The sequence below is a fragment of the Exiguobacterium sp. UBA3491 genome (assembly GCF_002377745.1).
In the GTDB taxonomy this organism is placed as follows: domain Bacteria; phylum Bacillota; class Bacilli; order Exiguobacteriales; family Exiguobacteriaceae; genus Exiguobacterium_A.
In genome coordinates this window covers 1-82,302 of record NZ_DFQK01000003.1, presented here as the reverse complement: position 1 = coordinate 82,302, position 82,302 = coordinate 1, and the positions used below count along the sequence as shown (strand labels likewise).

The following is an 82,302-nucleotide window of genomic DNA, read 5'->3' as shown; positions in this document are numbered from 1 at the left end:
TGCCATTGCCTCGCCTTCTGCTTTGGCTTTGTTGACATCAATGATGACAAGTTCTTCACAAAGTCCAGCTGTTGACATCTGATAAGCAAAGCTTGAACCAACTGCACCAGCTCCAATGAGGGCTACCCGTGTCACTTTCGCATGTAATTCCATATCGTTATGTCCACCCTTTCATTCGTCCTAAAAGTTTGTTAACTATCTCACAAATAAATTGTAACATCTTTCACATTCTTTGTATCATGTGAAATTAATCACATTTGTCCATTTTGTGTCATTGATATCCTAACATAAGGAATTACACACTCATATACTTTCCAGTTACCAGAATCGAATGATGATAAACCCGATTCCACTCGCTAAACCACTTGTTAAGACATTGACAGCATCATTCCCTAAAAGTCGAATGCCTGAAACGTAAACGGTCGGTTGACCATGGTGTTCTCGCTTTTCCGTGTATTCCCCACAAACCGAACATCGGTAAACGCGTTGCCCTACTGCTCCAAATAGTGTATCCAGTAGGCTCCCGAGTACACCGATGCTTGTTACGAGTAAGACGTCTCTTAAAGAAAGAGAAAATATCCAATGCGCTGCTACCGCAATGAATGCAGCTCCTGCAATCGTACCGACCGTTCCAATTAGCGACATCGCTCCACTCGTCCCTGCTGGTACCCGCTGTAACGTTTTGAGCGACCACGGATCACGTCTTGAGAGCGGCCCGATTTCGGATGCCCACGTATCAGCATTCGATGCTGCGATGACGAATAGAAATAACAAGAGATACGCAAAATCCATCGTCATGGCATACGCTAAGGCAGCAACGAACGCTACCCCTCCATTCGCAAGAACCTGCCATCCGTCACGCGCGCCATCTTTCTCAACGATGGAGTCGACCGATTGTTTTCTGGATCGTCCAACCTTCGATAACAAGCTCGAGCTACCAAAGAATAGTAAGAGTACTACTAATCCTTGCCATCCAAATCCAAATGAGACACCACTACCGACGAGCAGGGTCATGATCGCACCACTTGTCGTCAATAAATGAAAAGATCGTCCGGTCCAAGCAAGCAATAGACAAAACAAAATGGTCGCGCTCAGCATCGGATGACCTCTAAATCAGTGACGATCAGGTCAACGGGGATATCAAAGGCTTCTACTTCAAAATCGGAAAGAAGTTGTTCGGAAAAGGCAATCGATACTTTACATCCTGCATAGGTCACGAGTGCACGATCGTAATAGCCTCCTCCCCACCCTAAACGATATCCGTCCCGTCGATAGGCACGACCCGGAACGAGACAAAGCTCTGCTTGAGCAAGTGAAGCCCGACGTGCTGAAGCGGTCGGTTCAGCAATTCCCATCTGATTTGCTTGAAGTTGATCTTCTGGTCCATGTTCATAAAAGACCATCTCGTCTCCCACTACTTTTGGTATCAAGACCGTCTTGCCCTCTTGCCACGCCTGTTCAATCAGCATTCTTGTATCACATTCATTTCGAAAAGCTAATGTGATCGCGACACATGTCGCTTGTTGCCACTCAGGCAACAACAAAACATGTTCGTAAATCAACCGTTCCTTCTCCGTACGATTCTCCATTACATCTAATCTTTCTTTGATCAGACGGCGTACTTCTTGTTTGTTCATGACTGTCTTCCTTTCCACAAAAAAAGCCATCACACGAAGTGACGGCTTCCATCTCAATTATTTCACTTCACGGTGAAGTGTGTGCTTACGGAGACGTGGGTTGTATTTCTTCAACTCAAGACGCTCTGGGTTGTTACGCTTGTTCTTTTTAGTGATATAAGTACGGTCACCAGTTTCAGTGCAAGCTAATGTGATTTTAACGCGCATGGGATTCCCTCCTATCTAGCTCTCGATGTATCAAGTGATTTTGCTTTACATAAGGTTAAGCATACTCAAGTATCGTACCAAGAAAGGAAAGGAATTGCAACTGTTCATCCGTTCTTTTTCGGATTCGTCACGTGTTGATATGGTTTTTCAAGGTTCTCTTCAAAACGCAGTGGCTTCTTTTCGACGTGATACTCTTGTTCCACCCCGTGACGTGACTCTTCTCGTTCTAGATAAACGACCGCTGATTGGCGCAACGCATCTCCTTCAAGTCGTTTTAAGGCAACGACCAGACCACCTGAACGATCAGGAGAACGCTCACTTTCGACATCGTAGACGTTACTTACGAGTGGCAACTCTTTCATCTTCGCGATAGCTTGGGCAGCTGATGCGGTCTCCATGTTGAAGTTGTGGATGACTGCGAAATCAACGATCTTACTCAAGGCTTGCGCTTGGCGTAAGAATGCTAAATTTAGTGCCGCCAGTTGGTTATAGGTCTGAACGAGCGGTAGACCCGTCACTTGCACTCCGTAAACATGAACACCTTCTTCAAATCGATACGCTTCTGGATGTTCCGTGACGACATAGACATTCTCACCAGCAGCAGCAAGTCGTCGAGCGAGCTCCGAAGCCGGCCGGTCTGACGCATCATATTGTCGGACGAACAACAAGATGGCGTCCGTATTCCAAGATTTCTCACGCTTCACTGCCACGTAGTAATCATGTGCTGTCAAGAAGACATCCGGTTCAATATCTGAATCTTGAAGGAAAGGATATTCGCGATATCGATCATCCAACCATTCCACCGTCAGCTCCTCAGCATCCAGGCGACGCTCCGTTTCTTCAAAACGTAGGATGTGCTCCCGGAAACGATTCGCAGCATATTGAGCTGTCGTCTGTCCATCGAGGATGAACGGCCAGTCGCTCGAGACAGCGAGGAGGTATTCTCGAATGAGTTGACGCTTTGCTTTGACAGTCAACGCATCTTGATGACGATTTCGGGCTACGACACCTGCTAGTCTCTTCTCAAGTTGATGGAGATGACGAATCATCCAGTCATTCCGTTCATTGATCCAGACTTCCGCGTAGCCTTTTCGTCCCCACGTTCCCATCGCGACATGTGCCGTGTCGATGTCTTGGAAGTGACGTTCGAGGAAGATCGCCGGTGAAATCGACTCAATTCCTTGATCTTCTAAACGTTCCATCGCTTTACCGAGGAAGTCGGGACCTTCAAACCACCAGTGACCGAACAATTCGGCATCAAATGGTGCTGTGACAAGGAATGGTGGGAAGTTTTGTCCTTGATGCGCATCTAAATGTTCACCGAGTGCTTGTGCGAAGTCTGCTGCGTGCTCACTTGTCCGTTGCCATGCCCAATCACGGACGTAATAGTCTTTTTGATCCGTTTCTCCTGTTACGCGATGTAATTTCAACCCTGTATCATAACGTAGTCCCTCTGGGTGCATGAACTCAGCGATTTGATCCCACTCTCGATCGTACGCAAGGTCACGATAAAACTCGCGGTAATCCGGATGACCCGGGTATCCGATGACAGAGCTCCAGATTTTTCCGGAAATGATTTGATCACGCGGGAAAAGTGCCACACCGTGCGGCGAATAGACGGGTGCTCCGATTCCGTGTTTCGGTGACGGATCCGCGTTTAAGATTGAATGTTCGTCAACGAATGTATAACGAATGCCCTCTTCGTACAAAATACGGTCAAGTCCTGGCGTATACCCACACTCTGGCATCCAAAGACCAGTTGGACGGAATCCGTAATGACGTTCAAAACAGTTCAATCCTGTCTGAATTTCAGAACGTGCCGCTTGTTCGGACAACATGTGCGGACTGAATCCGTGCGTCGCCGTACAGGTAATCAAATCAAGATAACCTTGCTCCTTGTAATGACGGAATGCGCGGTTCAAATCTTTTTCCCAGTGAAGGAACGTATTCAATAAGTCTTGATAACGGTCTTGATAGAAAAGAAGCGCATCTCGTTCCTTTTGAGCAAGCTCTCGTTTTAGTTCCTGGCGAATCAAACGTAACGTATCCTCGATATGCTCGATATACCGCTCTTGAATCAATGGATCGGCAAGCATCTCGATGACGGGTGGCGAAATGCTGACCGTCCAGTCGAGCGGACGTGACAAGCGATCGACCTCCCACAATAATGGGATGTAGGTTTCTGAAATCGCTTCATACATCCACCGTTCTTCTAGACGATGCGCCTCTTCATGACGGATATATGGTAAATGTGCATGTAAGACGAGTGAAAAATATCCTTTTCGCATAGCTTCTCTTCCTTTCCCTCTCTCTAATTCCATTACCGGACGCGATCGAAATAGGAATAAGGACGTAATACCTCGACCCATTCCGGTTGTTCGACCTCTCCGTATTGCCAATGATGCACGACTTCCGCGAACCGTCCATCCGTGACCGGTTCGTCGCGTGGCGTCTCGACTGGTTTTGAACGCAGTACTGGAACAAAGTCCCCGTCGATCGTTTGAATGCCCCATTCAATGATGTATGTAGTATTCGGGGCGACTGGTCGAACGAACCAAGCATTCGTCATTTCCGGTAGCTCGAATTGATACGTCCGATTTGCCTGTCCTTGTTCGTATTCAACAAGCGTGACATCAATGATGCGTAATTCTTTACGAAACGAATCAAACGTCGTGTGATAGTGCGTCTCTAGCAACTGTTTCGACAGTTCAGATAATTCCCAGTAGACGTATAACGCTGTCGGTGACTGAACGATGGCATGGAGGATATCATCCTCGTAATGTGTCGCCATTCCAAACGCGTCGCGTTCGAGCGAAGGTACCACTTGCACAGACGGTACGACGTCTAATACCGGTGCAGTCGACTTTTTCGTCTGCTTGACCGTTTTTGATTTTACTTTCGGCGCTGCTACAGAAGGTTGTTCTGTTAACGATTTACGATATTTGGTCCAAGCATATTTGATTTTTCCTTCAGTCGTATCCAATTGAGCTGCGATTTGTTTTGTTGTCAGCCCTTGTTCCTTCATTTTAATGATTTGCTCAAGCATTCCCATTCCCAATCACCTCTCTGTCATTATTCACTTCTTTCCTATTCTACAAACGTGTTTCGAATCCCTTTACAAAAAAAGTAGGCAGAGGAAATTCCTCCTGCCTACTTGATTCATCCGTTTAAATCATAATGTTTTCCTTTTTCGAGATAGATCAGATGCTCTCCGACGTTCGTCAAATGATCACCCATCCGCTCGATGTAGCGGCAAATATTCGTGAATTGCATGACTTCATCGACGACGATCGGCTGAAGTGACATATGACGCATGTACTGGCGAAGTGCCTTATATGTCGTCTCATCAATGACGTTATCGAGATCAGACAGTGCTTTTGCTTTTTCGACATCTCCATCACGATAGGCGACGATTGCAGTTTCCGTCATATCCAGTAATGTCTCGAACGCTTCCTTCAACAACGAGATATCGATGACATACGGGAATGTTTCGACACGTAGAACCGCTTTTGAGATATTCCCCGCATAATCTGCAATCCGTTCAAGATCCGATGAAATCTTCATCGCCGTGATGATCCGTCGTAAATCCGTCGCAACTGGTTGTTGCTTCGCGATTAAGAGGATCGCATCATCGTTGATTTCGAGTTCAAGATCATCGAGTTCATTGTCGTTCGCAATGACACCACGTGCGATATCTTGATCATATTTTTCGAGCGCCTCTGCTGTCGTTGCGATTTGTTGCATCGTTTTTCGTGCTAGTAAAAAGACTTTTTGATCGAGTATTGCAAGGTTTTCTCCAAAAATTGTACGGTTCGCTGCCATTCGTCTCGTCTCCCCTTCTTATCCGAATCGTCCTGAAATGTAATCTTCCGTCCGTTTGTCGGTCGGATTTCCAAAGATCCGGTCTGTTTGATCGAACTCGACGACTTCACCATTCAAGAAGAATGCTGTTTTGTCAGATACACGTGCAGCTTGCTGCATGTTGTGCGTGACGATGATAATTGAGTAGTCCGATTTCAACTCTTGGACGAGTTCTTCTACTTTTAATGTAGAAATCGGGTCCAGTGCCGATGTCGGCTCATCCATCAAAATGACATCCGGCTCGATCGCGAGGCAACGCGCGATACAGAGACGTTGTTGTTGACCACCCGAAAGACCATAGGCATTTTCATTTAAGCGATCTTTAACTTCATCCCAAATCGCTGCTCGGCGTAAACTACGTTCCACGATCTCATCAAGGATTTTTTTGTTTTTAACGCCATGGACACGTGGACCATATGCGATGTTATCGTAAATTGATTTTGGGAATGGATTCGGTTGCTGAAAGACCATTCCGACAGACGTCCGTAATTCTTCAACACCATACTCTTTTTCAAAGATATTACGTCCGTGATACTCAATGACACCATTCGTCCGCACGATCGGAACGAGTTCGACCATCCGGTTCAATGTTTTGATGAATGTCGATTTACCGCATCCTGACGGTCCAATAATTGCCGTAACTTCATTTTTTTTGATATCAAGATTGACATCTTTAAGCGCGTGATCGTCACCGTACCATAAATTTAAATTTTTAACGTTATAGACGCTCTCGCGTGCTACTACTGGTTGGTTCATACGCTCTGCCCCTTCTGTGACGACTGATTTCGTATTCAGCTTCGTATCCATCATCTGTCTTCCTCCTTAAAAGAAATCCCTTCTATCTCGTTCGATTAATAGCGTTTAGAAAATCGGTTCCGGATCCAGATCGCAAGCGAGTTCATCGTCAAGAGAATGACCATCAAGATGATGATTCCTGCTGCTGCAAGACCTTGGAAGTCCGCTTGTGGACGACTTGTCCAGTTGTAGATTTGAATCGGTAATGCCGTGAACTCTGAGAAGATCCCTTCTGGCGCACGGGCGATGAAAATGGCAGCTCCGACCATGATCAACGGTGCTGTCTCACCGATTGCTCGGGATACAGCTAAGATGATTCCTGTAATGACTCCCGGAAGTGATGCCGGAAGAACGACTTTGAACGTCGTTTGCCATTTCGATGCACCGAGTGCGAGTGATGCATGGCGCATCGCTTGTGGCACGGCGCGAATTGCTTCTTGAGAAGAAACGATGACGACCGGAAGACTCATCAATGCGAGTGTCAAAGCTCCAGCAATCAACGTCGAACCAAAGCCCATATTACGGACGAAGAACGTTAATCCGAGTAATCCGAAGACGATCGACGGAACACCTGCGAGGTTCGAGATATTGACCTCGATGAACGATGTCATCCGACTCTTTTTTGCATATTCTTCTAAATAAATTGCTGCTCCAACACCAATGATGAAAATCATCGGGATGATCAGGAGCATCAAGAAGATGGAGCCCATTAACGCTGGATAGATTCCGGCACGTTCCGCACGACGAGATGGTGCGTTTTGTAGAAATTCAAGTGATAACCACGAAGCACCGTCACGGATGACGCCGAATAGGAGAATACCTAAGACGACGAGACCGAAAAACAGACCGACGAGGAAAATGACTTTCGTTACATTGTTGACGACGAGGCGTTGGCTAATGGATTTCTTAACTGCGACCGGGTCGATGATTTTTTTTGTGACAGGTTGCTTTTCTGGTAAGGCCATCTTAATACTCCTCTCTGAAGCGGCGTGTGATCCAGTTCGCGAGTAAGTTCATCAATAACGTAAAGACGAACAAGAGCGTACCAACCGCATAGATACTGTAATATTCAACTGTTCCAAATCCAGCATCGCCTAAAGCGACCTGAACGATATACGCAGTCATCGTCTGGACCGGCTCGAGTGGATTAACAGCAGCTGTCGGATTCGAACCACCAGCGATCGTCACGATCATCGTCTCACCAATTGCCCGAGACATTCCGAGTACGATTGAAGCAATGATTCCGGACAAGGCAGCGGGAACAACGACTTTTAATGCGACTTCAAGACGTGTCGAACCAAGAGCGAGCGCACCGTCACGAATTTTTTTCGGGACAGAGCTCATCGCATCCTCAGAAATCGAGGCGATCATTGGAATGATCATGATCCCGACGACGATCCCCGGACTGAGCGCATTGTAGATTTGAATGCCTGGAATTAATTTAACGAGTAGTGGTGTGACGAACGTCAACGCGAAGAATCCGAAAACGATCGTCGGAACACCAGCTAAGACTTCTAAAATCGGTTTTAAGATGCGGCGTGCACGGTCTGACGCATACTCACTTAAATAAATCGCAGACGTGAGGCCGATCGGCACGGCCACTAGCATCGCAATCACGGTAATCTCAAGTGTACCGACGACAAGCGGCCAAATCCCATACTCTGGTTGAGAGTTCAGTGGATACCAGCTCGTACTGCCGAAAAATTCCTTGAACGGAACGACTTCAAAGAAATGCTCGGTTTCAATGACTAACGTGAGAATGATGCCGATGGTCGTAACGACCGAGACGAACGCACACAGAAATAAAACGATCGGCATGATGCGTTCCATGACGTTTTTCACACTGAATTTTTGCTGTCGGTTCTGTTGAATCAGCTCGCGAACCGATTTATTGGGTGTTGAATTCATCCTTCTTCGCTCCCTACTCCTTCTTGACATGAGAACGGGACCCAACCGGTACAGACTTCCCCGGTTGGGCCATCCTCATGACTCGATGATTATTTCATTGCATCTTCGATTGCTTTTGTGTTTTCATCGTAACGATCTTGTGGCATTTTAATATAACCGACTTCTTCAGCTAAATCTCCAGCGTTTTCGTTCGCGAATTTCACGAAGTCTGCCACCTGTTTTTTATCGTTCAGTGATTTGTTGTTGACGTACGTGTAGATTTCACGTGACAACGGGTAAGATAGATCTTTGATTGTTTCTGGTGTTGGATCGACAGCATCTTTTCCTTCAGCTGAAAGTGGTACTTCTTTTAACTTATCTTTATTTTCAGCGTAGTAGGCATAACCGAAGTAACCGATCGCACCTTTCGTTCCTTCAACCCCTTTGACGAGTACGTTATCGTCCTCAGACAGTTGAACGTCTTTACGCATGTCTTTCTTCTCAAGTACTTTCTCAGAGAAGAAGTCGAATGTTCCTGAATCTTTCCCTGGGCTGAAGAACTTCAGTGGTTCAGCCGGATAAGAAGAATCAACATCTTTCCAAGTCTTAACGTTTGGGTCGAGCCAAATCTTTTCGAGTTGATCAAGCGAGAGTTCTTTTACCCATGTATTATCTTTGCTGACTGCAACAGTTAGACCATCATATGCAAGTGAAAGTTTTGTATATTCGATGTTGTTTTTCTTAGCTTCAGCTGCTTCTTCTTCTTTAATTTCACGCGATGCGTTCGAGAGATCCGTTTCACCGACGACGAAGCGTTTGAATCCGCCACCCGTACCAGAGACACCGACTGTGACATTTACGTCAGGTTGTTCCGTTGAATATTCTTCACCGACAGCTTCCATGATCGGGAAGACTGTAGAAGAACCGTCGATTGCGATTTTCCCTTTTAAATCAGATGAACTAGCAGAACCGCCTTTATCGTTACCACATGCTGCCCCCACTACTGCGATTGATGCTACCGTTGTAATGAGTGCTGTTTTTTTCATCCAAGACATGATTAATTTTCCTCCTCGAAAGTATGTCGCTGACGATGCTACGACTTTTTATCCGTTTTCCTTACAAGACTTATACTACGGATGAACTATTAAAACGAAATGAATCCAACGTAAAAGAATTGTAAAGGCGTGTTTTTTAGTGTTTACAATTCGAAATCCATTACAAAAAAAGGTCAATACAAACAAAAAAACGAGAGTGATTGCTCACTCTCGCTTAGTTTCTAGTTAATTTGGTTTAGTCTGCCACGGTACGTCCTTAACGTTGAAGTACGCTTTGACAAGATCATGACCGATTTTCGAGTTAACAGTCTCTTGCTCCATGTAAGGAAGGAACACGGCCCAAGCCATCTCTGGATTGTCATACGGTGCCCAACCGACAAGATTCGAGTTCAACGAACGAACCGGTTGCCCGCTTCCGTCACGTAAGGCGATTCCGTCATCCCCATAGACGCTGACCTGTGCAGTACCTGTTTTTGCTGCAGCATCGATTCCAGTTTGTGCGATGACTTTGGCTGTACCACGCTCACCTTTTACAACACGGTGCAACCCTTCCCGGACATGATCAATATTATCTTGACTGACTTCAATCCGGTTCAGATAATTCGTTTTAAAGCTGTAATCGACTTTTTTCGTACCCTTTTCAATCGAGTTCGACGCCAATACTTCTTTTAAGAAGTGAGGCTGAACTCGATAACCACCGTTCGCAAGTGTTGAAATGTACTGCGCGACTTGAAGCGGCGTAAAGGCATCGTACTGACCAATGACTCGGTCCATCAACAACGTGACACGGTCTGGCGTCCCTTGAACACCTTTTGCTTCGTAAGGCAAATCAACACCTGTCGTCACCCCAAGACCGAACTGACTATAGTAATTCTGCATGATGGCAGCTGCTCCATCCACGCTCGCACCAGCAATCCCATTGCTCGGATATTTCGCCATCCGCATCGCAATGTTAAACATATAGACGTTCGACGAGCGCTCAAGCGCCGTTAAATCCGTAATCGGTCCCATGTTAACATATGATCCTTTTTTTGTACCTCCGATTGTGATCGGTGCATCGTTGATGACTTCGTTTTGACGAATGACACCTTCCTGTAGTCCCATCGCAACTGTCGCACCCTTTATCGTTGAACCGATTTGAAGAGACGTCAAGACATTATTAATCGCTACATCCGTGAACTTCCCAGTCGAAGGATCAAGCTTTTGACCTGACATCGCTAAAATCTCACCAGTTTGTGGATTCATGACGACGGCATATCCTTCTTTTAAATAACGACTACCCATGCCACGACCCATTTTGATCGCTTGTTGCATGATTTGATCTACTTTTTTATTGTATTCCGCATCAACGGTTAGAACGAGGTCCTTCCCGGACTCGCCTTCTTCACGTTTTGGATCACCGACCGGTTCTCCATTAAACGTTTCGTACACATCGTATGCCGGTTTCCCGCGCAGAAGATCTTCGTACTGTTGCTCAAGGAACGAAGTCCCGACACGATCATTCAAACTATATCCTTTTGCTTTGAACTCCGCTTGTTGTTCTGCCGGAATCTTCGAGTACTTTCCGAAGATATTGCGAAGTGTTCCTTCATACGGATAAGAGCGTTCGTAAAACGGTTCAACCGATACACCTTTCAAATCTTCTAAATTTTCATCGATGATTGCCATCTCTTTTGCAGACGCACCGAGCTTGACGAGTTGTGGATCAAGTGCATAACCGACTTCCATGTTATGTTTGATCGCAATGACTTCCATTGTCTTGTCATCATAATCGATATCTTTTTTCGTGATCGCATCCAGGCGGATTTGATCTTGTTCCGCAATCGAAAGCTTACTTTGCGCTTCCGTCGAAGGATACTTCTTTTTCACTGCTGCTTGGTAACGACGATCCGATTCTTCCGTGTTCGTCGCGACCCAAAAATCCTTGATGTCACGTTCCGTGACTTTCCAGTCTTTTTTAGGTAGATCAATGATTGCTGCGAGACGCTGCGCGATTTCAATACGTTCATCTACTTTCGTCGATTGTGCGCGACGATATACAATGGAGTATTTAGAAATTGTATCGACAAGTAGACGACCATCCCGGTCATAAATCTTACCACGTGGTACTTCATACTTTGATGCAGTCATCTCCGTTTTTTGGACTTCCCGCGAAATTTTTTCACCATTGACGATTTGAACGACTCCTAGACGGAAAATCAAAATCGCAAACAATAAAAAAACGACGAAGAACATTAAATTCAGACGAAGCGGCAGATGATTACGCCGTCTTCCTCGTACGGTGATTCGTTTAGCCATGGCGTACTCCCCTATCGTTCAAAAGTCATCTTGTTTCATTATATAGAAGGAAACTTTCCATAACAACCTATCCCATGATTTTCCGTATTAAAAAAAGCGTATCGTTCACAATTGAACGATACGCTTTTTTCCATTACTTCGCGTCAGCGTAAAGCTTCGCTACGTGGTCCCAATCAACGACGTTGAAGAATGCATTGATGTAATCCGGACGACGGTTTTGATAGTTGAGATAGTATGCATGTTCCCAAACATCAAGACCAAGGATTGGCGTTTTGCCTTCCATGACTGGTGTATCTTGGTTTGGAGTCGAAACGACTGCCAATTTCCCACCGTCAACGATCAACCAAGCCCAACCAGAACCGAAACGAGTTGTTGCTGCTTTTGCGAACGCATCTTTGAATGCATCAAATGATCCGAATGCTTCGTCGATTGCTGTTGCGAGTTCTCCTGTCGGAGCTGCGCCATCGTTCTTCTTCAGCAATTTCCAGAAGAATGAGTGGTTCCAGTGACCGCCACCGTTGTTACGGACTGCAGTTTGAATGTTTGCTGGGAGAGCATCCAAGTTTTGAAGAAGTTCTTCAAGTGACTTTCCTTCATGTTCTGTACCCTCAAGCGCCGTATTCACGTTCGTGACATACGTGTTGTGGTGTTTCGTGTGGTGAATCTCCATCGTACGAGCATCGATATGTGGCTCAAGCGCATCATAAGCGTAGCCGAGTTCTGGTAATTCAAATTTTGACATGTTCATGTCCCCCTTTGTGCTATTTTCGAAAACTTCAATACCCTTTAAGACTAGCAAAAGTACCTGTGTTGACGCAAGTCAAGACCCTCGGATTTACTCGACTTCTCGCGGAGCAAAAACAGAGACGCCTCCGCCCGGTACCGGGAAGACACCAAATCCTTCTTCGTCGATCACGACTGGATGATCTTGATGGTTTGTATAGTCGAACCATTCTTGACCCGCTCGCTCTTCACCGACGAACATGCGTTTCTCGCACATGTCGGCGTTCGAAAGCAACACGGCACAACCTGAGTTCTCGATTTCATCGACACCAAGACGAACCCAGCCTACACAGTGCGGGTCATCAAGATAATCCTGTTGTTCTCCGTATGCTTTATGATAGCGCGTATAGAGCAGGGCATTGATCATCTCTTTTTTTCCTTCGACAGGGGTCGGTCCTTGGACGCCATAGTAATCCCCGTAAAAGACACATGGATATCCGTCCTTACGTAACAAGATCGCTGCATAGGCATGTTGCTTGAACCAGTCATCCACCCATGATTCTAGCGACTCGCCAGGCTGTGAATCGTGATTGTCGACGAACGTCACGGCATTCGTCGGATGCGACTCGACGAGCGTATCCGCAAACAATGTCGTTAAATCAAATTTTTCTCCCTGCTTGGAAGCTTCATGGAATTTATAATGAAGCGGAACATCAAACAAATCAATCGTGTAGTCGACACTGTCCAGGAAATGACGGCAATCGTCGAGATCTGACTTCCAAAACTCGCCGACCATGTAAAAATCGCCTTCGCTGCTTTCCATCATCGATTTCGCGAATTCACGGACAAATTCATAGTTGATATGCTTGATTGCATCAAGACGGAAGCCTTGGCAATCGATCGTGTCCTTGAACCAGTGTCCCCAACGAATCATTTCTTCCCGTACCGTCGGATGATTGTAGTCGATGTTTGCAAACATGAGATAGTCATAATTGCCGAACTCATCATCTACTTGGTTGTTCCAATCTTTATTATTTCCGGAAATCTTAAAGATCCCTGTTTTTTCTTCGCGCGCGTCAAAATCCGTTCCATTGAAGAATTCGTGTGTCCAGACGAAATCCGAATACTTTCCATTACGACCTGGGAAAGTAAACTTCGTCCACGCATCGATTTCAAACTCTTCTGAAATTTCTTTCGATCGATCTTCTGGATTGACTTCTACTACTTTAATCGTTTCGAGTTCGTCTGCTGCAGCTTTATGGTTCATGACAACATCCGCATAAACAGCGATATCGTTCTCATGGGCAACTTCGATTGCTTCGACCAGTTCATCCTTTGTGCCATATTTCGTCCGGACCGTTCCTTTTTGATCGAACTCGCCTAAGTCATAGACATCATAGATGCCGTATCCTGTATCTTCATCCGACTGACCTTTCGATGCTGGTGGAATCCACACGGACGTGATGCCAGCAGCACGCAATTCAGGCGCTCGTTCTTTCAAACGTTGCCAGTGCTTTCCATCATTCTCTACATGCCACTCGAAAAACTGCATCATCGTATGGTTACGTTCCATCTCTCTTCGCTCTCCCTTAGTTACTATAGTATGAATATTATTACAATACCTTTACTATTCCCCGAGCGAACAAAAATAAACGCTTCCCGTTTGCAACGAGAAGCGTTCAACCAAATGGACCCTGCAGGACTCGAACCTGCGACCGGACGGTTATGAGCCGTCAGCTCTAACCAGCTGAGCTAAGGGTCCTTAAGTAATAGTAGCGGCGGAGGGAGTCGAACCCACGACCTCACGGGTATGAACCGTACGCTCTAGCCAGCTGAGCTACACCGCCATGATGTATGTTTCTTACTCTTACTAGATTACGAGATATGGCGAAACTTGTCAATATGCTATTTCAAAAAAATAAACAGCTGATTTCATTTTTTGAAATCAGCTGTCATAGATGAATCGTATTTCGTTTAGTTTGTTAATGCGGTCCGCTGTTCAAGGACGAGATCCGTGATGTTCACAGCGTGATCGCCGATTCGTTCAAGGTTTGAAAGTAAGTCGACGAAGATCATTCCCGCTTGTCCTGTACATTCACCAGCATTCACGCGAAGTACATGATGCTTACGGAATGAACGTTCGAGTGCATCAAGTTTCCCTTCAAGTTCAAGAACTTTTCGAGCCCGTGTGACATCGTCTTCTTCGACGGCGCGAATCGCACAAGCGACGATTTCTTGTGTCAGGACATACATCTCATCAAGCTCTCGCTTCGCAGATGTGGTGAACTGAATCCGGTTGACGATCTGGAAGTCGATTAATTCAACAATATTCTCGACATGATCACCGATCCGCTCGAAGTCATTGACAGCATGCATCAGTAGCGAATGATCATTTGATTCACGCTCTGATAAATCATGTGCGGCTACTTTGACAAGATAACTCGTGACTTCTGTATTTAAGTGGTTGATCGCGTATTCAATCTGCTCGGATTCTGAAACATCTTTTTTATCATGCGATTGCGTGTAACGGTGTGCTTTCGCAAGTGCGTCTTTTGAGAATTCACCCATACGCAAAACTTCAAGTTTCGCTTGGTTTAAGGCAAGCGCAGAAGATTGATTTAAGATGTTTTGATCGAGATGACGCGGTTTTGAATCGATCGTCGTATCCGTACCTGGTACGATTTTTTGGACGAGCCATGCGATTTGTGCGATGAACCAACATTGAATCAATGTGTTGACGACATTGAACGTTCCGTGTGCAAAAGCAATTTGCATTTTCGGTTCTAAACCAAGCGCGTCTGTAATCCATGCGATGAAGCTTGAGAACACTGGTAATGCAATCAAGAACAAAATTGTTCCGATGATATTGAAGATGACGTGTGCGGCGGCTGTCCGTTTGGCTGCGATCGACGCACCAAGTGCTGCAAGTACTGCCGTAATCGTCGTTCCAATGTTATCACCGAACAAGACCGGTAGTGCCGCTTTGATATCGATCATGCCACCAGCGTACAACTCCTGTAAGATACCAATCGTTGCTGACGACGACTGGACAAGAACAGTAAAGATCGTTCCGACGAAGACACCAAGTAATGGATTATCCGACATCGAGACAGTCAATTCACGGAACCAAGCACTTGATTCAAGTGGAGCCATCCCGTCCCCCATCAATGTGAGACCGTAGAACAACGCACCGAAACCAAAGAAAATCTGTCCGATATACTGAACACGTTCTTTATTGAAGAAAAAGATCAAAAAAGCACCAATAGCGATAGCGGGAAGTGCCGCTTCTTTAACATTGAAGCCAATGATGAAGGCAGTGATCGTCGTACCGATGTTCGCTCCCATGACGACACCGATCGCTTGTCGTAAATTCATCAGACCCGCACTAACGAGTCCAACGACGATAACGGTCGTACCGGAGGACGACTGAATCAGTATCGTGACGACGATACCTGCTAAGATACCTAATAGTGGATTCGTCGTATACTTATCGAGGATATAACGTAATCGGTCTCCCGCTGTTTTTTGGAGACCATCTCCCATATACTTAATACCGAAAAGGAAAATCCCAAGTCCACCGATGAAGGTGAAAATCATTTCCTGCAAATCATAGTTCATCTTGCCAGCTCCTTTATTTGATGTGGATTGATGTGTTTGTAAAGTTTATTTTTTTCGACTCCCCTATTATGTAAAGGTCTAATGAACTTGTAAATAGTTTTTACGACATCCGATTGTTAAGGTTTTATTAATCTGTACTATCACAAAAAAACCTTTATTCTTAAGCATTTAATACAATTTAAAATTCTGTTATAAAACAATGAAAAGAGTGATATTCTTGTCTTTTTTACGTCAACTAATTAATTACTTACACACTTCGCTAATTCCAAATCGCTCATTTTTACGCCTTCGCCTAGCAGATGTTTCTTTGTATTTTTGTGGATTAGCTTGGATTTCACTGTGGACGACGATTATTGATTCCTTCTTTTTACAAAAAGATATCCCAATCGTGATTTGGTTCGTTCTTCACTTCATCTTCATCGCTATTGCCGTCTTGCTGTATTTGCTCTTGATGGCATATCTGACGAAAGGATTCGTTCGTCTGTTACTCCCCCGCACATGGGCATATCGTCAGACGTTCCCTTACACAGTTGCAACGAATCTATGGACCTTCCCCCTTGGCATGCTTCTTTACCAATTGGGGCATCATCAAATAGGAGTCGCTTTACTTATCCTCGGGCACTTCGTTTACACGTTGGCGCCATTATGGATCGCCCGTTCCCCGAAACCTCGCGCGTCACGTAAATCTCGATGAGTATCAAAATCAGGCGTCCGACGGATTGACGGACGCCTTACTTTCATTAAACAATTGTAAATGTTCGATTTTCGTTCTTGTTTCTCGATTTTTAGGGAATAGTTCGATATGATAGAAAAGGTAAACATAAACAATATGGCGGTATGCCACAAAAGGAGATTTTCGATATGCCGAAAATGGTCCATCGCTCTAAGACTCGTCCCGTTCGTGTAGGGGACCTTGTCATTGGTGGAAATAATGAAGTCATCATCCAAAGTATGACGACAACTAAAACACACGACGTCGAAGCGACAGTCGCTGAAATCCTACGTCTTGAAGAAGCTGGTTGCCAAATCGTCCGCGTCGCTTGTCCAGAAGAACGTGATGCGCTCGCACTTGCAGAAATCAAAAGCCGAATCAACATTCCGCTTGTCGTAGACATCCATTTCAACTATAAACTCGCGCTCATGGCGATCGAAGCTGGCGTCGATAAAATCCGGATCAACCCAGGTAATATCGGTCGCCGCGAAAAAGTCGAAGCCGTCGTGACAGCAGCAAAAGCGAAAAACATCCCAATCCGGATTGGGGTAAACGCTGGTTCACTCGAAAAGCACATTCTCGAAAAATACGGTTATCCAACAGCACGTGGTATGGTCGAGAGTGCCTTGCACCACATCAAGATCCTTGAAGATCTCGACTTCCATGACATCATCGTTTCATTGAAAGCATCAGACGTTCAGTTGGCGCTTGAAGCATATCAACTTGCTTCTGAATCGTTTGACTATCCACTTCACGTCGGGATTACGGAATCGGGTCCACTTCGTTCTGGTTCATTAAAATCAGCAGCAGGACTTGGAGCGATCCTCTCACGCGGAATCGGAAACACGGTTCGTGTATCTCTTTCAGCAGACCCTGTCGAAGAAGTAAAAGTCGCAAAAGAAGTCTTGAAATCATTTGGTCTCGCAGCCAACGCGGCGACATTGATCTCATGTCCAACATGTGGTCGGATCGAAATCGATTTGATGTCGATCGCTGCAGAAATCGAAGACTACATCGAAAATATCCAAGCGAACATCAAAGTTGCTGTTCTTGGTTGTGCAGTCAACGGTCCTGGTGAAGCACGTGAAGCCGATATCGGTATCGCCGGCGCTCGCAACGAAGGATTGTTGTTCCGTCACGGAGAAATCATTCGTAAAGTACCAGAAGCAACAATGGTCGAAGAATTGAAAAAAGAGATTGATGCCATCGTCCTCGAAAAACAGGCTGAAAAAGAAGCCGAAAAAGCAAATCACGTATAAGATAGGGGCTCCTCTTTGATGAGGAGTCTTTTTTCGTATCTCGATTTCGACTATGTTATACTAAGTGAAGAAAAATTCTTAGAACGTGGGTGACTGTAAATGAAAATTGGAATCGACATCGATGGAACGATCACACATCCATCCTCTTGCTTCACTTACATGAATAAACATCTCGGAACGTCGATTGACTTCAATCAGGCGTCTGAATATGAATTGCATACGTATACGGATATGAATCAAATCGAATTTTGGGACTACATGGTGAACTCCGGTCACGAGACAGGAATTTATCGTGAGTCCATCCCTCAAGAACATGTTCGCCACCACTTATGGAATTTGCGGAAGCAATATGATCTCCATTACGTGACAGCACGATCGGAACTCGTTCGTCCTGTAACTGAAGAGTGGATCAAACAACATGAACTTCCTCTTGATTCCTTAATCATGACGGGATCACACGACAAAGTACAAGTCGTCCGTGATTTATCACTCGATTTGTTTATGGAAGATCGATTAGAGAATGCTGTGCAGATCGCAGAAGATACATTCATCCCTGTGATTTTGTTCGACGCACCTTATAACCGTAAAGCCGTACCGAATAATGTTATTCGTGTCGCTTCATGGAATGAGGCCGTTCAAGAGATTCAAAAATTTGCACCGATTCGTTAAAACAGCCGATTAGGCTGTTTTTTCCATTTTTTACGTTATTGAACTCTGAGATATCTTACAATGCTTTTCGTTTTAAATTTTAAACTAGGAAGTGCTTCATGATGCTTGCTACAGTGAATATCTTTTTTATTAATATTTGTATTATTTTTCTCGTTTCTACATTCGCCTTTTATCTGCTTCGTGATCGTTTACCGATTCAACCCGACTCGATGATGTCTACTCGGCTGTATTTTGGTTTTGCTAATGGGATCACCGGTATTCTTCTTATGCATCATGCGATCGATTTAAACGGCGCACTGATTGACTTGCGTTTGTTACCTCTCGCTTTATCCGCTTTATTCGGTGGTAACATCAGTATCACAGTGACGGAATTAATGCTTCTGATTTATCGTTTGTTAATCGATAATGGCGATTCTATAAATGCCCTACTTAGTTCTGTCATGACGCTACTCGGTTTTTTGATGCTGTCATTTATTTGGCGTCGGTTCATTACACGGCAAGGATATTTTTTTACCGCCATCGTGACAGTCGGTTCTCTACTTGTTCTTTGGCGACTGATTACGAGTAATTCCCCTGTAGATGCCTGGAGGACGATTTATATTCCTTATTTCATCTTAACGATTGGCGGAGCCGTTTTGTTTTATCGTTTGTCACTACTCCTGCAACAACATTTTGTTCTTTACTCTTATCAATCCTATCTCGCTTCGACCGATCAATTAACAAGGCTTGCGAATCGACATGTCATTTTGGAAAAGGTCACGACGCTTGAAAAAAACAGAGCTTCTTGGGGCGTCATCTTGTTTGACTTAGATCACTTCAAGAGTGTGAATGACACGCATGGTCACGCCGGCGGCGACGCCGTCTTGCGCCATTTTTCGATTGTATTGAATGAACGTTGTCCCGCACCTGTTACAGTTGGTCGATATGGCGGTGAAGAGTTCATCGTCATCATTCCAGATTGTGACCTTTACGAACCTATTCATTTAGCAGAAACAATCGTGGCAGCCGTTCAACAAACGCCATTTGTCATGCAGGATCACGCTGTATCGATCACGGTATCTGCTGGAATTGCTTACGCTCATCATCAACCCGCTGAAACGGTCTTCAAGCAAGCAGATGCTGCTTTGTATGAGGCAAAAACACAAGGTCGAAATCAATATCGACTATATCAATCATAAATACTGTATGAAAAAGCCACTTCTCTCCGAAAGATTCGGACTGAAGTGGCTTTTTAGGGATTAATGAATCGTTCCTTCATTCGTTTTTTGTAGCAGACAGATGATTTCTTCGAGTGGTACAGGTTTAGCGAAGAAGTAGCCTTGGAATAAATGAATCCCGATTTCTTTGGCAATGCGTACTTCTTCTCCCGTCTCTATCCCCTCGACGATACATTCGACATGCATTGACTGACTCAATTGAAAAATCGACTCAAGAATTGATTGTCGTTTCTCTGATGCTCCGATTTGTTCAATGAATTGCTTTGGAATCTTTAATTGACGTAACGGTAATAAACGTTCGAGGACGTGATACGAGGCATGACCAGTCCCGAAATCATCAAGAGAAACTGGAAAATCGAGTGTTTTGATGCGTTTGAGCGCTCGATGAATCGATTGACTCTCAAAATCAAGCGACTGACTTTCCGTGATCTCGATCTTAATCTGTTGCGGCTTTAGTGCATACTTGAGTAGCGTTCGTTCAATGAATGGCATGAATGACTCACTCGTCAATTGTCGTGGCGATACATTAACCGATAAGGTAAATTCATCCGGAACGAGACCGATCAATGCTTTACGCGTCTTACACCCTTCCTCAAAAATCCATTCTCCTAGACGAATCATCAAGTCACTTTTTTCAGCAATCGGGATGAAGACGGATGGTCGATCAGCTCCTTGCAACGAGGTCTTCCAGCGAACCAATGCTTCAAGACCAATGAATTGCTCTGATCGAACATCGTACTGCAATTGATAGACGAGGTGAAAGTCCGTTTCAATATTAGCCTGTGCTAATGATTGTGCTGCTTTGACTCGCAATTCTTGATCCTTTCGCCAGGCTTGGTCAATGCACATCACACGTTCATTTTGTTGAGCGGCTTCCTGTAGCGCAGTCAATAACTGCTGTACTCGACGCTTCCGATTGTCCGTCGCCCCTTCTCCATTATCGATGACGATGGATATGTTGACGTAGACATGATGCCCTTCGATTTCGTAAGGTATGGAAATTTCTTGACTCAATTTTTCCATCACTTCCTTACATGCCACCTTGTCCGGCTTTTCCATGACGATCAATAACGTTCCTGCTTCGATTCGAGCAAACGCTTGATATGGAGGTAGTTTTCGCTTGAGCCGTTCGATACATGCCCGTAACACTTGTGACTGAATGTCTTCTCCAAAATACCGTGCCAACTCATAATAATTTTCTAAATGAATACCGACAAAAATGAGCTGTTTTTCAGGTCTTGGGAAATCGACTTCGTTCAATCCTTGACGATTCAAAATACCTGTTTCTTCGTCACAGCGTGCCGTATCGTGTAGTTGTATCGCCAAATCATTCAAACGATTTAAATTACGGATATGCAAGTGATTGATGACAAGGGCGATTGAAACACCAATTATAATCATGCCAATTCGTCCATAATGATCAGTCGGATCAATTTTCACCGTCACGGTATCGGCATTCCACATGACGTAAAAACTAGTTGCGATGGCAATGATGATGGCGTACCACATCATGATTCGTTGATACGAAATCAAAGCGATCATTAAAAACAAAAAACTGCTAACCCAAACGGTGACCGCCGCATAAGGTAAAAAACTAATCGAAGTGATTGGAACAACGAGCAACATCAAGGACAATAAGTGGGTTTGCAACACCACGTCCATCTTACGACGACTGATATAAAAAATAAAAATCCCCATGAGGACTAAAAATGAAATAATGACAGAACGACTTAAATATGCATTCTTTATCGTCTCTTCCGTCGTCGTATAAATGATTAAAGCGCCAACAAGCATCATGAAAAGGGCAAAATTTCCGATCCACCATTGTTGTTTCCGAACAATGTCCTCCATGTATTTCCCTCCTTTCCATTAGTTTTTTCGTATATAGGTTTCGACATCGCTTGATGATACTCCTATCGTATCGAACGTGTCAATTCTTTCCTAAAAAGAAAAGTCTTCCCTCATACGTGTCGCGGAAGACTTTTCTCTAACAATTATTGTCCTATAACCCAAATCGTCCTAACTCTTCGATGACATCCGTTGCTAACAAACTACTTGGATGTAATCGTCGTTCAACTTGTTTTGAAGCACGCGCATACCACTCTGCTCCTAGCGCTAGCGTTCTTTCGACATCTCCTGATGGATGTTGCGCAAGGAGACTCGTTAAAATTCCAAACAAGGTATCCCCGCTCCCTCCCTTTGCGAGACCACTCGATGCACCAGAGATGACAAACCCACCTCCATCTGGTTTAGCGATTAAAATGACATGGGATTTCAAAACGACAGTTACTTGATGCAAGACGGCATACTCAGTTGCTTGACCGAATAGATCATCTTGAATACTTGCAACAGTCTGATTCGTCATCCGAGCGAATTCGCCAATATGCGGTGTGACGATGATCGGCGCGGTTCGTTCTGGGTAACTTTCTTTTATTAGTGCTCCGGCATCTAACACTACCGGTAGATCACTTTCAAGTAGATGATCCACCCATGTTTCGGCTACTTCTTGCGATAAACCAGGACCGATTCCAACTGCTGATATGGAAGATAGCACGTTCTGAATCGCCGGTAACGTCTGGTCCATGACCATCGCTTCCGGTGCTTGAACGATGATCCCCTGTTTCGCAAGTGACGTCGTCGCGACTTGTAGTTTACCGACTCCCGTTCTTAAGGCTGCCCGCGTCGCGAGTTGGATGGATCCCGGCATCGTGTCACTTCCTCCAATCAATAATGCCGTTCCGTATGTCCCCTTGTGACCGTATGGTTCCCGCTTAAACAAGGAAGCCAGATCCTTAGGTGAGACGCGCCATTCACCAAAAGCCGGTAATCCGATATCTAGCGTTTCTGATTCTCCATAAAACGGTGCCGTCCGTATCAAAAAGGTAGATCGTTTCATCGCATGCAATTGAAATGTCGCATCTGCTCGAATCGCTATTTCTTTGAATCCTATAGTATGGTCCGTCGGCACACCGCTCGGAACATCTATTGCATAGATGCGTGCTCCTTGCTGCTTTTGTTCCGATACGAATGCACACTGCGCCTCGAATTCCGGATTAATCCGACCTGGATCAAATCCAGTACCGTATAAGGCATCCAAAATGACATCATATCGACCACATGGTTTTTCGGCTACAAGTCCGAACGCTTCTGCATAATGAGTATGAATCGCCGCACTATCCGAACGACTCTTTCCAAACGGAGTGAATAGCGTGACATCGAATCCGTCACGTATCAGTTCGCGACCAATGACATAACCATCCCCACCATTATTACCGGTTCCACACAAAATCAGTATTCGTTCTGCCTTCGAATGGCGCGTTTTAATCTGTGTTGCGATCTGACTTCCGGCTCGCTCCATTAACACCTCGAGCGGTAGCCCAGATGTCCGTGCCCACTCATCAATTTGTCGTGCTTCCTGTGTATCATAAATCATCATCTCATCACCTCTGTTCGACTATTCCCGTTTTAATCAGGACTAGTCGTATAAAAACAAAAAAGAAACGTCCCGAATGGACGTTCCCTTCTATTTAAGACGTCAAGCGTTGACAATTCGCACAACGTCCATAGATTTCGAATTTATGATCTTCGACTTCAAAACCAGTCTCTTGAGCGGGTGAAATCCACTCCATCGGGCAGACATTCAACGTCTCCGTCTTGCCGCAGATTCGGCATATCAAATGATGATGGTGATGACCGGAAGCACAGGCAGCCCGATATTTCATCTCACCGTCTAATTCCGTCACTTCTAATAAGTCGATTTCCGAAAAATCATTCAAGTTTCGATAAATCGTATCATAACTTAACGAAGGATGAGACATCCGGAGAGCTTCTGCCACTTCCCGCGCACTGACATACCGATTCACTTCAAACAGATACGATAGCAAATCCAGACGTTTCGGCGTCATTTTAAACCCAGAAGCCTTCATTCGTTCACGCGCTTGTTCGATGTTCGTCTTCATGTGTTTTACCTCCTATCCAAAAACGTTCTAACAGCATGACGATGATCAGTTCGAGCACGGCAAGTAGGACAATCATTCCGCCGGGTGCTAAATCAAACTGATAAGCCAGGATGAGTCCAAGTACTGTTGCAATCTCACCGAAGATGATAGCTAAAAAAATCGTCGTCTTAAAACTTTTAGCAATTCGAAGTGCTGCCGCAACCGGCAACGTGATTAAGCTTGAGACAAGTAAAATTCCGACGATTCGCATACTAATCGCGATCACAAGCGCAACGACAATCATAAAGAGAATGTGAACTAAACGAAGTCGAATTCCCGAGACACGTGCCTGTTCCTCGTCAAATGAGAGGAACAACAATTCCTTATAAAAGGCAAAGACGAAGATGACGACCACGACCGTCACGATAAGAATCGTGTACACATCCGTTAAGGCAACAGCCGAAACCGTTCCAAATAAGAAGGAGACGAGATCCATTGAAAAGCCGTTCGCAAGACTAATGAATGTCGCACCGAGCCCCATCCCTGTTGCCATGATGATCGGAATCGCGAGTTCTTGAAAATGCTTATATTTAGCGCGCAACCAATCAATCGTCAATGCCGCGATGACCGACGTCACGATTCCTAAGTACAGTGGATTTAAGTCCGCTAATTGCGCGACCATACCAGAAATCAAGAGACTGAGTGCAATCCCAGCTAACGTGACGTGCGAAAGTGCATCTGCGATCAGGCTCATCCGCCGGACGACGACGAACGAGCCAATCAATGGGGCCGTGAATCCAATTAAAATGGCAGCTACTAAAGCATACTGTAAAAATTTCAACGTCATGAATGCTTCGATCATTGGACACTCTTCCCTTCGTGAACGAGGACACGTCCCGGAACTGGATAGAGGGAGCGGATCGTCTGTTCATCTAGTTCCCAATACTCTTTAATGCCACAGTTACAACCTAAGCGTCCATCGACCAAATGAATGACATCCGTGACGAGTTTGCTGACGAAATGGATATCATGTGTCACAAGGACGAACGTTCGCCGTTTATCTCGACGCAGTTCTTCAAGAATTTCATAAAATTCTTTCACGTATCGCTGATCGACACCAACAGTTGGTTCATCTAAAATCATTAAGTCTGGATCGTTGACGAGCGCACGCGCGATGAAGACGCGTTGTTGTTGACCGCCGGACAAGTCGCCGACTTTTGAATCACGGCGTTCCCACATCCCGACTGTTTCAAGGGCAGTCCGTACTTTGTCTCGATCATCGCGTGACAAACGACGAAAAAGTCCTTTTTTAGCATACAACCCCATCTCGACGACTTCTGCGACAGTTACCGGGAAACCCGAGTTAAACGAAGCTGCTTTTTGCGAGACATAGCTGATTCGCCACCATTCATTGAATTGCGATTGGGGTTGTCCGAATAAGCGAATCGTTCCTTTCGGTTGCAATAAACCTAAGATACATTTGATCAGCGTCGATTTCCCAGATCCATTTTCCCCGACGATTGCTAAGAATTGTCCTTGTTGAACCTGAAACGAAACTTGATTCAATACCCGGCGATCCGGATAATCATAACTGACTTGATCAATCTCGATGATTGGTGTTTCCATTTATTTTCACTCCTTCCGTTTTCGTAAAACGGAATAATTACGTCTTAATCAACTGTCTTATTATAGCGTTCGCTAATTATTGGTGCAACTCTAGCAACTTCCTATCCTCCTTTGAAAAAAATCAAGGTACAATAAAGACAGAAATTAGCTGTTTCCGGCTTGTTCAGGAAGGGAAATCTTTTAATGCACGCATCGCAGAGAGGAGTCGAGGTCACTTGAAACAAGAACTTGCAGTCATCGATATCGGTTCCAACTCAATTCGTTATGTCATCTTCCATCCGATCGCTTCTGGTCGTTACATCGAGAAGATTAACATTAAAGTCGTCGCGCGTTTATCTGCTCATATCAATAAAGACGGAGCACTTGACGACGCAGGCATCTCGTTACTCGAAGAAACGTTACATCGATTTTACGAAGTCGGTGTCACCCATGAGGTCGAGGAGACGATTTGTGTCGCGACCGCTGCTATTCGTAATGCGACGAATCGAGAAGCAATTGTTAAATCCGTTACTGAAAACACACCTTTTTCCATTCAGGTTCTAACAGACGAACAAGAAGCATACTATGGTTATTTTGCTATCATCAATTCTACCTTCCTGACAGATGGGTTTTCTGTCGACATCGGCGGTGGTTCCATGGAAGTCACCTTGATCGAAAATCGCGAGATGGTAGCGTATCATAGCTTTCCATTTGGCGCCGTCACATTGACACGGCAATTCGTTTCCGACGAGACACTTAGTGCAAGTGATAAGAAGAAGTTGGTGAAATTCTTACGGGAACAATTCGAATCGATACCATGGCTAAGTGATAAAAAGCTTCCTTTAATCGGTGTCGGTGGTTCTGCCCGAAACTTCGTTCGTATCCATCAATCCAATCAGGATTATCCGCTTCGGAGCGTTCATCAATATCAAATCAAGGCGAAGGAACTCGCGAAGATGGTCGATGATCTGGAAGGGAAATCAGCGAAACAGCTATCGAAAATCGAAGGGTTATCAAAGGATCGAATCGATATTTTCCTGCCGGCATTGATTGCGATCCAAGGGTTAGCTCAACACATCGAAGCGGAAGAATTCATCATGAGCAATCTCGGTCTTCGTGAAGGTCTTGTTTACGAGTTCGACGTGCAGGACGAAGCATACCGCCGGATTGAAAACGTACGTGAGCAGAGCCTCTATCAGCTTGAAAGTGATTATAAGGTCAATCGTGATCGTGCGTCGTATATCGGAACACTTGCTAAATCGATGTACCGTCAACTCGTCACGTTAGACCTGGTATCAGAACGAGCGTCCGATTTACGCCTCCTCGATTCCGCAAGTCGTTTGTTTTATTGCGGTCAATACATTAATCCGGATACGCGATCAGACCAAACGTTTTATTTGTTGACGAACACCGAAATGAATGGCATGACGCACAAGGATCGCGTTGCGCTCTCCCTTGTCAGCTCCTATTCTTCAGCGAAACGGATGCAACAATTAGCAAANNAGCAAAGCCGTTCAAAGAATGGTTCACGGAAGGATCACTGCAACGCTTCGACTTACTCGGTTCTTTACTCAAGTTAAGCCATGCCCTCGACGTGACGGAACGAAAAGCTGTCGATCATTTGGAACTGTTCCTTAAAAAGGACCAACTCCAATTCGTCCTCGATACAGGCGATCACGATTATGGATTTGAAGTCGAAAAAGCCGAAAAACAAAAGAAACACCTGGAACGAATCATTGATTGTACGATTACCTTCGAAACGAAAGGAGATCTTCCTTCATGAAGCTCGACATACCGGAACATTTCAACAATCGTGAGCTCAGCTGGCTCCAGTTCAACGAACGTGTACTGGCTGAAGCTTTTGACACACGCAATCCATTAATGGAACGTTTTAAGTTTCTCGGTATCTTTAGTTCCAATTTAGACGAGTTCTATATGGTAAGGGTCGGTGGCTTAAAGGATGAAGTGCTCGCCGGGTTCAATAAACCGGAAAATAAACAACAGATGACACCTAAACAACAGTTACGTGCGATCGCGTTGAAAACAAAAGAGTTAGTCGATCGGCAATACGAAGCATTTCAAGCAATCAATCAGACGTTATCCGATGAAGGCATTACATTCTTAAAATACGACGCCCTGACTTCAGAACAAACGACCTATGTAAAATCCTTTTTCCGTGAACAAGTTTTTCCGGTACTCACGCCTGTTGCTGTCGATGCCTATCGTCCGTTCCCGATGTTGTCTTCAAAATCACTTAACATCGCAACGGTTCTTGAAGCAGAAGACGGGACGAAACGAAATTTGGCACTCGTACAAGTACCTGCTGTTTTACCGCGATTCGTCGATTTACCGGTAGAAGATGACGAGACGACGGCTGTCATCTTACTCGAAGACGTCATCATCGCCTTCATTGACAGTTTATTTAAAGGCTATCGCGTGTTGTCTGCCATGCCATTTCGGATCACCCGAAATGCCGACCTTCCGTTTCACGAAGAAGGGACACACGATTTATTGAAGTTAATCGAAAAGGAATTAAAAAAACGGCGTTGGGGGGTAGCAATTCGACTTGAAGTCCAAAAAGCTGCCATCAATACTGAACTAGTCAACATGCTACGCGATGTACTTGATTTGCAGGAACGCGATATCTTTGCTGTGGATGGTCCGATTGATTTGACGTTCTCCTTCGCCTTCTACAGTCAAATCGGTGTTGAATATGATCATTTGATCTATCAAACGATCATGCCGGTCGACCCACCCGCACTCGATAGTTCAAAAAATCTGTTCAATCAATTACTCGAACGCGACTATCTCTTGCATCATCCGTATCATACGTTTGATCCGATCGTTCGGTTCATCGTCCAAGCGGCGAATGATCCGAACGTCCTTGCCATCAAACAAACGCTTTACCGCGTATCTGGTGACTCACCGATCATTAAAGCCTTAAAAACAGCAGCCGAGAACGGGAAACAGGTCACTGTCCTCGTCGAACTCAAAGCTCGATTCGATGAGGCGAAGAACATCGAGTGGGCAAAGCAGCTAGAAAAAGCCGGCGCTCATGTCATCTACGGATATAGTGATTTAAAGACGCACTCGAAGATCACGCTCGTCGTCCGACTCCACGAAGGAAAGATTCAGCGTTTCGTCCATCTTGGTACCGGCAACTATAATGATTCGACGGCGAAACTATACACGGACGTCGGATTACTGACGGCTCGAGAAGAAATCGCCGAAGATGCGACAAACTTCTTTAACTGGTTGTCCGGATACGGGGAACAACCCGAATGGAACGTCATCCAAACTTCACCGAACGCGATGCTTGAGAAGTTCCTGTCATTGATTGATGAAGAAATCCATCATCATCAAAAACACGGAAACGGTCGAATCGTTGCCAAGATGAATAGTTTAACGGAGAAAGACATCATCTTACGTCTCTATAAGGCATCGCGCGCCGGTGTACAAGTCGAACTTATCGTTCGTGGCGTCTGTTGTCTGCGTCCTGGCATTCCAGGTGTTTCGGAGAACATTCGCGTCATCTCGATCGTTGATCGTTATTTGGAACATTCACGCATCTTCTACTTCCATCACAACGGGCAGGATTTGATGTATGGGTCAAGCGCTGACTGGATGACACGCAACATGCGAAAACGGATTGAAATCTTGTTCCCGATCATGGACGAAGAACATAAACAATATCTAAAGGATTGTCTCGCCCTCGCCCTTGCTGATAATGTGAAGTCGCGTGAACAGGCAGCGGATGGATCTTATCATTACGTGAAGGACGGAAAACAGAGCTGTGAATCCCAGTTGCTGATTCAAGACTATACGAGCGGCAAACTCAAACAAAAACCTAGTTTTACAACACCATTAACACAAAAGTGGATCACAATCGAAAAGAAAGAGGACAAAGTCATTCTTGATCAAAATGCTACATGATGTTGGTCATGTTTTACTACGTACTCTACTTCAAATGTTGATTTACAGCAGAAAGGACGAAATGTATGCTTCAGCAAATCTTATTATCCCTTCTCGCCGGCGTCATCTGCGGCGTCGTGTTTACCGCACTGAAACTGCCGATTCCTGCCCCACCCGTTTTCCCAGCCGTCGTCGGAATCTTTGGTGTCTTCCTTGGGATGAAAATCTATCTATTTTTAGTAGAACGCTTTTTCTAATCTAAATGAAAACAGTTCTCTTTACTGCCAGCGCAGATAGAGAACTGTTTTTTTTTGATTCTTTTAAGGTTTTAATGATTGGATGATCAGTCGTGCGAGCTCTGCTTGAATAGAAAAAGCTTTACTCACTCTCTTCCGTCGCCGCCGCCGTATCCATAGCATGCAACATCCGTTGATGTAACCACCGGTGACATGTCGGACACACCGTCTGGTATCCTTCTGATGTCAAATGCCATTCCAGTAACGACTGCCTAGATTCCTCACAATGAACACATTGACGCGCAATTTGTTCTAGATGATTTCGCTCCTTGAAGCGCTCGATTCGACGTTGTTTAGATTGTTCGAGTGTCTGCACATCGGTTTCGAAATACCCATACTGCCATGAATCAAGTAGACGTGTGCGAAACGCGCCTTCGACTGGTCCGGTTTTAATCCCGAGTTGATCGAGTGGTCGTCCAAGTAACGGATGTCGTAAATCCACACTGATGAGATCAAGACATACATAAGATCCTTCCGAATCGTCAGCAACGGTCAACCAAAACGGATCCTCTGGACGTGTCGTATACTCGGTGAACAAGGCTTCAGCATACGCCATGATACCGTCAGTCGTCGCAAGAAACACCTCTTCTCCCGNNCCTCTACCAGTTCTGCCGGCAAATAAAACGGTTCCTTTGTTTCATAGTAGTGGACAACAGCTTGTCGTATCGCAAAACTAGTCTCATCAACGACGAGTATATGACACATCACAGACACCCCTTTATGAGTATTCGACTGGTGCTCCTAGTATCGGTAGACGCCAGTCTGCATCAAACGCACCCGAACGTAACATATCGATTTCTTGTTTATACGGTGCCACTTTTTTCTTTGGATCGAGCCCGATGTATGGCGTCTCTAAGATTTTCGGTAAATGTGCTAGAGCAGGATGATGCACGACACGATGTAAGGCATCAAATCCAATCTCACCGAAACCAATATTTTCATGACGGTCCTTTCGAGCACCACGGATATTCTTTGAGTCATTTACATGGATGACACCAAGACGATCCAGTCCAACGATCCGGTCGAATTGTTCAAGAACACCATCTAAGTCGTGCACGATATCGTATCCTGCATCATGCACGTGACATGTATCGAGACAGACGGACAGACGATCATGATGTGTGACGCCTTCGATGATTTGAGCAAGTTCCTCGAAGGTTTTTCCGATTTCCGATCCTTTTCCAGCCATCGTCTCAAGCGCGATCTTGACCTGTTCGTCACCTGTCAGTACTTCATTGAGTCCTTCGACGATCCGTTTGATTCCGATTTCTTCCCCAGCACCGACATGCGCACCAGGATGTAATACGATGTGTTGCGCCTTTTCAAGCGCTTCTGCTCGTTTAATTTCTGCTGCTAAAAACGAAACCGCGAGTTCGAATGTCTCGGGTTTTGTCGTATTTCCCAGGTTGATGATATACGGTGCGTGTACGACGATTTCTTCAATTCCATTCGCACTCATATGTTGCAACGCTTCCGGAATTCGTAACTCTTCCATCGGCTTACGGCGTGTATTTTGAGGTGCTCCTGTATAGACCATCATCGTCGTTGCACCATAAGACGCTGCTTCCTCACTGGCACCTAACAGCATTTTTTTCCCCGAAACGGAGACGTGTGAACCTATTTTCATGTTGTTTTCCACCTTTCTCTTTTTACAGTGTACCAAATCTTGAAAACGACAAGACACCCGAAAAATGTTTTTTCATTTCAAGGGTGTCATCAATGGAGTTATTTTGATTTGCGGGCGTTTTCTTTACGTTGCGCGCGACCGACACCACGTTGTTCTTTGATGCGTTCACGTTTTGCTGTTTCTTTCAGCTTATATTGATGTTTCTTCTTATAACCTGGTTTAACACGTTTTTTCGCTTTTGCTGCTTCACCCGAAAGGCGACTATGCGCTGTCTTCGAGACGGCAGTCTTCATGTGCGGTTTCGCACGGCGACGTTCTTTGACTTCGACGATTTGACTGCCTTTGACATCGACGTTCGTAAATTGAATGCCACGGTCCTCTAAGCGATTGATCATACCGTTCTCATGATCTTCAAACAGCGTGTACGCCAATCCATCTTGATCGACACGACCTGTCCGACCGACACGGTGAACGTAGAAGTCCAAATCTTTCGGAATACCATGATTGATGACGTGTGAGACACCTGAAATATCGATTCCACGTGCAGCAAGATCCGTCACGATAACATATTGATACTTCGCATCGTTGATTTCCTTGATCGCTTGTTTACGACGACGTGCTGGAAGATCACCGTGAAGGGAACCAACATTCAATCCTGCTTCTAGGAACAAAGCTTCGACTTCGATTGCTTCTGCTTTTGTATTCGTAAAGATTAGACAGATATACGGATTCAGTGCTTTCGCGACTTTCAACGTCAATTGTGAGCGCTCACGATGCTTGACCGGAATCGTATGGTGAACGATTTTCTTCGCTGTCTGTTGTTTCGGATCCACATGCGCATAACGTGGGTTGTTCATGTATTTTTTCAAGAACGGTTGTAATTTCTCAGGAATCGTTGCTGAGAAGACCATCATCTGTAGCTGTTCAGGAAGAGCTTGAGCAATCCGGTCAACTTCTGGCAAGAATCCCATGTCGAGCATTTGATCCGCTTCATCGATGACGTAGTGCTTCACGAAATGCGGTTTTAAAGCCTGTTCTTTGAATAGGTCTAAAATACGTCCCGGTGTTCCGATGACGATTTGGGGTGAGACTTTCACACGACCGATTTGACGTTCACGATCCATTCCACCTGTAATAAGACTCGTTTTGATGAAATCTGGTTCCTTCACGAGTAATGATTTCAGTTCTTCATGAATTTGCCATGCAAGTTCGCGCGTTGGAGCAACGATGATGGCTTGTAATTCTTGAAGCTTTGGATCGACATTTTGAACGATCGGAAGAAGGAACGATAACGTTTTACCTGTTCCGGTTTGTGATTGACCGATGATATCGCGTCCCTTTACTGCAGCCGGGATGATTCGCGACTGAATATCGGTCGGTTTTGTGATGCGGGCGTCATCGAGTGCTTCGATGACGAACGGGTGTAATTGATAATGGCTGAATCCATTCATGAATTGACACCGTCCTTTCCTTATTTGCTGAGGCATCTGCCTCTCGATTAGTTCAACATGGTTATGGGTCTACTACCGTCATACAGATAGGAGTACGTATAAAAACGAGTTGGAATCTTTTTGTTTTTCGTATGAAGCTTCAATGCACTGAAGGCGACTTTCATCATCTCATCAGCACTCTGGACGACCGTCGCATCCATCGATTTCATGTCAACAGCTTCTAATATAGCACGATTCCCGTCTATGCCGACAATTATTTTTCCTTTAATGCCTGCTTTTTTCAATGCTTCGAGGACACCGAGCGCGATATCGTCGTTATGACAATAGATGGCATCAAACGGAATGCCCGACTCAATGACATGCGTCATGACCTTTTCTGAAGTGACGGGGTCGTAATCCCCATTCACGGATTCGACAATCTGAAGTTCCGGCTCACGCTCAAGACCGGTCAAAAATCCCCGATGCCGTTCATTCGTCGTGTTGACGTTTGCTGTACCTGCGACTTCAATGATGTTGGCGTTAGCTCGTCCTGTCTGCTTGATACGTTCGTGTTTAATGAACGATGCAAGCTGCTCCCCGATCAATTGGTTATTTGAAGTGATTGAACTGACGACTGCATCGGAACGAATCAATCGATCGATGGCAAAAACCGGAATCCCGGCACGAGCCGCTTCTTCTAATGCATTAGCGATATAGACGTCATCTAGTGTCGTCACGAAGATCGCATCGACTTTCATCCGAATGAACTCTTGAATCTGCTCCCGTTCATTGATGCGTGAGTTATGGGAAGTCGTGACGACCGCTTCGTATTTATTGATTTTTGCTTGCGTTTTAAACGCATCTACGAGCCGTTGTGCGAACTCATGCTTATCATTGACGATCGTAAATCCAACGAGATGACGTTGTGGACTAGGATCTGGATTGACGAACAAGTTGGAAATGAACAGAACGGATGAAATCCAGACAAGCAGGACGAATAACCAGGCCTTATTGAATTTCATTCCGTTTGCTCCTTTCGTGGCAAGTGAACTTGAATCGTCGTACCGACGCCCGGCTTACTATCAAAGATCATTTTCCCTTTATGATCACGGACAATCTGTTTCGACATGAAGATCCCAAGTCCATTTCCGTCGACTTTCGAAGTTTTGAACGCTTGACCGACATGATCAATTTGATCACCGTCCATTCCGATTCCGTTATCTTGCACAATGAAGACGACTTCTTCCGGATAAACATGGACATGCAGATGACATATCCCGTCCGGTCCTTTAAACGCAACAGCTTGCAGGGCGTTTCGGACACAGTTCGCTAAAATCTGCAAGATTCCCTCTTCCGACGCATAAATCTTCGGCATGAAGGATGGTGTATAGATCTTGCAATCCGCCTCGTAATGATGGGCTTCAGCTTCGAGGATATATGTCAACTTCTTCATTAAATCATTCATATCGATCGTCGTTTTTTGAAGGGCATTATTCTCACCTTTCGACAGATCGAGCATCGTTTGAATCATACCATTTGCTCGATCGAGTTCTGATAAGGCAAGCACAAGCATTTCAGGATCACGATCTTTTTCCGCCGCTAACAACTGTAAGGTCATCTTGACAGGCGTTAATGGATTACGGATTTCATGCGCGATCCCGGCTGCTAATTGACCGAGTGATGCTAATTTTTCTTGATGTAACATCGTTTGTTGCTGACTCAATTGCTCAAGACGCGCATTTTCCATCCGTTGTGCGTACTCGTTATAAGCGGCAACGAGTGTCTTGACCTCATTTGATCCCGCTCGCTCAAGGACGATCGGTTTGGGTGAGGTGCTTTTCTCGATCTTATTCACAAGTTCAAGCATCGGTGCAGTCAACTGCTTCGACATCAAGTAACCGACAATCAGACTGAGGACAAGTGTCAAAGCCGCGATGATCAAATATTGTTGTCGTGTCGTATAGACCGGTTCATAAAAGACGTTGCGCGGCGTTCGAACGAGTATTTTCCAATCCGTCACTTTTAAATCTTTCGCAAAGTAATACATATCTTGATTCGTACTAAAAATCTCGGAAGGTTCTAGCGATTTAAAAGCACGGTCAACCACACTTCTCGATAATACGCGCTCTTCATCTGTCACGAGATTACTGGATGTGGCTAACAATTGTTTTTTACTATTGAAAAGGTAAGCAATGGTCTGATCGTCGAACGATTCAAGTGAATTTCGAAAAACAATCGAATTCATGATGCTTAATCCACCACCAAAGACTCCGACACGCTCATTGCCGTCTCGAATCGGGATGAACATGTACGTGACAGCATCTGACTCCATCGTATATAGCTTGCTCATATGAAAATCCGTACTCGTCAACGTTTGCACAAAATCATCGTCTTTTAGGATGGTACTATTCTCCACTCGACGATCATCGCTTGAGAACCAGGTGATTTGTTTCGTCTTTCGGTCAAAATAAAAGAGACTTTTAAACCCTGTATCAATGTCTAACAATTTAGACTCCTCAATTTTCCGACTCAACTTTTTAGGGTTTTTGACATCCAACTGCAAGCTCATGATTTCTTCATGCAGATTCCCGACATTGTCGCGAATCGCATTTCCTGAGACCTCGACACTCTTCTCGCTCTGTTTCTCTGTTTGTTGTTCGACTCGGGAAATCGTGACCCGGTCCGCAGTGAAGGCAAGCGCTGAAATGACAAGACAAATCAGGATGAATAAGACGGCGGTGATTTGGAAAAAATACGACCGCATCATTTTCTTTGACTCCATCCCTTCGCCTCCCTTTTGAATAATTGACAACTTCATTAGTATAGCATGTTCTGTGGCTGAAACAGACTCCTCTATTTTCATTCAGCTTCAATCAATGGTACACTCTAACTAATCATTCTTTTTCACAAAGGGAGAATCTACAACTATGCTAGTAAAAAAAATCAGCCCCCGCGGCTATTGTTACGGTGTCGTCGACGCAATGAAACTTGCACAACAAGCGGCATTGAATAAAGATTTGCCACGCCCGATCCATATTTTAGGGATGATCGTCCACAATGCTCACGTTACACGTGAGTTCGAAAACATGGGCGTCATCACTGTTGATGGTCCTGATCGCCTCGAAGCCTTAGAGACGATTCAAAAGGGAACGGTCATCTTTACAGCACACGGTATTTCACCTGCTGTTTATGCTCGTGCTGCAGAGAAGAACTTACACGTCGTCGATGCGACGTGTCCTGACGTAACGCGTACCCACGACTTGATTCGTCAAGTCGTCGCAGATGATTACGAAGTCATCTACGTCGGGAAACATGGACATCCGGAGCCTGAAGGTGCCGTCGGCGTAGCGCCGGAACATGTTCACCTCATCGAAAAAGTCGAAGATATCGATGAACTTCCTCCTCAGCTTGCTCATAAAAAAATCATCGTCACGAACCAGACAACGATGAGTCAATGGGATGTCCAAGCTTTGATGGAACACGTTCGGAAAAAATATCCGCATGTGGAAGTACACAATGAAATCTGTAACGCAACACAAGTCCGACAAGAAGCGGTAGCGGATCAAGCAGGAGACTGTGATCTCGTCATCGTCGTCGGTGACCCACGTTCGAACAACTCGAACCGTTTGGCGCAGGTATCCTTTGATATCGCAGGAACTCCTGCACATCGAATCGGCGATTTAACGGAGCTTGATTTATCATGGCTTGAAGGTGTACAGCAAGTCGGCGTCACATCAGGTGCATCGACGCCAACACCGATCACGAAAAAAGTCATCGACTTCTTACAACAATATGATCCTACTGATATTAGTACGCATGACAAGACACCATTCCTTGAACTAAGACGGATTTTGCCTAAAGTCAAAGTACTTTAATCCTAACAATCGATACAGCAAAACCGAGTCGCGATCGTCATTCGCGACTCGGTTTTTTATTACTAAATACGACGGTAGCATCGACGTATTCCATTCGATTCATCATAAAAACTGAAACGGATTCGTATTCGCTGTTGAAATCAGCAGTTCGACGTCGATTTTTTTCTGTTCGAATCGACGCTTCAATTCGTTGACGACGCCTTCCTTCATGACCGACTCTACATGATGTCCGGGATCAACGACCGCTAGTCCAAGTGCCATCGCATCATGGGCGACATGAAAATAGAGATCACCCGTGACAAGGACATCGGCTCCGGCAAAAGCTGCTGTCGAGACATATTTATTCCCATCGCCACCGAGAACAGCGACTTTATTGATCTCCCGTGATTCGTCTCCAACGAAACGCAAGTTTTGAACACCAAACACCGTCCGAACATGCTCTGCAAATGCTCGCAACGTCATGGGTTTCGGCAATCGACCTATCCGTCCGAGACCAAGTGGCGCTGCCGGACATTCCTGCTTTATGAGATCATAGGCTACCTCTTCGTAAGGATGTGCCTGCTTCATCGCTCGAATGACTTGTTTCTGATCCAATTCCGTCACGATCGTCTCAATTCGGACTTCAGAAACCCGCTCGAGTTGATTCGCTTCACCGATATATGGCGTAGCCTCAGGCGACGGTCGGAATTGCCCAGTTCCATTGACATGAAACTGGCAGTCACTATAATCCCCTTCTTGCCCGGCTCCTGCTTTTGCAAGTGCTGTCGAGACACGCTCTGCAGCTTCTGTTGGTACAAAAACGCTCAACTTGTAGCGCGTATTTTCAAATGTGGGGGCGAGAACTTCACATGACTCAAGACCGATTGCCTCTGCCATCCAATCATTGACCCCTCCTGGTGTCACATCAAGGTTCGTATGCGCAGCGTACACCGCAATATCGTGCTTGATACATTTTGTGACGATGCGTCCTGTTGCGGAACGATCCGTCACATTCGCTAACTTGCTAAAAATCGGTGGATGATGCGCGATGATGAGATCAACCTTTTTTTCAATCGCTTCATCAACGACAGACTCCAAGACATCAAGTGTCACGAGCACACGTTTTACGTCCTTGTTCAACGTTCCAATATGCAAACCGATCGGATCACCCTCGAGCGCGAATTTTTTCGGAGCGAATGCTTCAAACTGCTCAATGACATAATTCCCATTCGCCATCAGCTTGTCACCTCTTCCATCTTTTGAATCAATCGTTCGATCGCTATGATTTTTTCAGATAAGATTTCCGTAGTTTGTCCTTGTTTCATCTGCTCCAAAATATACTGACGTTTTTGTTTTTCCATTTGCCACTTTGCAATGAATTCTGGCGCTCGCTCTCGCATCAACTGAGGACCAAAGAAGAGTTCCCATTGTCGTGTTGTTTCATCTTCCGAATATAAGGTTTCTTCGCCACGTTCCGCGACAAGGATTTCATAAATCTTCCCATTCTCCTCGACGATGGCTTCTGACAATAAGGCATACGAATGTGCGAGTAACCAGTTTCGGACATCGACTGCATCGACATTCGGTTGTAGAATCAAACGCTCTTCTCCCGACAATCGATCTTTCCCTTCTTCAAGGATTGAGGCAATCAATGTTCCACCCATTCCCGCGATCGTGATTGCTGTCGCTTCTCCCGGTTTCAATACCGATAGACCACTCCCGAGACGGACATCAATTTGGGACTCGAGTCCTACAAGTGCCACTTGTCCTTTTGCGGCTTCCATCGGTCCTTCATTCACTTCCCCCGCGATGGCGCGTTCGATTTTATTTTGTTGGATACAAAAACACGGTACGAATGCATGATCCGAACCAATATCTGCAAGGATGGCTCCTTGTGGAATATACGACACGACTTTTTGGAGTCGTTGATCCAATACGACGTTCATTTGCATCTTCTTCATCCTTCCTATTTTCCGAAAAACTCTCTTTTAAAATAGCGGATTTACAGTAAAAAAGAAACCATCCGCCCATAAAAAAACATCCATCTCGTAACGAGATAGATGCTCTTGTTCTTATTTCTTAGCAGCTAACCATTTAGCTAGAACAGCTGCTTCTTCGTCATTCGCAAGACCGCCAGGCATTTGCCCTTTACCGTTCATTGCGATGTCCTTGATTTCATCTTCTTTCAGCTTCGCGCCGATCTTTGTTAAGTTCGGACCAACGCCGCCTTCTAAGTTTCCACCGTGACATCCTGTACATCCTTTAGATGCAAACAAGTCTTCTGGCTTCATTTCTGCAGTTGACGGCCCTTTGCGAGCTTCCTTCACCTGATCGACCCCAAAGTAAGACAATGAAATCATAGCGATGATGGCGATGACTGCGATCGCCGCGAACGGTACTAATGGATTACGCATTTGGATTCCCCCCATATTCTATACCCAACCAAGTTGGTGACTGAATGGTATTCCCCGTTACTATTCTACTGTAAAAAAAACAGGGAAGGAAGAAAAAAACGAAACTTTTTTCTTCCTTCCCACTAAAATTTCATATATTCTTCACACTTTGAATTAATCGAGGAAATCTTTCAAGCGTTTTGAACGACTCGGATGACGTAACTTCCGAAGTGCTTTTGCTTCGATTTGACGAATCCGCTCACGTGTAACGCCAAATACCTTTCCGACTTCTTCAAGTGTCCGTGTCCGACCATCGTCAAGACCAAAACGAAGACGAAGGACGTTTTCTTCACGATCCGTGAGTGTATCTAACACATCTTCGAGTTGCTCTTTTAAGAGTTCATATGCAGCAGCATCCTGTGGTGCTGTCGCATCTTGATCCTCGATGAAATCACCGAGGTGTGAATCGTCTTCTTCCCCGATCGGTGTCTCAAGAGAAACCGGCTCTTGCGCAATTTTCAGGATTTCACGGACTTTTTCCGGCGTGATTTCCATCTCTTTCGAAATTTCTTCCGGTGATGGTTCACGTCCAAGATCTTGCAAGAGTTGACGCTGGACACGAATCAATTTATTGATCGTTTCAACCATGTGAACCGGAATTCGGATCGTCCGCGCTTGGTCAGCAATCGCACGTGTGATCGCCTGACGAATCCACCACGTTGCATACGTCGAGAATTTATATCCCTTCGTATAGTCGAATTTCTCGACCGCCTTGATCAGACCCATGTTACCTTCTTGAATCAAATCAAGGAACAACATACCGCGTCCGACATACCGTTTAGCGATCGAAACGACGAGACGTAAATTTGCTTCCGCTAATCGTTTTTTCGCTTCTTCATCGTTTTGTTCGATTCGTTTCGCGAGTTCGACTTCGTCTTCTGCATTCAACAGATCAACGCGACCGATTTCTTTTAGATACATCCGGACAGGGTCATTGATCTTAACGCCGGGTGGAACAGACAAATCGTTCAAATCTGCCTCTTCTTTTTCGTCCCCTGTACCGTCATTGTTAACCTTGATACCTTCTGTTTCAAGCAATTGAAGGAATTCCTCGAATTGCTGAGCATCCATTGATTCGAAGGAACTCAGTTTGTCTTCGATTTTCTGGTGCGACAATTCACCATTCTTATGTCCGAGCGCGATGAGTTCCTCTTTCGCGAGACGGAGTAATTCAGCTTCTGATCTTGCTTTTTCTGCCATCGAACCATACACTCCTTCCACATCATGCAGCAGGTCATCGATCTTTTAAACGACGCTTTCGTTCAATGATCGCCTGCATCAGTTCCGCTTGGGCACGGATATCTGTTTGTTGATTCAATCGTGATTTTTCTTCTTCGAGCAATCGACGTTGCTGTTCGTTCTGGACGGCACGAATGTAATGACTGAGTAAGTCAGGATCATATTCAGGCATCAGCATGAACTCTAGATCCACTACGATTCGTTGCAGGGAAGCATCATGGAGCATCGTCAAAAAACGATCTGGACTTCCTTGCGTACCTGTCCCATAAAATTCATATAACTTGCCGGCAATCAATTGATGTGCCGGATCATTGAATTGGACACCCAGCTGCTCACGCACTTCTAGACATACTTCTTCGGAACGGATCATGTAGGCAAGCAAGAAGCGTTCAGCCTTTTTCCAGTTCGCGAACGTTCGATCAGGAGGTGCTGTCGGTACAGCAGTCGGGCGATCGGAAACGATTTGTTCTCTTTTCGGTTGTTGGACGGTTGGACGCACTTGTGCGATCAAAGAATCTTTCGAGAGTTTAAATTCCTCAGAAAGTTTTCCTAAATAGATGTCCCGTAACAACGGATTGGATGTTCGACCAATCTCTTCAAGCATAGTTTCAATATATCGAACGCGTTCTCCTTCTAATCGCAAGTTTTTTCCTTGTCGAAAATAAAAAGATTTAAATTCAAGACTTGAAACCCGTTTTTGTTCGATCCAGTGTAAAAACGTCTCTTCTCCCTGATTCCCAATAAAGGAGTCAGGGTCTTCGCCATCCGGTAAGCGGATGACGGAACAGTCGACGGCAACGGCTTCAAGCAACTGTAAGGCTTTTAGCGTCGCAGCGCGTCCTGCTTTGTCTCCGTCATAACAAACAATGACTTCATCGACGATGCGTGCCAGGTTTTGGGCATGAACAGGCGTTAACGCTGTTCCTAAAGAAGCTACCGTATAAGGTATACCCGCTTGAGCAACACGCACAACATCAAGATTTCCCTCAACAAGGACGACTTGTTTGATTTTACGCATCGCCCCTCGTGCTTGAGCAAATCCAAATAACAGTTCACTTTTATTGAACAAAGGGGTTTCCGCTGTATTAACATACTTTGGGTCACGACCGTCAATCGAACGGCCACTAAATCCGACGATCGTGCCATCACGATCGGAAATAGGGAACACGACCCGACCGTTGAATCGATCTCGATAATCACCATCACGTCCGATTGAAATCAATCCCGCTTCGACCATCTCATCTAAATCAAACCCACGTCGTGCCAAGGAATCCACTGTAAAACGATCTTGATCCGGTGCATACCCGAGTCGAAACTCACGCATCGCCCCCTCGCGTATACCGCGATTTTCTAAATAGATTCTTCCGGCGTCGCCTGCTTCCGTTTGAATCAGCACCTCGTGATAGAGCTCGGTGACGATTCGATGCGCTTCGCGCATGCGGAACTTCTTTTCCTGTTCAGGCGTCGATTCCGACTGCTCGAATCGGTCCGGTTCTAGCTCTGGAAGTGTGACGTCGCTTCGGTCGGCTAATTTCGAAACGGCTTCCTTGAAACTCATTCCTTCTGTTTCCAGNNTTCCATGACGAAAGTAATTGAATTTCCTCCTGCACCACATCCAAAACAGTAGTACATTCCTTTATCAGGAGAAACAGAAAAGGAAGGTGATTTCTCAGAATGAAACGGGCAAAGCCCTGAATATCGATTCCCTTGTTTTTTTAATTCTACACGTTCTGAAATCAATTCGACGATGTCCGTTGCTTGGCGGACCTGATCGACAATTTCATCAGGAATTCGCTTCATTCCGTCCTCTCCCCTTTCCTCGAGAACTTATCCTTACATGACCATACCCGCAATGAAACGGAACGATGACTCGTTCCGTTTCATTAGAAAAAGGGCATTATCTCATTTATCAGCTAAACAAGTATACTATGTTCCTGACTGCTTGACTAGTCATGCGCTTTCCCGGAAATTCCGGTCAAAATCAAATTCGCCGTCTCTTCGACTGCTTTATTCGTCACATCAATAATTTGGCATCCGATTCGTTCATATAAATTCCGTGCGTATTCAAGTTCCCGATTGATTCGGTCCATCTGCGCATAGGCTGCTTCAGGTTTGAGTCCTAATGAACGCAATCGTTCCATTCGGATATCGATCAACTTTTCCGGTGAGATGAGTAGTCCAAAACATTTTTCTTTTGGAATATCGAATAGCTCTGCCGGTGGAATCGATTCGGGTACGAGTGGTACATTTGCTACTTTATATCGCTTTAAGGCTAAATACTGCGAGAGCGGCGTTTTAGATGTACGCGACACACCGATCAAGACGATATCAGCGCGTTTAATTCCTTTTGGATCACGTCCATCGTCATACTTAACAGCAAATTCAACCGCTTCGATTTTCCGGAAGTACTCCTCATCTAAGCGATAGATTAATCCAGGTTCTTCCTTCGGTTGCATCTGCAAACGATCTTCCATCGTGTCAAGCAATGGACCAAGTAGATCAATCGCCTTTACACCGTGGGCACGCGCTGTGTCTGCAAGCAGACGACGATGCGTCGCATGAACGATCGTAAAAGCGATCGTCGCTTGTTCTTCTTTCGCATGAAGAACCAAGTCATAAATGACTTGATCATCATCGACGAACGGAATGCGGACCGTTTCGATGGCTTGTTCCGGGAACTGAATAGCAGCTGCGCGGACGACGAGTTCACACGTCTCTCCGACAGAATCACTCACGACATAAATCCGTTGACGCATCAGGAGCCCCCCTTAAATTTCTTCATCACGTGCTAAAGCGACCAACACTTTCGTCATGTTCGTTTTCGTCATTCGACCGACGACTTTCAAGACCCCGTTCTCTTCTTCGACGACTGGCATCGAATCAATCTGTTTTTCGATCAGTTTCATGCCGGCACCAATTAACGTTTCCGATTTTTCACAGACTGTCAAATTTGGCATTCGTGTCATGATTATGTTGACCGGTAACGAGTCTAATTCTTGATTACCGATTGCCGCACGTAGAAAATCCTTACGTGATAGCACACCGACCAACGCATGGTCCTTGCTGACGACAAACAGCGAACCGACATCTTCTAGGAATAAGTGAACGATCGCATCGTATACGGTCATCCCTTCATGAATGACCTTTGCTGATGACATGAATTCGCCGACGGTCAAGGTGTCCAGTTTCTCATGAAGCATGGAAGCATTTTTCTTTCCGACATACATATAGCCGACACGTGGGCGCGCTTCTAGCATGCCGGTCATCGTTAAAATCGACAAATCGGGTCGTAATGTCGCCCGTGTCAGGGAGAGCGCTGCAGCAATCTGCTCTCCCGTGATTGGACCATTCTCTTTGACGATTTGGAGTATCTTTTTTTGCCGTTCATTTAACTTCATCGGCTCATCCGTCCTTTTTCTTTACGCTAAAGTGAGTGCATTGAACCGAGCGACTGATTCGATAGCTTCTGCAAATCGTTTCATTTCGCTAAGACGGTTCGTACGGACCGTTTCGTCATCCGTCATGATCATCGTACCGTCAAAGTAGGCTGTGATCGACGGAACGGTTGCCTCAAGTGCCTCAAGTGCACGTGCATAATCAAGTGACGCGATAGCTTGATCGACCTCTGGTAAGGCTTTCTCAATCGCCTCATGCAATTCGCGTTCCGCATCATTTTCAAAGAGCGCTGGATTAACAGTTGTGACACTTTCTGCTTTTTTCGAGATGTTCAAGACACGGCTTAATTGTTCGACCGTTTTCTTGAACGATTCTTTTTTCGTCGCCTCTTCGAGCATGGCAGCACGCTTTTCATTCGCTTCGACTGTCAACATATGGTCAAGAGCGGCTTCGACGACATCATGACGGAAGTCCATTTCCGATAGACGGTACTTCAAACGTTGCGCAAAGAAATCTTGTAATGCGGCTTGTACTTCTTCGGCATCCTTCGTATAAAGACCTGCTGCCACCTGTTCTGAAACGACGAAGGCAATCAATTCAGTCAATGTCAGATTCAACTTTCGATCTGATAAAATCTGAACAATCCCTTGTGCTTGACGACGCAATGCATACGGATCCGCTGATCCACTCGGAATCATACCGACACCAAAGAATCCAGCGACGCTGTCCATCTTATCAAGGATCGCGTAGAGTGTCCCTGTCGGTGTCTCCGGACTTGCATCACCCGCGAAGCGTGGCATGTAATGTTCGCGAATCGCAGCAGCGACTTCCGGATCCTCGTTTTTCATGTTCGCATAACGTTCACCCATCAGACCTTGTAATTCCGTGAATTCATAGACCATTTGACTGACGAGGTCGAATTTATAGATCTGTCCTGCACGTTCGACACGTGTTTTGTCTGCACCGACACGATCTGCAAGTGCGAGTGCCATCTGACGGACGCGACGGACTTTTTCGCCTGTCGTTCCTAATTTTTCATGGAAGACGATTTTATCAAGACGTTTCGCCTGTTCATCGATATCTGCTTTTTTATCTTCTTCATAGAAGAACTGCGCATCTGCTAAACGGGCACGGATGACTTTTTCGTTTCCGCGTGCGACGTTTTCAAGATGTGTTGCGTTTCCGTTTCGTACCGTCACGAAATAATGGAGCAACGCCCCGTCACGTTTGACCGGGAAGTAACGTTGGTGTTCCTTCATCGTCGTGATCAAGACTTCTTCCGGTAACTCAAGATACGCTTCATCAAATGCACCGAACAAGGCTGTTGGATACTCGACGAGGTTCGTGACTTCTTCAAGTAAAGACGCATCGATCGGCACTTCGAATTGTTCGCGTGCCGCAAGCGCCGCGATTTGTTCTTCGATCAATTGACGACGTGCTTCGTAACTGACGATGACATTTTCTCCTGCGAGCGCTTCGACATAGGCATTCGGACGTAGGATCGTGATGTCCTGCCCGAGGAAACGATGTCCACGCGATGTCCGACCTGTTTCGACGGATGCGACTTCAAACGGGATGACTTGATCGTCAAGCAGGGCAATCAACCAACGAATTGGACGCATATAACGTAACGATTGTGTGCTCCAACGCATGTTTTTCGGGAATGTCATCGCTTCGACGACTTGTTTTAGTCCAGGAAGTAAATCAGCTGTCGCTTGTCCGACTTCCTTACGTGTCGCATAAAGGTATTCGACTCCTTTTTCTTCTCCAAGGAAGAGATCGTCCGTCGTTAACCCTTTACCACGCGCGAATCCTTCGGCTGCTTTCGTCCAGTTACCGTCTTCATCCATTGCGATTCGTTTTGCGGGTCCTTTTAATGTCTCTTCGAGGTCGCTTTGACGTGCTGCGAGACCCTTGACATATACTGCAAGACGGCGTGGTGTCGAGAAGGATTCGACGCTTGTGAACTCAATCCGTGCTTCTTCAAGGAAACGCGTCACGCGTTCCTTGAGTTGTGTTTCGGATTGAAGGACGAATCGAGCCGGCATTTCTTCTAAACCGATTTCAAGTAATAATTCATGCATGTGACTCACCTGCTTTCGACTTGATCAATGGGAAGCCAAGACGTTCCCGTTCTTCGATGAAACTTTGCGCACAACGACGCGACATGTTCCGTACACGATGGATGAACCCTGTGCGTTCCGTGACGGAAATCGCGCCCTTCGCGTCGAGAAGGTTAAAGGTATGCGAACATTTCAAGATGTAATCATACGCTGGGAAAACGAGGTTCTCATCCAAGGCACGATTCGCTTCTTTTTCATATTGATCGAATAACGTAAAGAGTAAAGCGACATCTGATGTTTCAAATGTATACTTCGAATGTTCGAATTCCGGTTGATAGAAGATATCACCGTATTTGAAACCATCTGTCCAAACGAGATCAAAGACGCTCTCGACATCTTGGATGTAAGAAGCGAGACGCTCGATTCCGTAAGTGATCTCTACTGCAATCGGATTACACTCGATTCCACCGACTTGTTGGAAGTACGTGAATTGTGTAATTTCCATTCCATTTAGCCATACTTCCCAGCCGAGACCAGCAGCACCGAACGTTGGGTTCTCCCAGTTATCCTCTACGAAACGGATGTCATGTTCGAGTGGATTGATCCCGAGCAACTCGAGACTTTGTAAGTACAGTTCCTGAATGTTGTCAGGTGATGGTTTCATGATGACTTGGAATTGATGGTGTTGATACAGACGGTTCGGGTTTTCTCCATAACGACCGTCAGCCGGACGGCGTGATGGTTCTGTATAACAAACGTTCCACGGTTCCGGTCCGAGACTCCGTAAAAACGTCATCGGATTCATCGTACCGGCTCCTTTTTCTACGTCGTATGCTTGCATCGTCAAGCAGCCTTGTTCTGCCCAAAATTTTTGTAATGTCAAGATCATGTCTTGTACTGTCATCTTCACGACTTTCACCTCCGAAATGATTAAGGAACGCAAAAAACGCCCCTATGTACAACAATCGTTGCACATAGGGACGAGACGAGCCCGCGGTTCCACCCTACTTGCATGCATCGCATGCCACTCTTTTTGACAAAAAAACACTCCGAAACGCCGTTCGCGCCCCTCTCACTCCCAGCTCACACCACCCTGGAATCGCTTGATTGAGAAAAAAGACGGTACTCCTTTTCGTCATCGTGTTCATTTAGTTACTTCTTCCGCATTCATTCTACCGAACCCGCTTGTTGCTGTCAATCATTGCCGAAATCAATCAACTGGTCGAGGACACGTTTTGAACGCAGACGTAATCCGCTGTAGCGTTCCATATAAGCATCCATGATTTGACGCAATAGACGCTTCGTTTCTGGCTTCACCGTCACGGTACCAATTCGTGAGAAATCATATACGGAAAACACATAGAGCATCTTCGCAACTGCCTCTGACATATAGACAGCATGTTCATCCTCATGGCGATGCCGGCGACAGAGTAGACCGCCATGATGTAACGAAAAAGCGAATGGTGCTTCAGCACTCCCGCAAATCGTACAGCCATTCAAATGTGGAGCAATGCCTAGATGACGCAACAGACGCAATTCGATGATGAAAGAGACGACGTCAGGATCTAGTCCTTCATCCATCGCCTCTAGTCCTTCGACGAATAAATCGTAAAGCGCCGGTTGCGGCACCCGTTCATCAAGCGCTTTATCCGCAAGCTCCAATAGATACATCGCATAAGCCATCAACACGACATCTTGCCGAATATGCGCATGACTTGTAATGACGTCTGCTGATTTTAACTGACCGAGACCCCGTGAACGTGGATAGACATAGACAGCTCGGACGAAAGGCTGACTAGCCGCGTTAAAACGGCTACCCGGCTTCTTCGCTCCTCGCGCCATGACGGCGAGCTTGCCGTATTCACGTGTCAGTAGCGTGACAATCTTATTCGATTCACCATATACGACCGTTCGTAATACAAGCCCTTCCGCCTTATCGATCATCGCTTAATACTCATCATCGCGGAAGCCGAGTTCACGCAATTGACCGGCCTTGTTGCGCCAATCCTTTTGGACTTTGACCCACAAGTTCAGGTAAACTTTCGTCCCGAGTAACATCTCAATGTCCGTTCGTGCTTCAGAGCCGATTTCTTTTAGAAGTGCTCCGCGTTTACCGATGATGATTCCTTTTTGGGAATCGCGCTCGATCAAGATCGTCGCATGGACATCCACCATGTTTCCATTCTCACGTGTCTTGATTTGATCAATCGCGACGGCAATCGAGTGTGGTACTTCATCGCGTGTCTTTTGCAAGACTTTTTCACGAATCATCTCTGAGATGATGAAGCGTTCTGGGTGGTCAGTGACTTGATCCGCTGGATAATACATCGGTCCTTCTGGTAGAATTTTTGCGATTTCTTCAAGTAACGGTCCGACATTATTCCCTTGTAGCGCCGAAATCGGAACGACTGCCGCGAACTCGAGTTCATTTTTGTACGACTCGATGATCGGTGGAATATCATTCGGATGAATCAAATCGACTTTATTCATGACGAGAATGATTGGTGTATCGAGTTCCTTCAATTTTTCAATAATGAAGTCGTCACCTTTTCCTTTTGGTTCCGTCACGTTGACCATGAACAAGATCGCATCGACTTCACGCAATGCGTTCGTCGCGACCTTCATCATGAAATCGCCGAGTTTATGTTTTGGTTTATGGATCCCAGGTGTATCGATGAAAATCGTCTGAACATCTTCTGTCGTATAGACACCTTGAATCTTATTACGCGTCGTTTGTGGTTTATCAGACATGATGGCAATTTTTTGTCCGATGACACGGTTGAGGAATGTCGATTTTCCGACGTTCGGGCGTCCGATGATCGAGACAAAGCCCGATTTGAATCCTTCTTTAAACATGTAAATCTCCTTTCGTGAATGCTCCCGGTAAGAGGGCGCCCACTGTTGTTTCTGTGACATCCCCTTTAAGGTTTGTCAAATAGATTGGCATATCCGCATCACACATCTCTGATAACACTTGGCGGCATTGTCCGCACGGTGCGACCGGTCCTTCTGTGTCCGCAACGACAGCCATCGCTGCATACTCGCGCGCATCTTGTGCCCACGCAGAGAAGATAGCTGTCCGTTCTGCACAGTTACAAAGACCATACGCTGCGTTTTCAATATTGCAGCCATGGAAGACTTGTCCGTCTTTCGTCAAGAGAGCAGCACCGACTTGGAATTTTGAATATGGAACATACGCTTTTTCGCGTGCACGTTTAGCTTGTTCGAGTAATTGTTCTGTTTTCATGTGAGTATCCCCTTTTTAGGAACGGTATTGGCCAAAAAGGCCGGATTCTTATTGTACCAAATATGGGATGAAGATGCATAGCGCAATCGCAACAGATGTAAGCGCCAACACTAAAACAGCACCACTCGCGATATCTTTGACTGCTTTTGCCAGTGGATGCCACTCCTGCGTCACGAGATCCACGACGCGCTCAAACGCTGTATTGAACATCTCGGCACTTATGACGATCCCGACCGTCAGAAAAAGAATCGCTCGCTCGACAGATGTCAACGGTAATAAAAAGGCGACAAGTAATACGATGCCGCCAATGATGACATGAACTTTCATATGCCGTTCTTCTCGAATCGATTGGCGCAACCCATGCATCGCATGTCGAAATGGTTGCCACCAGCTTTTCACAACGTGCCCCGGAATAACTCGAAGTGATGCAGGATTTCCTCCTGTCGCTTCGTCATGATTTCCTCATCTGCCTTTTCAATGTGATCATATCCGAGTAAGTGGAGGAAACCATGGACGGCGAGAAAACCGAGTTCACGCTCGAAATGATTGCCATATTCAGCCGCCTGTTCGCGACATCGTTCCACGGAAATGATCAAATCACCGAGGACGACTGGTTCATCTTCCAATAATCCAAAATCGATTTCATCTTCTCCGAGTTCTTCCATCGCGAAGGAAATGACGTCTGTCGCCTGATCTTTCCCACGCCATTCACGATTAATCTCTTGAATCTCATCGTTTGAGACGAAAGTCACGGACAACTCACTGTTCGGATCGACTTCTTCTTGTTCCGCCGTGTAAATCAAAATCGATTCGACAAGCTGTCGTTGTTCTTCCGTTAGACGATTATTTTCGTCTGTCATATAAATGTTCATTTCGTTGCCTCTTTCTTTAATTCTGGATACTCGATTCGTTCATGGAACAAACCGGATAAGGTATGACACGCACTTTCACCGACGCGATAAATCTCACGTGTCGTGATGTCACATTCCGCAAATTGGTCGTCCATCATCTTTTCACGAATGATTTTCGCGACTAGGTCCCGAATTCCTTCTTCCGAAGGAGCTTTCATTGAACGAACAGCCGCTTCAATCGAGTCGACGATCATGATGACTGCCGCTTCACGCGTTTGTGGTTTAGGTCCTGTATAACGGAACGTATCCTCATCGACTTCACCTTGTTCTGCTGCCTTGACATAAAAATATCGGAGCAACGATGTTCCATGATGCTGGCGACAAATATCGATGATCGCTGCCGGGAGTTTTGCTTTTTCGAGCAATTCAACACCATCCTCTGTATGTGCCAAGATGACACGTGCCGACTCTTCCGGCGTCAATCGATCATGCGGATTGCGTCCATGCTGGTTTTCAATGAAATAAAGTGGTCGTCGTGTTTTTCCTAAATCGTGATAGTAGGCACCGACTCGCGCAAGCAACCCATCTGCACCGATTGCTTCACAGGCTGTTTCTGCTAGGTTCGCGACCATCATGCTATGATGATACGTTCCTGGCGCTTCGACCAAGAGTTTCTTCAACAAGGGATGCGTCGGGTTCAACAGTTCGAGCAGACGCGTCGGTGCTAAGATACCAAATGTCATTTCGAGGAACGGCAATAACCCAATCGCAAGAATGGCACTCAAGATCCCACTAGCAATCGCAAAACCGACTAAAGTCAATGTTTCACGTAATTCGAATGTGCCACTACGTAATAGAACGAATGCAAAGAAAATCGCGATGTTTGCTCCGGCAATCGAAATACTGCTCATGAAAATACGACGACGTGACAAACTAGACTGTAGGAAAAACGTTGCGACTAAACTACCGACTAACAAATAGATCGCGATATTGAAGCTGAAGTTTTGATTCGTACTATAGAAGAACGTTCCAGCAAGCGCCGTAAAAAGAGAACTCGATAATGCAATCCGTTCGTTCAATAAATTGCGCAGGACAAGCGCAGCAAAAGCGGTCGGTGTGAGTAAGTAAAGTGCAGGATTGATGTCGTCTGCTAAAAAGGCCATGCCATACATGACAAGCAATTGTAAGCTGACGACGAGGTAGACAAGCCCAAACAACCGGATCCGCCCCATCTGTGCATACCGTAGTTTCGAGCGATGAATGAAGCCGAATAGGAAAGCAGTCATCAATGCACTGACAAGCATCGCTCCAAGTAACGGTTTCAACGACTGACGGTCAGAAATCAAGCCGACGAGTTGTAGCTGGCGGTAAGCATCTTGCGAAATCACTTCGCCTCGTTTGACGATCACTTCACCTTCTGAAATGATGACCGGTTCGACTTTATCACTCGTCTGCTTACGAAGCTGTTCCGTCTTTTCCGGATCATAGACGTAATTCGTCACGATCAGTTGATCGGTCAGCGCTTTAGCGACTGCTTTTAATGAGAAGGAGAGCGGCGAACGTTCGATATCAGTCCGCGCATTCTCACGTGCTTCTGCTACTTCACCACCATCGGACGAGATACGTTGACGCATCGCTTCTTCAATCGCTGTAATGACGACGTCACGTGTCGTATTCCGAAGTGCTGTCGTCGACGTCACAAGCAAGCGTAACTCATCATCCTTCAACAGTGTCGCCGCCTCCGTTCCACGCAGACGCTGTTTGATTTTACCGATCTCATTTGCTTTTTTAATACCGGATAAACTAGCAAAAAGTTGTTCTACTTTATCAATTTGCTGTGCTGCATACTCTTGTTTGATCGTATACTGACTCTCGATTGCAGCAACCGAATTTTCCTTGATTTGATTTGTTGCGACCCGGTCCTCCATCGTCAAGGGTGACCGGATATCTTCTTCTGCAATTGAGAATGGTTCTGCGGACAAGGCTTCTGGTCGAACGCTGACATACATCATCGTCGATACGATGAGATAGAATATTACTGTCAAAAGACCGACCCAGACCCCAACCTTGCGCATATCATCTCCCCCTTTTTCCTCTATTTCCGTAACGGCTTAGGTCAAATCCTGACTATAAGCATCAACGATTTTTCGGACAAGTGGGTGACGTACGACATCAGCTGAGCCAAAGTGCTCAAAATGAATCCCTTTGACATTGCCGAGCAAATGTAACGCTTCTTGTAGACCAGACGTTTTTCCACGCGGAAGATCGACTTGCGTTAAATCGCCCGTAACGATCATCTTCGAATGGAATCCGAGACGCGTCAGGAACATCTTCATTTGTTCCCGTGTCGTATTTTGCGCTTCATCGAGAATGACAAAAGCATGTTCAAGCGTCCGTCCTCGCATGTAAGCAAGCGGTGCGATTTCGATGACACCACGTTCAAGCAGACGAGCCGTATGCTCGACACCAAGGACGTCATGTAGCGCATCGTACAGAGGACGTAGATAGGGATCGACCTTTTCTTTAAGATCCCCTGGAAGAAATCCTAGATTTTCTCCTGCTTCTACTGCCGGACGCGTCAGGACGAGTCGTTTGACGTGACCTTCCTTCAGTGCTTTTGCTGCCATCACGACTGCGAGATATGTTTTTCCGGTCCCTGCTGGTCCAATACCGAATGTCAAATCACAGCGATCAATTCCGCGAACGTAACGTGCTTGACCGAGTGTCTTTGCACGAAGTGGTTTTCCTTTATGATTCGTATGAATGACCGTATCGTAAAGTTCCAGTAGTTCATCCACACGATCTTGACGTGCGAGTTGAATGGCGCTCGTCGCGTCACGTTCCGTTAAAACAGCTCCGCGATTCACAAGTTGTTTCAAGACGCCTACGACCTGTCCTGCTAAGATCACAGACTGCTCCTGTTCGGATTGTGCCAACAGCTCATCTCCTCGATGGGTCAGCTGAACGTCAAGTTCTGCTTCCATCGTACGTAAGACTGCATCATTCGGACCGACGAATGCTTGAATCTGTTCTGAATTCGAAAATGCAAATGGGATTCTTTCGTTGAATATCACGTTGTGAATGGCCTCCTAGTCATGGATAACAAGTTGTCATCGCTTCATATCTAATCTCTTCCACTTTAGCACTTCCGCCGAAAAGATGGAAAGAAAAACCCGTTCCCACCTTTTAGGAAATAAAAAGAGTCGATCCTACGCGTCTCGTAGGATCGACTCACTAGACAAATATTAGCGTTTGCGCTTGGAAACAGGCGCACCAAGAACTTCACTCCAAACGATGGCACGTCGCATTTCATCTTGTGAAATCGTCGTTGCTGATGCTGAACGACTAGACGATCCAATGGCACTATCTGCTACGCTATCTTTGATTTCGCCAATCGTCGATGAGGACATCCCTTTTTTCGAATGTTGCTTTTGACGTTGATCCAAACGTTGTTGCAATTCCGTTCGTTCATGAACTGGTCGCGCTTTCGTTTGCGTTACCCCCGGTTGTTTCTTCGCGGGTGCTTTTTTACGAACGACAGGTGGAGGTAGCGTCTCTTGTCGCATCGTATCGACCTGTTCGGTCATTTGCTTCACATATTCACCGAACTCCTTTGAAGGAGTTCGGTTCGTCTGCTTCGGTTTTTTATCTGCTGCTTTTGAGATGACGGAGATGACACCGAATGCGATCATCAATCCGACCCATATGATATCCATACCGTCTCACCCTTTATTGTGAGTCATTTGGTGATGATTGCCCACCGATTGCTTGGCGCATTTTCGTATCTGCTGTCACGTTCAAGTAGTTCGCATAATCCATGACACCAAAGTTACCGTCACGCATCGCTTCAGCGATAGCAAGCGGCACTTCCGCTTCAGCAGCGACAACCTTCGCACGCATCTCTTCAACACGTGATTTCATCTCTTGTTCACTTGCGATCGCCATTGCGCGACGTTCTTCGGCTTTCGCTTGCGCAATGTTCTTATCTGCTTCCGCTTGATCCGTTTGAAGGACCGCACCGATATTCTTACCGATATCAATATCTGCAATATCAATCGAGAGAATCTCGAACGCCGTACCCGAATCGAGTCCTTTTGCAAGAACCGTCCGTGAGATCATCTCTGGATTCTCAAGTACTTCTTTTTGGTCATTACACGAACCAATTGTTGAGATGACACCCTCACCAACACGTGCGATGACCGTTTCTTCCCCAGCACCACCGACGAGACGATCGATGTTCGCACGTACCGTGATCCGGGCTTTCGCTTTCACTTCAATCCCGTTCATCGCCACACCGGCAATGAATGGTGTTTCGATGACTTTCGGGTTAACCGACATCTGAACAGCTTCTAAAACATTACGACCAGCAAGATCAATCGCCGCTGCGCGTTCGAAGCTCAACTCGATATTCGCACGGTGTGCTGCAATCAAGGCATTGACGACGCGGTCAACGTTACCACCAGCAAGGAAGTGACTTTCCAGTTGGTTCGTATTCAAGTTCAATCCCGCTTTAACTGCCTTGATCAACGGATTGACAATCTTAGACGGTGTTACTCGACGAAGACGCATCCCAACTAATGTAAAGATCGATACGCGCACTCCCGCTGCGAGCGAGCTAATCCAAAGTGGAATCGGAACGAGCGTGAAGAAGATGGCGAGGAAAATTAAGATTCCTCCGGATATGAGTAATACAGTCAATAATTCAGGTGTCATGTGTGGGACTCCTCCTTCGTATGTTGGACTCTAACAATGACGCGTCCGTGCGTCACTTCTTTTACGACGATCGTTTCCCCCGCTTGAATGAAGGTCCCTTCCGTAACGGCATCGATTCGATTTCCGTCGATTTCAATTGTTCCTGACGGACGGAGAGGTGTCAGACTGACTCCTTCTTGTCCTAACAGTTGCACTTTGTCTTGATGAGAAAGATAGCCTTTTTCAGACGATGTGGAATCTGTCAAAATCAAACCTCTCCATAATAAGGATTGATTCGATTTAATTCTGCGATATGCCCAGTATCCGGCCGCAAGTGATAGAAATACAGCAAGTCCAACCGCTATGCCTACTTGACCAACTGTAGCACCTGCCATGATCAGACTAGCAAGGACAGCACCGATCCCAAGGACGCCAAAGATTCCGAACCCTGTGACGAATATTTCGACCAGTAACATGAGGACCCCGATCATGAAGACCGTCAAAATCATCCCTAAGCTAAACGTCATGCGTACGTTCACCCCTTTTCATTCGTGTCAGAAGCTGCTTCTTTTGCACTTTGATTCGTTACTATAATTATATACGCTTTCAAAACAAAAAGGTTTCATGACTATTCTGAATTCATTAAGAAACTTTTAATTGTGACAGGAACGACAAAAAAGGTGCCCCGAAGGACACCTTTTTCATGTATTAAGCGAGCCGTTGTTTGACGAGTCGATTAATTAACGCACCGTCTGCCTTGCCTTTAAGCTGCGGCATGACGATACCCATTACTTTCCCCATATCCGAAGGAGCAGAGGCACCCGTCTGCGCAATAGCTGCGTCGACGATTTCCTGTACTTCTTCCTCGGAAAGCTGTTTTGGCATATAAGCTTCGAGCACGACAATCTCTGCTTGAATTTTCGCGACGAGATCGTGACGACCAGCGCTTTCGAATTCTCGGAGGGAGTCGTTGCGCTGCTTCATTTCACGTGAAAGAATCGTTAATTCTTCCTCGTCTGTCAATTCTTGCTTACCGAGTTTGATCGTTTCATTTTGCAGCGATGATTTCACCATGCGAATCGTCGTAAGACGATCTTTTTCACGAAGACGCATGGCATCTTTCATATCCGCTGTCAAACGCTCCTGAAGACTCATGAGGATACACCCTCTCTAACGTTAGAACTTCTTACGCTTACGCGCAGCCTCCGATTTAAGCTTACGTTTTACACTTGGCTTTTCGTAGTGTTTACGTTTACGAACTTCTGCAAGCGTACCATCTTTTGAAACACCACGTTTGAAGCGACGAAGTGCGTCTTCAAGTGATTCATTTTTACGTACACGAGTTTCCACTAGTTTTCCCTCCCTCCGATATTACCGACTAAAGGAAACGTGTCAGACACGTCATACAACATTATAGTAGGAATATACAATTTGGTCAACAGTTGATTCAAGCGACTTTTCTGTACCCTACGCTGTTCCTTTTTGTTCTTTTCTATCCTCTCATGCTTGCATCCGTTTGACAACAAAATCTGATCATTCCTGCATCAAAATCCAGAAACTTTTTCGTAAGCGTTATCATCATTTTTTAAAATGTTTTGTCAAAAAGGGTGATGATGTGTCAAAATATAGGCAATTATCAAACAAAGGAGTGTGACATCACGTATGAAAGAAGCAAAACGCATCATCTGGGGCTTGATTCTCGGCGTAGTTCTCGGAATCATTCTGGCTAGCATACCGGATAAGTCGATCTATGAAGGATTGAATAAATATGCTTTACAACCAATCGGAACAATCTTCCTGAACTTGATTAAGATGCTCGTCGTACCGATTGTCTTCTTCTCAATCGCCCTTGGTGTCATGGGACTCGGTAATCCAAAAGAACTGGGTCGTGTCGGTGGAAAAGCGATCATTTACTTCATGACGACGACAGCTGTCGCGATCGTCATCGCTCTCGGTTTATCATTATTGATTAAACCGGGTACATTCGGTAACTTCGAGACGCAAGGTCTTGAATATGATAACGGAAATCTACCAGATACGAGCATAATCAACACAATCGTCGGTATGTTCCCGACGAACCCGATCACGTCGATGGCAGAAGGCAACATGTTACAAATCATCGTCTTCAGTGTCTTTATCGGTTTCGGGATCACATTTCTCGGTAAAAAGGTCTCGACGTTACGGACTTTCATTGAACAGGGTAACGATTTAATGACATATTTGATCACACTCGTCATGAAGATGGCGCCGCTCGGAGCGTTCGCCTTGATTGCATCGGCAGTCGGTTCACAAGGCTTTGATTCCTTAAAAGCGATGGGACTTTATATGGGTGTCGTCATTTTATCTTTGATCGTTCATTCTGTATTGACATATGGTTCGACTGTCTCACTTCTTGGGAAGATGAATCCGTTCTTCTTCTTTAGAAAATTCGCACCTGTCATGTTGTTTGCTTTCTCGACGTCTTCGTCGAACGCAACACTTCCTGTCGCTATGCAAACGGCTCAAAAAGAGCTGAAGGTTCCACGCTCCGTCTCTAGTTTCGTTCAGCCACTCGGTGCGACGATCAATATGGATGGGACGGCAATCATGCAAGGAGTTGCGACTGTTTTCATCGCGCAAGTCTATGCGGTTGATTTAACACCTGGGCAACTTGCGACGGTCGTTCTGACAGCTGTTCTCGCATCGGTCGGAACAGCTGGTGTTCCGGGTGTCGGTCTCGTCATGCTAACGATGGTTCTTCAGTCGGTCAATTTACCCGTCGAAGGGATCGCTTTGATCATCGGTGTCGATCGTCTTCTGGATATGATGCGTACAGCCGTCAATATCACGGGTGACGCAGCATGTGCCGTCATCGTCTCGAAATCAGAAGAAGATAACCTCAAAGAAGGTAAGGAAACTGATGAACGCTATGCGTAATCGTATGTCTCTTACTCCGACAAAGGACGTTCCGCAAACTGCGGAACGTCCTTTGTCGTTTGTTTGATTATTTTGCTAAGACGAACGAGCTGAGTCCCTCAACACGAACCGTACCTGAAACAGTGCGGATCGTTTTTGTTCCTGCTTGTTTACCATCTACGAGAAGCTTCCATTTCCCTTTCGGTAGCTTCATGTCAACTACCGTTCGATTTGCATTGTGAATGACATATAAATCGTTCTTCTGTTGTGGCGCGTCGTCATCTAGTCGATACGCAATGACTTGTGCCGGTGCTGCTTCAAACGTCAAGTAACGACGGATATCTTTCGCTGTTGCTAAGTGAAGTGCAGGGTTCTTCTTGCGCAATGCAATTAATCCGGTCATATAATCGACGTCTTGTTGACGATCCATCTTCCGTTTCCAATCGAGCTGGTTGACAGAATCCGGTGATTTATATGAGTTATGGTCGCCGCCCTTCGTCCGCATGAAGTCCTGTCCTGCATGGATGAACGTCGTTCCTTGTGACGTCAACAAGATGCTTGAAGCCAAACGATGCATCTTTGTCTTCGTTGCGTCATTGTCTTGCGGATTCGTCAGGTTCAACTTATCCCAGAGCGTATGGTTGTCATGTGCTTCAACGTACGTGATGGCTTGATCTGGTTCTTGCGTAAATCCTTGAATCTCTTTGTCATAAGCAATTTCTCCGACGATTCCGCGTTTGATGCGCGTTTCAAGACCCGTTGTTCCGTTAATGAAACCAGCATCTGAATCGATGAAGACGCTACCTTTAAGCGCATCGCGCAGGTTGTCGTTGAAATGTCCGATTCCTGGCATTTGTTTTGTATTCGTTTGGTTTGCCTTATCCATCTCCGGAAGCGGTGTTCCAAGGCTCCACCCTTCTCCGAATACAAGAATCGACGGATCAATTCGTTTTGTCGCCTGTTTGACAGCATTCATCGTCTTGACGTCGTGAATGCCCATCAAGTCAAAGCGGAATCCGTCCCAGTGGTATTCTTTCGCCCAATATGAGACAGAGTCAACGATCAATTTGTGCATCATTTGACGCTCAGATGCTGTATCGTTTCCAACACCAGTTCCGTTCGCTAAATCGCCGCCTTCTGTATAACGGTAGTAATAACCAGGGACGATTTTATCAAGGTTTGATGCCTTTGCGTCAAACATGTGGTTGTAAACGACGTCCATGACAGCACGAAGTCCATTGTCATGTAGTCCTTGAATCATCTGCTTCATTTCTGTGATTCGGACTTTTGGATCATAGGGGTTTGTCGCATACGATCCTTCTGGTGCATTGTAGTTCTTCGGATCATAACCCCAGTTGTATGATTTAAGCGGATTCGTCTCATCGACGGACGCTGTGTTGAAATCATAAACAGGAATGAACTGGACATGCGTGATACCAAGTTCCTTCAGATGATCTAGTCCTGTCTTCGTTTTTGTTTTCTTACCATTCTTCGTCAAGCGAGTACCTGGTTCGATGACACCAAGATATTTTCCTTTTTGTTTGATACCTGAATCGTAACCCGAGTTCGTCACATCAAACATCGATAGATCACGGACATGTGATTCATAAATGATCGCGTCTGTTGCGTGACGAAGTGGCATTTTCCCATTCGTCCAACGTTTTGGATCCGTCTCGCGTAAGTCGACGACGACACCTTGGTCTCCATTGACAGCGACTGCTGTCGCATATGGATCCACCGCACGCGTCGATTCTTTTGCGTGCTTGACTTCATACGTGTAACCGACACCGTCAAGGTCACCCTTGACCGTCACTTGATAGACACCACGTTCCGTTCGTTCCATCTTGATTTCACGCGTGATATCCTCTGTCGTAGCAGCTTGTTGTTTCGGTAAGCGATATAGTTCAAGTTCAACGGCTTGCGCTGTCGGCGCCCAGACCTTGAATGTCGTCTTCGATTTCTGATAGTCGACGCCGAGCTTACCACCATAGGCATACTTTTGATCGAATGCTTTCGAACGCAGTACCTTCCCTGCTTCAAGAACTGCTTCTCCAAAAACAGGATGCGTCACGCGGACGACTTTTGCTAAATCGATATCAGAAGCGACTTCGACTTTCGCCGTCTTGGCATCGATCGATGATACGACTGGATTCGTCACACCTTCGAACGTAAATGCCTTTAAGTCTTCTGCCGTCATCGGTGTATTCGTTTTAAGCGTCATCGTCCGGAAGTCATCAGCCAAAAAGCTCGTGATTTTTGGCGTGCGATCAATTTCCGGTTTACTGTAGTACACTGTCTGGTCCCCTTCGATCAACCAGATGTCCTTCGCACCTGCATAAAAGAAACGATCGGCTCCGTCTTTTTCCGACCAGCCCTCAAGATGAGGAATGACGCCTGCAAGACGTGCTTTCGTTGGGTTATCAAGCGTTACTTTGGCAATGGCACCAAACTCATCTTGCTGATCGAACTCGAAACGCTTGCCATCTTGCGCTTCCGGCCAAGACCAGACGCCGTATTTATCATAATCATTGTCATACCGATAATAGTGGATGTTCGTGTCGATTTTTTCGACGTCTGCTCCATTAGTCGGATTGACCGTCGAGATGTCCTTGCTTCCCGATTCGATCCAGATTTCAGCAACTCCGTTTTTAATCATGTCTTTCGTGATGAAGCGGTCGTTCTCAGATCCTCCATCCTTGTTCCAGTTATCATCTCGGACGATAAAGCCGACTTTTTCCGGCTGATCGACTGGAAATTCATAAGTTGCCACTTTGCCGTAAGTATCCTCACCGTTAAAAGCGTGGGCTTTATTCGGAAAATAATCCGGACCGTTCGCCCATAACCACAAGTTCCAATCCTTCGTGGCGTTCGGGTCTTCCTTGTAATGAATGATGACCAATGTAGACTTTCCTTTTTCCAATGCTTGACCGGATAAAGACAGTCCACTAAATATTAGTGCAAACGTTAGCGCAACGATACAAACGGATCTTATGCGGTTCATGCGATAGCCATCTCCTTTTGGTATGTAATCGTTTTCATTTTGCATCCGTTTACAAGTCCTGTCAAAGCCTATTTCATCGATTTGATCGAAAATAAGACTTTTGAACCAAGCACTTTTTTCAAAAAGAATGATGCGTTACTTAAGAGAAAGATAGGAAAAAGCGCCTCCACAATCATTTGCTAGAGACGCTCAACCTTGTTTATTTGATGGTAATACTAATTATGACTTATGATCGTGCGAGAAGTTTAGCGATCGTCTGCTTCGTCTGTTCCATTGATTCGTCCGATGCAAAGAAATACCAGACACCATCACTTGCGATATATCCTTCTCCCTCGATTTTCAGCGGCTTCAATTGTTCGAACCCCCGCTGATTTTCCTGCGCTAGTTGCGCTGCGACATCGAGTCCAATATTCGTCGTAAAGTTGTTTTTCATGACGTCCGTAATCTTTTCGAGTTGCGTCAATAACCGCGGTCCAGCAAGCTTCATTCCGACGGCTTCTAGCACTTGACGCTGACGAATTTGTCGTCCCATATCGCCGAGTGGATCTTGCTTTCGCATACGTGCGTAACCACTCGCTTCAAGACCCGTCAGATGAATTTTCCCTTTCTCATACTCCTTTTGAAGACGACGGTCGTTCCAACTGAAGGCAGATGGATTGTCGACCGTGACACCCCCAACAGCATCGACCAACTCAATCAATCCATCCATGTTGATTTTCGCATAATAAGGAATATCGGTCTCAAACGTCTGCTCCACCGTCTCGACTGTCTCTTTCACCCCCCCATAGGCATAGGTATGATTGATTTTAGTCTTTTCGCCAGACGGCACGGTTACCTGCATATCTCTTGGAATGGACAGGGAAGTCGCTTGTCTTGTTTTTGGATTGAATGAAAGAAGCATGATGGCATCGGCACGTCCCTTATCGTTTTTCCGTTCATCCACGCCCAGTAACAAGACATTGACCGGCTTCATCGATTCGAGTGGCTTCGGCCGCTCTCCATCTAACGGTGTTAAAAACGCGTCTGCCGTTTGCTTCACTTTTAAAAAAGCTAAACCAGCTGATGTACTAGCAATCAGAACGAACCCTAGTAGGAGCGCACTCAATACGCGCCAAACAAGGCGTGGTTTTCTTTTCGCCATTCGGGATCTCATGTCATGAACTCCTTCATAGTGTGTTTTCATACGTCTTCATCAATCCAGCAATGTTCGAGTTATGCAGGAACAGCACGGAGTCGACTTGTTTTTGTTTAGCGAACTGCGACACATCGAATGATTTTGGGACGTAACGAACGTCGACGACTTCGAGATTGGCACTTTTAGCAAGGAACGGTAAGACTGGATTCGCGAATGAATCCTTTAAGACGAGAATCGTTGGTCGATCATTCTTCGTCTGCTCCTTCATCGACATGATGCCATGATTCCCGCGCAAGAATACTTCATACCGATCGACGTAATCTCCCTCTTGCTGAACGAAGGATTCATCAATGACTGGGCGATCGCATGCACCGTCGTAACAGACATTGATTCCTTTGAAAAATGCTGGTTCATAATAGGCTAACTGATCACCAGACGTCGCATACGCAAGCGTCGTCTTTCGCGCTAATGAACCATAATAGGCATGCTCACCTTCTTTACGATTTGATTTTGATGGCATGACTGGTCGTAAGTCCATCCCCTTCGTAATCGTCTGATATGCCGATGCTGCCCCGTCGATATTCCAGTGATGGTCCGTCTTGAAGTAGTCCGTTAGTTTTAATTGATCAAGTGACAAATTCGTCATCCCGGCAGCCTTGAAGTCCCGAATCATTCCTGCGTATCGTGTCCGCGCGTTCGAAGCAACATACGATGGGATCAACTGATCGCGCTCAGCAATGACCGTCTTCGATGGAGCTAGTGCCATATAGACAGGACGATCAAGTTCTTGAACGAATTGTCGAAACACGTTTGGAATCTGGACTTGAGTCGAGGCACTCGGTTCGATCATATAGCCATTTTTAGCTGTATAGATTCCATTACGAAAAGGCTGTCTGAAGACATCCTTCGATAGTAGCGCCTGCATCTCAACGAACGTCCCTCGCAAAAGCAGTTGGTCCGTGAAATACGTCTCCATCTTCAGCATGTCTTTTCCAGTCGCGATTCCTTCAATCGTCGGATCGACCGATTGAGCGAGTGTGCGATTTTCTAGCTGTGAACGTACACGGTCCTCTCGGACGAGCGTTCCGATCCCAATCGTTAACAAAATGAGTAGAAAACTAATCGTCGTCACCCACATCATGATCCGTTCAAAAGAGGTCGTCCGTTGTTGTTCCTGCTTATTTTTTGTTTCAAGTGGCTGTGCCATCAGTAGACCTCCTTTTTAAAAGCGGAAATAGATGAAAGGGTTAAACGTACTTGCAACAAGTGCTGATGTCGCAAGGAACAGCATCAACATCGCATACCCATACTGCATCGTCGTACCAATTCTTCCGAGTGACACGACTAATCGCTCTCCGATGATTTTCGGAATCGGTGTCGCTGCGATACACGCGACAAACAGTAGAACACCATTTTGGACAAGCTGGTAGCTCGCGCGTTCATCCCAGATCACATCTGGTACGAACATTGCTTGAATGTACGTAACGGCTTCCGGGAACGTCTCGGAACGGAAGAATACCCAACCGACCAAAACGAGTACGAGTGTCCAAACGGTCGAGAAGACTGGCATTTTCTCCAACCATTTCCCGAGAAATGCTTTCTCAAGCATGATCCAGATTCCGTAATAGGCTCCCCACGCGACGAACGTCCAACTAGCACCATGCCAAAGACCCGTCAGCATCCAGACAATTGCTAAGTTACGATACTGTAACCACGGTGAGACACGATTTCCACCAAGCGGGATGTAGACATAATCCCGGAACCACGATCCAAGTGAAATATGCCAACGACGCCAAAATTCAGAAACGGACTTTGAAATGTAGGGATAGTTGAAATTCTCAAGAAAGTGAAATCCGAACATCAAAGCAAGTCCAATCGCCATGTCGCTGTATCCTGAAAAATCAAAATAGATTTGTAAGGCGTAGGCAATGATGCCGATCCAAGCAAGCCCCATCGAGAGATCTTTCATATTGAAGATGGCATCCGCGACTTGACCACATCCATTGGCAAGAATCAGTTTTTTAGCTAAACCAATCGTAAAACGCCGAACTCCTCGGGCAAAATCGGAAACTGTCTCTTCTCGTGACTCGATTTGGCTCGCAATCGTGTTGTAGCGAACGATCGGACCCGCGACGAGTTGAGGGAAGAACGCGATATAAAGGGCGAGGTCAAGCGGATTCTTTTGCACCGCTTCCTTCCCTTTGTAGATGTCGATGACATAACTCATCGCATGAAACGTATAGAACGAGATACCGAGTGGCAAGACGACTTCTGGTACGAACCCTCCTAATCCGAATGTCTCGTTGACTGAACGAACAAAAAATCCGCTGTACTTGAACCAGCCGAGTAACCCCAGATTGACTGCAATCATACTGAACATGATCCACTTGACGCCGATTCGGTGTCGATACAGATCGACAAACAAGGCGAAGAAGTAGTTGATCGTGACGCTCAGTAGCATCAGCAATGCAAAACGCGGTTCTCCGAATGCATAAAAGAATAGACTCGTCACTAATAACCAGCCATTTCGGAAGCTGCGTGGGAGTAGGTAATAGACGATCAATACAGTCGGTAAGAACAGAAATAAGAATATCGTCGAACTAAATAACATACGTCGCTTCCTCCCCTGCCGTGACATGTTGCACAATCTGAATGTCCCGGAGATGGACTCGGAAGCTCCCCTCTTGCAAGAACTTCCATGCCACCTTGAAATACTTCGCTCCTGGTACTCGTTTCATCTGTACATGAACGACTGTCTCATTCGTCAATGTGACGGTCTCCGTTTCCGATCCCATTCGTTTTTTCTGTCCATATTGCATCTTGAATAACTGAACGACACATGGTGCATCGACTTCGAAATGACAGGTCACCTCGATGATGTCTCCTGTAATCGTGGCGTCTGACCGGTATAACTTTGAAGGCGGATGTTGAAATCCTTGATCAAACAACTGAATGTACAATTTGTCATCTGCCGTCGCTTCTTGAAAATCAAAATAGATACCATCTGTAGCATCCTCAAGCAAGATTTTTTCCTGCGTTCCGAATGGAAAGAACTGATAAATCGCTGGAGGAATACGTTGACTCATACAGGTACCTCACTCATGATGGCATCGACGATTCGCTCTGCTGCCTGTCCATCGCCATAAGGATTCGCGGCTTGCGCCATCGATTGATAGAACACCTGATCCGTCAACAATTGATGACTCATCGTATAAATCATCTCTGGGTTCGTCCCGACGAGCTTCAACGTTCCAGCTTCGACCCCCTCTGGACGTTCTGTCGTCTCCCGTAAGACAAGAACAGGCACGCCGAGCGAAGGTGCTTCCTCTTGAATCCCACCTGAGTCAGTCAGAATGAAGGATGCCCGAGCCGCAAGATTATGGAAGTCAAATACATCAAGTGGTTCGATCAATTGAATCCGCGGATGATGCTCCAAGCGAGCTGCCGCCTCTAGTACGACCGGATTCGGATGAACCGGATAGACGATTTCGATTTCTGGATGTTCATTCGCTAGTCGCTCGATTGCATCAAAAATCGTTGCCAGTTGTAAATGATTCTCACGGCGATGAACCGTCAAAAGAACGAGTTTTCGTCCCGACTTCTCTAGGCGCGATAGGACAGGATGTGTATATGTCGGTGATACAGTCGTCTTCAACGCATCGATGACCGTATTACCGGTTACGATGATTGGCGTCTGCTTGTTCTCAGCACGTAAGTTCATTGCTGCCTGTTCAGTCGGTGCAAAATGATAATCCGCCAACACACCTGTCAATTGACGATTCATCTCTTCTGGGAACGGCGCATACTTTTCATATGTCCTTAATCCTGCTTCCACATGACCGACTGGAATCTGTTGATAGAACGCCGCTAAAGAAGCAGCGAACGTCGTCGTCGTATCCCCATGGACAAGGACGAGATCCGGCTGTTCCTTTTCGAGGACGCGACGCATCGCGTTTAAAATACGCGCCGTCATTTCCTCTAACGTCTGACGCGGACGCATCAAATCCAAGTCATGGTCCGGAGTGATCTCGAACAGTTCAAGGACCTGATCGAGCATCTCTCGGTGCTGTGCTGTAACAACGACGATTGGTTCGACGTCCTGACGATTTTCAAGTGCTTTAACGACCGGCGCCATTTTGATCGCCTCTGGTCGTGTTCCGAATACAAGCATGACACGTTTCATTTACTTCATCCCCTATCTCATTTCATGACGATTGTTCAATCGTCTCGCCCATCATTTGCTGATCCACGGAACCGATCCGTTCCGTTCGTTTCTTAGCTACGTAATGGGAGGCTTGCTTTTTTGATAACTGTTTGTACCAATATAGATATTTATTGTATTCAGCCAACGTTTCGTTCGTCGGACCAAATAGACGTACTTCCCCGTATTCCAACCAAAGGATTTTTGTACAGAAACTCTTTACCTGGCTGAGCGAATGACTGACGAAAAAAATCGTTTTCCCTTGATCGCGGAATTCACGCATCTTATCGAGGCACTTTTCAGTAAACGTTTGGTCTCCGACTGAGAGTGCTTCGTCGATGATCAAGATATCTGGATTAATATGAATCGAGATTGCAAAACCAATCCGAGCGCGCATGCCGCTCGAGTAAGTCTTGACTGGCTGATCGATGAACTCCCCGATGTCAGCGAACTCTAAAATTTCTGGAGTAATCGTCTCGATTTGTCGTTTCGTCAAGCCCATCATCAGCCCTTTTAATTCAATGTTATCTCGCCCCGTCAGTTGACTATTCAATCCACTAGAGATGGCAATCAATGCTGACTTTCCACCCAATGTGACCCGACCGTACGTCGGTGGTGTCACGTTAGCAAGCAGATGCGATAGTGTCGATTTCCCACTTCCGTTGATGCCAACGATACCGACGATTTCTCCCTCTTCCACAGAAAAGGAGACGTTCTTCAGAGCATAGAACGATTTTCCATTCACCTTACCGAACAACACTTCTTTTAGCTTGTCGATCGGTCGGGCATAGAGCATGTACCGTTTCGATACATTCTCAAACACGACATGACCCATCGTTCTCCCTCCTATACGTAATCGATGAAATAGCGTCGGAATCGAATGTGAATCGATGCTCCAACAAGTAAGATTGCAAGCGTCATACACCAGAAGTACAAGCCATACCACATATGATCGAGCAGATAGCCCGTTCCGATGAGTGCTGAACGATACCCCTCAATCAAATAAACGAGTGGGTTTAGCATCAACAACATCTTAAATAACGAGTGATCTGGCGGAATCCACATGATTGGCGTTAAATACATCAGCATGCGGATCGCAGATGTCACCATGTTTTGCACATCTCGAATCATCGTCGCAAGTGCGGATAACAATAAGGAAACCGCATAGAGGAATACGACGCCCGCCGGTACGATATATAGGAGTTCAAACGTATGCCATCCCGGGAAGTAACCGAAGGCACACCCTAAAATGATCGTCAAAGCAATCATCGCGAGATGACGGTAGAATTGTGCCAAAATGACATACGCTGGAATCGTACTTAGTGGAAAATGCATCTTCGAGACGAGAGCGACCCGACCATAAATCGACCGGGAACCACTTGGAATCGTACTACCGATGAAGAACCAAGCAATCAATCCGCTGACGAGCCAAAAGACGAACGGAATTCCATCGACTGGATGACCACCACGAATCCCGAAGCCGAATACGACCCAGTAGACACCGATTTGGAGAAGTGGCGTCATGATCTCCCAAAACCAACCAAGGTATTGCATGCTATATTGACTCTTTGTTTCATAAAGCGAGAGCCGAAAGATCAGATATAGATGATCCTTCAACTCTCCCCCAATCGTTCGTATCGCGTTCATATCGCTTTCGCATCCACTTCCGTCACGCGGTGCGTATGCAAATTACCGAAGTTCAGGACTTTGACAGCGTCGAGCGCTTTGACGATCCCTTTCGTATCAAAGAGTAACGGTGTCCGCATGTAGTTTGCGAGACGACGTGAATCGAATTGTTTGAATTCATCGTGGTCGACTAAGACAAGCGCTAGGTCGGCGCCTTGAATCGCCTCCAACTCATCGACGAGTTCGAAACGTGTCGAAATCGAGCGTTCGACGTGCGGATCACAGACAGCGACGTCAAGTCCACGGTCGAGTAATTGTTCAATGACTTCGACAGCTGGACTCTCGCGCATGTCGTCGACGTTTCCTTTATACGTGACACCAAAGACGGCGATTTTTGGACGGACACGCGAACCGACGAGACGAGCTGCTTGTTCGGCAACGAATTGTGGCATCTGAACGTTCGTTTGTCGTGCCGTATGAATGATGCGAGCAAGCGATGGGGCTTTTGCGACGATGAAGTACGGATCCACTGCGAGACAGTGACCACCCACTCCCGGTCCCGGATGATGCAAGTTTACCCGTGGATGCATGTTCGCCATCTCGATCACATCTAAGACGTTGATCTCTAGTTGATGACATACTTGCGTTAATTCATTTGCGAGCGCAATGTTGACATCGCGGAATGTATTCTCCATCAACTTCGACATTTCGGCTGTTTTTGCATCGGTCCGGACGATTTTACCTTGAACGAATGTTTCATAGACGGCAGCCCCTGCCTCCGCACACGCTGGCGTCAATCCACCGACGATTCGGTTATTATGGATAAGTTCATGTAAAATTTGTCCTGGCAACACACGCTCTGGGCAATGGACGACATAAATGTCCTCACCAATCGTAAATCCAGCTGCTTCGATTAAGGGACGGACATGATCATCCATCGTACGTGGCGCAATCGTCGATTCGACGATGACGACATTTCCTTTTTCAAGGAATGGCAGCATGTTGTTGACCGCTGAAATGACATATTTCAAATCACATGATTTATACGTATCGTTCAAGTTCGGCGTTGGAACGGCGATTAAGAAAACATCGGCCCGTTCTGGCGTAAGTGTCGCTCGGAATTTTCCGTTCGCGACGACCCGTTTGATGACATCCTCGAGTCCTGGTTCCTCAATATGAATCGTTCCCGTATTCAGAAGATTGACGATCTGTGGATCGATGTCGACACCTACGACTTCCGTGCCATGATCCGCGAACATCGCAGAAGAAGGTAATCCAATATATCCTAGTCCGATTGTGCAAAGTTTCATTTTGTCATTCCTCCATCGAGTTAGTCATACTAGCCAACGAACGATCTGTGGCTTGGCTGTAACTAGACCATAACGACATTTCCTTTGCTTTCCAATGCTTCTAACCATCTCTTAAACCATTCTTCACAGACCTTACATTTCCAGTGTTTTCTATCGTTTTTGTAAATCTTATGAAGCTTTCGCGAATCCTTCGTGTCTATTCGAATGAAACAAAACGACTCGTCAGGAATCCGCCTTCATTGCACGTGGATTTCCCTTCGAGTCGTTGACTATTTTTCTTATTTTGCGCCCGATTCCATGAAAATCGAGTCATAGACAGCAAGCAGTCGACCTTTTTCTTGCTCCCAGTTGTATTGTCTCCTTGCTACGCTTGCCCGCTCCTGCATCGTCCGTCGCAAGCTCTCATCCTTCACTAGACGATTGACCGCCTCGGCGATACTCTGCGGGGATTCGACATCGACGATTAATCCAACTCCTTCTGTATCGACGACACGACGAATTTCTGGTAAGTCGGCCGCGATGACAGGAATCAACGCCGCCATGTATTCGAATAGTTTATTTGAAGAAGCGGAATAATGATTGAAGCAAACGTTCTGGAGGACCTGAAAGCCGACCGTTGCCGCTGCCGTGTAACTGGGTAGTTCAGCAAGCGGAACCTTATCAATGAAGCGGATACGAGACTTTTCCGATGATTGCGTGGCCAGTTGCATCAGTTTCCCTTTTAACTTTCCATCTCCAACGAAAATAAGTGTTCCTCGATCGATGAACGGCATCGCTTCGATGAGTCGCTCTAGTCCACGTCCTTCTTGGATGCCACCTTGATACAATAAAATCGGCTCATCTGGTGCAAGTGCTAATTCTTCGCGTAACGGTCGCGGTTGCGGAATAATCGGTTCGTAAAACGGATAATTGTGCAGGACGGATGGTCGCGTTCCATATAACTTCTGATGGTAATCTGCACGCGTGTCATTTTCAACGATCGTCTGATTGACGAAGTGAAGCAACCAGCGCTCTAATTTCCCTTGCATGCTCCCGTATCCTGTCCGATCGGTCTGGACTTCATGCGAGTCATAGACGATTTGGGCACCACGCGCTGCCCCAATCGCTTGTGGTAACGTATTGACATCGTTCGCATGCATGACGTCATAATCATGCTTTCGGGCAGCACGTGTCATACGAAGAATGCCGAAACTGTTATAGAGGGCGTAACGGATGAATCGACTTCGCATGAGCAAAAAGAGCACGAGCATCACGGGAATAAGCCATGGCGCAAGAAGCGCACCCATCACGCCGATGACAAGTGTCCGTTTTTTCCGTTTACGAAAGAACGGGAGCCACCTCGCAAAAGGTGGCGTCCGATCGATTCGAATGACGCGAAACCCTGACATCGGGTATTCGACTTCTGGAAGTGTGCCGTCATTTAGACAGTATAGGTCCACGCGGTGTCCTGCTTCGACGAGTGCTGTACATTCACGCAAGACACGAGCGTCATTCGTAAACGGATTCCAAACAAACATTCCAATTCGCTTCATTCTGCGACCGCCTTTCGTGACTGCGTTTGTTCGATAGCTTCAAACAAGCGCTGTTCATTTTGTTCCCAATCAAAATGATGTTGGACGTATGCCACACCTGCACGCCCCATCGCTGCACGTTTCTCTGGATTTCGTGATAACTCGAGAATATGATCGACGATCTCCTCTTTTTTTCGCTGGACAGACACGTAACCTGCTCCTGCCTCTTCGATGACATGCGCCGCGTGTCCGGATACCGCTCCGACGATGGCACACCCCATCGCCATGTAGTCGATGATTTTTCCAGGTGTCACCGTATCGAACGCTGTACTTTCGACGAGTGTCGCAAAGGCAATATCACTCTTCGCAAGTTGTTTCAACGCATCCCAGCGTGGCATCGCGTCAAGAAATTCGATGTTCGTCAACCCACGTTCCTTAACGAGTCGTTCGAACGTTTGCTTGTGATAACCGTAACCGACGACTTGAAAACAGATATCTTCCTCTTGTTGAAGTTCCTGTGCGACGTCAAGCAACAAGAACACATCTTGTGCGAGACCGATATTTCCTGTATACACGACGCGGACTTGTTCCGATACTTTTCGGCGTTTGATCAACCACTCATTTTCCTCGATAGAGTTCGGGATATAATGAATTTTTTCCGGTGCAATGCCCCGCCCTTCAATATATGATCGAAACCCCTCACTGTTGATGACCAATTGATCTGCCTGTCGATACATCCACTTTTCAAGCCAGTAGAGCGGCGTCAATAAGAGACGCGAATTCGTGATGCCGACGCCAATCAATGATTCCGGCCATAAATCACGTACATCGAGAATCAAAGGAGCCTTTTTGACGTGTTTCGCGACGACCCCGACGAGTCCCATGAAGATGGATGGCGTCGTCGCATAGATGTAGGCATAGGATTTCGGGTCATGTCGCACTTCTTTTACCGCGAGCACGAATTGTTCCACGAACAAGCGAAGACGCCGCCATAAATTATTCGTCGCCCGGACGTCACGCGGTTGGATACGAGTCACATGTGCCGTATCGAGGCTCGGTTCATCCCAGAACATCGAGTCCGTATAGAGTTCTGCCGTCGGATAGACCGGTTCTGACGTCAACACATGGACGTCACTTCCTGCTTGTTCCATCCGCTTGAAGATATTCTTCATTCGGTTTGCCGCACTCCCGATTTCCGGATAGAAATTTTGACAAATCATCAAGACGTTCATCGACGACTCCGGCGCTGCTTGAGTTGACGTCGGAACTTCCAGTAGCGGACGACGATTTTTCCGAGCTTTGATCGTGCGAGTGAGCGGTATTTTGATTTCCATGATGCATTCGCCTCCAGCAATTCCAGATTTGCCACCAATGATCCTTCGAATCGATCAAGCAGTACGGCATATTGTTCTTCGAGCATCTTATATTGTTCACGCTGTTCCTGTAGTTGCTGTTCATGACGTAGTGATTCCGATTGTACCTGTTCGAATAAATCTGTTTGTTCCCCTAACCGCTGAACTTTTCGTTCTAGATTCTGTTGCTTGCGTTTTAAATCAATGATCGTTGCGAGATGCAATCGTTCCACCTCTTCAAAGGCGTCTTCAAGCCATTCGACTTCCGCCGGTAGAATAGATCGACCGGATCGAGGTTCCGGATAGACTTGAATCGTGATCCCAAGCCACTTGTCAATCCGCTCGATCGTCTCGATCTTACCGAAGGGTGTCAACTGTTCAAGCAGTCGGTTTAAATAATACGTCCGTTTGTGATCCGCATAATCGTTCACTCCAAATGGGACTGTGATGACGAGTCGTCCTTCTGGTGCGATGAACGAGACGGCACGGGCGATAAAGCGCTCTGGCTCCCCGATATGTTCCAGTACTTCCGTCATCAAGACTGTATCGAATTGAATGTCAGGTGTGTACGTCATGACATTTGCTTCATGTAATTCCACTTTTTCTTTTACGGATGCCGGTTCTTCAAGTAATGCTTGTTTGGCCTCGATGATCGCTTCTGGTAACACATCGATCCCGATGACATGTTTCTCTTCGCGTCCGAGCAAAATCGGGACGACTCCACCCGAACAACCAATATCTAAAATGTGCTCTCCTTTTGCTTGTCGAACGATCCAGTGAACACGCGCGCGGACTTTTTTACCGAATCCACCGCCTAACTGATCGTAGTAGGCAGCTCGGATTTGATCCTTGGGGCGTACTGTTTTCATCGATGCCGTCATTTTTGCACCTCCTCGAGTAGTAAGTGTTGAAGTCGATCCGTCTCCTGTCGATCTGCAAGCTCCATGAATCGACGAATCAACGGGTTCGTCAACGTGATTGGTTCATAGAATCCGATAATCGTGCGTAGTAATGCGACACTCGGTGCAAAGTCCTTATCACTGCAGTAGCGTAACTTGACAAGATACCAATGCTCAAAGAAATGCTCGAATCGAGTTTCCTTGTATTCCTCTAGCACTCCATAACGAGCGAATTTCTCAGCTCGTGCCCGCTCTCGGACGACACTTCGTTCAAAGAACTTCACCGTCAATGCATTCACGGTTGACCCTGCAACGGCTGCGTAATAATAATGGATGACTCGATTGACGAGTAAGACACGGTTCGCGCGAAGCATCAATTCTTGGAAGAACAAGGAGTCCTGACCGACCGCACCGACGACTTGTTCCAATTGATGTTCAAGCAGGAAGGTACGACGGACGACGAGTGCTTGAATGCTTTGTACCGCAAACCGATGTTTCAATAGAAAAGCTTTCGGATCCTCACAAACCGTTCGTCCTTGTTTACGAATCGTTGGCAAGGCGATGATGCTCGTCTTCTCGGCAAGCTTTTTCATATGCCCTGCCACAAAATCAAGTGATGGATCTTTTTCTAGTTCTTGAAGCAAAAAGGCATATCGATCACTGAGTACCTCGTTATCCGGATCAAGGAACGTCACATAGTCAGCTCGTGCCATCTCGACTCCTTTGTTACGCGGACGTGAAGCACTACCGCTTCCGCCTGTCTCGAAGAAATAAGTTCTGACATTTCCATAGCGTCGTGCGAGACGCTCTACGGCTTGACGTGTCGCAACATCCGTTGATCCATCATCTACGAGTAAAATCTCCGACTCCATGAATCGATCCATCCGCGTTAGACTGGCGAAACATTTATACGTGAGGTGTTTTCCATTGTTATAGATCGGAACGACGACCGACAGTTGCGGAATCTGATTCGTCGGAACTACCGCCTGCTCGTTCCACTCCAATTGATCGAGCAATAGTGTTTTTCCGTTCAGTTCACCTGCTTGGAACATGTCATATCCGATAGCTGATCGCCAAACAATCGCACCGTTTCGACTACCGCTCATCTCTTGTACATGATACGGATGCTCGCTTCCCTTTCGGACGATGCTGGCATCGCTATATTTAAAGCCATTCACGAGGTCCTCTAAATAATGTTCGCCGTAAGATTCCTCTCCATCCATCCAAGCAACGAGATCGGCTTGATCATAGGTTTGCTCCGTCAACGTATCCGCTGAGACGATTTCATCTGGTGTGAGACTTTGGCGATCGATTGCGTTACGGATGGCTTCCCCATCCTGGGCGACGACGATGAGTAAGCGATGTTTCCGTGTTTCAGGTACTCGTCCAATGAACGCTAGAATCTGATCCATCCGTTCGAAGACTGTATGTTCCGTCATGACGGCACGAAGTCCTTCTGCTCGCAATCGTTCGATTTCTTCTTGCGACGTACGTTCTAAGATCGCCGTCGCCTCCTGTGCGTCATGCACGGTGAAGATGTTCGGAAACTCGTTGTTGACGGCGATACTGTAATTCGACAGGATCAAATTCCCGAGTGCTTGCGACTCATAGACGCGACGAGCACACATCGTTTTACTGTACTTGATGCTATTCAGGTTCAAGACCCAGTCGTAACATTTACTAACTTGTTGTAAAGCATCATAAGGAATCGCTGGTGCGACCCGTGATTGATAGCGCTCCGGAAACTGATAGGCTGGTAAGTCGAGATGATAATTCCGATCCACGATATCGAGTTCGTGCGAAGACTGCATGACCCCATCAAACAACATCTCCGTATCTTTCACGCGCTCCGGATATTTCGCCATCCAGCTACCGGCAAATAAAACGCCTTTCTTACGGCTACGTGTCGCTCCGATTGGATTGTGAATCAATGGATTGATACCAAACGGCATCGCCATAATCCGATCATGACCACATAAGACGCGATATTCAGGAATCATCGCCTCATCTGAAGTCAGGACATAATCGGCAGCTTGCGCCACGTCTTGAAACCGTTCATGATTGCTCGGATCTTCCGTTGATTGAAAAACGACTGGAATTCCTTTGGCTTTGACTTCCTGCATCATCGAAAGCAGTCGTTGGCGTTTCTTTGAATTCGGTGTGGCGACACCTTTCCAATCATCCCCTCGTAACCCCTTCCATGAAGAGACGACTAAAAAGAGATCAATCTCGCGCTCGAAAACTTCTTCGAATGTATGCGCATTGACGTAGTGGAGATGAACGGCATCTTCATAATAGGCGTACATGAATTCCGAGCAGACGATCGCCATCTCGATTGGTCGCTTTTCATAGTAACGCGTCGTCGTCCGGACCGGAATCTCCGAGACATCCAATTGATCTAGTAGTGAAGCTTGGCTATTTTGTCGGTAACGTGTCGTCGTGTTATTAGAAGTTCGAACCGTCGGTAGTCGCAAGACGTCTAGCTGACGGAGTTTTTCGAGTGCATCTTTACTTGCGGTCGTCTCGCTTGTCAGCCGTTTTTTCTCTTCGCGGACCCAGTTCAGTTGTTGCATGATTTGTCGTTTCCATTTTTGATCACTCACACGTAAACACCCTTCCTCTTTTCAACTCTTTCTTAGTCTACGGAAGCAGTTCAAAGGCTACTTGAAGGACTTGCAAGGTTTTTGTAAAGACTTCATGAAGCTTTTTTGGATTTTCCTTACATTCCATTTCAGTCAACCTGTATTTCCTAGGAAATCGACCGGTTTCGCTTTCTTGTCCGTGGAAGTCATTCACATGTTTTCAAAAACGAATCCTATGCACCCTCATTGTTTTGGATTTAAAAAACGGGGAAACATTACTATGTACTGATAAAAGGAGATGACTGGACATGTTAAACGAAAAAAATCATGATTTACCAGATGAAAAGGCAGACGTTGGTCTTCACCCGGACCCTGATCCAGCTGAGACATCAAATCCCGGCATCAAGCCTGCGGAAACACAACATCCGGATCCTGATCCTGAAGAGCTCAAGCGCGATCGAAAAGATTCATGAATCTCACGCCATAGAAAAAGAGGTTGCGGAAATGATTCCGCAACCTCTTTTGGCATGTTTACTTCACTTTTACTAGTAGTTTCCCTGTGTTCGAGCCATCGAACAAGCCAAGGAACGCATCTGGTACACGATCGAACCCTTCAAAGATCGTCTCTTCATATCGTAATTTCCCTTCACTGACCCATTGACCGAGTTGCTCAGCCGCTTCCTTGAATCGTTTGCCATAATCCCCCACTAAGAAACCTTGCATACGCGCACGCGCAATGATTAATTTCGATTGAACACGTGGACCGATGTCCTGTTGTGCGTTATACCCAGAAATAGCGCCGCAGACTGGTACCCGCGCGAATGGATTGAGTCGATCCAGGACCGCATCGCCGATCTCTCCACCGACATTTTCAAAATAAACATCGATGCCGTCTGGACACGTCCGGTCTAAAGCTTCCCGGATGTCTTCCGTTTTGTAGTTGATGACTTCGTCAAAACCAAGATCTACTTTTAAGTGCTGTAACTTTTCGTCACTTCCTGCAATCCCAACTACTCGTGCACCTTTGATTTTAGCGATCTGACCAACGATCGATCCAACAGCCCCTGCTGCTGCCGATACGACAACAGTTTCTCCTGGCTGTGGATTCCCGATATCAAGCAACCCGAAATACGCCGTCATCCCTGTCATTCCGAGAACACCGAGCGCTGTTGAGATTGGAGCGATCTGCTCATCGATTTTACGGACACTTTTCGCATCGACGACTGCTTTCGTTGCCCAATCGAGCATCCCCACGACGACATCACCTGACTTGAACGCCTCACTTTTAGACTCGATGACACGCGCTACGACACCCCCGTGAATCGGTTCATCAATCTCAAACGGTTGCGAATAAGAACGCGTATCGTTCATACGTCCCCGCATATATGGATCGACTGAGATATAGAGTGACTCCAGTGCGACTTGCCCTTCTCGTAAATCTGCTAACTCAAATGATTCATAACGGAATGTTTCCCCTGTTGGTTTTCCGTTTGGTCGTTCCGCTAATACGATACGTTGTTCTGACATGATTCATGACCTCCTCATTCAATGTACTTCTTCACTGTAACAATTCCGTTTCTGAAAGACGAATCCTTTGATCGTTTGGAATTTTCTAACTTTTTCTTGACGTCCTTCTGTTCTTACCGTAAGATAAAACACAATTCACAACTTTTATACTGTTATGCACAAAAGCGTTACATAAGGAGAGGATTTTATGGATTCATCTATTTTGCGTCAGCCACGTCAATTTGCAGTGCATGTTTTAAACGGTCTCAGTATTGGAATTCTCGTTGCCCTTATTCCAGGAGCCTTACTCGGTGAACTCGCTAAGGCATTGTTGCCATATGTGTCCGGAGCCCAACATGTTTTAGACGCAACGACACTCGCGATGCGACTTTTACCAATGGTGATTGGTGTCGCCGTAGCGATGCAATTTAAAGTGACACCGATTGCCACCACGTCGATTGGACTCGCGACGGTCGTCGGCTCAGGTGTTGCGACCCGTGCGGATGCGACATTCGTTTTCGTCGGTACAGGTGATGTCATCAATGCTGGTTTGACGGCAGCTATTGCAACAGCAATCGTCTTATTGATTGGTGAACGCTTCAAAACATATACGGTGCTTGTCATGCCAACGATTTTGATTGTCGGTGCCGGTGGAATTGGTGTTCTGACGTATCCGTTCGTCACACGGATTACGACAGCAATTGGACATGTCATCTCAGACTTCACGGCACTTCAACCCGTCTTGATGGGCATTCTAATTGCGGTCGCCTTTTCCGTTCTCATCGTCTCTCCGCTTTCGACGGTCGGCATTGCAACCGCGATCAGTTTATCGGGTGTTGCTGCCGGCGCTGCCAATCTAGGTGTCTGTGCTGCTGGTTTTGGTCTTGCGATTGCCGGTTGGCAAGCGAATTCACGTGGAACGTCGATTGCTCATTTTCTCGGTTCTCCTAAAATCCAGATGGCGAACTTCATTCGTAATCCATTGATGATTCTACCTGTCATGTGTAGTGCCGCTATCCTTGGTGCATTAGCTGGAATGCTCGGTGTTCAAGGTACACCGTTTAGTGCCGGATTTGGAATGTCTGGTTTAATCGGTCCAATCAATGCGCTACACCTGATGTCAGGAGGATGGACGCTCTTCAATATGACATTCGTGCTTGGTCTTTTTATCGTCTTACCCATTATTCTCTGTTTATTGTTCCATCTACTCTTCCGGAAGTTCCGTCCATGGATGAGCGCAGAACCATACCGACTCGATTTCGAGTAAGTGCATCTTGCTTGATATTTTAACCACAAAAAAGCCAAGCCGACCGTCTGAAAAAATCGACGCGTCTAGCTTGGCTTTTTTCTTCTTTATTTTTCAATCACTGTTAACAAATCAAGCGGTGTCTCGATGACATGATCTGCCGAATTCCACTCGGATGGCGTACCAAAACCATATTGACATAAGACGACCGGCATATGTTCCTTACGAGCCGCTTCGACATCAGAAGACCGATCTCCAATCATCCAGTAAGATCCTTCTCCAAACTCATCGCGGTGAGCGCGTAAGATATCCGATTTTTCTTTTCCATTGACGGATTCTAAGCATTTCGGACTCGTAAAGAACGAACGAATGTCTTGGCTATCCAGCACAAGGTTTAGATAGTGGTTGCCACAATTACTCGCAGTTGAAATGGTATGTCCCGCAGACACTAGCGCTTCTAATAAAGATCGAATTCCGTCGAACAAGACGTTCTGTTCTGCCATCGTCGCTTCTAGATGACCATGTCTTTTTTTACGAATCAACCGAATATCCTCTTCTGAGGCTTCCGGAATCGCCTTACGCCAAAAGGCACTTCCTGCTAAACCATAGCTTGCTTGTACACTTGCTTGAGATGGTTTTGGAAGATGCGGCATGTCCTCCATCGCTCGATGGATTGCTTCTGTCATCTGTTCCGTTGAATCGATCAATGTACCGTCAATATCGAATAAGATAATTGCCATGTTCCCACTCCTTTTAGATCTCTTTTTTTGCTTTTCTCTTTTTTTGAATCAAGTAGCCAACCGTAATCAACACACCTAAACCAATCCAAACTATCGGATGATTGAGATGGTGCAATTTTCGCCATTCATGCCCGACGGCTTTCCCGCCCCAAATGAAGATCGCTGACCAAAGGAAAAAGGAAATCGTCGTCACGACGGTAAACGTCCAGCGTGAAACACCAGTTAGACCGGCACCAATTGCAAATCCGATGCGCCACATTGGAGACAGAAGAAGGATATAGCGTCCCTTCGTCTCCATTTGTGTCTGAAACTGGAGCATTTTTGTTTCCGAAATCCGAAACCATTTGAACAAACGATTCAATAACCGTTCACTCCCGAACTGACCAATCGTAAAGAAGAGGTTCTGACTAATGACGAAGCTCACTACAGCGAGGAACACCATGAATAGCAGATTCGCCTGTGCCGTATGCACGAGATATCCTGCATACGCGAGCGGTACTTCGCTCGGTATGAATGGAAACATGAGCGTCATCATGATCCCGATATAACCGTATGATTCCATCCAGTGGTGTCCCATCTTCGCCCTCCCTCTCTCTTTACCAACTATTTCTAGTGTATCGAACTTTCAAGAGGGCGTACAGGAAACGGCTCTTTTTACATCAGAAAGAGCGACTTCTCATAGTGAAGTCGCTCGAATCATTATCTATTTGATTAATACGCATCCTCACTTTGTACTGGTTGCGTACGGCGCTTTTGTTGTTCATCTTGCCAGTCACTGAAACGTGTCAATTCTTCAAAGACTGTTTTCGTGACGAAAAGGATGACCGCGATATCGTCTGCGAAACCAAATCCGAGTACGAAATCAGGTACGAGGTCAATCGGTGACACGAGGTAAATCAACGCTCCGATTACTTTTAAGATCGTCGTACGACGAATGTTGCGATATTCACCTGACTGGTACGCGCGAATCATATCGACGAACAACGTCAACGGTGAGAAGACGACGGACAAACGAGAGTTACCGTTTACCTTTGCAGTTGCTCGTTGTAACAGCGAGTTCGTCTTTTTCGGGCGATCGATATAATCTTTTGCATCTTCGGCATATTGATTTTGTTGTTTTTCTAATTGTTGATTCGAGAATTTCATTCCTATTTTCCCCCATTCTAAAGTAACTTCAACGCTTTTCTATTTCCCTGTTCCTACGGATGATAATCCTGTCAGGTTTCAGGATATGATGGAACGGTAAAAAAAGGAGAGAAGCGTTACAGAAAGGATGATTTTTATGAATCATGTTAATCAAACCGTCATCATTACGGGAGCCGCGAATGGCATTGGTGCAGAACTCGCCCGCACCTACGCTGCGCATGGCGCAAATGTAGTTCTTGCTGACATCGATCAGATGACAGGAGACGAATTAGTTCAACAAATTGAAGAAGATGGTGGGACGGCTTACTTCTATCACCTCGATATCCAACACGAAAAAGACGTTCAACTGTTGATTGAAAAAGCGATTGAACATACTGGTCGTATCGACATCGTCATCAATAACGCCGGTATCATGATTCGAAAACCCTTACTCGAATTGTCACTTGAGGAATGGGATCGGGTTCATCATACGAACCTGCGTAGTATCTTTTTAACGACTAAGGCCGCTACACCTTATTTGAAACAAAGTAAAGGTGGTGGTCGGATCGTCAACCTGGCTTCGACCCGCGCCTTCATGTCGGAACCGCATACAGAATCTTATGCATCGACGAAAGGTGGCATTTTTGCTCTGACCCATGCACTTGCTGTCTCACTCGGAGAAGACGGAATTCTCGTCAACGCGATTGCTCCTGGTTGGATTGAAACCGGTGACTATCAAGAATTATCACCTGAAGACCACAGTCAACATCCAGCTGGTCGCGTCGGAAAACCAAGTGATGTCGCTCGTGCGGCTCTCTATCTAACACACCCGGATAACGATTTCTTGACGGGCGAAACACTGGTTCTAGACGGTGGGATGACACGAAAGATGATTTATGAAGAATGATTCGGACAGAGTGCCTTTCGGGGCACTTTTTCATTTCACAAAAACTATATTTATACCTTTTTCAAACATTAATAAACGTTCAATTTATACGATGTTACAAAAATATATCTTCTGACATCATTCGGAAATCAATCAATTACATAATGATTATTCCTTTCATATCAACATATTCTATTTATTCTTCTGTTCACGCATCATTATTTTCATAAATTCTTCATACTTTCTGCTAGCTTCTCTTGTATTTTTTTAAAAGAATTGTAAAGTGGATTTTCTGATTTTCTTGTTAGAGTGGGATAGGTAACACTTCACAAGGGAAAGGAATGACGCTTAGTTTATGAAACGACCTTTCGGAAAGTCAATCGGGTTATCGCTCATGACACTTACCTTACTCGCAAGTCCGCTCATGACGACGACTCCCGTCGATGCGGCAAGTTCATATAAAGAGAAACAACAACAAAATCAGCAACAACAATCGAAGCAACGCGAGGCGTTGTCTCAAAAAAAGAATCAATTATCTAAAGCACAGCAACAAGTCTACGCCCTGGATCAACAGATTAATGGGCTGACATTACAAGTCGTCGAGAATCAAAAGAAAATCGACGAAAACACGAAACAGATTGCTCGATTAGAAGATAAGATCGAGAAGTTGCAAAAGAAAATCAAGAAACAAGAAAAAATGCTCGGTGATCGTCTGGCGGTCCGTCAGTCGAAAGCCGATAATGCCCCGCTGCTTGAAGCCGTCTTCGGTGCAAAAGATGTCGGTGATATGATCAGTCGTTTCAATGCCTTCAATACGATTGCGGAAAGCGATGCTTCTTTATTAAAAGATTACGAATCAAACAAAAAAGAACTGGCAGCTGCGAAAGAAGAATTGAAGCAGACACGCCAAGACTTGATTGAAGATCGTAATGTTTTAAAAAAGAAACAACGTGAACTCAAAAAAGAAAAACAAAAACGAACAGCACTCTTGAAACGTCTGACGTCACAAAAGAAAAAAATCGAATCCAACATCCTCAGCCTGAAAGAGGCATCGGCCCAACTGAAGGCACAGGAAGCAGCTGAAAAAGCAGCAGCACGAGCAGCAAAGGCAGCTGCTGCAAAACAATCGGCGGCGCCAGTATCTGTTAGCAAGGCTAGTACGAAAGTCATCTCAAAAGCAAAAGGTAAATTCATCAAACCTGCTCAAGGTTCTATCTCGCAAGGAATGGGGGCAGCAAGCGGAAGTAATGGTTATGCGTACCACAATGGAACCGACTTCGCTGGTCCACTCAACTCGCCAATCGTTGCATCTGCAAGCGGGACAGTCATTTTAGCAAGTTCAGGTGGCCCTTACGGCAACCACGTCTATATCTCTCATAATATCGACGGAAAAACGTATACGACCGTGTATGCCCATATGAATGCCTTGAACGTTAAACAGGGACAACAAGTCAAACAAGGACAGCAAATCGGTGTTCTCGGAAGCACCGGTAACTCGACTGGTCCACACTTACATTTTGAAATCCACGATGGTGGATACAAGTATGATGCGAATGGACGGACGAATGAGCTCGATCCAGAAAGCTTCTTCTAAGTCGATTCAAGAAAAAGGGGCTGACTCAAAAAAGAATGACGCGTCTTTTCACGCCCTTTCCTCAGGCGAGACACAAGCCAGTTTTCTTGCTTCATTCAAGCAGGAAAGCGGGTCTTGTTCGTCTCTGACAGCGCATAATGCACTTTTTCCTG

The 82,302-nt window shown here is 45.9% G+C and carries 77 protein-coding genes, 2 tRNA genes and 1 pseudogene; 14 read left to right on the top strand and 66 right to left on the bottom strand.

Annotation, left to right across the window (positions count from 1 at the left end; genetic code table 11):
* From B4F99_RS00850 to B4F99_RS00770, 17 genes are all read right to left on the bottom strand, one after another.
* The coding region (locus B4F99_RS00850) for a lactate/malate family dehydrogenase (protein WP_414651128.1) at window positions 1-153 on the bottom strand (153 nt) is incomplete at its 3' end.
* Window positions 154-318: 165 nt separating this feature from the next.
* Entirely contained in the window at window positions 319-1,098 is a 780-nt protein-coding gene (locus tag B4F99_RS00845; RefSeq protein WP_290754790.1) for a DUF92 domain-containing protein, read from the bottom strand.
* On the bottom strand, window positions 1,092-1,637 hold the full coding sequence (locus B4F99_RS00840) for a 5-formyltetrahydrofolate cyclo-ligase (protein ID WP_290754788.1): 546 nt from the start codon (window positions 1,635-1,637) through the stop codon (window positions 1,092-1,094). Before B4F99_RS00840 ends, B4F99_RS00845 begins: the two co-directional genes overlap by 7 nt.
* Window positions 1,638-1,694: 57 nt before the next feature.
* Complete coding sequence (gene rpmG, locus B4F99_RS00835; protein WP_012369771.1) at window positions 1,695-1,844, bottom strand: 50S ribosomal protein L33; 150 nt, start codon at window positions 1,842-1,844, stop codon at window positions 1,695-1,697.
* 104 nt (window positions 1,845-1,948) lie between these two features.
* The gene (locus tag B4F99_RS00830) at window positions 1,949-4,132 is read right to left on the bottom strand and encodes a 1,4-alpha-glucan branching protein domain-containing protein (protein WP_290754786.1); all 2,184 of its coding nucleotides are present in this window, start codon (window positions 4,130-4,132) and stop codon (window positions 1,949-1,951) included.
* Window positions 4,133-4,164: 32 nt separating this feature from the next.
* On the bottom strand, window positions 4,165-4,896 hold the full coding sequence (locus B4F99_RS00825) for a DUF4912 domain-containing protein (protein ID WP_290754784.1): 732 nt from the start codon (window positions 4,894-4,896) through the stop codon (window positions 4,165-4,167).
* A 107-nt stretch (window positions 4,897-5,003) separates the two neighbouring features.
* The gene (phoU, locus tag B4F99_RS00820) at window positions 5,004-5,666 is read right to left on the bottom strand and encodes a phosphate signaling complex protein PhoU (RefSeq protein WP_035409154.1); all 663 of its coding nucleotides are present in this window, start codon (window positions 5,664-5,666) and stop codon (window positions 5,004-5,006) included.
* A gap of 18 nt (window positions 5,667-5,684) precedes the next feature.
* Window positions 5,685-6,461 carry a phosphate ABC transporter ATP-binding protein PstB gene (gene pstB / locus B4F99_RS00815; RefSeq protein WP_052019099.1) on the bottom strand — a complete coding sequence of 259 codons (777 nt, stop codon included), beginning with the start codon at window positions 6,459-6,461 and terminating at the stop codon, window positions 5,685-5,687.
* A gap of 95 nt (window positions 6,462-6,556) precedes the next feature.
* Window positions 6,557-7,465, bottom strand: coding sequence for a phosphate ABC transporter permease PstA (gene pstA, locus B4F99_RS00810; RefSeq protein ID WP_290754780.1), 909 nt, complete (start codon window positions 7,463-7,465; stop codon window positions 6,557-6,559).
* A 1-nt stretch (window position 7,466) separates the two neighbouring features.
* Window positions 7,467-8,408 carry a phosphate ABC transporter permease subunit PstC gene (gene pstC / locus B4F99_RS00805; RefSeq protein WP_035409160.1) on the bottom strand — a complete coding sequence of 314 codons (942 nt, stop codon included), beginning with the start codon at window positions 8,406-8,408 and terminating at the stop codon, window positions 7,467-7,469.
* An 89-nt stretch (window positions 8,409-8,497) separates the two neighbouring features.
* Window positions 8,498-9,442: a PstS family phosphate ABC transporter substrate-binding protein gene (locus B4F99_RS00800; RefSeq protein ID WP_290754778.1), complete on the bottom strand. Its 945-nt coding sequence runs from the start codon at window positions 9,440-9,442 to the stop codon at window positions 8,498-8,500.
* A gap of 225 nt (window positions 9,443-9,667) precedes the next feature.
* Window positions 9,668-11,740, bottom strand: a complete 2,073-nt coding sequence (locus B4F99_RS00795) for a peptidoglycan D,D-transpeptidase FtsI family protein (RefSeq protein ID WP_056060174.1) — start codon at window positions 11,738-11,740, stop codon at window positions 9,668-9,670.
* Window positions 11,741-11,873: 133 nt separating this feature from the next.
* Window positions 11,874-12,482 carry a superoxide dismutase gene (locus B4F99_RS00790; protein ID WP_035409166.1) on the bottom strand — a complete coding sequence of 203 codons (609 nt, stop codon included), beginning with the start codon at window positions 12,480-12,482 and terminating at the stop codon, window positions 11,874-11,876.
* A 93-nt stretch (window positions 12,483-12,575) separates the two neighbouring features.
* Complete coding sequence (locus tag B4F99_RS00785; RefSeq protein WP_290754776.1) at window positions 12,576-14,036, bottom strand: alpha-amylase; 1,461 nt, start codon at window positions 14,034-14,036, stop codon at window positions 12,576-12,578.
* A 115-nt stretch (window positions 14,037-14,151) separates the two neighbouring features.
* Window positions 14,152-14,225: transfer RNA gene (locus tag B4F99_RS00780), tRNA-Ile, on the bottom strand.
* An 11-nt stretch (window positions 14,226-14,236) separates the two neighbouring features.
* Window positions 14,237-14,310: transfer RNA gene (locus tag B4F99_RS00775), tRNA-Met, on the bottom strand.
* A gap of 127 nt (window positions 14,311-14,437) precedes the next feature.
* Window positions 14,438-16,081, bottom strand: a complete 1,644-nt coding sequence (locus tag B4F99_RS00770; RefSeq protein WP_290754774.1) for a Na/Pi cotransporter family protein — start codon at window positions 16,079-16,081, stop codon at window positions 14,438-14,440.
* Window positions 16,082-16,289: 208 nt separating this feature from the next.
* Between B4F99_RS00770 and B4F99_RS00765 the strand changes: the two genes are divergently transcribed.
* From B4F99_RS00765 to B4F99_RS00750, 4 genes are all read left to right on the top strand, one after another.
* Entirely contained in the window at window positions 16,290-16,775 is a 486-nt protein-coding gene (locus tag B4F99_RS00765) for a hypothetical protein (protein ID WP_290754772.1), read from the top strand.
* Window positions 16,776-16,942: 167 nt separating this feature from the next.
* Window positions 16,943-18,052, top strand: a complete 1,110-nt coding sequence (gene ispG, locus B4F99_RS00760; protein ID WP_035409173.1) for a flavodoxin-dependent (E)-4-hydroxy-3-methylbut-2-enyl-diphosphate synthase — start codon at window positions 16,943-16,945, stop codon at window positions 18,050-18,052.
* Window positions 18,053-18,151: 99 nt separating this feature from the next.
* Window positions 18,152-18,721, top strand: coding sequence for a 5' nucleotidase, NT5C type (locus tag B4F99_RS00755; RefSeq protein WP_251137900.1), 570 nt, complete (start codon window positions 18,152-18,154; stop codon window positions 18,719-18,721).
* A 98-nt stretch (window positions 18,722-18,819) separates the two neighbouring features.
* Window positions 18,820-19,899 (top strand): GGDEF domain-containing protein, encoded by a 1,080-nt coding sequence (locus tag B4F99_RS00750; RefSeq protein ID WP_290754768.1) that lies wholly within the window; start codon window positions 18,820-18,822, stop codon window positions 19,897-19,899.
* A 60-nt stretch (window positions 19,900-19,959) separates the two neighbouring features.
* On the opposite strand, the gene B4F99_RS00745 is transcribed toward B4F99_RS00750, so the two are convergent.
* The 5 genes from B4F99_RS00745 to B4F99_RS00725 all read right to left on the bottom strand — a co-directional run bounded on the left by B4F99_RS00745 (window position 19,960) and on the right by B4F99_RS00725 (window position 25,502).
* Window positions 19,960-21,789, bottom strand: a complete 1,830-nt coding sequence (locus tag B4F99_RS00745) for a bifunctional diguanylate cyclase/phosphodiesterase (protein WP_290754766.1) — start codon at window positions 21,787-21,789, stop codon at window positions 19,960-19,962.
* A gap of 151 nt (window positions 21,790-21,940) precedes the next feature.
* Entirely contained in the window at window positions 21,941-23,371 is a 1,431-nt protein-coding gene (locus B4F99_RS00740; protein WP_290754764.1) for an NAD(P)H-hydrate dehydratase, read from the bottom strand.
* 94 nt (window positions 23,372-23,465) lie between these two features.
* Window positions 23,466-23,897 (bottom strand): Fur family transcriptional regulator, encoded by a 432-nt coding sequence (locus B4F99_RS00735; RefSeq protein WP_214854868.1) that lies wholly within the window; start codon window positions 23,895-23,897, stop codon window positions 23,466-23,468.
* Window positions 23,869-24,738: a metal ABC transporter permease gene (locus tag B4F99_RS00730; protein WP_035409182.1), complete on the bottom strand. Its 870-nt coding sequence runs from the start codon at window positions 24,736-24,738 to the stop codon at window positions 23,869-23,871. Before B4F99_RS00730 ends, B4F99_RS00735 begins: the two co-directional genes overlap by 29 nt.
* Window positions 24,735-25,502, bottom strand: a complete 768-nt coding sequence (locus B4F99_RS00725) for a metal ABC transporter ATP-binding protein (protein ID WP_035409184.1) — start codon at window positions 25,500-25,502, stop codon at window positions 24,735-24,737. The genes B4F99_RS00730 and B4F99_RS00725 overlap by 4 nt, the downstream gene beginning before the upstream one ends.
* A gap of 215 nt (window positions 25,503-25,717) precedes the next feature.
* On the opposite strand from B4F99_RS00725, the gene B4F99_RS00720 reads away from it, so the two are divergent.
* The 4 genes from B4F99_RS00720 to B4F99_RS00705 all read left to right on the top strand — a co-directional run bounded on the left by B4F99_RS00720 (window position 25,718) and on the right by B4F99_RS00705 (window position 29,650).
* Entirely contained in the window at window positions 25,718-27,061 is a 1,344-nt protein-coding gene (locus tag B4F99_RS00720; protein WP_290754758.1) for a Ppx/GppA family phosphatase, read from the top strand.
* Between the two features lie 14 nt (window positions 27,062-27,075).
* A complete protein-coding gene (locus B4F99_RS00715) occupies window positions 27,076-27,264 on the top strand; it encodes a hypothetical protein (protein ID WP_290754757.1) in 189 nt (62 codons plus the stop codon).
* On the top strand, window positions 27,261-29,414 hold the full coding sequence (locus tag B4F99_RS00710) for an RNA degradosome polyphosphate kinase (RefSeq protein WP_290754756.1): 2,154 nt from the start codon (window positions 27,261-27,263) through the stop codon (window positions 29,412-29,414). Before B4F99_RS00715 ends, B4F99_RS00710 begins: the two co-directional genes overlap by 4 nt.
* Before the next feature lie 65 nt (window positions 29,415-29,479).
* Window positions 29,480-29,650: a XapX domain-containing protein gene (locus B4F99_RS00705; protein ID WP_023467523.1), complete on the top strand. Its 171-nt coding sequence runs from the start codon at window positions 29,480-29,482 to the stop codon at window positions 29,648-29,650.
* A 121-nt stretch (window positions 29,651-29,771) separates the two neighbouring features.
* On the opposite strand, the gene B4F99_RS00700 is transcribed toward B4F99_RS00705, so the two are convergent.
* The 5 genes from B4F99_RS00700 to B4F99_RS00680 form a co-directional block, all read right to left on the bottom strand.
* A complete protein-coding gene (locus B4F99_RS00700; protein ID WP_290754755.1) occupies window positions 29,772-30,272 on the bottom strand; it encodes a hypothetical protein in 501 nt (166 codons plus the stop codon).
* 135 nt (window positions 30,273-30,407) lie between these two features.
* A complete protein-coding gene (locus B4F99_RS00695; RefSeq protein WP_290754754.1) occupies window positions 30,408-31,316 on the bottom strand; it encodes a deoxyribonuclease IV in 909 nt (302 codons plus the stop codon).
* Window positions 31,317-31,414: 98 nt separating this feature from the next.
* On the bottom strand, window positions 31,415-32,767 hold the full coding sequence (locus B4F99_RS00690; RefSeq protein ID WP_064300313.1) for a DEAD/DEAH box helicase: 1,353 nt from the start codon (window positions 32,765-32,767) through the stop codon (window positions 31,415-31,417).
* A gap of 47 nt (window positions 32,768-32,814) precedes the next feature.
* On the bottom strand, window positions 32,815-33,768 hold the full coding sequence (locus tag B4F99_RS00685) for a sugar ABC transporter substrate-binding protein (RefSeq protein ID WP_290754753.1): 954 nt from the start codon (window positions 33,766-33,768) through the stop codon (window positions 32,815-32,817).
* Window positions 33,765-35,528: a two-component system sensor histidine kinase NtrB gene (locus B4F99_RS00680; protein WP_290754751.1), complete on the bottom strand. Its 1,764-nt coding sequence runs from the start codon at window positions 35,526-35,528 to the stop codon at window positions 33,765-33,767. Before B4F99_RS00680 ends, B4F99_RS00685 begins: the two co-directional genes overlap by 4 nt.
* A gap of 145 nt (window positions 35,529-35,673) precedes the next feature.
* On the opposite strand from B4F99_RS00680, the gene B4F99_RS00675 reads away from it, so the two are divergent.
* Window positions 35,674-36,621, top strand: a complete 948-nt coding sequence (locus tag B4F99_RS00675) for a 4-hydroxy-3-methylbut-2-enyl diphosphate reductase (protein WP_214854854.1) — start codon at window positions 35,674-35,676, stop codon at window positions 36,619-36,621.
* A gap of 102 nt (window positions 36,622-36,723) precedes the next feature.
* Here the strand turns inward: B4F99_RS00675 and B4F99_RS00670 are convergent, their stop codons facing one another.
* From B4F99_RS00670 to rpsU, 22 genes are all read right to left on the bottom strand, one after another.
* A complete protein-coding gene (locus B4F99_RS00670; RefSeq protein ID WP_290754750.1) occupies window positions 36,724-37,836 on the bottom strand; it encodes a Nif3-like dinuclear metal center hexameric protein in 1,113 nt (370 codons plus the stop codon).
* The gene (locus B4F99_RS00665; RefSeq protein ID WP_056060136.1) at window positions 37,836-38,552 is read right to left on the bottom strand and encodes a tRNA (adenine(22)-N(1))-methyltransferase; all 717 of its coding nucleotides are present in this window, start codon (window positions 38,550-38,552) and stop codon (window positions 37,836-37,838) included. Before B4F99_RS00665 ends, B4F99_RS00670 begins: the two co-directional genes overlap by 1 nt.
* 120 nt (window positions 38,553-38,672) lie before the next feature.
* Complete coding sequence (gene cccA, locus B4F99_RS00660; protein WP_056060134.1) at window positions 38,673-39,014, bottom strand: cytochrome c550; 342 nt, start codon at window positions 39,012-39,014, stop codon at window positions 38,673-38,675.
* 153 nt (window positions 39,015-39,167) lie between these two features.
* The gene (gene rpoD / locus B4F99_RS00655) at window positions 39,168-40,253 is read right to left on the bottom strand and encodes an RNA polymerase sigma factor RpoD (RefSeq protein WP_023467512.1); all 1,086 of its coding nucleotides are present in this window, start codon (window positions 40,251-40,253) and stop codon (window positions 39,168-39,170) included.
* Window positions 40,254-40,287: 34 nt separating this feature from the next.
* Window positions 40,288-41,850: a DNA primase gene (gene dnaG / locus B4F99_RS00650; RefSeq protein WP_290754749.1), complete on the bottom strand. Its 1,563-nt coding sequence runs from the start codon at window positions 41,848-41,850 to the stop codon at window positions 40,288-40,290.
* A complete protein-coding gene (locus B4F99_RS00645) occupies window positions 41,847-42,092 on the bottom strand; it encodes a CHC2 zinc finger domain-containing protein (protein ID WP_290754748.1) in 246 nt (81 codons plus the stop codon). Before B4F99_RS00645 ends, dnaG begins: the two co-directional genes overlap by 4 nt.
* A gap of 146 nt (window positions 42,093-42,238) precedes the next feature.
* Entirely contained in the window at window positions 42,239-43,048 is an 810-nt protein-coding gene (locus B4F99_RS00640) for a pyruvate, water dikinase regulatory protein (RefSeq protein ID WP_035409206.1), read from the bottom strand.
* 12 nt (window positions 43,049-43,060) lie between these two features.
* Complete coding sequence (locus B4F99_RS00635; RefSeq protein ID WP_029341036.1) at window positions 43,061-43,690, bottom strand: helix-turn-helix transcriptional regulator; 630 nt, start codon at window positions 43,688-43,690, stop codon at window positions 43,061-43,063.
* Between the two features lie 21 nt (window positions 43,691-43,711).
* The gene (gene glyS / locus B4F99_RS00630; protein ID WP_214854846.1) at window positions 43,712-45,772 is read right to left on the bottom strand and encodes a glycine--tRNA ligase subunit beta; all 2,061 of its coding nucleotides are present in this window, start codon (window positions 45,770-45,772) and stop codon (window positions 43,712-43,714) included.
* Complete coding sequence (gene glyQ / locus B4F99_RS00625; protein ID WP_029341034.1) at window positions 45,765-46,655, bottom strand: glycine--tRNA ligase subunit alpha; 891 nt, start codon at window positions 46,653-46,655, stop codon at window positions 45,765-45,767. Before glyQ ends, glyS begins: the two co-directional genes overlap by 8 nt.
* Window positions 46,656-46,945: 290 nt before the next feature.
* Window positions 46,946-47,695, bottom strand: a complete 750-nt coding sequence (gene recO, locus B4F99_RS00620) for a DNA repair protein RecO (RefSeq protein ID WP_290754745.1) — start codon at window positions 47,693-47,695, stop codon at window positions 46,946-46,948.
* 3 nt (window positions 47,696-47,698) lie between these two features.
* Window positions 47,699-48,607, bottom strand: a complete 909-nt coding sequence (gene era / locus B4F99_RS00615; RefSeq protein ID WP_023467500.1) for a GTPase Era — start codon at window positions 48,605-48,607, stop codon at window positions 47,699-47,701.
* A complete protein-coding gene (locus B4F99_RS00610) occupies window positions 48,600-48,998 on the bottom strand; it encodes a cytidine deaminase (RefSeq protein WP_023467498.1) in 399 nt (132 codons plus the stop codon). The genes era and B4F99_RS00610 overlap by 8 nt, the downstream gene beginning before the upstream one ends.
* 48 nt (window positions 48,999-49,046) lie before the next feature.
* Complete coding sequence (locus B4F99_RS00605) at window positions 49,047-49,397, bottom strand: diacylglycerol kinase family protein (RefSeq protein WP_035409213.1); 351 nt, start codon at window positions 49,395-49,397, stop codon at window positions 49,047-49,049.
* The gene (gene ybeY, locus B4F99_RS00600; protein ID WP_056060122.1) at window positions 49,394-49,870 is read right to left on the bottom strand and encodes an rRNA maturation RNase YbeY; all 477 of its coding nucleotides are present in this window, start codon (window positions 49,868-49,870) and stop codon (window positions 49,394-49,396) included. The genes B4F99_RS00605 and ybeY overlap by 4 nt, the downstream gene beginning before the upstream one ends.
* Complete coding sequence (locus tag B4F99_RS00595; protein WP_214854841.1) at window positions 49,867-51,924, bottom strand: HD family phosphohydrolase; 2,058 nt, start codon at window positions 51,922-51,924, stop codon at window positions 49,867-49,869. Before B4F99_RS00595 ends, ybeY begins: the two co-directional genes overlap by 4 nt.
* Before the next feature lie 36 nt (window positions 51,925-51,960).
* The gene (locus B4F99_RS00590; protein ID WP_023467492.1) at window positions 51,961-52,923 is read right to left on the bottom strand and encodes a PhoH family protein; all 963 of its coding nucleotides are present in this window, start codon (window positions 52,921-52,923) and stop codon (window positions 51,961-51,963) included.
* 171 nt (window positions 52,924-53,094) lie between these two features.
* The gene (locus B4F99_RS00585) at window positions 53,095-53,565 is read right to left on the bottom strand and encodes an MSCRAMM family adhesin SdrC (protein WP_214854840.1); all 471 of its coding nucleotides are present in this window, start codon (window positions 53,563-53,565) and stop codon (window positions 53,095-53,097) included.
* A 13-nt stretch (window positions 53,566-53,578) separates the two neighbouring features.
* The gene (gene floA / locus B4F99_RS00580; RefSeq protein ID WP_023467489.1) at window positions 53,579-54,562 is read right to left on the bottom strand and encodes a flotillin-like protein FloA; all 984 of its coding nucleotides are present in this window, start codon (window positions 54,560-54,562) and stop codon (window positions 53,579-53,581) included.
* Window positions 54,559-55,068 carry an NfeD family protein gene (locus B4F99_RS00575; protein ID WP_214854839.1) on the bottom strand — a complete coding sequence of 170 codons (510 nt, stop codon included), beginning with the start codon at window positions 55,066-55,068 and terminating at the stop codon, window positions 54,559-54,561. Before B4F99_RS00575 ends, floA begins: the two co-directional genes overlap by 4 nt.
* 181 nt (window positions 55,069-55,249) lie before the next feature.
* On the bottom strand, window positions 55,250-55,696 hold the full coding sequence (locus B4F99_RS00570) for a GatB/YqeY domain-containing protein (RefSeq protein ID WP_214854838.1): 447 nt from the start codon (window positions 55,694-55,696) through the stop codon (window positions 55,250-55,252).
* Window positions 55,697-55,717: 21 nt separating this feature from the next.
* Window positions 55,718-55,891 carry a 30S ribosomal protein S21 gene (gene rpsU / locus B4F99_RS00565; protein WP_012369719.1) on the bottom strand — a complete coding sequence of 58 codons (174 nt, stop codon included), beginning with the start codon at window positions 55,889-55,891 and terminating at the stop codon, window positions 55,718-55,720.
* Window positions 55,892-56,203: 312 nt separating this feature from the next.
* On the opposite strand from rpsU, the gene B4F99_RS00560 reads away from it, so the two are divergent.
* Window positions 56,204-57,457 carry a dicarboxylate/amino acid:cation symporter gene (locus B4F99_RS00560; RefSeq protein WP_214854837.1) on the top strand — a complete coding sequence of 418 codons (1,254 nt, stop codon included), beginning with the start codon at window positions 56,204-56,206 and terminating at the stop codon, window positions 57,455-57,457.
* Window positions 57,458-57,524: 67 nt separating this feature from the next.
* Here the strand turns inward: B4F99_RS00560 and pulA are convergent, their stop codons facing one another.
* The 13 genes and pseudogenes from pulA to B4F99_RS00495 form a co-directional block, all read right to left on the bottom strand.
* A complete protein-coding gene (pulA, locus tag B4F99_RS00555; protein ID WP_290754739.1) occupies window positions 57,525-60,437 on the bottom strand; it encodes a type I pullulanase in 2,913 nt (970 codons plus the stop codon).
* Window positions 60,438-60,663: 226 nt separating this feature from the next.
* Window positions 60,664-61,590, bottom strand: coding sequence for an LCP family protein (locus B4F99_RS00550; protein WP_290754737.1), 927 nt, complete (start codon window positions 61,588-61,590; stop codon window positions 60,664-60,666).
* Between the two features lie 13 nt (window positions 61,591-61,603).
* Window positions 61,604-62,779 carry a DHHW family protein gene (locus tag B4F99_RS00545; protein WP_290754735.1) on the bottom strand — a complete coding sequence of 392 codons (1,176 nt, stop codon included), beginning with the start codon at window positions 62,777-62,779 and terminating at the stop codon, window positions 61,604-61,606.
* A 15-nt stretch (window positions 62,780-62,794) separates the two neighbouring features.
* The gene (locus tag B4F99_RS00540) at window positions 62,795-64,183 is read right to left on the bottom strand and encodes an MBOAT family O-acyltransferase (protein ID WP_290754734.1); all 1,389 of its coding nucleotides are present in this window, start codon (window positions 64,181-64,183) and stop codon (window positions 62,795-62,797) included.
* A complete protein-coding gene (locus tag B4F99_RS00535; protein ID WP_050678364.1) occupies window positions 64,173-64,658 on the bottom strand; it encodes a hypothetical protein in 486 nt (161 codons plus the stop codon). The genes B4F99_RS00540 and B4F99_RS00535 overlap by 11 nt, the downstream gene beginning before the upstream one ends.
* Window positions 64,655-65,755 (bottom strand): non-hydrolyzing UDP-N-acetylglucosamine 2-epimerase, encoded by a 1,101-nt coding sequence (gene wecB / locus B4F99_RS00530; protein WP_050678363.1) that lies wholly within the window; start codon window positions 65,753-65,755, stop codon window positions 64,655-64,657. Before wecB ends, B4F99_RS00535 begins: the two co-directional genes overlap by 4 nt.
* Before the next feature lie 112 nt (window positions 65,756-65,867).
* Window positions 65,868-66,608 (bottom strand): annotated as a pseudogene (gene tagH, locus B4F99_RS00525) (teichoic acids export ABC transporter ATP-binding subunit TagH); the annotation flags it as partial.
* Window positions 66,609-66,619: 11 nt separating this feature from the next.
* Window positions 66,620-67,420, bottom strand: a complete 801-nt coding sequence (locus B4F99_RS00520) for an ABC transporter permease (protein ID WP_214854822.1) — start codon at window positions 67,418-67,420, stop codon at window positions 66,620-66,622.
* Window positions 67,417-68,709: a nucleotide sugar dehydrogenase gene (locus B4F99_RS00515; RefSeq protein WP_290754732.1), complete on the bottom strand. Its 1,293-nt coding sequence runs from the start codon at window positions 68,707-68,709 to the stop codon at window positions 67,417-67,419. Before B4F99_RS00515 ends, B4F99_RS00520 begins: the two co-directional genes overlap by 4 nt.
* Before the next feature lie 278 nt (window positions 68,710-68,987).
* A complete protein-coding gene (locus B4F99_RS00510) occupies window positions 68,988-70,241 on the bottom strand; it encodes a glycosyltransferase (RefSeq protein ID WP_290754731.1) in 1,254 nt (417 codons plus the stop codon).
* Window positions 70,238-71,554 carry a glycosyltransferase family 4 protein gene (locus B4F99_RS00505; RefSeq protein ID WP_290754729.1) on the bottom strand — a complete coding sequence of 439 codons (1,317 nt, stop codon included), beginning with the start codon at window positions 71,552-71,554 and terminating at the stop codon, window positions 70,238-70,240. The genes B4F99_RS00510 and B4F99_RS00505 overlap by 4 nt, the downstream gene beginning before the upstream one ends.
* Window positions 71,449-72,453 (bottom strand): class I SAM-dependent methyltransferase, encoded by a 1,005-nt coding sequence (locus B4F99_RS00500; RefSeq protein WP_290754727.1) that lies wholly within the window; start codon window positions 72,451-72,453, stop codon window positions 71,449-71,451. The genes B4F99_RS00505 and B4F99_RS00500 overlap by 106 nt, the downstream gene beginning before the upstream one ends.
* A complete protein-coding gene (locus B4F99_RS00495) occupies window positions 72,450-75,074 on the bottom strand; it encodes a glycosyltransferase (RefSeq protein ID WP_290754725.1) in 2,625 nt (874 codons plus the stop codon). Before B4F99_RS00495 ends, B4F99_RS00500 begins: the two co-directional genes overlap by 4 nt.
* A gap of 287 nt (window positions 75,075-75,361) precedes the next feature.
* Here B4F99_RS00495 and B4F99_RS00490 point away from each other — a divergent pair, with 287 nt between their 5' ends.
* On the top strand, window positions 75,362-75,526 hold the full coding sequence (locus tag B4F99_RS00490) for a hypothetical protein (RefSeq protein WP_214854816.1): 165 nt from the start codon (window positions 75,362-75,364) through the stop codon (window positions 75,524-75,526).
* Between the two features lie 58 nt (window positions 75,527-75,584).
* On the opposite strand, the gene B4F99_RS00485 is transcribed toward B4F99_RS00490, so the two are convergent.
* Entirely contained in the window at window positions 75,585-76,580 is a 996-nt protein-coding gene (locus B4F99_RS00485; RefSeq protein WP_290754724.1) for an NADP-dependent oxidoreductase, read from the bottom strand.
* A gap of 187 nt (window positions 76,581-76,767) precedes the next feature.
* On the opposite strand from B4F99_RS00485, the gene B4F99_RS00480 reads away from it, so the two are divergent.
* Complete coding sequence (locus tag B4F99_RS00480; RefSeq protein ID WP_056060085.1) at window positions 76,768-77,826, top strand: PTS transporter subunit IIC; 1,059 nt, start codon at window positions 76,768-76,770, stop codon at window positions 77,824-77,826.
* An 86-nt stretch (window positions 77,827-77,912) separates the two neighbouring features.
* Here the strand turns inward: B4F99_RS00480 and B4F99_RS00475 are convergent, their stop codons facing one another.
* The 3 genes from B4F99_RS00475 to B4F99_RS00465 all read right to left on the bottom strand — a co-directional run bounded on the left by B4F99_RS00475 (window position 77,913) and on the right by B4F99_RS00465 (window position 79,691).
* Window positions 77,913-78,545 (bottom strand): HAD family hydrolase, encoded by a 633-nt coding sequence (locus B4F99_RS00475; RefSeq protein ID WP_290754721.1) that lies wholly within the window; start codon window positions 78,543-78,545, stop codon window positions 77,913-77,915.
* Window positions 78,546-78,558: 13 nt separating this feature from the next.
* Entirely contained in the window at window positions 78,559-79,122 is a 564-nt protein-coding gene (locus B4F99_RS00470) for a DedA family protein (RefSeq protein WP_290754719.1), read from the bottom strand.
* Between the two features lie 134 nt (window positions 79,123-79,256).
* Entirely contained in the window at window positions 79,257-79,691 is a 435-nt protein-coding gene (locus tag B4F99_RS00465) for a YkvA family protein (RefSeq protein WP_029341012.1), read from the bottom strand.
* 136 nt (window positions 79,692-79,827) lie between these two features.
* On the opposite strand from B4F99_RS00465, the gene B4F99_RS00460 reads away from it, so the two are divergent.
* Complete coding sequence (locus tag B4F99_RS00460) at window positions 79,828-80,577, top strand: SDR family NAD(P)-dependent oxidoreductase (RefSeq protein WP_290754717.1); 750 nt, start codon at window positions 79,828-79,830, stop codon at window positions 80,575-80,577.
* A 334-nt stretch (window positions 80,578-80,911) separates the two neighbouring features.
* The gene (locus B4F99_RS00455) at window positions 80,912-82,150 is read left to right on the top strand and encodes a murein hydrolase activator EnvC family protein (protein WP_290754715.1); all 1,239 of its coding nucleotides are present in this window, start codon (window positions 80,912-80,914) and stop codon (window positions 82,148-82,150) included.
* The last annotated feature ends 152 nt before the right edge of the window (window positions 82,151-82,302 follow it).

Coding starts and splice junctions, on each gene's coding strand:
- B4F99_RS00520 (WP_214854822.1), bottom strand. CDS start 67,420: ATGAACGCGATACGAACGATTGGGGGAGAGTTGAAGGATCATCTATAT.
- B4F99_RS00685 (WP_290754753.1), bottom strand. CDS start 33,768: ATGAAATTCAATAAGGCCTGGTTATTCGTCCTGCTTGTCTGGATTTCA.
- B4F99_RS00680 (WP_290754751.1), bottom strand. CDS start 35,528: ATGGAGTCAAAGAAAATGATGCGGTCGTATTTTTTCCAAATCACCGCC.
- B4F99_RS00500 (WP_290754727.1), bottom strand. CDS start 72,453: ATGACGGCATCGATGAAAACAGTACGCCCCAAGGATCAAATCCGAGCT.
- B4F99_RS00735 (WP_214854868.1), bottom strand. CDS start 23,897: ATGAAGACGAACATCGAACAAGCGCGTGAACGAATGAAGGCTTCTGGG.
- B4F99_RS00640 (WP_035409206.1), bottom strand. CDS start 43,048: ATGCGTCAACGGATTTATGTCGTGAGTGATTCTGTCGGAGAGACGTGT.
- B4F99_RS00570 (WP_214854838.1), bottom strand. CDS start 55,696: ATGAGTCTTCAGGAGCGTTTGACAGCGGATATGAAAGATGCCATGCGT.
- wecB (WP_050678363.1), bottom strand. CDS start 65,755: ATGAAACGTGTCATGCTTGTATTCGGAACACGACCAGAGGCGATCAAA.
- B4F99_RS00485 (WP_290754724.1), bottom strand. CDS start 76,580: ATGTCAGAACAACGTATCGTATTAGCGGAACGACCAAACGGAAAACCA.
- recO (WP_290754745.1), bottom strand. CDS start 47,695: ATGATCGATAAGGCGGAAGGGCTTGTATTACGAACGGTCGTATATGGT.
- B4F99_RS00705 (WP_023467523.1), top strand. CDS start 29,480: ATGCTTCAGCAAATCTTATTATCCCTTCTCGCCGGCGTCATCTGCGGC.
- B4F99_RS00595 (WP_214854841.1), bottom strand. CDS start 51,924: ATGCGCAAGGTTGGGGTCTGGGTCGGTCTTTTGACAGTAATATTCTAT.
- glyS (WP_214854846.1), bottom strand. CDS start 45,772: ATGCATGAATTATTACTTGAAATCGGTTTAGAAGAAATGCCGGCTCGA.
- B4F99_RS00510 (WP_290754731.1), bottom strand. CDS start 70,241: ATGAAGCGAATTGGAATGTTTGTTTGGAATCCGTTTACGAATGACGCT.
- B4F99_RS00770 (WP_290754774.1), bottom strand. CDS start 16,081: ATGAACTATGATTTGCAGGAAATGATTTTCACCTTCATCGGTGGACTT.
- B4F99_RS00505 (WP_290754729.1), bottom strand. CDS start 71,554: ATGGAAATCAAAATACCGCTCACTCGCACGATCAAAGCTCGGAAAAAT.
- B4F99_RS00695 (WP_290754754.1), bottom strand. CDS start 31,316: ATGAAAATAGGTTCACACGTCTCCGTTTCGGGGAAAAAAATGCTGTTA.
- B4F99_RS00455 (WP_290754715.1), top strand. CDS start 80,912: ATGAAACGACCTTTCGGAAAGTCAATCGGGTTATCGCTCATGACACTT.
- B4F99_RS00575 (WP_214854839.1), bottom strand. CDS start 55,068: ATGACGTTTAGCTTAGGGATGATTTTGACGGTCTTCATGATCGGGGTC.
- B4F99_RS00535 (WP_050678364.1), bottom strand. CDS start 64,658: ATGAGTCAACGTATTCCTCCAGCGATTTATCAGTTCTTTCCATTCGGA.
- B4F99_RS00490 (WP_214854816.1), top strand. CDS start 75,362: ATGTTAAACGAAAAAAATCATGATTTACCAGATGAAAAGGCAGACGTT.
- B4F99_RS00465 (WP_029341012.1), bottom strand. CDS start 79,691: ATGAAATTCTCGAATCAACAATTAGAAAAACAACAAAATCAATATGCC.
- B4F99_RS00610 (WP_023467498.1), bottom strand. CDS start 48,998: ATGAAAACAGAACAATTACTCGAACAAGCTAAACGTGCACGCGAAAAA.
- B4F99_RS00840 (WP_290754788.1), bottom strand. CDS start 1,637: ATGAACAAACAAGAAGTACGCCGTCTGATCAAAGAAAGATTAGATGTA.
- B4F99_RS00730 (WP_035409182.1), bottom strand. CDS start 24,738: ATGATCGAAGCATTCATGACGTTGAAATTTTTACAGTATGCTTTAGTA.
- B4F99_RS00745 (WP_290754766.1), bottom strand. CDS start 21,789: ATGGAGGACATTGTTCGGAAACAACAATGGTGGATCGGAAATTTTGCC.
- phoU (WP_035409154.1), bottom strand. CDS start 5,666: ATGGCAGCGAACCGTACAATTTTTGGAGAAAACCTTGCAATACTCGAT.
- B4F99_RS00460 (WP_290754717.1), top strand. CDS start 79,828: ATGAATCATGTTAATCAAACCGTCATCATTACGGGAGCCGCGAATGGC.
- B4F99_RS00750 (WP_290754768.1), top strand. CDS start 18,820: ATGATGCTTGCTACAGTGAATATCTTTTTTATTAATATTTGTATTATT.
- B4F99_RS00675 (WP_214854854.1), top strand. CDS start 35,674: ATGCTAGTAAAAAAAATCAGCCCCCGCGGCTATTGTTACGGTGTCGTC.
- B4F99_RS00690 (WP_064300313.1), bottom strand. CDS start 32,767: ATGAATGGATTCAGCCATTATCAATTACACCCGTTCGTCATCGAAGCA.
- B4F99_RS00755 (WP_251137900.1), top strand. CDS start 18,152: ATGAAAATTGGAATCGACATCGATGGAACGATCACACATCCATCCTCT.
- B4F99_RS00710 (WP_290754756.1), top strand. CDS start 27,261: ATGAAGCTCGACATACCGGAACATTTCAACAATCGTGAGCTCAGCTGG.
- B4F99_RS00800 (WP_290754778.1), bottom strand. CDS start 9,442: ATGTCTTGGATGAAAAAAACAGCACTCATTACAACGGTAGCATCAATC.
- B4F99_RS00795 (WP_056060174.1), bottom strand. CDS start 11,740: ATGGCTAAACGAATCACCGTACGAGGAAGACGGCGTAATCATCTGCCG.
- B4F99_RS00515 (WP_290754732.1), bottom strand. CDS start 68,709: ATGAAACTTTGCACAATCGGACTAGGATATATTGGATTACCTTCTTCT.
- rpmG (WP_012369771.1), bottom strand. CDS start 1,844: ATGCGCGTTAAAATCACATTAGCTTGCACTGAAACTGGTGACCGTACT.
- cccA (WP_056060134.1), bottom strand. CDS start 39,014: ATGCGTAATCCATTAGTACCGTTCGCGGCGATCGCAGTCATCGCCATC.
- ispG (WP_035409173.1), top strand. CDS start 16,943: ATGCCGAAAATGGTCCATCGCTCTAAGACTCGTCCCGTTCGTGTAGGG.
- dnaG (WP_290754749.1), bottom strand. CDS start 41,850: ATGAGTTTCAAGGAAGCCGTTTCGAAATTAGCCGACCGAAGCGACGTC.
- B4F99_RS00670 (WP_290754750.1), bottom strand. CDS start 37,836: ATGGCGAATGGGAATTATGTCATTGAGCAGTTTGAAGCATTCGCTCCG.
- B4F99_RS00790 (WP_035409166.1), bottom strand. CDS start 12,482: ATGTCAAAATTTGAATTACCAGAACTCGGCTACGCTTATGATGCGCTT.
- pstB (WP_052019099.1), bottom strand. CDS start 6,461: ATGAACCAACCAGTAGTAGCACGCGAGAGCGTCTATAACGTTAAAAAT.
- floA (WP_023467489.1), bottom strand. CDS start 54,562: ATGACACCTGAATTATTGACTGTATTACTCATATCCGGAGGAATCTTA.
- B4F99_RS00830 (WP_290754786.1), bottom strand. CDS start 4,132: ATGCGAAAAGGATATTTTTCACTCGTCTTACATGCACATTTACCATAT.
- B4F99_RS00560 (WP_214854837.1), top strand. CDS start 56,204: ATGAAAGAAGCAAAACGCATCATCTGGGGCTTGATTCTCGGCGTAGTT.
- B4F99_RS00470 (WP_290754719.1), bottom strand. CDS start 79,122: ATGGGACACCACTGGATGGAATCATACGGTTATATCGGGATCATGATG.
- B4F99_RS00740 (WP_290754764.1), bottom strand. CDS start 23,371: ATGATTTATGATACACAGGAAGCACGACAAATTGATGAGTGGGCACGG.
- B4F99_RS00785 (WP_290754776.1), bottom strand. CDS start 14,036: ATGGAACGTAACCATACGATGATGCAGTTTTTCGAGTGGCATGTAGAG.
- B4F99_RS00540 (WP_290754734.1), bottom strand. CDS start 64,183: ATGTTATTTAGTTCGACGATATTCTTATTTCTGTTCTTACCGACTGTA.
- B4F99_RS00550 (WP_290754737.1), bottom strand. CDS start 61,590: ATGAGATCCCGAATGGCGAAAAGAAAACCACGCCTTGTTTGGCGCGTA.
- B4F99_RS00825 (WP_290754784.1), bottom strand. CDS start 4,896: ATGGGAATGCTTGAGCAAATCATTAAAATGAAGGAACAAGGGCTGACA.
- B4F99_RS00480 (WP_056060085.1), top strand. CDS start 76,768: ATGGATTCATCTATTTTGCGTCAGCCACGTCAATTTGCAGTGCATGTT.
- B4F99_RS00585 (WP_214854840.1), bottom strand. CDS start 53,565: ATGGATATCATATGGGTCGGATTGATGATCGCATTCGGTGTCATCTCC.
- pstC (WP_035409160.1), bottom strand. CDS start 8,408: ATGAATTCAACACCCAATAAATCGGTTCGCGAGCTGATTCAACAGAAC.
- B4F99_RS00475 (WP_290754721.1), bottom strand. CDS start 78,545: ATGGCAATTATCTTATTCGATATTGACGGTACATTGATCGATTCAACG.
- B4F99_RS00665 (WP_056060136.1), bottom strand. CDS start 38,552: ATGCAAATGAACGTCGTATTGGATCAACGACTCCAAAAAGTCGTGTCG.
- pulA (WP_290754739.1), bottom strand. CDS start 60,437: ATGAACCGCATAAGATCCGTTTGTATCGTTGCGCTAACGTTTGCACTA.
- rpoD (WP_023467512.1), bottom strand. CDS start 40,253: ATGGCAGAAAAAGCAAGATCAGAAGCTGAATTACTCCGTCTCGCGAAA.
- B4F99_RS00845 (WP_290754790.1), bottom strand. CDS start 1,098: ATGCTGAGCGCGACCATTTTGTTTTGTCTATTGCTTGCTTGGACCGGA.
- era (WP_023467500.1), bottom strand. CDS start 48,607: ATGTTTAAAGAAGGATTCAAATCGGGCTTTGTCTCGATCATCGGACGC.
- pstA (WP_290754780.1), bottom strand. CDS start 7,465: ATGGCCTTACCAGAAAAGCAACCTGTCACAAAAAAAATCATCGACCCG.
- B4F99_RS00725 (WP_035409184.1), bottom strand. CDS start 25,502: ATGGAAACACCAATCATCGAGATTGATCAAGTCAGTTATGATTATCCG.
- ybeY (WP_056060122.1), bottom strand. CDS start 49,870: ATGAACATTTATATGACAGACGAAAATAATCGTCTAACGGAAGAACAA.
- B4F99_RS00635 (WP_029341036.1), bottom strand. CDS start 43,690: ATGAAGTTAAATGAACGGCAAAAAAAGATACTCCAAATCGTCAAAGAG.
- B4F99_RS00545 (WP_290754735.1), bottom strand. CDS start 62,779: ATGGCACAGCCACTTGAAACAAAAAATAAGCAGGAACAACAACGGACG.
- glyQ (WP_029341034.1), bottom strand. CDS start 46,655: ATGACAGTACAAGACATGATCTTGACATTACAAAAATTTTGGGCAGAA.